Genomic DNA, 113,875 nt, shown 5'->3' with positions numbered 1-113,875 from the left:
GATATAAGTTTTCCTTATAATAGCACTTTTGAATGAAAATAATAAAAGCCCCGAAGGGCTTTTATTAAGAAGGTGTGATGGTTGTGATTTATACTATATCCATTCCATCTCTATATATTGCTCAACTTCGTCCACTTTAGCTACATAAACCCTTTTCGCGGTTGTGTTGTAATCTATATCTATTCCCGCAGCGCCCGAAGTTCCAAACACGATCTCAGCATAACCGTAAGTGTTGAGATTGTCGTTTAATAACATCCCTGCTGTTCTGTTTGACCATGTACAAGCTATAGCTCTAGTCGGTGTTGCTGGGTATGATGAATAAGCTGAGAATTCAACCTTCTTACTAATATTTAAGTTCTGGGATGTTCGGAATGGGTTTTTAGCTTGAAAGTTAATCTTCAATACACTTTTTACAACATCAGAAGTCTTGTTTCCAATCATTGTGAAATAAGTTTCAGGGTATGATTTACTTAGTGATGTGTCATACCTTATAACCTCAATTTTTGGCAGGCTCACTGCGTAATTGTTATACTTAATTTCAATTTTACCATTTGCTCCACCTCCAGAGTAGCCACCAATGTTGGCAAAAATATCCTGAATGTTAGCTTCTGATTTGAAAGTATTGTGATGTATATTCCATCCAGACGGATTTGCGTAACCATCGCGTCCTTCGATATAGACATGATAATCAGATGCACCATCGAATGTGTTTCCAGTGACCTCCCCTGAATGAACACCCCTAGACCCAAGATTTCGTCTTAAATTTCCGATCATCGTGTTGTTAGTTATAATGTTGTTATCATTACCACCACTGAACAAGCACCCGATTCTCAAGTTGTAGCAAAGGTTATTATCATCAATAGTAACGGGGTTGTTATACCCAGCGAGCGGGGATATAAATAAGCCATCTGCACCATTCCGCAAGCAAGTATTTTTTCTAAAGAATGATGGTGCTAATGTCGCGTTGGAATCAATGCCGTTGTTGCTGTTTTCATCAGCAAAGCACCCTTCTATATCTGCAATATATGTGCGGCCAGCACCCATGCCTAAGTACCCACATCGGTGTGTTTCACAACTACGTGCGTGGAATATTGTATTTGTTGTTGGGTCTACCGCAATTCTGTTGTAAATACCAAACCAACCACAATCATTTGCGGCTACTCGATTTAAGTAAATATCAAACTCATCCTCGCGATGCCCCCCAATCTGTAATCCGTTTCGTCCTGCGTTGTTTACAGTAACGTACTGACCCACAGGATTTGCTGTACTTGAACCCTCAAGAATATCAGCATACACCCCATCAGAACTAACCATAGTCAACACATTCCCCGATACAGAAGCAATCTTAACTCGGCAGTCAGATATCCAGATATACTGACCCACAGAAAAGATACTTGCGTCCGCAACAGTTTGTGTTTTTGAGTTCCCGTCAGCAGCAACAGTTAAAACACTTCTTACCAGATTTCCGTTGGCTGAGAAGTCACAATCTTGAGCTATAAGCAATGATTTAGAACTTGATGAGATAGACCCTTTTAGGATCATTGCTCCGTAACCTTTAAAACCATTCGCAAGAACTTTATCCAAATATATTGAATTGCTAGATTGATTAATCACAAAATCTACACCGTCGCCTGTATTTCCAGATGTTGGTACGATTTTAATGTTTTTAAAATTAGCACATTCCAGTGTAACTTTACTTGACACTGCATAAGTCAGACCTTGACCATCCAAAACAAGTCCGTTTTCAGTCGCAAAAACATCAGCATCAATTAGAGCTTGCTTGTCGTCAGTTACACCATCACCCGATGCGCCGAAGTCTTTTGGATATACAGCCACATGTTCTGCTAATTTAAGTGTAGCCTGATTTAACTCATCATTGACTTGCTGCTGATTTTTTCCGCTTGCGTCAACAACAAAGTTCGCAGACCAACCCTTGTTTTTAAAATCCACAAGAATAAAGGCGCCATTTCTATTTTTAATCACAACAGAATGTTGTGCTGTTTTTAAATAAACCTTGGTCGGGCTGCCGTTGCGTACTGGATAACCATTGCGCGTGCGAATTGGTTGTGCTGCGGGAACTGTAAAATCCGCATCCCAAAACACCTCCACTGGAAACAACTCAGGGTCTTTTCCGTATTCCCCAAAAAACAAGAAACCCGCATCGAGCGGGCTTCCATCAATATCAGCAATGGCTGTGTAGGGTGCTAAAAACATGGTCATAACTTAACTCCGTGGGTTTAATGCGTCTTCTACACGCTTGCGAATTTTCCGATCTTTAATGTGTTTGGTTGAGAGGCGTAATGCACTTGCGACTGGTGCTGGGAATCCAGACATGCCCGACAAAACCAAATCCATTGCTGCTGATAGTGTTGCAGCCGTATTGCTGTGATTGATCGCTGCTGAAGCTGGAACAGTAAAGATTGTTTTGGATACTTCATTCAAGGCCCGTAACTTATCAGCGCCTTGTTTGCCAAAAATGAAATCAAGCTTGTCATCAAGTTTGCGAATTTGAGCATTAAGTGCAGCTGGACTAATCATCTGGTTGCCTTGACCGTCTGGTGCAACACCTTTGGTGGCTTCATCTTTAATGTTTTGAAGCACAGCGGCTTGGATTTCACTCCAAGATTGTTTTCCTTCTGGCCCGGATGTCATGATGGTTCGCTTGGCTTGTCGAAGGTCATCTAAAGAGCCGCTGTAAATGACTCGATCTACAACTTTTTCATAAGCAACTTTGCGGTCATCGGTGCCTTTTTTATTTCCGGTTAAATCTTTGATGATGGTGTGATTTTCCCACTTATCACCAAAGCGTTTACGTTCTGCCCGGGCAGCCTTGTATAGTGTCCCCGCATACGGTTCTACGTGAGCATCAATGAAACCTTTTAAGATGGTCGCCTGACGAATGTTTGGCGCCTCCTGATTCACGTTTCCGTTAATCTCAGAGCGCCATTTTTCAAGCTGTTTGATTGTGGGGTTTCCGGGTATTAAGCTGCCATCGTCCGCCTTTTGAGCAATCCCAAGTGATACTGCAGTACGCTTGGCTGCTGTAATGATTGGTGTGGTTGGTAATTCAGGCTGTGAATTCAGGTAATCAATGATAGATATCTCACCATCCTCAAGCACGCTGACTGGCTGCGTCACATCAACTGGCGTAGCAGCTTCATCCGAATCATCCGCTTTTTTATAAGCAACACGCACCCGATTTTTATCAGCCTGCATTTGCTTCTGTAGAGCACCATCAACCATTAAACCAACATCACGCGCATTACCGCCTGTCTGACTGCCTGTCTGATCAATGAAAGCATCAAAGTTCTGCTGAACCGCTTGATGTTGTTGCTCATAACGCTGGCGAAGTGGTGCACCAGCATCCGGGTCTTTTGCAGTTTCAACTTCAAATTTTAACTGTGCAGGGTCTCGGCTAATCTGCCCTCTGGTGAGTTCAGGTGTTACCGGTAAATCTTGAGCCAGTGCTTGGCGAACAGTTGCTTGATCCACTTGGGCGGCACCTATGCTTGCAGGCGCTGGACCAGTATTTGTGGTATCGCGATTAAAAGCATTTTTAGCCGCCTCCGTCACCGTTGCGACTGGCCGTTTTGCTTGCTCCACCACTTGAGCGACAACCGGTTTGGCTGCCTGAACAACATCTCTTGCTGCTGTGGTTGCCACTGGCACAGATGCACGCCCTAACGTTGCAGTAGCAGTACCAACACCACCACCCAAGACAGGCGGCAAGGTATCAAGACCAGTATCTTCAATAAACTCACCCACTGCACCTACAACACGTTGTCCGGCTGCTGTGTTTGGCTCATAAGTCAAAGCATTAGCAAACTGACCTGCACGATTTACAGCATTTTGAGCGCCTTGTTGTGTACCAAATGTGCCATCAACGACAGATTCAGCAATACCGTGCAAACCGCCTGCAGCCTGACCAATAGCGCCACCAACCGCACCAGTTGCCAGAGTTGCACCAGCCTCAAGGCCACCGATGATTTTATCCATTGTGCTCAATGGTGCTTGTTGTGGTTTTGGTTGCTGTGGCTGATCCTCTCGAATCACACCATTTTCATCAAAATCAGGCAATCCGGCTGGTGCTGCCTGGCGTTCTGGATTCTGTTGATCAAAGGCAGCCAATAGGCTATTCACACGATTTTGCTTTTGCTGTGGATTAATTTGATTTTTGGTTGTGCTGGCCTTGGCTTGCTTGTCATAAGCAGTCACAAGTTGGTTGATTCGGTTTTGTGCTGGCTTGCGGTTTGGTGGCTTGATTTCCCCAACCATGGCTTTAGTTTCATTCCACGTTTTAGGGTTGCCGCCTAATTGTCTGTAAAAATCATCCCGATTCTTGTGTCCAGATTTGTACTCTGGATCGTTGTAGCGCCAGCGGATAAAGTTTGTGCCTAGAACCTTTGTTGCAGTATCGTAATCAACATCTGGATTAGACAAGAAGGTTTTCTTTGTTGCTGCGTATTTAGGCTTTGTGTTGATCTCATGAACAGCGTATTTTGCCATTTCATCAAGTGCAGCCTGACTTTGCTTAATCTTGCCATCCGCATACAAGCCCTTTGATTTAAGCCTTGCAAGCAATGGTGCTTCACGACCATTCTGCCAAGACAGCAAGCCAACATTTGTTTTTTTATTACTGTCGTCGGTGTGAGCGCCAAACACAACACTTGGATCAAATGAGTTTTCACGCCCCACTTCCGCAGTGATGATGCGGGCCTGATTTTTGCTTAGTCCAGCCTTTTCAAAAGCCTTCATCACACTTTGTTGTAAAGACATAACTTTTCCTTAGGCAAATAAAAAACCACCCGAAGGTGGTATGTGTTTAACTTGGTTGATTCTTTTAGGGCTTATAATCCCAGAGTGTGCCATGCTCACCGCAATTTCTTTCAATGGCGTTCATTGTGGTTTCTGTGCTATAAGCACCTTTTCGCCATTCATTCACAGCAACCTGAATGTACGCTCTGCAATTAACTGGCAGCCCTAATTCATCGCCATAAATTGGCTTGCTATTTGGATCCTTTGCGCAAGCACTTAGACCTAAAACAATAGCTAAAATTAAATATTTCATCCTGATATCTTATCCCTCTCAAGGTCACTCACTCTTTCATTAAGCTTATTGATTTGGTGTTGTTGCGCATTAATCCTCTCCTCTAAAATCAGAATAGATTTATTAAAGGTCTTTTCTTGCTTTATTATTAAGTATGCGAGAACAGCAAATGCAAAAATAACCAACCACATCACATAGCCCTCTAGATCCGACAGCCCTTGCTTTCAATAGCATGCCTAACAGCTTCTTTTTCACCCTTAACATTAGCAAGCTCGGATGCCTCAACCCCATCACCCTGACCATAACCCCACCATGCGGCTTGCACTTTGCTGGTTTTAATCCTCTGCTCTTGAGCTATTACAAGTTGATTTTCTCTTCTTGCTAAGGAGTTAATTTCAGTTGCTAACTGGTCACAAGAAAAACCCTCATAGCGCAAGCCAGATGTATATGACCCAGTAATTTGTGATGGTTGAGTTGGCATATTCATGCAGCCGACAAGAGATAAAACAAACCCAGATAGAATAATATTTTTCATGTGATAACCCTCTTTATTGTTAAAGAAAGGTTATCACAGAATAATCACTCAATCCCTAGTTGATTCGCTACTTGCTGCATCTCTGCAGGCGATACACCGCGAGCTTTTGCAGCAGCGACTACTTCAGCAGAATAACCCTTGCCCTTGGTGGCATAAATCTGGGCATTTTTATTCGATACTTTTGCCACGCCTGACGCCGCTCTACCAAGTGCAGACAACTGACGCTGAAACTCTCCAACATCCTGATTTGGGTTTAGGTTACCAAGTGCAACGGTTACTTTGGATCCTTCCATTTCCGTCATAGCACCCAAGCCTTTCAAGCTTTCAGCCCCAATTAAGAATGCACGGGATTTTAAAGTCTCAACCTTTTGAGCAAAATTATATTCATCTGTGCCAGGTGTGTTCCTCATGGCACGATTCCAATAACCACCAATGTATTTACTTAAATTGGGGTCATTGGCAAGCTCTGCTGCTAGTTTTGCGGTTTCTGCTGCATTTGTTGATGCACTTGCGAACTTATTAACCTTTTCCAGTCGTTCCATGCGCTGCTCAGGTTTTTCTTTGACATTAAATACAGTCTGGGCAATCTTTCGCTCTTCCTGATTTAAGTTTTCATAGAACTGCTGCTGATCTTGATCAAGCTTCGCATAGAATTGATCATTACCGAGCTGCATCTTTTGCTGCTCAAGAACACGACCTGTTTGGCGATCCTCAACTTGCGATTCAAGGTTGTCAATCTCAGCCTGTGTCTTGTCCCCATACCAAAGATTTTCAGTTTCAGTTTTCTCGGTTTCAGCCTTGGTCTTCCCGGTCTGCGCTTTCTTAAGGTTGATTTCCTCTGGCAGCATCTGGTTTTCACCTAATGCGCCCAACACATCCTTGAACTGCGATGGTGTGGTTGATGCCAGCGTTAGGCCTGATATTGTTAAAAGCCCATCAGGATCTGTTTCTGCCATTGCTGCTAGTGTTCGCATTTGATCGGCAGTGGTTTTATCTCCTGCATTCTCATAACCCAAAGCTTCAGTTTCAAGAATGGATTTTGCAACGCTTGGTTGCCCACCAGATAAAGCTGCATAGATGCGCGATGTAGTCTTAAATGTAGCTTGTTGTTTACCAGAATCCAAAACATCGTAGCCACGCTTAAAGTCTTCAGCTAAAGATGGAAACCGCGCCATGATGGTTGCATAGTCTTCATGGGTTTTGTTTGGCTTGGATGCAAAAGTGGATAGCTCCTGCTGCATCTGCTCTTTTTGCAATGCTTCTTTTTGTGCGAGCTCTTTCGCCTGCACAAATTGCCCGATTTGCATGCCTTGAGTGAGACCAGTCATAGCAGTCTGGACAGGGTTTTGCACATCAAGCATATAATTAATTGGCTGTACCATAATTAAAACATCCCCATCATTTTCATGCCGCCAACCTGACCAATTGCACCTGTCAGACCATTCCACATGTTTGCGCTAGCTTGGCCGCTTGCTAAAGCCGCACCCGCCTGTGCAGCGCCAGACTGCTGATAAAGGTTTGAAATATTGCTTGCAGCCTGCATGCCTGCGTTACCGGTTCCGGCTGCCGCGTTCTGACCAAGCGATGTCATACCTGCCAAGTTTTGATAACGCTGATTAATTAACTGATTAAGCAGTTGCGGTCTGAATTGCGCCAATGCTGCTTGGGTATTGCCGCCACGCAAGCCGCCGGTAGCAGATGCGTTTTGCAGAATGGCATTTTCACCTTGTTGCAGGTAAGTTTGCATCTCTGCACTATTGTTTATATTTCCGATAGCTGCTTGCTGTTTGGCTACACCATTGATACCCATTAGATCCTGCTGACCAGATAAGCCGCTGAGACCAGCATCCGCATAAGGTTTTAAAAGTTTTTGAACCGCATCAAACTGTCGACGCTGCTCCTCCACTCCCATTTCAGATGATTCGATCTGAGCATTGGCTGCTGAGTTCGCTGCTTTTTTCTGTGCTCGGCTGGACATTACGCCGCCTACAACTGCACTACCAACTACCGCTGCTGCAACTGGCATAAGTATTCTCCTTTGGTTAGGCCTACCAATGTTTGGTCAAGCAATTCACCGTTTTTCAAGAATGATTGAGTCAAAACACCTTCTTTTTTGAATCCAAGTCGAAGTGCATAAAACAAGGCTTTTTTATTGGTCGAAGGTGTATAAGAAATTGCTTTTTGATAATTACTAAATAGGTAATTAAGCAGTAATTGCCCTGCTTGAAATGCTTCTTTGCCGCGCAGCAACAAGCATGTATGAATTTCTGCTGTCACTGCATTTTGAGGAACAAGCATGAATAGACCTTTGATTTCTTCATCTTGGTAGATCCCAAGACATTCAAAGGCGTGTGGTAATTTCTGTAATTCGTGATTCTTGGATGCATCGTCCGAAATATCATCATTGACTGCAGCATCCAAAATCACGCGATTAATCACATCAATATCACTTAGAGGCCGTAATGTAATCATGTGACCTCTCGCCCTGATGCTCGAATAGTGAGTGAAGCAGCCGCACTGGCAATCATGCTAATCGCATCGCCTGCCTCCAACACATGCCCGACCAATTCAGGACAAACATAAGTTTCATCAGCCGCAACAGCCTTGCCTTTAATGATTGCATTGGCGTCATCTACAGCACCACCTGATGGCACCAGATTACAACTAAACGTCACTGCTGCCCCTGTGGTATTTGTTACAGTCACCTTATCAATCATGGTTTTAACTGATGCAATATGTTGATTGGTTTGAACATCTTCCAGTCGCTTTGATGGAATAATATTTTTTACTTTGACAGCCATTAGATCAGCTCCAATGAGTTAGTTTCTTGATATTGAATTTGAGTAGGTTCGATGTGGTCTGGTGTGACATGCTCATAACGTGGCGTTAGATCGTCATGTTGGCAGTTGCACTGATGCACTGGCTCCATTGCCTTAACTTCTGCTAAAGCTTCAACTGCATAAAGTAATGCCATTGCCAAGGCTGCTTGAGCGGTTGCACTTTCAGCTAATGATTGAACATCATCAAGGTTTTGTTGCTGATTATTAAATTCACCAGGTAGAATTTCAAAAACTTGCTCAAAAGCTTTTAGGGTCCTTGGGTCTTTAAAAATCTTGGCAAGCTCTTCCCGACTTGGTTTTTTAGGTCTAACTAGCATTTAAACCCCCAGTGGCTCCACTTTTGCTTCTAGGCGTGCAATGGATAGTCGCGCTGCTGATGTGCCTGTAAATCGCTGTATGCGCCAGTTTTGCATATAGCCTTGTTGGAACCATACAAGACGCTTTGTGCGCTCTCCACGCTTGCCAGCGCTGATAAACTTCGGCATAGACCATTCAATACCATCAACTGAATACTGCGTGTAAATACGGGTTTCTTTATTGAAGGCATTACGACCAGTTAGAGCCACCAATTCAAGTTGATGAAAGATTGCACCGCTGGACTCGTTATAAACAATCGCCGTGCCAAACTGCCACTCGACAACCTCACCCCAATGCTCACCAGACTGATCCGTGAGCACACCAAGCTTTGCTTCTGCTGTGTGACCAACAAACCATCTGTTATGGGCATGCGTCATGTTTCGAGCTTTATAGCCGCCACCACTATTTAAAATAAACCAAGTTGGCTGGCCAGTTGTTTGCGATGCAACTGAATCATAAACCAAAGTTTGATCTGGTAGATGGATGTATAACCACGAATGCCCATCAATCTGACGCGATTCCACCAGACATTTAGTTAATTGGCTTTCTGTGTAGTTTGAAAGAATCTGCTCAACTTCACGTGTTGCAATCTTTTGCGCAGAACCAGCAGATGAAATATAAACCGTGATAGCTTCATTTCGCCCACCACCAAGCATAGCGATTGCATCCATGTAAACACATGCAGTATTTTTGCTCAGCGCGCCTTTAGTGGTTTGAGCACCATCAATGCGCTGGAATGGAAAAAACTCACCACCGACGTTATCAAACACCTCAATCGTGTGACGGTTCAGTACATAGACTTCATTACGAAGTTTAATTAGACCAACAATTGGATCGGGATCGACTTCTGAGGAACCATATTTAAGCGGATTCACTTCAAATGGGTTATTGAGCTCAGTGATCACAATATTGTCGCTATCGCTTGTCATGAAATAACCATCTACCCAGATCACATCATGCACAGCGCCCAGATTGGAATCAGTGACTTGCTTGAGTGTGCCGTTGTATAAGTACAAGGCATCTCCTGCATTAATAGCTAAATAATCAAATGAGTAGTCAAATGAGCACAGTCCACCTGATTGCACGCTACCAATTTCTATAACCTGACCAGATGCTGAGATTTTTACAAACTTAGTGCCGCAAACTCGATAGTGCTCGCCACGCCAAACAATGCCACCACGATCTACACCAGGCAGATCAGCAACATGATTAATACCCTCGGCTGGTCTTAAATATCCTGCTGAAATCCCCTGTCCTTTTGGAACTGGAATCAGATTCACCGGATAGGCTGTGCGAAAATCAGAGTTATTGTCAGTGTAGATTCCATCCAAAATAGGGATTTGCATATTTACCCCACTCGATACCAAGTATTTGAAAGCTTGTCGTACTTCAGTTTAAAGAAACCATTTGCTGCCAAGGCATTAGGCGCACCAATGACAAGTGCATTGTTTCCATCGACAGAGAAGTTATCCACTTGCTGAGCACAAGCAACCAGTAAGACCTGCCCATCTGCAACATCGTAACGCTCAGGCATCTTGATTGATCCGGTCGTAATGCTTACAGATGGATTGAGGATCAAGTACGTGCCAACTTCATGATTTTCTATATCCAGCGTAAAATCTGCATTTGGGTTGAAGTGCTGAATATTGATTGGCGGGTAATCAACTTTCTTAATGCCTTCCTGAATTTTTTCAACCAGCAAATCAACCGGTACACCACGAAAATCTTGATTGTTTGCACTCCAGAGCACAACTGAATCATTTGGACCAATGCGATCCGTAATATTTAATCGTTTATTCATTGGAAAAACTCACTGATGTATCTGGTGCAAAAACGGTTTTGGTGCATGTCTTTTCGATAAATGGGTGACATGTTGATTTGTGTCCAGCGCCACGCGGTAACGATGGATCAAGCTGCACACGCGGTGGATTGCTCAGCATTGCCAATTGAATGGTTTCAAAAGCGTCTTTAGCCATAGCCTTGGTTTCGACTGGAACCACCTTTCCGAATGCGCCAGCCAATCGGATTGCTAAATTCAGAACAATCGCCTCAACCGCATAATCCGGGATAAAGGTTTCCTGATCCAAGTCACCACTATTGGCATCACCTGACAATGGGTAGCCAAAACGAATGTCTTTGCTATCCCATAGCGCCATCATTGAATCGAGCTTGCGTTTAGCGCTTTCAACCTGCTCTGGCTGCATATCAAACACATAAGATGCAAGTCCTAGTTCCTCAAGTGCCTGCTCAACAATTTGTCTTTTAGTCCAGGACATAGCTACTCCTTACTTTCGTCATACATATCAAAAAGATCTTGAGCAATACGTTGAACCGAATACGCCTCAAACTCGGAGCCAGGGTTTTCCTCCCCCATCTTTTTGCGCAACTCTTGCCAAATATGCTGCGCTTCGTGCAACAAAAGACCATGAACCGCATTAAGAGACCAGTGTTCTTGATTGCCAATTTGGACAATGGCTGAATCATCGTCAAAGAAATTCACCCTTGCTGATGCACCGCCATCTAGAAAAACAATTTTCTTTTTTTTATCAATGCATTTTAAGGCAATATTCATTTGCTTTTGATTTTTAACAAGCGTATAGCGCATATGCTGAAATGGGGTTTCATACCATTTCGCTACATCTTTATTTTTAGCCATACCTACCCTCATCAAATGTTATTTTTTGGGAGCTTGAGACTCATGATCCAGCACCAACTGCGCTAATTCAGGCTTTCCGGCATTGGCTTTGTATTTGATTTCAGCACCATCAAGAATGGCTTTAAGCTCATCCGCTGGCTTGTCTTCCAATTCCTTAAATCGGATCTGCTTGCGTAGCTTTTGGTTTTCTTTTAAGGCTTCAACCAGTTCTTCTTTGAGCTTGGTGTTTTCTTCAGTTAGCGCATCAAACTGCTCTACCGATACGAATGCAGATGAATCAATTCCAGAAACTGAACCACCAGTAACTGGTTCACGTTCAGGCAAGTCGATGTAATCAACCCATCCGCTATCACGCAATACCTGCTCTTCGATATCGTCGTGAGCGGTAGAGTTTTCAAAGTTTTTCTGGTCGCCCTTGTAGAGCATTTTTGGATAATCGGACATTTTCACTACTCCAAAAATGACGACGCCCGCATATAGCGGGCATTTGTCGTCATGTTTTTTATTAGGTTTGATTGAACAACTGAACGCCAGCCATTTCTGGGTTGAGCAGTGCAGTACCGAAGTCAATATCCCAACGCGCTTTACATGAAAGGTCGTTGATGTTGCCTTGGCGGGTGTATGTGATACCGATACCAAGATCAGTAGTCGCACGCATTACCTGCCAGCCGTCGTCCGCTTCAACAGCAAAAGTACCCGGAATCAAGATCAGGCTTTCTTTGCGGAAGAATGGGTTAAGTGGTGCAGCAACAGTATTCAACCAAGTCAATGCTGCGCCAGTCGCCGGGGCATTGGTCACGTTCGCATATTCTTTTGAAGCGATAGAGCCCTCAGTTGGGTCGATAATCGCAGGATAAATACGAAGTGTGTTTGCTGCCGGCTTGTCCACCACACGGAAGGTTTTAAGCGATCCGGTGTCTTGCTTGGTGATCAAGTGAACCTCATTCACGCCCGCAATAGTGAAAGCATCGCCAACTTGAATGTCGGCATAGCCAACTGCAGTTACAACCAGATCTGTATAACGATTGTCTTTGTTTTCTTCGAGACCTGCTGAAGTTGTGGTTGCGGCCGGAATGGTGCGCTGGTTTGCACCATTCACAGTTGTAGCACCACCAGCTGCCGCAGTTAAACGAACTTCCTGATCGTTTTTAAACACTTCAAAACCAGCCACATCATGACGAATCATGGCTTTTTCATAAGCATTTTTAGAGCGCGCAGTATCTTCAGAGCGGCTCGCTAAATTACCCGCCATTGCATTCATAGCTGAAGGTGAATAGAACGCCATACGACCATCAGCAGGAACGCCAATACGCGTCATGCGAGTATCAATGTCAGCAACATCATCATAACCGGTTGCTGCACCGGTACGCTTTGACACGATAGAGCCAAACAGCGCTGCAGTACGGAACAATGCGGTATTCACATCAGAGGCAAGCTTTTGTTTTGCTGCTTTACCAAATTGATCCATCGCATAAGCATTACGCAGGTTTTTAGAGGAAAGGGTTTTAGGTACTGATTTGTGATAACCAATTGATGCCGGAACGTTTAACTGAGTCAGTCCGTCAAAATTGGCAGTCTGGTCGAAACCATCGTAAGACGCACCGATCATTGGTGCAGGGATCCAGAACTTATCACGCGCATTCACCGCTTCTTGAGCAGTCATTGGGTCGTAAAGTTCAGCCCCTTTTGCAATAACAAGTAGGTCTTCAAAACCTTCGATCACATCATCAAACATGACCTGTTCTTGTTTAGTAAAGCTTGTAGCCATAAGTATTCACCTTATTTCTGTAGAGATTTTTTGTACTTAATTAGTTCAGTGCGATCGCCGGTTTTCGCTGCTTTCGCTTCGAGTTGCGCTAACTTCTGGTCTACTGCACCAGCCAATCCAGCCGAGCCACTAGGTTTGCGCTCCGGCTGAGTTGATGGCTTACGTGTTTGAATTTTCATTTGAGAATCCAGTTTGGCAGCAGCAAAAGCAAATTGAATTGGATCTGTAATCTCAGCCAGTTCTTTTGCTTTATTTGGATGTTTGCCCAGGTGATACATGATCAACTCGGGGTTTTCCGCTGCATGAATTAAAATGCCCTGCTGTGTCGGGGTGAGCTTGTCTTTTGCGGCCTCTTCTACTTCCTCAAAGTCACGGACTTTGGCTGCCACAGTTTGACGACGCTCCTCATAGCTTTGCATTTTGCTTTGCCAAGTTTGTTGTGCCTTCTCTTCTTCAGCACGCTTTACTGCCTGCTGCTGTTCAACTTGGCGTTTGCGCTCATGCCATTGTTCAACTGCGCTTTCAAATTGATCTTCGTCATAATCAAAGTCGGAAAGTTTTGGTTTGGCCCCAACTTCAATTGGTTTTTCAGTTGGTTTAGCCTGTTGCACCTGAGCCTCTAGCTCTTTGATGCGTTTTCGTGCTTCCCGCTCTTTTTTGCGAAGTTCTTTTACCCATGTTGGTGCTGGCTTGCCGCTAAAATCATCCTCATCGGATGGTTCCGGTTCTTCATCACCTACCGTAATGACAAACTCTTCATCATCCGACGTCTCATCATCTGATTGGCTTGTTTCATCGTCTTGGGTTTCTTTCTGAATTTTCCTGACTTTCATCTCCCTGATTGTCTTCAATCGGGTCGATGTTGTCTTCTTCATCCAGTTCTGTGCGCAGGTCTTCAATTGACATATTGCATTTCCTCGTTCTGTGTAGGCTGAACGGTTGCCTGTTGTGGTTGCGTACCTAGCTGGCCGATTGCTTCAAGCACTGCTTGTCGCTCATCCATATCTAGGCGTGTCATTAAATCGATTGCTTTGGCTTTGGTTTCTTCTGCTCTTGCTATCGCAAGTTCAGTGTCTGCCTGCGCCTTGATTGCGAGTGATTTATTCTTTTCAGCTTCGGATTGCAGATACAGCGTATTTGCATCAGGCTGTTGATTTTGGGCTTCTTGTGCGAGTTGCTGAGCTTCTTCTTTAGTTGGCTCTACAACACCCAATCGCAACAGTTTCTTGCGGTAATACTCACGGACCTCATTAACACCCTCGCCTTCCATATTCATCATGATCATGGAGCCGAGCACTTGCTGGTCCATTGGATCACCCATGAGTGGCAGCATGTTTGTCAATGAGCGCACAGTGGCAGATCGCTTGCTGGATGATGTCGGGCCAATATCAATCGCAACATCAAACCTAGCTTTGGTTAAATCGTTTGCACGCTCAACTTCACCAGATGCTTCGTTATAAATTGGCTTAAACAATTCAATTGAGTCGACCTCTTCTTGATTACCAACCACCTTCATCTTTCGGCCATCTTCGACATACAACTCAGATGCCATAGACAACCAGATTTCACCAGAGCGACGCACGCCTTTAGCGAAGTTTGAAATGTAGATGAAAGACTGCATGTCTAAACGGTTTTGAATCAGCTCGACCGCAACACCACTCATATTGGATTGCATCTCGTCGCCAGAATCTTGATTACCCAGAATGTCTGATAAATCCTGCTCGGTAACCTGAAGTAAAGCGCCCATTGCTGGCGGGATATTTGGCGGCTTGGTGTATGCAACCGGCCCTTGTGCTACTACATTACCCATTGCGTCTTTAAGCGGGTGTGCAAGCAAATACGGGAAGTTCTCAATGTTGTCTTGAGCCCACATATGTTGAACACCAGCAACCTGCTCCGGTGCAAGAATAGGCTTCTCAACACTGGACATGGCGCTAAGCTCACCAAGCTTAGACAACTGCATGTTCTTCAGTCGCTGAGCATCTTTACAGAGCCGGACATGGCCCATGCAGCGCTCCATATTATCGATGTACCAGCGCTTGCCATAGACAGGCACAATGGGGATGTGTCGACCAGCGATAAAGCCATAATCTTCAAGAACACGACCGCCAGACATAAGAATCTTGCGAATGCGCTTGCGTTCAATGGTGCGAGATCGAACCTCTTGAGCGCCTGTTGCTTCCAGCTCCTCAAGAATGCTTGGATCACTATCAAGTTTTTCTTTGCTATGGCGCTCTTCAGATCCATCAATGAGTCGGTATGTGAAAACCTTCTCTTTAACTTTCTCAACACGGTAATACTCAGCAACATAAACCGAGTCGGTTGTGGACCAATCAAACTGACTGGCCGTGATGTCTTTATTCCAGGATGCTGGATGCTCACCGTATTCTTCTTCATAGGCATCACAGGTCATTGCAGTTAAAACAAAGCAATAACGTGCATCAGCTTTATCTTGGCGCTTCGAATCTGGGTCAAAGAACACGCATGAGTCGGCATCAAAGATTGGTTCAATCCTGATTCGCTGTTGCTCATTTTCTTCATCATCCTCATCTTCATACGTCGCACGAAGACGCCACGCACCAAAGCCACCGCCGACAGCTTCCTCAAACGCATTGTCATACGCTTCTTCTGCTGACGAATCCTGCTCATCTGCCCGGTAAAGCTTTGCACAGGTATCAGCCAGATCATCGCTTGCTGAACCATCTTTGCTAATGAAGTTCACACCAATGCGGTTATTTCGATACTCATTGATAATGCGAATAACAGCCAAGTGAATCTTGTTGACTTCAAATTTAGGCTTATTTTCAAACTGCTCGCCGAGCTTGCCCTCCCACTGTGCACCTGCAATAGAATAAAAACGACGATCTTCCAGGCACTGTTTACGCTCATTAGCTACAGCACATTGGGCTTTGTCGAATTGTCGCTTTGCGAGTGAATGGATGTGGGCAAGTTGATTGTCTTTATCAGTCACAACTTGACTCCATTTAATTCCAACGATTGATGGTTGGGATTGGATTGATTTCTATTGGATCTTGTTTAATTTTAATCGGGAATAAGTAGGCAATTGGGTATGTGCCTGAGTCGTTCATATGGTCAAAGCCCGCCTTCTTATCCGGCTGACCATGGTCATCATAGATTTGTCGTTCTAGGCATTTAGCAAATCGTGGACACTTATCTGTATTAACGAACAATCTTCTCGAGCCCAAGGTATTGCACAACATTCCGTTTGTAGAGTTGATGCGGTCCTTTACGGCTGGGTTTGTTGTATTAACAAAAACATTAAACCCTGCATTTTTAAGCAAAGAGATATCTGTGTAACTTGCACCCACAGACTTCCGATTATCACCCGAAGCATCTGGATAAACTCCAATTGAATGCTTTGGATAGCGCTCTTTAATCGCTTCAATCATTGCTGGCGTGTCAAATAGATCAACAAACTCATCCACAGCATGCATGGTGTCGCCACGACGGACATATACAACCGCTGACATCTTAGTAACGTTGAAGTCCATACCAATGTGCAGAGTGTCATTTGGCTGGACGGTTTCCGTGGATGCGTTTAAAACACGGTTGTAGCAGTAATAAATAACGCCCTGATAGCTTTCAAAACTGGCTTCATATTCCTGACTGAATGTTTTCGGGTCCATCTTGCGCTTGGCAACAATGATTTCCGATTCAGGAATATTGCCGCCTTGCAATGATGTATAGGAAAAGCTACGGCAATCTGGCTCATGTCCTGGCTGACCATCCATGAAAGTGTCATAGCAATGGTTAAAGCCTTTCGGTGTACCAATCCTTAGGACATGACCACCAACACGCTGCTCACCATTCACAATGTATTTGCATGTTGACAGCATTGGGCGTAGGACTTCTTCCCATGCAGCCCACTTACAGTCTGCCCATTCATCAATGATCAGGAAAAATAAACCACTACCACGCAAGTCATCGTAGTTATCTAAGCCGACAACACGAATAACATGACCGCTTTTCAGTGTGATTGTGCATTCAGTTTCGTTCGGCTTACCTGCGCGCCAAGATGGTGGAATTGCTTGCTTTAGTCGTTTCCAAAAAACACGTTTAGCTTGTTTAAATGTTGGCGCTGAGTACCAAATCTCATCCTCAACTGAAACATTCCATTTTGCGGCTAATCGTGCAGCTCGACGCATTTCAGCTTTAGCAAGAAATGTTTTGCCGAAACGACGACCACAAACAGCATCGCGAAAACGTGCGTTTTTTTGCCAACCCCATAAATAGATATTGGCTTGCTTAGGTGTGAGTTTTACAGCACCGTCAGGCGGATTAAAGAATTGGCTCACTTGGAATTTCCTCATCAGGATTTAGGCTGATTTTGTAATCTTCCCCTGGAGGTCGAGTTGCAAGAGGTCTTACTTCTTTTTGCAGTTTCTCAAGCTCTAAACGCTTAATATCAATTTCAATCTGTTCTTTCTCAGACAAGCCACTTGGACCAGCACTTTTACCTGACTGCAGTAATCCTTGTGCTTGTTTAAGCACGTTCTGACGCATGACCTTGTTCTTACCCCAATCGTCATACATCTTTTGGAGTTCTTTAAAGTGAAAGGCTTTGTTAGCAATCGGAATGTCTTCGATGTTTTCTTTAAAATCCTTTCGAGTTCGCTCAAAAAGGTCTTTTAATTTTTTACTTAGATTTCGACCAGCATACTTTGTTGGGTCGTAGCTGTGACATTGCTTACGATCAATCTTGATCTTATATATTTCTTCTACCGCATCGGCTACTTGTTGAGGGGTTTCAAAGCAAGCAAGCGACTGGACTATAAAGATTTTTACAGGCTCTTTAAGTGCCGCCATACCCACCTCTTTGTCGTTCTACGTCGTACAAAGCAGGCAAAAAATTAAGCCAACTTCAATAAACACGTACCGCATGCATGAGCAATATTAGCCCGAGATATAGTTGGACCATCATTTGCAAGCTCTACCATTTTTTGGACATCTGGTGATGCACCGTAACGCTGGACTACACCATGGAATTCTTCAACATCGTGACCACGTAAATAAAGCTTTGGCAGACCAGTGGAAGCACTCCACATTAATTCACCTTCTTCATTTCGCTCTTGCCCAATGTGATAAAGCTCATGCTCTACCAATGCGCAGAAATCTACATCACTCATCACCTGGCACACACGAGCATCCAATGTGATGATGTATTTAGGCACGTCGCCGAACCATTCAATCAGTTGAACTTCCTGCCGGTTCTTTTTCCATCCACCCACATTAATCATGAGTTTTTCAGTCTGGCCCAATACACGACGACCTTTAGCCTTGCATGTTGAGTAAGCCCATAAGAATGAAATCTCAGGAGGCTGAAAGCTTAATAGGTGCTCATGATCTGGATTGTGGAGTTTCCCCCATGATTCAAGAAAGGTTTCTCGGATCCACGGCCATAAATCATTGTTTGCAGGCTCGAAGTGAAGCAGACCACCGCTTTCAATAAATTCATCATCTTCAACATCTGTGTTTTGATTATCTTGGATTGGTGGATATGGTCTTTTCATAATCTTCAGCCATTAAAAAACCTCCCGAAGGAGGTCTTTGTTAAATATCACTAAACTTTACTTTATACTTTTTTCCATCTTGCGGATGAATGAATTCTGAGTTCTCGTCAACATCAACGCTAATCTCAAAAGTTACAGAGCGAGGTACTCTCTCTAGTTTCCCATCCTCATTCACTGGGGATACCTTGGCATCCCCCTTGATCTCACTACCATCTGCACTTGTCGCGATAAATTTATTGTTAAATGTCATTTTATTTAAACTTCCTTTTTGGTTATATAAAATGCATTAAATCACAACTTCATCCCCCACGCATACATCAAATCATCAGGTGTATGCAGATAGCACCCATGTTTTAAGCAGAACGCATGTATGTCATTCAGGTATTCAGTAAATTGATCAACACTTGCATCTGTTGTGCTTATAAGTTCATTTAAACCATCTGCGACCGCTTGATATTGCGGATGCTTCTGGTCTCTTAAAACTTTAACTGCTGCAAATGTCTGTTTGTACTGACCAACATCATCACGCGCATAAATACGTGCAAGCAAATGCTTCTTAAAATACAAATGCTCACTGTCTTTGTCTGTGCCTTGACGTTTAGACCATTGCGACAACCAAAGCCAATACAAGCGATTCTGTGCTTTGCTGCGGTCTTCTTGTTTTTGATCTATATGCACAACCAATGGTTTATCTGTTTTTTGATAGTTGGTGTGCAGATAATTAATAACACGTGTGATATCTGAGTGATCTTTTATAAGAAATGATGCAGGTTCGATTTTAGAAGTATTCTTCATCATTAGAACTCAACATTCTTTCTGTAGTCCCTAAATGCTTTAAAAACCACTCTTTCGACTCATCACGATTCTTATTCACATAGAGATCAAAATTCATGTGACAGTTTCGGCAAAGCGGTATTGTGTAATTATCATCCGCTTTAATGCCTTTCCCTTTCCCATGCTCAGCAAAATTTGAATGCGCTGCATCGACTGGATGTCTACCGCAATTTACACAAGGTAGTTTGCGGATCTCAACGAGTCTTTGCGGGTTGCGACAATTGCCACTCAATGCTTTTGATTTGTTCATTTAATTCACTCATTCGATCACGACATTCGCGCTTAAATGCATAACGTGAATTGAGATGATTTAATTGTTGTAAGTGATATAAGTCAGATTCAAGTTTTTCTAAATTCTTTCGCGCTTCTACACGATCGACCATAGCAAGACCCCAAACATAATTAATATGAGTAAACACCAAATCCAATACGGTTTAGATGCACCATAGTCACTATCTACAAACTGATAGAAATCATCTTGCGAATAATCCCAAACACTTTGCTCATACGGCGTTTCATTTATTTTTGATTGCTTCTTGGTGTGTTCACGTGCAATACGGCGCTTAATTTTTCTTTTGTTTGCGATTCATCTTCAATCACCACGCATTTATAAGTTTTAGATCCAACAAAGAAACCACCAAGGCGTTCGCATTCATTTGCCACGCAAATATGCGTATAGCAACAACAAACAACCCAAGCGATGATGAAGCCAAGTAAGAATTGCCACATGCTTAATCCTTAAAAAAAGAAAGACCGCACACATTCTCCCAAATGTATGCGGTCTGCTGTCATGCCTCACAGCGAAGCGCTGCCCCATGCAACGCGGGTCCTTTAAACTTTGATGTGCTTACCACACACGCACACTTTGATCGGATCGCCGTTGTGATCTGAATGCATTTGTTGTGTGATTTGAAAATGTGGACAGAGCAGAATTTTGATGAATTGAAGCATTGAATACTCCAGTAATCCCAAAGGTGATGCTGAATCGGGAAAAACAGCATCCGTTTGGAATTTGGCAAGTCAATCAGGATTCGAACCTGAACAAACGATTTTGGAGACCGTTATGCTACCGTTACATCATTGACCTAAGGTGCCAGCATTAATCTATAAACCACTACGAATAAAGATAGCTGGCGTAACAGGTGAGCATGCGACTAAGTGTATAGTGTTGAAATGCATGCACACCTAATCGAATTAAGCCCAAGTAATTGCGTCTTTCATGGCAATCTCCTATTTTGGATTATTGATTTTCAGACAACAAAAAAGCCCACCGAGGTGGGCTAAGTTAAATTTTTCGACGACTTAACTTTGGTAGAATGAACAATTCAGCGATTTAAACTGAAAAACGGTGTCAGGTCCTGTAATCCGTTTTATTCACTCTCCAAAATTGCCTTCTTTCAGGCTGTCACACAACACTGATGCACTCTGAGTTTTGTGTACCCGCTCATACCGCACTGCATCTAGGGGCTAAGGGTCGCCATCTCATTGATCCCTTTTGCATCACGTAATGTCTCTTTCGAGCTTTGGCTTTCGTGAATATTCTTAAATTTTCGTGCTTAACGTTTCATCACCCAACGGCTTCATCAAGCAGAAGCTAGGCTCATTGATTGGCAAGTTGCGAACCCTTGCTTATGCATCTTCATCGGATTTCACGAGTCTACAATGCATTTATGTTTTTACCGCATCGCCTGCGGATTCAATCAATTTGCGATCACGAGTGCCTTTAATGCAACTGTGACCACTATACCATAAATATGCCATATCACTGACGTCACTGTCAACGGTGTTTGATGAATAAATTTCGAGCATAGATTGCTGCAAGTCCTGCTTTATTATCGAATTTCACATCCATTAACGACTTATGGTGCTCATCTGCAATCTTGGCAAATGAGTTGCAATAAAAGTGTCGAGCAATTACTACATCAAGCCACTCATCCAACACCTCAGACTTGCCCTGCATATCTAAAATCAAACGCTGTACTGCCCGTGCTTCGTTATCACTAATTAAACACGTAATATTTGAGCGCTGTAGCTTTGGCTTATCTTCATCGCTTGCAACATAGTTTGCAATGATTTCAGACTTGGTGAGATTGATTTTAGCGGCTTTTGATTTAATCACCGCTTGATCCATCGCAATCGCAATCGGATTGATACTTTTCCCACATGTACCAGATACGCTATTCATCCATGCGCCAAACTGATAAAGCCATTCTTCTAAAGTGAATTTCGACCAATTTACTGCGCCTGTAATCGTTACTACTGCATTCATCCCTATTCCCCGACTAACTCTATAATTTGTTTAATCGCAAAGCCTGATTTAACTTGCTCAGTGCTAAAACGATAAATTTGATACCCCAACGCCGTAGCAGCGTTATATTTTTCCATGTCGCCCAAGTAGCCTTTTGCTCTTGTATGACGACCACCTGACCAAATCCCGCCTTCCACCTCAATCAAAATCTTTTTTTCTACCAGATGGAAATCAGATCGCCATTTCCGTGATGCATAAAATTGAAATTCTCTCTCAAATGCGATTTTTGACGCTTTAAGCTGAAGGCTGAGTGTTGCTTCACCTTCGCTCTCAACTTTCACGCCACGACTCGGACGTTTTGATTTGCGCCTAGATTTAGCTTTAGGCGCATATAGTTTTTTATATTCAGCGGTTGAGATGCTGGTCATTGATGCCTCGGTTGTTATGCAAGCAAGTCATTTGATCTGCGTACTCTTGTGCAGCTTTTTTACTTTCAATCTCAGCATCTCGTTCCCACTTCACGCGCAACCATGTTGCTAGCGGTAAAATACAAATCAAAGCAAGACTTAATATCCAAATCATGAATGCAAAAATCACAAAACCAATTTTCTTGAATGCACTTAAAATTTCATCCAAAGCATCCCAAAGATCATAAAAACAGTCTTTTGCAACACTTTTAGTCCCATTTTTAAAACCGACCAATGTTTTAATATGCTTATTCATGACTTCACCTCAACAATTCGATCTATTTCAGAAACCAACCCATCTGGACATGTTGATTCAATGTATGCTCGAACATCATTGAGCTGTTTTTTCTTCTCGATGTAGCAGCGTTCCATGTTGTTGAGTTGGGCTTTTAATGAATCGATTTCTTTTTGTTGATGATTCCACACCGCTAAAGCAGGGTTTAGAACCATTAGAAGCTCTGAGCACTGATAACCTTTAATAACCTCATAAACTTTTTCAATACTCATATCGCAATCACCCAATTCAAAAAGCCTACCCCTAACAACACCCCAACCATCAAAAATATCGCTTCTTTCATCGTTCAAACTCCACGTAATTGCGCTCATCTTCAGCTTCCATGTGCATCAAATTAAATTGTTCTTGGAAGTAATTCTTTTTCTTGTTCGTCTTTGCAGTGATTAATCGCATCACGGAGCGATGTAAAATCATGTTTTGTCATGCTGCTACTCCTTGCTCTCTTAGCGCTTTTGCTTGCTTGAAGTACAGATAGTCATCCACGCTGTTAAATGCAGTTTCTATGCGAAACAGCGCGTCACTACGCACACGCTCAAACCCTTGCGGAACTTCTTGTTCCAATATTTTATTTAATTCATTGTTAATGCCTTGCCAGCGCGTTTTAATCCCTGCACCACGATCCACCTTTAGTTCAGATCCAAAGCGAAATTTCTCAAAGCTCATTTTTGGCATTTGAAATTGAGTTGGCACTGTCAAAACTCCTTCCGTTTCTGCATTGTAGTAATGGGAATCCACACCTAAAAACCATTCTTGTTCAAGCGGAATAAGTAAGTTTTTCAGAGCAATAATTAAGTCACCGTGATACACGTCATACACCACGTGCTTAGGCGTAAGCTCTTTATCAGCAAAGTTATTCTCAGCACGCCATCCATCAATGTGTTCATTCACTTCATCAATATTGAAGGTCATTTCTAAAGTATGTTTTTGATACGCTTTAGATTTTGTGATCTGCGCCAGTTTGTTCGGATTGTATTTTTTATTGCGCTTTTTCATGCTGCCACCAATTTTTCTGCAGTTGATCTAATATTGTTGCGTCGCCCCGGTTTTCTTTTTCGATACTTAATTTCATAACAAGCCTTACAAACTGAGTCATACGACTTGTTCTGTTCACCGTTTTTTTTGGGTGGCAGTGTTTTCGTAAAAAAGAATTCAGGATCCATTGGCCAAAAATCCTTACATACGCTGCATTGCTTCTCTTTGCCGAGCTCGGTTTCGATAACTGCATTACGAGCTACACCATGGTTGAATTTCACTTCATCTGTTCTCACAGCTTCATCAAGCGGCATGTACGGTAGATAGCCATTCACCAGATCAAGCACGAACAATGTGTTTGTTTTTTTACATGCAAAGCCTTCAAGTTTGAATTTTGGCACTGTGCAATTTGGTTTTGTATTCACGCTCCACCTCGCTTAAATCCAACATCCTCTAAATAGCTCAAGTTCTTTTCAGCAAAACCTGGTGTACGCAGAAGCATTTTCAAACGTGAAACAAACTTGTTGTGTGATTCACCTGTTTGAGCATGCATAGAGCAAAATTCCGCATGATCTGAAAGTTTGCTTGCGAATACCGAAGCTTGTTTTTCAGAAAGGCTCAACCCATTTTTGCTATGTGTTAAACATGGTTTTGAATCAGATTTATCAATAACAACCTTTGTTTTTGTATTAGTTGTTTTTGGTTTGTTATTGTGGGTCGATTTTTTAGATAGCACGCTATCTATATTTTCGACCCTGCTATCTAAATTTTCGCTAGCGATATTTTCGCTATCTAAATTTTCGACTGCAAAAATGTAATCAGTAATTGTGTATTTCGCGGGCTGATTTGCGAACTGTGCACGCTCGATTACGCCCATTTGAACCAATTTTTCACAACCTTTAAGCACAGAATCTTTGTTGTATTTCGTGCCTTTTACGAGTTGAGAAACACTGATTGCATCCGAATCTTTGTTCCATCCGCGTGTTTTACGCACAATGAATAGGTAGCATGCAAGCGCGGGTCCTTTCATTTCTGCCATATAACCCTTATCAATCAGGTCGTTTGGCAGCATGAATGCGTTTGAGATAAAGCTTTTAGCACTCACCCTTCACCTCCAAATACTTCGTCAAACGCTTCATTTAGCGCGTTAAGCAGATCCACGCCTTCAACGTCCTGAATCAAGCAGACGTTGCAGCATTCTCCGTCGTAGTGCGGGCATTGGTTTTCACATGGATGGGTCATGTTGTGCCTCCGCTCGCCAAAATTAACGCCTTGGCATGAAGTAAAGCGGCATCTTTGGATAAGTGAATAAGTCCACGGTCAGCCCATGCATACTCTGGTGGGTCGCCTTTCCATTTATGCGGGATAACGAAATCAGGATAATTGGCGAGATCAACAAGCCAATAGTCTTGATCGTGCTCAAGAAGCTCTAAATTTGGATCATCATTTTTTTCAGGTGCTTCAATATCAACACCATTAATTGTGATGGTGTGGGGTTTTAGGCGGAACTTTCTATCGGTTTTCAAGAAAACATCAATTTGCCAAGTACCTTCAATATCCCACCAAATTGAACCATTCCAGTTTTCTATGGTTTTGCCTTCAGCTAAAGCGATTAACGCTTCTTTACCTGTTAAAATTTTGCTCATGCTGCCACCCCTTCGCTCACTAATTTCTCAATTACCCATGCTTCGCCTTTTGTGGTGAACATGGGTTGCGAATGACCTGTTGTGGTTTGTTTTAATTCACCAAAACCCTGATCTTCGAACCATGTGTTGAATACACGACTGCGCTTGTGAGCCTTGTTGTACACACGGAAATTATCAAGGATGCGATTTAAAGCGACTGCTGACAGACCCACTTTTGCACCAACTTGAGTAGCTGTAAGTAAGTGACCTTTAGCAACCACAGCGTCATAGTGAGCAACTTTTGGAGCTGCGAGTTCGAGTTGACGTGCTTGATCTGCAGCGAGCTGAAGTGCTTCGGCAAAGGATTGAGGGATTTGAGGTACTACACTTTTGGTGTAGTTCTCTAATTCCATCCAACGATCCACTAAGCGAGCCGTAAACTCGGGGCAAAGTTGAGCAACCACAATGATTGAATCTCGCTTACCTTTTTCGCCTGAGAAAATGTAAATACCAACTTGAATAGAAAAACCTAAGTTATTGATTTTCTCGACATTCCCCATTGGGGGTTGTGCTATTACGCCACGCTCAACCAATCTTTCAATTGACTGCTTAACTTTGTCGTGACGCGATTGAACGAGCTCTGAAATTTCCAAGCTGCTCATTGATTTTGAATCAGCATTGAATTGGCTTAAGCTATTCATTTGTCACCACCATCATGCTTGGTTTGAATATCTGATCCGCAAAACGGGCAGTAATCGAGTTGAACGCGCCCACGTGTATTGTTGCCAACCGCAACCAATAAACGTTGTGTATTAAAAGACCCATTGTGCATTGCGACTTGTTCAAAGTAAGCAATGCCACGCGTGGTGACTTCGTGAAGCGTTGGGCACATTTCGACCCAGTTGCCTGTATTGATGCATTTCTTTATGCTAATATTTGACATGTTCTAATACCTCGATAGTTAAGAACGTTCAAGCTCAGTGGTTGCACCCACTGGGCTTGTTTTGCTTGTGTACGATGTATTCAATGTATTCGTTGAATCGCCAAATGCTTTTGATAAATACTCATGTTGTCGCTTCAACTCCATGAGCTTTTCAATGACCACATCACGCAGCCACTCAGAACGTTTTTTGTCGTTCATCCCTGCCAAAGCATCTACAGCGTGTAAAGCGTCATGTGTTAATCGAACGCTTGTCACTTCTGTTTTTTTGCCCGGCTGCTCAATGAAACCTAAACTCAATGCTTCTTGCATTTCATCCACTCCCACTTCTTTAAACCCCTTTAAAAAATTGATTTACGCAATTAATGCTCTATCGGCTTTTATTGCACCTTTGTACTTCACTTCAAAAAAGCATTGGGTTTTGATCGGTATACCGTTGGTCTCCCATTTCCAAAGCGTCGCATTTGACACACCTAGTTTTTGCTCAAGCTCAACCAAGCTTTTGCACTTAAGATGATTCTTTAAATCATCGACCTTCATATTGCTAACCTTTGTTAGTGTTTTTGATTAACTAAAGTTAGCACACGCTAACCACTAATACAATGGTAGGCATTAACATTAGTTAGTATTTTTTATAGGATGGTCTGACGATGTTTCTTCATGATCGAATACAGCAAAAGCTAGATGAGAGGCATTTAAAGCAAGCCGATCTAGCTAGGGCTACAGGGAAATCAACAGCAGCGGTTACAAAATGGATGAAAGGCGACACCAAGCCGAAAGCGGAAGTCTTAAAGGTTATTGCTGAGTTTTTAGGTACAAGTGATGATTGGTTATTAACCGGGATCGAGAACATCCCAAAGGCTATGGGTTTTAGTAATGTTGATTCGTGGAGCGATGAAAGCCCGCTTGATCATGATGAAGTGGAAATAAAATATTTTGAGGGTTTTAGGGTAGCGTGTGGAAGTGGTTCAGTGGCAGAAGTTCTTAATAATGAGTACCGTACTGTTCGTGTGAGTAAGCTGGAGTTACGCCAAAAGGGTATTCTGCAAGACAACTGCGTAAAAGTTGAAAGCAGTGGCGATTCAATGTCACCAACCATCAAGGATGGTGATTCTGTTTATATTGATTTAGGCAGAAGAAGCATTAAGGATGGAAAGATTTTTGCTATTTGTCATGGTGGTTTATTTAAATTTAAAAGGCTTTATAGTTTGCCGTTTGGGGGGATAAGAGTTGTTAGTGATAATAAGGATGAATTTCCTGAATATCAGCTCACGGCTGAAGATATAAAGAATCAAGAATTTTTTGTTCTGGGCTGGGCGTGGAAATGGGAAACATCGGAAACCTGGTAGCTCCTCATTTCAGATAAAAAATACTCACTTATGTGGGTATTTTTTTTGTCTACTTTTTATGAATAAAATAAATTTACTAACTTTTGTTAATTATTTTGTTGACTCTTTTACTAACTAAAGTTAATCTTTGTTCTGTAGACATCTACATAAGAAATAAAAAAGCCCTTTCCGACTCGACATCAAAAGGGCTTCTCACACAACGAGGTCATTATGGAACAAACAGCTTCTCATAGCAACACGCCAACTTTCGTAAAGAACGAAAGTAATACAACGTCTGTGCTGTATCAACACCCAAAACCATCCGAAATGGGCAAGCGTCGCTTTGCTCAATTCCTTCTAAATCTCCGTGATTTCTTGCTTTTTGCGCTTTTGATTCTAGGTGCTTGGTCAGTCATTACGTTTGTCATTCAAGACTTATGGGGGCTTCGCTAATGATTACTGATTTACATGATCAATTCGCTATGGCTGCGATGCAAGGAATGGTTAGCAGCATGATCAATCAAGCTCAAGTTGATCGCCTGCGTGAGTTCGCCAATAAAGAAAATATGCCACTGAGTAAATTTATTGCCATAGAAGCATACAAGCAAGCCGATGCAATGGTGGCAGAGCGTGAACGTGGCGGAAGTGAAAGCTTGCATAGCATCAAGCAAGAACTGATTCAGCGCTTAATTGATGAAGGGATCTTTACTGACAAAGGATTCTATCAAGACCTAACAGTTAAGCGCCTGCTTTCAATTTTAATCGACAAAGAACTCCCATTCTAAATAAGGAAAATAAAAAATGAATACAGCAGTGAATTTACAAGAAGTTGAATCAGCTCGCCAAGCATGGCTTGAAGCACGTCGTCTTGGTATTGGCGGCTCAGATGTTGCGGCAATCTTAGGTCTAAGCAAGTACAAATCTCCATACCAATTGTGGTTGGATAAAACAGGGCGCTCAGTGCTTGAAGATAGCACCAGTGAGCCTGCTTATTGGGGCAACATGCTTGAAGACATTGTTGCGAAGGAATATGCAAAACGCCACGGTGTAAAAGTTCAGCGCGTTAATCAAACCATCGCACACCCTGAGCATGATTGGATGCGCGCCAACATTGACCGCGCCATTATCAATCCTGATATCTCAGGCAATGTACGCATAAAAGACGGCAAATTGACCACGGATCGTATTCTTGAATGCAAGACAGCAAATCAATACTTAGCCAAGCTTTGGGGTGATGAGCAATCCGAAGCTGTGCCTGATTACTACTTGACACAAGTTCAATGGTACATGGGTATTACTGGTGCATCGATGTGCGGTTTGGGTGTGTTGATTGGTGGTCAGATATTCCGCAGCTATCAGATCGCATTCGATCCTGAGTTGTTCGACATGCTCAAAGATGAATGCTCAAAGTTTTGGTATTCCAATGTCGAAGATGATGTGCCACCCCCTCCGACGACTTTTGATGATGTGTTGCATCGTTGGTCGAAACACACGCCTGATCAGGCTGTTGTGGCAGATCAACCACTGATTGATCTTGTTGCTGAATACAAGGATTTAAATAAAACGATCAAAGCAGCAGATGACGAATTGAGCGCATTGAAGCTACAAATTTGCTCACGCATTGAAGATGCGGAAATGATCATTGCGGATGATAAGCGTCTTGCGACATTTAAATACCAAGAGCGCAACACCTTAGACAGTAAAGCACTAAAAGCTGCTCATCCTGATCTATACGAACAGTTTGTGAAAACTTCAAGCACTCGCGTTTTGCGCATTAACTAATATATATATATAGAGAAATCATCATGAATGCATTTACACCAAGCACCAATACAAATACAGCTGTTAATTTTTTAACTCCAACAAACTTGCAAGAAGCAATGCAAATTGCTGAAATCTTGTCTAGCTCTGACATTGTGCCGAAGGATTATCAGCGCAAACCCGGCAACATTCTTGTTGCGATGCAATGGGGCGCTGAGATTGGACTACAACCACTTCAAGCCATGCAAAACATTGCTGTGATTAATGGTCGTCCGTCAATTTGGGGTGATGCTATGCTTGCCCTTGTCCGTGGATCTGGTCAGCTTGACTTCATCAAAGAGGAAATTTCAGAAGATGGATTGAAAGCAACTTGTACCGTAAAGCGTAAAAATGAAGATCCTGTTGCATCTGTATTCACAATGGAAGATGCAAAGCGCGCAGGTCTGTCGGGCAAGCAAGGTCCATGGACGCAATATCCAAAACGCATGATGAAACTCCGCGCTCGTTCTTATGCTTTGCGTGATGTATTCCCTGATGTCTTAAAAGGTATGGCAATCGCGGAAGAAGAACAGGACAAAGAAATCGATGTCACCCCTGCTGCCACTTCACCAGAAGTTAAAGTCAATAGTGGTGCGAATGCTCTAAAAAGTCGACTCAAAAAGAAAACAGATGCTGTTGAGTCTCGGGCGGTAGAGGTTGAATTTGATATTCAAGCTTGCTTTGAAGCCATTGAAAACGCTCAAACACTTGAAGATTTAAAAGCGGTTGCAAGCACAATACCGCCAACCTTGGGCGAACCTGCTAAAACCAATATCAATGCGTCATATAAAGCACGTAAAGCGGAGCTAACAGCTGCACAGCAATTCCCTACCGAGTCTGTCCAAGCTGTGATTGAAACAATCAACAACACATCTGATCTTGATGCATTGAATGCTGTCATGGCTGCACAGTTTGAACCATTCACGGCTCACATGAATGATGAGCAAATTACGGCAATCAATTCAGCGTATGAAGCTCAAGAAGCAGCATTAACGCCTTAACTCAATCGCGCCCTTTGGGGCGCATCTTAAGAGGATAGAAATATGAGCTATCGCGGATATGTTTGGACTTTTGCAATCTCAATTTGTTTTGCGTTTTGGATTGTGGTTTATTTTGGAATTAAGGGGTTGGTGTGATGGATATTTATTACGTTGTGCTCGATCACTGCGAAGGTAGTCGCTACAAGCTTCCTAGCAGCACAAGTTGGACTTTAAATGAAATGCGTCAACTCGACATCATGGATTGTTTCGCGACTGATTGCGCTCAAGATTATTGGGATGATCATGATGGGTGGGAGAGTGATTGGCCTTTGGAGTTTCATCTTTATGAGTCTGAAGATGCTGCCGAGCCATTCTTTAAGGCGACTATATCTATGGAAATGTCGCCTGATTTCTCAGCAAGCGAGGTGGTGTGATGGATATTCAAAAAGAATTAAATGCCTTTAAAGAAGTTGCTCAATCTAAAGGTTGGAATACTGATGGTGAGACAACCCCAACAAACTTTCGCTTTTATTGCTTAACAACGCATAGCGGTTGGGAAATGTGGCAAGCAGCCAAAGCGAATGCGGTGCCTAAAGGGTTTGTTTTGGTTGAAAAGCGAAACATGATTGGCAATCCAAATGTGGATTGGTTGCAAGCCCCTAGATGGGCTAAATATTGGCTGAAAGATGGTCACTCAAATAAGTACTGGTGGTCAAGCATCCGTCCTGTTAAGGATATGGATATCTGTGCCTTCTGTTGGAAAGGTGATTATTTTGCGGAAGAAGCACCATCTTTCGACTTTACAGGCTCTTGGGATAAATCCCTTACCAGTAAAAAAGCAATGATCGAAGCACGGGAGCCAAGCCATGACTGAACAAACAATCGAAGTCGAAGAATTGGAAATTGATAAGCAAGTCAATCTCATGGATCAATTCATCGCAGATGGTGGATTTGCTAAAGCATTTAATGATGTGCCTGGGTTGCCTGAAAGTGTTGTCGAGAGTTTAAAGGAGGTGTCTTGATGGGTGCTTTTCGCTACACCATTACAGTTGAATCAGATAAACCGCCTCAAGTAATGTTGGGGCAAGAAATCTGCGGTGGTGCAGTTGTAAAGGAATTAAAAGAGGTTGATGTGCAGTTGGTGACTGCTGCACATCTTGCTCAAAAATACAATTTGTCTGTACCTACAATACGTGAAAAGTTGATTTCAATTAACCAAGGATCGCAAGGCAAAGGTTTATATAATCCACGCCTTGCTCACGAAATACTCACTACCAAAATCAGAAAAGGAAGACCGAGAGCGAATTAGCTCTCGTTTTTATTTATCATCTTTAACAAGCACTTTTGCGCTTGTTTGTGAGAAATCTTTTCCTGAAAAAATTATGTAAGCAGCAGATAACATAATAGTTATTGATAAAACAGTTATGGCTGTAATAAGGGCAGAGTTACTATTAACATCCTTTTTAAGATTAATTATAAATGAGAAAAGCATCCATAAAATTAATATGATTAAAAGTGATATAAACGATAAAACTAAAAATAAAGTTGCGAGATTTAAATCAGTTTGCAATAGCTTCGTTGTCGCACTAATTATTTGCATACCGCCGAAGACGGTAATAATAATGGTGGCAAATACACCGAGAATAGTTACAAAGTTGGTAACCATTGCATTAGACATTTCTTTAGCTTTCTTAGCTTGTTTTTTTGCAAAATCAGCATCTTTTCTTGCTACACCTGCTACTCTATTTGCTTCTTTTGCCGTATCAAGCATGAATCGCTTCTGAATTAATGCTAATTCAATATGTGAAGCAAATTTTTCATAGCATGCAGTCGCATGTTCCAATTCTGTTGTTAATTCATATGAATTAAAAGTATTTTTGATTTCTTCGGTTACTGTAGTTATAAATCCATTAAATGAATCTGTCTTAATATCGTTAGATTTATCATCAAAAACTAGAACAGAAATATCCTTATAAGGTAGATTGTAGAAGGTTTCTTTAGCAGCTGTTTTCACATAATCATCGATGAGAATGCTAAATAATAAAGCTGTTTCCTCTACAATCTCCTTTTGATTAAAATTCTCAGGATTCAAATGCCTTTTAATAAAGGTTTCTTGAGCATGGTTAGTCATTATTTATCATTAATCGATTTAGCAGATAATAATTCAGAGTCAGAATAAGTTAATTCAACACCCTTCATGATATCGCATTCGAATTTTTTCCATGCTATTTCATCATGAGTTCGCTCAACAAGATCAAAAGCTTTCCAAGGCATATAAGTTTTTATAACATTTTCCGCAATCATCACGAATTCACTATCACTATTCAAAGTATTTATATCAAATTCTTTGCGAAAAATACTACCAGTTTCAGATATTTCTAATTTTGCTTTTGGTCTAGCTATATGATGAAGACCTGAAGACTTAAATTCATGATAGACATCTTTAACTACTGGCCCATATTGCCACTTTTGAAAATCTTCACTAAATAAGCGCTTTCCATATTTTTTAAAATACTCTGTCGATACATAATACAGAATTTTTTGAAGCTTCAATGGGGTCAGAGAGTGATTTGATAATTTTTTTTGCTCATTATTTGCATAACAAATAATATAGTTAGCAATATCTAATGCTTTATAGTTATTCATAATCCACCTCACTTAAAACACTTAAATCAACAGAACTTAGCAACGTAAAACTAAGGCTTAACATTGTCGAAAAACAGTGACGGTGTACATTTCACACTTCCTTAATTTAGATACAACAAAAGACAAGATCTACTCTTTGCCCTGATTCAAAAATATAGCATTTGCTATAAATTAACAATAGCGTGGAACATTAAAGTTCCACATTCTCACTATTCTCACTGTCATTAAACATTTCAACCAAGTCTTGAGCATCTGGATTGTAATAAGTATTCACAAGCATAGAAATGGTTTTATGCCCTGTGATCTTAGCCAAGACTTCAACCGGTAATTTTCTGACCTTCACCATACGTGTAATGGCTTCATGCCGCGAATCATGGAAATTGATGTGCGGCAGCCCTGCTCGTTTCTTAGCACGCACCCATGTTGCACAGCATCTATCTTTATCAAGCGACACAAGTTGCTTATTGGTTTTTGGTAATAGTGATAAAAGTCGCTTGGCTTCTTTAGATAGTGGCACGTTCCGAGATTCACCATTTTTTGTCATCGGTAAATGTACAAAACCATCTTTAATATCCTGCTTTTTCATTGCAAGAATTTCGCCTTGTCGCATTGCGGTTTCTAAAGCAAATAAAAATGCCCAAGCCACATAATGTCGTGAGGTTTCAGGTGTTGTCGTACCATCCCAACTTAGTGCTTCAAGCATTTTTGCTTGATCTTCATCAGTAATACGCTGACTTCGTGATTTTTCCTTACCCGGCATGGTGACTGAGTGCCACACGTTTGATTCAATTAGAAATAGCTCTTTCATTGCATAAGTGAATACTGCTGAATAAATTGCATGCTCATTTCTAAGTGTTGCTACTTTTACTTCTTTTTTCCGATTATTTCGCCATTCAGCAATGTCAGTAGGCTTAAAGTCATAAATCGATTTGTCTGCTAAATTTGGTGCAATACGGTCAATATTTTTAATTTTAAAATTGATGGTCCGTGCAGATTTCATATGGCGACCATGCTCTTGATAATATTTAGCGCACAATTCCCTAAATGGGTATGCGGGCTTTTCACCTTGTGCAATGGCTTTTTTATTGGTTCGAAGTTCGGATAATTTATCTATTGCCCAAAGCTCGCACTCTTTTGCAGAGTCCCTTGTGATTGAATAGCGCTTTTTTTCAAAGGTCACAATGATGCGCCAGCTTTCACCGCGCTGAATCGGTTTTGGTAGTTTCATTTCTTGGTGCAGATTTGGTGCAGATTGTTTTCTATTCTATCTTGTAATGCTGAAAAATTAGAAAAAATTGAAACTATTTTGTGCAGATAAATTTAGAGTTTAGTGTTGATATCATTAAATGTAGTATTTTAAATTATTGTTTTAATTAGTTTATTTCAAAAAACAACTTTATATTATGTCTTAAATAGAAAATATGTCGCCTAAAATCATTGTATACTACCTTCTTATTATGTCGCCCAGAATCAACATGTGTTGATCCAGCCTGTAGTGAAATTCGATGAGCACCTTAATTCTGATCACCTCTGCACCTACGTCCATTCATGCTTGGCATGCCTTAGGTCTTGCCCAAGCGCTGCATGATAAACAGGAACCTTTTCGCGTGTTCTTTTATCAAGACGGCGTTTCGGTTGCGAATACATTGCAATGGGTTGCAGACGACCAACGTCATTTAACGCATGCATGGCAAGCTTTAAATATCCGTTTACCTGTATGTGTCAGTGCAGCACTCGCACGTGGAATCACAGATCAGGAAAATGCTCAACGTCACAATATTCAACAGCATAACTTAGCTGAAAAATTTGAATTGGTTGGTTTAGGTGAACTTGCGGATGCTGTTCAATCTGCACAACGTCTTATTCAATTCTAATGATTATGTTTTCGTGAATTGTTGCTTTTAAAAGGTATATTGTGTGAAATCTGTACTCGTTATTCTGACTCAGGCAAATTTATCTAGCCTGCAAGTGCACGAAAGCTTATCTGCGACCATGGTATTAGCAACCTTCGGTGCGGAAGTAAAAATATTATTACAAGGCGCAGCACTCAGCTTACTCCGTTCAGATTTACAATTTGATCAAGTCAAACATGCATTCAAATTGGCATCGAATATGGTAGATAGTTTTGAGTTCTATGATTTAACGCCCATTTTAGTGGAACAAAAAAATCAAAACTCTGCCTTTGTACAACAATCTGAACAAGAACTTACCTTTATTGAACTCAGTCCTGAATTTATTCGTGGCTTTGACCATGTGCTGTATTGGTAAGGAAGATAACAAGTGAATACGATGACGCCTGCAACGCTCTATTTAATTCAATCCAATTATGTCGCTACGGCGCAAAGCATTAAGCAATTAGCACAAATACACGCCCCTGACGATCAAGTGGTTATTTTAGGTGAAGCTGTACTTGGCATAACTCATGACTTTATACAGTCTTTAACTGCCGTTTATGTCTTAGAAAATGATGCCGAGCTTTTAACGCAGCCTTATGCATCCAATGTTAAAATCATCGACTATGCCGATTTTGCAGCGCTTTGCTTGGCATTTAGTCGCTGTGTTTCAATGAAGTAAAGAGTACCTCATGAATTTAGAATTAGACCAAGATGGTCATTTAGTCGATTACACGATTTGGAATGAAGATGTTGCACAAGTACTCGCCAACAGCTTAGAACTTGATTTAAGCCCTTGGCACTTTGAAGTCTTGAATGCTGTTCGACAGTTCTACCATCAATTTGGGCACTCTCCTGCCACACGTCCTTTAATTAAATACTTGATGAAAACCGTGAGCAGCGAGATTAATAACGCAGTATTGCAAGAAAAGTTTAATACTGGATTAGTCGCACGTCATTTGAGTCGTTTGGCAGGTATTCCAAAGCCACCCAACTGTCTATAAGTATGAATGATAAAAAAGGCCCAACTTAATGGGCTTTTTTATTGTCTTAGATCAGCGTTCGGCAGAGTAACTTGATACCTAAAATCATAAAACCGCATCAAGTCTATCGGCTGATCTGTTTCTTTTACGACTCAGATAAAGATATTTGTTTACTTCTCATCAAGCACATCTGCAAATTGAGCATCTAAGACTTGGCATAAATCATGAGGTGCTAAACCAATATCAAGACCACGCTTCCCGCCACTGACATACATCTTAGCAAGGGTTTGTGCAGACGCATCAATAAGGGTTTTTAAGCGTTTCTTTTGCCCAATCGGACTAATACCACCGACCAAATAACCCGTTAAGCGTTCAGCCTGTTTAGGATCTGCCATTTGTAGTTTTTTACAGCCCAATGCCTGTGCAACTTTTTTTAAACTTAATTGGTGATGTACAGGCAAAATCGCAACAAAATACTGTTTATCATCGGTCACTAACAGTGTTTTAAACACTTCTTCAACCCGAAGCCCTAATTTTTCTGCGGCTTCTAAACCAAAGCTCTGTGCATTGGCATCATGGGTATATTCATGGACGGTGAATTCTATTTTTTTCGAGGTTAAAAGTTTACATGCAGGCGTCATTGTCATCTTCAGCACTAGGTAAATCGTGCTCGGCATTATAAAACCTTTTTTCTATGCTGATATAGCCTTCACACATGCAAAAAATGATTAAAGCGAATATCCAATACGATTCTGCCACTCCAAAATAAGATTCAACGGCGTTAAACCGCTTTAATATTCAAAAATAATGAACAGATTCGTCAATGCGAAGTTATTGATTCTATTTTTAAGTCATTCATTCACAATAATATTTTAGAGCAATATTTATACAAACTATTTAGTGAATGAGATACGTTGCCAGCATTTCTTCACTCTCTCCAAACAATATTCAAATGAGTAAAAATCAGCGTTATTTTAAATTTTAAGTCTGAGTATCAAAACTTATCTTGTTGTAATTATTATTTTTTTAAAGCTTGAGCAGCTATTCAACATCTCGACTAAAGATGATTCTTAAATTAACTTTAACCAAAACATTCCATATATCGCTCATGACTATTCGAATCTATATCCAGATGTTATGCTCAAAAGCATCATTTAAAAATAATGACAAGCCATCAGCTATACCGAGCTGTTACACAATGTGTATGCATAGTTTTTGCCAATCGGGTTTACAATACAAAAATAAACAGAATTATAAGAAATGTCATTTTTTAACATTGCTAAATCGTTGCAACTTTTTCATTATATAGCCACTATTTTGCATGTTGAAATTTAGCCAATTCTCGGAATTTTTCATAAAAATCTAGAATTTTATGCAATAATAGTGGAACTTTGCAGACATCTTGCAAACTTATACGACAACTTTCAAATTGGAGCATGCTGAATGAGTTCGACCATTTTGGTCATTCACGGACCGAATTTAAATCTGCTAGGACAGCGCGAACCAGAAGTTTATGGTCATCTCACCCTAGCGGATATCAATCAGCAACTTATTGCTCAAGCTCAAAATGCTGCTCTTGAACTCGATACTTTCCAAAGCAATTGGGAAGGTGCAGTTGTCGATCGTATTCATCAAGCACAAAAAGATGGTGTCCAATACATCATTATTAATCCTGCCGCACTGACCCATACCTCAGTCGCAGTGCGTGATGCCTTACTTGGCGTGGCTATTCCATTTATTGAAGTGCATTTATCCAATGTACATGCCCGCGAAGCATTCCGTCACCACTCATATTTATCTGATAAAGCCATCGGCATCATTTGTGGTTTAGGTGCTAAAGGCTATGCCGCAGCACTCGATTATATCATTGAAAAAATTCAATCTTCTAAGCAATCTTAATTAGGAATACTGTCTCATGGATATCCGTAAAATCAAGAAACTCATCGACTTGATGATTGAATCTGACTTACAGGCGATCGAAGTTAAAGAAGGCGATCAATCTATTGCTTTAACTCGTCGTAATCCAGTGGTTGCAGCAGCTGTTCCTGCAATGCCTGCGCCTGCGGCTGATGTACCCGCAGCAAAATCACCACGTGGTGCTGTCGAAAAATCACCAATGGTCGGGGTGTTCTATGCGGCACCAAGTCCGGGTGAAGCAACCTTTATTAAAGTCGGTCAAACGGTTTCTGCGGGTGATACTTTAGGTATTATCGAAGCAATGAAAATCATGAACCCGATTGAAGCAACACAAAGTGGCGTTGTTGAAGAAATTTTAGTGAAAAATGGCGAAGTGATTCAATTTGGTCAACCACTTTTCCGCTACCGCGCTTAAGCACTTCGGGGATTAAACACAATGTTGCAAAAAGTTTTAATTGCAAACCGGGGTGAGATTGCGTTACGCATTACCCGTGCTTGTAAAACTTTGGGTATTAAGACCGTTGGGGTCTACTCAGATGCAGACAAAGACCTGATGCATTTACGCTTCTGCGACGAAGCGGTTTGTATTGGTCCGGGTGCAAGCAGTGACAGCTATTTAAATATTCCTGCCATTATTACAGCAGCTGAAATTACCGGTGCGGATGCGATCCATCCCGGTTATGGTTTCTTGTCTGAAAATGCTGAATTCGCTGAAATTGTAGAAAATTCAGGTTTTATCTTTATTGGTCCACGCCCTGAACATATTCGTTTAATGGGCAATAAAGTCTCTGCCATTACCGCAATGCGTAAAGCAGGCGTACCGACTGTACCCGGCTCTGCTCATGCCGTGACCACCAACAATGCCATTGCTGAAGCCAAACAAATTGGTTTCCCATTGATCGTCAAAGCCGCATCCGGTGGTGGTGGTCGTGGTATGCGTATTGTTGAACGCTTCGATACATTATTAGAATCTGTACAAGCAGCACAGCGCGATGCAGAAATGTGGTTTGGTGATGACACGGTCTATATGGAGCGTTTCTTACAAAAACCGCGTCATGTGGAAGTGCAAATTTTAGCGGACGGTAATGGTCACGCGATTCATCTTTATGATCGCGATTGTTCCTTACAGCGCCGTCATCAAAAAGTGCTTGAAGAAGCGCCTGCACCAAATTTACCTGAACAAGCACGTGCCGATATTTTAGAAGCCTGTGTGAATGCTTGTAAAATGATGCAATACCGCGGTGCGGGTACGTTTGAATTTTTATTTGAAGAAGGTGAATTCTTCTTTATTGAAATGAATACCCGTGTTCAAGTGGAACATCCTGTAACTGAAATGGTGACAGGTGTCGATATTATTGAACAACAGCTTCGTATTGCTGCAGGTTTAGGGCTTAATATTCAGCAAGAAGATGTGATTTTAAAAGGTCATGCGTTGGAATGCCGTATTAATGCTGAAGACCCTTCAACATTTATGCCTTGTCCTGGCAAAATTGAATCCTTCTATGCCCCAGGTGGTGCAGGTATCCGTTTAGATTCACATATCTATCCAGGTTATAGCATTCCACCCTATTATGATTCGATGATTGCTAAATTGATTGCGCATGGTAAAGACCGTGAAACCTCAATTGCACGTATGAAGCAAGCCTTGGATGAAATCATATTAACGGGAATTAAAACCAACATTCCTTTGCATAAAGATTTAATCCTACGCGATGAAAACTTCTGCGAACAAGCAATGGATATCCATTATTTGGAAAATCATTTGCTTAAAGAATTAGAAACCGATGAATCGAAAGCCTAATTCTAAAAAAACCGCTGATTGATCAGCGGTTTTTTTTGGATGTTAATGACATATCCTTAAGGCAAGACACGATTCAGAGTCGCAAAGCACTGCTCGCCTTTTTCATTGGCACAAAAATCAATTGTGTTGGCGTTTTTCCATTTCACAAAATACTGCGTTAATTCACCGCTCTGGTCTTCCTGATTACCTGAACAGTCTTTCTCATTATTGTCATATTTCACTTGTAAAACTAAAGCCGGAATTTGCTGTGTCGGATCAGCCACAGGTTGATATTCATAAATCCCTGATGACCATTCTTCAGCACTTTTAATAATGACGCTGTTATTGGCTTTAAAATTATAATATTCAATACATTTATGATTGGGTTTAATTTGCATACCCCATAAACCCGCAATTTCTGGACGCGTCACGACTTTAAATGTATTCGGTACATCGGTAACACGCGTATCGGCTTTTTTATTTTCTGTTGCCATAACACATGACGAAGCGAAAGCGAGCATAAGACTGAGACATATTTTATTCATATTAAAAGTATCATTTGAACATTGGATTTAACTTACCACATTTTTAAACCATGCTTGGCGCTCAATCAAGCTTTTCAGTTTTATGAGCATTTTTTTTACAATTGCTTTTCTAGAGCCAATTCCCTTTTGCATGTTTTTTGTATATATTTTGTTTAATAAAAGGTGTTTGTCTAGACATACTGATTCATATTCAAAATAAAAAAGGCTTTTACAGTGCGTTGACTCAAAAACGCATGCTCAATAAAAAATATTTTAAGGATCTTCATTTTTGCGTTTAACTGAATTGAAGCAACTTCAAATTGATCCAGAAACTCATGCCTACTTGGTCATCTCGTTTGTGGTTTTAATTTGTTGTTTAATTGGAATTGCAACAAGGCCAACTAGCTATTTAGCGTTGCTATGGCCTGCAAATGCCGCGCTGCTTGCGGTTTTTTTGCGTTTCCCACACTTAAACCTAAAGGGCGGCTGGCTTGGGGCATTTTGTGCCTATCTATTTGCAGACCTATTAACGGGCAATCAACTGACGCTGACGTTATTTTTGACCCTTGCCAATTTAATCAGTGTGATTGTGTCTTTATTTTTTATCCGTTATTTCAATATTAACTATAAATACTACAACACTGGTTTTACTTTCATTCATTTGTTTGGCATTTTTGCCTTTGCCGGTTGCTTAGCCAGTGCAGCTTTCGCGGTATTCACTTTACCCAATATTCCCGGTTCATTTATGACTAAAGAACAGCTCTGGGTAGATTTTGGCTTATGGTGGACTGGCGAAATGGTCAATTATATTCTAATTTTACCGCTGATCTTGGCATTTCCTCGGCACAAAGAAATTCGGCATTTTATTTATAATCGCCGTCATAAAAGTTATCGGCTGACTTATTATTTACCTATTCTCAGCGTCATGCTGTGTGTGTTACTCACCCATATTTTTGTGGGACCGGGTGCAATGCTCTACCCGCTTGCAGCACTGATTTGGGTGGCTCTCACCTATCGCTTGTTTAGCGTGACCATGATTAATGTATTTGTGGTCTTACTCAGCTATCACAGCTTAGCGCAATATTATTTAGCACAAAATGAAATTGCCAACTCAAGCACCTTTATTTCTATTCGTATTGGCTTGTTTATGTTGGCATTGTCACCATTAATTTTATGCATCATTAGTCAAAACCGAAATGAACTGTTTAAGCGTGTGCTTTACCTCGCCAACCATGACAGTTTAACCCGAACCATGAATCGGCATTTCTTTTTCCAAGAAGCGGAACTTCGGCTTAAACAAGCCAAAAAATTGTCATTTTCAGTGATTATGCTCGATATTGATCACTTCAAGCGTTTAAATGACCAATATGGGCATCATGCTGGAGATGGTGTGCTGCAACAGTTTGTCGAGCTGGTGCGCTGTAATTTACGCAGCAATGATCTTTTTGCGCGAATTGGCGGTGAGGAATTTGTGATTTTACTTTGGGACATTGATCCTGGTGAAGCACAATATATTGCTGAGCGTATTCGAGATTTGGTACAAAAAACCCCGATTTATCAAGCGGCAACGAAACCGCTTCATATTACGGTGAGTCTCGGGATTTTGCATCGTGAAGCACCACAAACACAGAATTTACAATACTTAATTAATCAGGCTGACCAAGCTCTGTATCGTGCGAAACACTTGGGTCGTAATCAAGTGGTACTGGCTTCATAATACGCTAGAACATTATTTTTATTAACATGCTAAGGATAAGCAATGAACATCATTGAATATATGCAATATGATGGCTTAGGACTAGCCGGATTGGTTGCAAAAAAACAAGTCACCGCACAAGAGTTACTTAAGCTCGCATTATCACGTCGTGATGCAACGCACCCCAAACTGAATGCAGTTGTCATTCCTATGGATGATTATGCAAGGCAGCGCGCTCGAAGCACGCTTACAGGTCCATTTGCCGGTGTTCCTTTTCTTGTAAAAGACTTGTTTCAAGAATATGCAGGTCATGCAACCTCTTATGGATGTGAAGGCTTTAAGCGTATAGGTTATATTGCGGATACCAATGCGGAAATTGTCAATCGTTGGAATACAGCTGGAATCGTAACCTTTGGTCGCACCAATACCCCTGAATTCGGCATTAAAGGCATTACCGAACCCGATGCCTGGGGAGCATGTAAGAATCCTTGGAACTTAAAACACAATAGTGGTGGCTCATCTGGCGGTTCAGCATCTGCCGTTGCAGCAGGGATTGTGCCTATTGCTGGTGCAAGTGACGGCGGCGGGTCTATTCGTATTCCTGCGTCCTATTGCGGGCTGTTTGGTTTAAAACCGAGTCGTGGACGGATTCCTTGGGGTCCAAACATGAGTGAAGCGATGCACGGTGCTGCTGTTCAGCATGTACTCAGCAAGACGGTACGTGATAGCGCTGCCATGCTTGATGCGACCCATGGTGAAGATCACAATGCTTTATTTGTTATTCAACGCCCAAATCAGCGCTATCTTGATGCCATCCAAACACCGCCAAAGAAATTAAAAATTGCATTTAGTTATGATTCACCGATTGATACTGAAATTTCTAAAGATGCAATTCAAGCGATGGAGCAAACTGTTCAACTTTTACAATCTTTAGGTCATGACGTGATTGAAGCACGTCCTGCAATCGACGGGATGCAATTAGCAAAAGACTTTATTACCACATGGTTCAGTCAATTTTCATTTATGTTGGATGAAATTAAGAAGCAATATCCAACCCAAAACGGCGATTTTGAACTTGATTCTCTAACATTAGCAGCCTTTGGTGCAAAAACCTCAGCGGTTGAATATATTCAGAACTTAAGCAATTGGGGCATATATGTCACCCAAATGAACCATTTCTTTGATCAATATGATTTATTTTTAACACCTGCCACTGCATCAGTTGCACCTAAAAATGGCGAAATCAAAACACCCGCATGGCAAAAACCAATTTTAAAAGCACTGCTAGGCATGGGTCAGGCACACTTATTGGCGCGTGGTAAATTGGTCGATCAAATTGTCCGAGAGAATTTAAAATGGGTGCCTTACACCCAACTTGCCAATATTACTGGTTTGCCTGCCATGTCTGTGCCGCTGTATTGGAATAAAAATAATTTACCCCTAGGCTCACAATTTATTGCACCTTTTGGTCGTGAAGATCGTCTATTACAACTTGCCAAGCAACTTGAAGATGCTCAACCATGGTTCGGTCAGTATTCAAAGATTCAAATTTAGGTCACAAGAAAACTTATGCGATATTTTCAACTTCATCTGAGTGATCGTTTTCACTGCTAGGATGAAGTTGAAATACCTTGTTTAAAATAGCGAATTAGATTCTGTACTGAATCGACTTTAAAGCAGCGACGTTAAATAAAATACATTCCGCTATTTTTAGAAGAACTTGAGTCCCCATCATTTAGTCACTCAAGATTTCTTCCATTTGAATGACCCATAGCTCTTGATCAATCAGGAGCGTACTTCCATTCATGCATTCAAGTAATTCTCCATAATAGTCCGTGATATATAAAAGACTACCCTCTTCATTATAGTTTGCCCATGCACAGCGTTTGTTGTCGGGCTGTGCCTGATGATACAAAATCAATTGTTTACGTGGAAATGTCATTCATGATGCCCTTACATCGTTTTTCTTGGGAATTTAGAATCTTCTTCAACAAAATATACGACAGAATGGTCTAGCAGTTCCCACTGATAAGTGCCTTCAATGGGTTTAAGTTTTTGATGCGTATGATTAAATACATTAATTAACTGCTGATGATCGTTATATTCGCCCATAAAATATATGCGCGGGGTTGTGTGGAAGTCTTGATACATCGGATGAACGATTACTCTTTTAAATGTCATATTGTTATCTCTTTATTTAATTTCAACCGCCGCCAACAACCTTCTCTATCGTGTGATTTGTTCAATTTTAATTTTGGCTCTCTATTCATCATGCGCGCTTATATTTAAATAGGCTATAGATCAGATGTATCAAGAATTATAGGGATTGATTTTGATCATAAATAAAATGAAATACTGGCATCAAAATAATAAGAGAAATAAAAAAATCGCCCGAAAGCGATTTTTTTTTGAATGAATTTTAACGTTGTTTATTGGATTGATCTTGCTGATCACGTTGATGAGAACTTTGCTCATTCTGTGGTTGTTGCTGCTGTTGTTGATTTGGATTTTGTTGACGTTGATTTAGATTCTGTTGATCTTGCTGTTGTTGATTCTGCTGACGTTGGGTCGAATCTTTCTGATCTTGTTGCTGTTGCTGCTGATTTGGATTTTGTTGTTGATTCGGGTTTTGCTGATTCTGCTGACGCTGTGGTTGCGCTGAATTACCCTGTTGATTTTGCTTATCTTGGTTTGACATGGTCATACTCCTTGATTGAGTTACCATCGTATTCCTAATTTTGGATCAAAAAAGCCTGCACCTGTTACATTTTAGTTCAATGTAAATGTAAATGATTTAAGTCACTGATATCGGCTTATATGACTCACAAAAGATACATTTATTACTTAAAAGATCACATTAATCTCAGGTCATTATTTCGGTATGTTTATTTTCAAATAACAATCAGCCATTAATCACTGCATGATTCAACCGATTTAGAATCAGAGTTATCCGCATCTAAAGCAGAATATAAATTATCAAATCTGTTCATTTAATTTTTATTATGTCTATGATGCAAATTTTAATGATACAGCAGACAAAAAGGCCGCCATCAGCAGCCTTTTTGTGTTGATATTTAGATCACAACCACTTTAACAATAATCGTTTGTGAATCGTCATTTTCTTCAGCCAGGTAAACACGCTTGAGTTCTTTGCTTTTGACTTTGAGTTTCAATTTTTGATATTCAAATGTGCTCGGAATCTGGTCAAAGTACTGGCCATCAGCCTCAATTTCCTCTTGAAATAACGGTGTTCCAAGCTGATAGTCTAAACTTTTTAGAACAACATATTTAACTGTAGTTTTCATCATTTCTACCCACTTTCGTTATGCACTTTATTTTTATTTTTAACACCGATTGCTATCGGATGATAGCTTTAATTTTGAAAATAGATCATGATTTCATCACTTAGCACAATCAATTACCAATTAGTCTTTATCTTGATATTCAATATCAGTCATTTTTATTTAAATAGTCATATTTATCAGAATATTAAGCTTTTCTAGTTAAGCTGTGTACGTAAAAAAGGTCTCTTTCGAGACCTTTATGATTTAACTCAAATTAACGCTGTGCAATCGGTACAACTTTGCGTAATTCAGGACCAGTATAATCGGCACTTGGACGAATAATACGGTTATCGGCACGTTGCTCCATCACATGGGCTGCCCAACCTGTAACACGTGACATCACAAAAATTGGCGTAAACAGTTTGGTCGGAATGCCCATAAAGTGATAAGCCGATGCATGGAAGAAATCAGCATTACAGAAAAGTTTCTTTTCACGCCACATCACTTCTTCACAGCGCACGGACACTGGATAGAGTACGGTGTCGCCCACATCTTTGGCTAAACGCTCAGACCAAATTTTGATAATGCCATTCCTTGGATCATTGTCTTTATAAATCGCATGACCGAAGCCCATGATCTTTTCTTTACGCTCAAGCTTACCCAACATTTCACGTTCTGCTTCGTCTGCGGATGTCCAGTTCTCAATCATTTCCATTGCAGCTTCATTGGCACCACCATGCAATGGACCACGCAATGAACCAATTGCACCGGTAATGCACGAATGCATATCCGATAAAGTGGATGCACAAACACGCGCTGTAAATGTCGAAGCATTAAACTCATGCTCAGCATACAAAATCAAAGATACATTCATGACTTGTTCATGCAATTCATTCGGCTTTTCACCACGCAGCAAATGCAAGAATTGCGCACCAATTGAGTCATCATCCGTATTTTCCTCAATACGTACGCCGTCATGGCTATAGCGGTACCAATAGCAAATAATCGCAGGTAATGTTGCGAGAATACGATCTGCCACATCTTGCTGATCGGTAAAACTTGCTTCAGTTTCAATGTTACCGAGCATAGACACACCCGTACGCATCACATCCATTGGATGCGAATCCGCAGGAATACGTTCCAACACTTCTTTCAAGGCCTGTGGCAAAGCACGTAAAGATTTAAGTTTTGCTTTATATTGAGCCAATTGCTCAGTACTTGGCAATTCACCAAAGAAGATTAAATAAGCCACTTCTTCAAATTGGCAATTTTCTGCAAGATCCTGAACATCGTAACCCCGATAGGTGAGACCTGCACCACTTTTGCCAACAGTTGAAAGTGCAGTTTTACCTGCCACTTGTCCGCGCAATCCCGCGCCTGTGAGTACTTTTCCTTCAGCCATTCTTTTAATTCTCCTGCTTAAACAGTTTATCTAAGGTATTTTCAAAGCTGTGATAGTCTAAAAATTCGTATAATTCTTTTCGTTGTTGCATTTTATCCAGTACATTCACTTGTGTGCCATGTTGACGTACCGATTGCATCACTTCTAATGCCGCTTTTTGCATTGCACGTGTTGCGGTTAATGGATACAACACCATACGAATACCTTGTTCACCCAATTCATCTACCGTGTAGTAAGGTGTGTCACCAAATTCGGTTAAATTGGCAAGTACAGGCACACCCACCGCATCACACACTGTTTTATACATGCTAATGTCCGTCATGGCTTCAGCAAAAATGGCATCTGCACCTGCTTCCACACACGCACAAGCACGATCAATTACCGCTTGTAAGCCTTCTTTTTGTAAAGCATCCGTACGTGCCATAACCACAAAGTCTGAATCAGTTTTTGCATCAACTGCGGCTTTAACACGATCCACCATTTCTTGTTGGGTCACAATTTCTTTATTGGGACGATGTCCACAACGTTTTTGTGCCACCTGATCTTCAATATGAACGGCTGCTGCACCTGCTGCAATCATCTGTTTGATGCTACGCGCAATATTAAATGCACCACCCCAACCTGTATCGATATCAACCAACAGTGGCGTATCGACACGCTCTGTGATACGTCGTACATCTTCAAGGACATTATCCAGACTGGTCATGCCTAAATCAGGTAAACCATAGGAATAGTTGGCGACACCTGCACCCGAAACATAAATCGCTTTATAACCCACTTGGGTCGCCATCATGGCTGAATAGGCATTTACTGTGCCCATAATTTGTAGTGGTTTTTCGATTTCTAATGCTTGTCTAAATTTTAAACCTGCAGACATTTTTTGTGTCATAGTCCTTTCCACAGTCTTCGCTATACTTATTGAATTTTGAGTATACCCATTTGGCTTAGCCGCGCTATGGCTGTATAGAATAAATACTCTAAAACTTTAGTCAAATATTCAAGTATTTTATAGATGTATTGTCTGACGAAATATCAACCATAGGGTATTTCTGAAATGTGCTCACAAAGTTGTTATAATCGCAACTGATTTCTTATTCTATCGATGCACTTTAATATGCAAGTACACGTTCAATTAGAGCCCTTGGCTAAAGATGTGCCTCCCACCAAGCGCGGACATGAACGCTGTGTTGCTTTACTGATGAGTGCCACACAATTATTCCTAGACCGTGGTTATGACAATGTCTCACTCGATGATATTGTCAATCATGCTGGCGGCTCGAAAGCCTCTATTTATAAATACTTTGGCAATAAAGAAGGTTTATTTAAAGCCATTTGTGATTATCGCCGCCATCAGTTTTTTGAAGATATCAGCTTACCGATTGAACGCATGACGAGTGATTTACGTAGTTACCTGATTGACACATTGATTAATTTTTATCGACATATTGTTGCCCCTGAAAATTCAGCCTTTATGCGTTTGGTGTTGGAGCAAAGTCAACGCAATCCGGATATTGCATTGCATATTCATGAGCGTGGGCCGGTGTATATTCAACAAGTGATTAGCAATGCACTACAAAATGCTCATGATCAGGGGTTGTTATATTGTGAAAATCCTGAATATTCAGCGCAACTTTATTTTGGCATTTTGAGAAATTTAGAATGGCGCATTTTAATGGGCATTCCTGCTCAAGAAAATGCTCAAGAAACCAACAAATACATCAGTTATTGTGTCGATCGCTTTCTAGACGCCCATCAAAACCGTTAGTTCTTTTGCAATTTGCCTGTCATATAGTATATTAGCCGATTCCGTATTTTTTCTTAACCAACCAACAACTGATTGTTGATCATATATTTTCAGCGATTATTGTGGAGTAACTGATGGCTCTCCGTCACTTTCTAACTTTACGTGATTTATCGACTTTAGAACTGAACCAAATTTTGCAACGCGCAATTGAACTGAAGCGCAAACAGCATAACAATGAAGTTTTCCAACCCTTTGTTGGCAAAGTCATGGGTATGATTTTTGAAAAATCGAGTACTCGCACACGTGTTTCGTTTGAAGCTGGCATGAGCCAATTTGGCGGTAGCGCAATTTTCCTTTCTTCTCGCGATTCGCAATTAGGTCGTGGCGAACCCGTTGAAGATTCTGCACGTGTCATATCAAGCATGCTTGATATTGTGATGATTCGTACTTTTGGTCATGACATCGTGGAACGCTTTGCATCGTATTCAAAAGTTCCTGTAATCAATGCATTGACCGATGATCATCACCCTTGCCAACTGCTCGCTGACATGCAAACCTTCCTTGAACAACGCGGTTCAATCGAAGGTAAAACAGTGGCTTGGATCGGTGACGGCAACAATATGTGTAACTCATATATTGAAGCTGCACATATGTGGGGCTTTAATTTAAAAATTGCTGCGCCTAAAGGTTATGAACCACAAGAAAAATTCTTAACTGAATTTGCGCATTGTGTTGAATTGGTAGATTCAGCTGAAGATGCTGCGGTCAATGCTGATCTCATCGTGACCGATGTTTGGGCGAGCATGGGACAAGAAGAAGAGCAAAAAATCCGTGAAAAGGCATTTGCAGACTATCAAGTGAATGAGCGCCTAATGGATATTGCACACCCTGATTGCTTATTTATGCATTGTTTACCTGCGCATCGCGGTGAAGAAATTTCAGAAAACATGCTTGATCACAAAAATGCCGTGGTTTGGGATGAAGCAGAAAACCGTTTACATGCTCAAAAAGCATTGGTTGAATTCTTGCTTAATGAAAACCTTAAAAAAGACTAAGCTTTTAGCTTAAACGAAAGCACCTTCGGGTGCTTTTTTTATGTAGCGTTGATTTAAACAAAATAATGAGATTAAAAAGACGATCCCTCCAATGATTTATTTTTCAACAATAAAAGTTATCGAATCAAACCTTGTGGTTGCAAAATAATGATCAATGCACCTGCAATAACAATCGCCCCGCCTAACACATCCCAACGAGATAGACTCACGTGGTCAACAAACTTTAGCCACATCAGTGCCGAGAAAATATAGATTCCCCCATATGCAGCATAAATACGACCCGATGCAGCAGGATGCAAAGTAAGTAACCAAACAAAAATAGCCAATACTAAGGCGGTTGGAATCCAAAACCAGTGACTACGACCTTGATTTAAAATCAGGTAAGGAAAATAACAACCAAGTATTTCCATTAAAGCAGTCAGAAAAAATAACCCTAATGTGGTTAAAAGCTTCGTTACAGATAAATCCGTGATCATCATTTTTAAGTTCTTAACAAATGGAATATACAAAAAAACCCGTGTTTACACGGGTTTTTCTCATCAGAAAATTTAAGCCGGTTCAGCGGTTGAATCTTCAAACACTTCAAGTTTTAGACCGACTGCTTTACCATTTTCTTTCTTCACTGAAACAGCCACATTACCGCCATTTTCAGCAAGCTCACCAAAGAGAATCATTTCAGCAAGTGGTTTTTTCAAGTGCTCTTGGATTAAACGTTGCATCGGGCGTGCACCCATCAAACGGTCATAGCCATTTTCAGACATCCATTCACGTGCACTTTGATCAACCTCAAGCACAACTTTCTTATCATCCAATTGCGCTTGTAGTTCGGTTAAGAACTTATCGACCACATTTTCAATAATCGTATTTTGCAAGGCTTTAAATTGAATCACACCATCCAAACGGTTACGGAATTCTGGTGAGAATGCTTTTTTCATTGCATCTTGGTTATCGTTGCTATTGTCTTGATCCATGAAGCCAATGCTGACTCGAGAAATACTTTCTGCGCCAATATTGGTAGTCAATACAAGCACCACATTACGGAAGTCAGATTTACGCCCATTATTGTCCGTCAATGACCCATGATCCATAATTTGCAATAACAAATTAAAGACATCTGGATGCGCTTTTTCAATTTCATCTAGAAGCAATACGCAATGCGGATTCTTATGAATCGCATCGGTGAGCAAGCCACCTTGATCGAAGCCCACATAGCCCGGAGGCGCGCCAATTAAACGTGAAACGGCATGACGCTCCATATACTCAGACATGTCCAAACGGACCAATTCAACGCCCATTAATTTGGCAAGCTGCTTGGTCACTTCTGTTTTACCCACGCCTGTCGGACCCGCAAAGACAAAACTACCTACTGGTTTGTCGGGCGATTTCAGTCCGGCACGAGAAAGTTTAATTGCTGATGCTAACGCTTCAATCGCTTCATCTTGACCAAACACGACACGTTTTAGGTCGCGTTCAAGATGCTCTAGAACACTCTTATCATCTTTGGACACCGTTTTTGGTGGAATACGTGCAATTTTCGATACGATATCTTCAATATTTTCAACGGTAATCGTTTTATCTTCTTGCTCAGCTTTCAAGCGACGTTGCGCGCCTGCTTCATCAATCACATCGATGGCTTTATCTGGTAAGAAGCGATCATTGATGAATTTAGAAGACAGTTCAACCGCAGAAACCAAAGCTTGATCATCATATTCAACCGAATGAAATTCTTCAAACTTCGATTTTAAGCCACGTAAAATATCAATCGTTTCTGAAATTGAAGGCTCATTGATATCAATTTTTTGGAAACGGCGCGATAAAGCATGATCTTTTTCAAAGACTTGACGATATTCTTGGAAGGTCGTTGAACCAATGCAACGTAAGCTACCATTCGACAGTGCTGGTTTAATCAGATTTGATGCATCCATACTGCTACCCATGCTTGAGCCTGCACCAATAATCATATGAATTTCATCAATAAATAAAACTGCATCGGGTTTTTTTTTCAAAGCGTTCAAAAGTTGTTTTAAACGTTTTTCAAAGTCACCACGATATTTTGTGCCTGCGACCAATGCACCAATATCAAGACTAAAAATCTCAGCATTTTCAAGCGGTTTTGGTGCTTTACCGTTCACAATCAGCCATGCCAAACCTTCAGCAATCGAGGTTTTACCAACCCCTGGATCACCGACAAGAAGTGGATTATTTTTCCGACGGCGACATAAAATTTGTGCAGCACGCTCAATTTCTTTTTCACGCCCAATTAAAGGATCCGTTTTACCCTTTTGCGCTTCAATGTTTAAATTGGTGGTATACAGATCAAGTGGACCTGAATTGGCAGAACTGGTTGTTTCACCATCAAGCTCTTCCACTTCTTCTTCAGCGTGGACTTCTTCTTTACGTGTACCATGCGCCAAATATTGTGTGAGTGTCAAACGATTGATTTGATGACGTTTCAATAAGTAAACGGCAAAGGAGTCACGCTCAGAATACATCGCAACCAAGATATCTGCACCTTCAACAGTACGGTCGCCACCGCTCGATTGCACGTGGAAAATAGCACGTTGCAAAATGCGATCAAAACTTTCGGTTGGATGTGGTGCTTGGTCGTTATTTTCACCGAGCTTTGGTGTATGTTGCTCAACGTATTCTTCGAGTTCTTTACGCAGCACTAGAATATCTGCACCGCATGCTTTGAGCGCATTTACGGCAGAATCGTTGTCTAATAATGCCAGTAATAAATGTTCTACTGTGAGAAACTCATGTCTCTTTTGACGAGCCATGCTGACAGCCAAACGTAGTGATACTTCTAATTGACGACTGAGCATGTAACCCCCTTAATCTTTAGGCTCTATTTGGCAAAGTAAAGGATGACCTTGATATCGAGCGTAATTATTGACTTGGTTCGCTTTGGTCTCCGCAATGTCTCGTGGATAGACCCCAGCTACACCTTTTCCTTCATAATGTACAGTTAGCATTACTTGTGTCGCTTGGTCAAGATTCATTGCAAAGTATTGTTGTAAAATTTCGATTACAAACTCCATCGGCGTGTAATCATCGTTCATTAAAACAACAGCATACATCGGTGGACGTTTGAATTCTGGTGGTGCTGTTTGTACCGCAATGTCCGATTCTTCATCATCAAGCGGTTCATTTTCTAAACGCGGATGAATATGCCAATCGATAATGCCCGATTGGTAAAAGGCGTTCTTGATTTCGCTTAAACACGGTTGACGTTTATTGCTTGGCATAAGATTTTAGATTCACACTTAATTTGCATTGGCTGCTGTTTTCGGAATTTCCGATAAAATAGCAGATTGGTTTTCAATTGGTTTCCCTTTACCCCAACTAAAACGTCGAGCAATCGGTTTTGCACCACCGGTTAAACGGACTTCAATAAATTGTGGGCTAAAGCCTTTCGGCATGGTCCAGCGACCCGTTAAACGTTCGTAATTTTCAAAATTAAAGTTTTTATCTTCAAGGGGCACCACTAAAATTTCTGAGCCATTAATCAGACGAATTTCAACACTGCCTGAGGCACGACGATGATTTGGGCTGACTTGAACGAGATCCAATTGATATTCGTAAGCATTATCGGGTAAAGGTTTAATGCCTAAATGCTGCACAGCCAGTGCAATACCACCCCGTTGACGCAGAATTTCACGATAGATCACACTTAAGCTTTCAGCTTGTGCATGTTCATCACGCGCCACTTTCATACCGGTGTAGAGATCATTAGAGTTACTTACCGCTAAATCACGTTCTTGAACCGCGGCATTATAGCTTTTGTTCAATGCTTCTAAGCTTGCCTTTTGCTTTTGAACCACTTCAACCAATTGCTCAGCATCTGCATCAAAACCGACGACGGTTAAGCCTTGACGATGTCCAACCGTATACCCCAGTAATCCACTACTCACCACCAAAATTGCAGCACCCAATACCAACGGCATATTGGTTTTCATAAACGGCGTTTTAACAGTTGAATCATTTTGGATGGTTTCGTTTGACTCATTCTTCGGCATCGTGATCTCTTTTTCTTTAATCAAGACACACATTTAAATCGAAATTTAAATGCGTGTGAAGTTCAAATACGTTTCTTATGGTAATAGACCAATATTGGTTAAACCGGCATCTTCTGCAAAATCAAACATCAAATTCATGTTTTGGATTGCTTGACCTGCCGCACCCTTAACCAAGTTATCTTGTGCCACCAAAACCACCAATTTTGTCGGTTGTGGTTTATAAAGCGCAATACGAAGTTGGTTTGCACCACGCACCGAACGCGTTTCAGGCGAACTGCCCGCAGGCATCACATCTACAAACGTTTCATTGGCATAGAAAGCTTCATACAATGCCTGTAAATCCGCTGCCTGACCTGCTTCAGTTAAATCGATGTAGATGGTCGACAACATACCACGAATCATTGGCACCAAATGCGGCACAAAAAGAATATGATCAAACACATCTTTTTGACCTGAGATATTTTCTAAAGCCTCCACAATTTCAGGATGATGACGGTGACCTGCCACGCCATAAGCTTTGAAATTATCTGCATTTTCAGAATAGATTCCACTGAGACTGGCTTTACGACCCGCGCCAGAAACACCTGATTTTGCATCAATGATAATACTTTCAGGTTTAACCAACGCTTCACTTGATTTTAAAACGGGTGCTAAACCGAGTTGAACCGTCGTTGGATAACACCCCGGATTCCCAATCACCTGAGCGTGTTTAATTTTCTCACGATTGAGTTCTGACAAACCATAAACTGAATCTTTTAATAATTCTGGACACGCGTGTTGCATGCCATACCATTTTTCAAACTCTGCTAAATCTTGTAGACGGAAATCTGCAGCTAAATCAATGACCTTTGTATTGGCAGCAACGAGTTCCTCTGCATGCTTCATTGCCACACCATGCGGTGTTGCGAAGAATACCACATCACATTGTTTAAGAACGTCTAAATCTAAATCAGAAAATTGAAGATCAGTATGTCCACGTAAACTAGGGAACATCGCATCAACGCGACGACCAGCTTCGGTGCGAGAAGTCAGGGTTGTGACTTGCACATTCGGATGGCGTAACAAAAGACGTAAAAGTTCGACGCCTGTATAACCTGTACCACCAACAATACCCACTGAAATCACGATGACTACCTCAACATAGCTGTTTCTTATATGCGGCTAGTATGACAGGAAGTTCCTATTTTCTGAACTATTTTAGGAGTAATTGGCTGTTTTATTAGCAATACAAACATTGAGATGAAACATTTAATCAATTCAAAAAAATCAAGCCGCATTAAAGCGACTTAATACATTTTTGATTTAGGATTCCGACCACCAATATGGCATTGATGTATTTTTTAGAATCTGTCGATGTACTTTATGGTTAGGATCAAACTTTTGCACCAAAGACCAAAAGCGCACACTATGATCAAAGTACTGCGTATGCGCAAGTTCATGTACACAAAGATAACGCACAATTGACTCATCAAATAGAATAAGACCACTGTTGAGCATAATATTCTGTTTAGCAGAACAACTCCCCCAACGTGTTTTGGGCTGACGAATATGACATACTTGGTATGACAACCCGCATTCAAGCGATACCTGATGCAAATACGGCGGTAAATATTGTTTCGCATATGCAATAACAAACTGTTTTAAATAACTTTCAGGATAACGATCACTGATAGCCACACAATTTTGTTGATCGTCAAAGATAAAGTTTTGCTTTTGGCTTTGGTAGGTAATTTGAATGGGAGCAGCGCGATTAAATAACTTTAATTCAAGCGGCAGACTTCGATCAATCTGTTGATTTTTTTCTTGTTGTGCCTGCCATGTTTTGATCATCCAGCTTTCAGATTGCTGAATAAAATTTTGAATTTGGCGTTGAGTACAAAATACAGGTGCCGTCAGTTTAATCTGCTGACCATCTATGCGTAGACGTAGCCGAGTTGAGCGTAGATTTCGGGTGATTTGAATTTCAGGAAGTTCGGATAGAGTCATTGTTGTTCTTTTTTTAATCTCCCCACACCCCTCTTTGTAAAAGAGGGGCTTTAAAGTCTCCCTTTCTTAAAGGGAGATTTAGAGGGATTATTTTGTCAGGAAATTAAAATTAAACCGCAGTACGTTCTTCAATACCGTTATCTGTTGCAACAATCGCAATATCTGCTTTGTTTAATGCAAAGATCCCGTTACATACCACACCTGGAACATCGTTCAGTGTTTTTTCAACCTCAAGTGCATTTAAGATATTCAAGTTATGCACGTCTAAAATCACATTACCGTTATCTGTCACTACACCTTCACGGTAAGTAGGATCACCACCTAAAGAGACAATTTTACGTGCTACAGCAGAACGCGCCATTGGAATCACTTCTACAGGGAGTGGGAATTCACGACCCAACTGTTCCACCCATTTTGAATCATCGACGATACATACGAATTTTTTCGCAATAGACGCAACAATTTTTTCACGAGTCAGTGCAGCACCACCACCTTTAATCATGTGCATATGACGATCAATTTCGTCTGCGCCATCCACATAAGCGTCAAGACCTGAAACAGAGTTCATGTCGACCACTTCAATACCTAATTTTTTTAAACGCTGTGCAGTTGCTTCAGAACTTGCAACAGCTGCTTCCAATTGAAGCTCTGGGAGAAGATCAATTAAGAAGTTTACAGTACTACCTGTACCTACGCCTAAAATGCCGCCTTTTGGTAAGTGTTTTAAAGCCGCTTTGGCTGCAGCTTGCTTTTTCTCATCTTGGGTTGCATATAGACTCATGACTTCACTCAACTAATTTGGACTTTAGCAGTATTTTTGACCCGCTAAGCCACATGGTTTGTTACAATAAGCGACTATTTTAAACTGTTAGATGGAAAATTAACATGCTGTCTCGTTTGGTTCGACAAATATTACAAGCAACAGTCTACGATGTTGCAATCGAAACCCCTCTAGAGGCAGCGCCACGAATTAGCGAACGACTCAATAACAACATCCGCTTTAAACGTGAAGATCTGCAACCCGTTTTCTCATTTAAACTTCGTGGTGCGTACAACCGAATTAGCCAATTGCCAAAAGAGCAACTTGAACGTGGTGTCATTACGGCATCTGCAGGTAATCATGCACAAGGCGTAGCATTATCTGGCAAAAAACTCGGTATCCGTGCGATTATTGTCATGCCAAAGACTACACCGGATATTAAAGTTCAAGCGGTAAAACGCCTAGGCGGTGAAGTTTTACTGCATGGCGATTCATTTGATGTTGCAAATAAATACGCGATTGCACGCGCAGCAGAAGATGGGATGACCTTTATTCCACCTTATGACGATGAACTCGTTATGGCAGGTCAAGGTACGATTGCCAATGAAATTTTACGTCAATGGCGTGACGTAGAGTATGTATTCGTCGCAGTAGGCGGTGGCGGCTTAATCGCAGGTGTTGCGGCTTATTTAGGTGATGTTGCACCACATGTTAAAGTCATTCCTGTCGAGTATGACGAATCTGCTTGTTTAAAAGCTGCTTTAGAAGCCAATGAACGTGTGATATTACCGTCTGTAGGTTTATTTGCCGATGGCACAGCAGTTGCACAAATTGGTGAAAAACCATTTGATGTGATTCGTCTGCAAAAGTCTGACAATTCAGGGCCAATTGTTGAGCCGAATGTTGTGCTTGTTAATACAGACGAAATCTGTGCAGCCATTAAAGACACCTATGACGAATGCCGTAGTATTGTTGAGCCATCAGGTGCGATGGCTTTAGCAGGGATCAAAAAATATGTCGCTGAACATGGTCTGACAGGCAAAAATATGGTGTCGATCGTGTGCGGTGCCAACATGAACTTCGACCGCCTACGTTATATCGCAGAGCGCACAGAACTCGGTGAACGTAAAGAAGCGATTTTTGCTGTCACTATTCCTGAAGAAAAAGGCGCGTTCTTAAAATTCTGCCGTGCACTACAAGGTCGTAATATTACTGAATTTAACTACCGTGCTAGTGATGCCACAGCAGCGCAAGTCTTTGTTGGCATTAGTCTAAAAAATGGCGAAAAAGAACGTCAAGAAATCTATGAAACATTGAAATTCCAATATGACGTCGATGATTTATCGGATGATGAAGTCGCAAAATTGCATATTCGTTATTTGATCGGTGGTCATGCCGATATCGAGAATGAACGCCTATTCCGTGTGGAATTCCCTGAACGCCCAGGTGCGTTGCTGACTTTCTTAGAGCGTCTGGGTCCAACACATAACATTACCCTGTTCCACTACCGTAACCACGGTGCAGCGGAAGGTCGTGTCTTGGTGGGCTTAGAAGCAGAAGATGCGCAGCAAAACCCAGATGGTTTGATTAAAACCTTGGAAAGCATTACTTATCCATATCTTGAAATTACCAACAACTTAGGTTATCAACGTTTCTTAAAATAAGCGTTTAATGTTTTAAAACCGTCTTTCGAGGCGGTTTTTTTATGTTTGAATAAGCAACGGATTAACTCGATAACTACAATTAAAATGAAGTTGATTAGATTAAATCTTTAAAATTTATGGCAAAATTTCAGCAGTTTTTAAATACATATTGAAGTACGAAGAGGATTAAACATCCATGGCATTATTCGCTGTGATTGGCTTAGGCAGTTTCGGAGCCACGGTTGCCACCCAACTGATGAGTCTGAATCATGATGTGATCGGCATCGATTTAAATAAAAAATATGTTGAAAATATTTCTGAGCAGCTCAGTCATGCCGTGATTGCCGATGCGACAGATGAACATGTGCTCGATGAACTGAATGTACAAAAATGCGAAGCAGTGGTCGTTGCCATTGGTGAAGATATTGAAGCCAGTATTTTGTGTGTCTTACATTTAAAGAACATGGGTGTTGAAAAAATTTGGGTCAAAGCCAAATCTAAAGCGCATCATATGATTTTGACCCATTTGGGCGTGAATAAGATCATTCATCCTGAAGAAGATATGGGTGTGCGCATTGCTCAGTCTTTAAGTTACCCCATGGTCAGTCGTTATATGGCACTTGAAGATGATCATTTCATTGTTAAAATTCAGATTCATGCAGATCAAAATGGCATGCGTTTACATCAACTGATGGATCATGTCCCTGAGGTAAGAACTTTAATGCATAAGCGTGGCGACACCCTGCAATACAGCTTAGACCCTCATTTAATTTTACAAACTGATGACTTTTTAGTGGTCGAGGGTTTATTAGAACCGCTACGCCGTCTTTCAAAGTACTTTAAGCACGCATGAAAAAGATCATTGAAAAAAATCGAACGATTAATCTCAGCCCACCAAGTTTATTAGCACTGGGCTTTTTTATTTTAATCGTGATTGGCTCTGCTTTACTCATGCTGCCTTTTGCCCATCATAATGATGTCACATGGCTACAATCCATTTTCACTGCCACTTCTGCTGTCACCATCACGGGGCTTTCTGTAGTGAACATTGGTGAAGCCTATACCGTTTTTGGAAAAGTGGTCATTATGCTGCTGTTGCAATGTGGCGGTTTGGGTTTTATGACTTTCGCTATTTTGGCGGTGATGAGCCTTGCGCCAAAGCTCGGTTTAAAGCAACAAGTGATGGCGCAAGAATCCATTGGGCAAACCAGTCTTAAAAAAGTGACCTATACCATTAAAGCAGTTTTCCTGTATTCACTCTTTTTTGAAGCGATCGGTACGATTATTCTAACCATCGCGTGGATGCAAGACTATAATTTTAACCAAGCCTTTTTCTATGCTGCGTTTTATAGTATTTCCGCGTTTAATAATGGCGGGTTCTCATTATTTCCCAATAGTTTAATGAGCTTCTCGGGTCAGTATTTCATTACCTTTACCATTAGTATGCTGTACATCATTGGCGGTGTGGGCTTTTTGGTTCTGATGGATGTCAAACGCCATAAACGTTGGAAAAAACTCAGCACCAATAGCAAGCTGATTATCACCACCATCTGTGGATTGAATCTTTTTGCTTTTATTACCATTTGGCTATTAGAAGCATCAAATCCGCAAACGCTCGGTCTCATGAGCTTGGGTGATCAGGCGGTAAATGCATGGTTCCATGCGACCGTGCCACGTTCATCTGGATTCTATAGTGTTCCTATGGATCAGCTGACCAATGCCTCCACTTTAGTCACCATGTGCTTGATGTTTATTGGCGGTGGGTCGTTAAGTACTGCAGGCGGCATTAAAGTCGGCACATTTATTATCGTAATTTTAAGTGTGATTAGCTTTTTAAGACGTGAAGATGAAACTCGCCTCTTTAAACACTCGATCCCTAAGCAAACTGCATTTAAAGCATTGTCTGTAGTATGTATTACCGCAGGATTGGTCATGATTGGTTTCTTTAGCTTATTGGTGCTAGAGCCTGATTTAGAATTTTTGGATTTACTGTTTGAAGCAGTGTCTGCTGCTTGTACTGTCGGCTTATCCCGTGGCGTAACTGAAGAGCTGCAACCCGCGAGTTTATTTATTCTCATGTTACTGATGTTTGCCGGCAGATTAGGTCCTTTAACCCTTGCTTATTTCATTGCAACACCAAAAAGAAGTCGACTTAAACATCCACCTTCAGAAATTCAAATCGGTTAATGCTGCAATGAACAAAATAAAAAACCACGCATGATGCGTGGTTTTTTTAAGTCAGGACAATTAATACCAGTTCATTAAGGACACGCCTAAACCGATATAAGTCGCACGATGATTATAATCAATGAGACTTTCACCATAGCCATCAAAGAGCTGAAAATTCCCTCGTAAACGACCATTGATTGGGAATGACCAATCAAATCGTGCCGCTCCACGATTATCCTCACCACCTTTAAAACTATGACGCATTAATAATGAAAAATCATGATCTTTCCAACGATAAAATGCAGTGATATCACCACGACCAATATAGTCGGTAATATCTGGATTATTATCATCTTTGAAATCTTCTTCAATGCGATACCATGGACGCACCATTAGAGAAAAATTGTCTTTCTCGAAGCCGAAATTAAGCATCACTCGATTCCAACTACGTGACCATGGATCAGAACGGCCATTGGACTGATGGTTAATCCCTAAACCAAACATACGCCAATTTAGACCCAAAATTTCATAATTGGTTCGAAACACCAAACTGGCTTCAGGCTCATAATTGGTTTCACGAAACGGTCGAGATTCACCCCCGTTATACACTTGCCAACGTGAACTTTGCGTATAACCCAGCCACACATCACCATTATTGCCAAAGATATTTTCCACAGCCTTGGTTTTTAACGATAATTGGAACTTGGCTTCCATTGACGTTAATGGTCGCTCTTCAACATCTGTGACTGTATTTTGTGGATTTTCACTGCGTGGACGTTCGTTTTTATTTGACGTCCAAAAACCCGGCATTAAATAAACTGGCTGATAGGCGCGAATATTCCACGTACCGAGTTTACTTTCTGGTGACAGTTCCCACCGACTATCCATTAACGATAAATTCGGCTTTAAATCAGGCGCATCAGCAGCATAAATATTGGATACTGCTTGCCCAATTTTACCTGTAATCGTTTCAGGTTCAGGCGCTAATTCAGCAGCAGCACGACGCTCAGACACCAATGATGGCATATCAACTTCGGGCATCTTAAACACGCGATCATAACACGCCAATCGCTCAGCATTGGTTTCCACCGCTGCGCACGCTTCAGCCGTTGCTGGCATCGGGCTGTCATTCAACGTGGTTTTTGATACATTTTCCGCATACGTCTGCGCTGCAACAAAAGTACTCAGCGTCACGCCAAGTACTGAAGTCGAGCGCTTAAAAATTTTAAGCGCCATCCCTTATCCTTTTATGATTTTATTGGACTTGTTGAATCACAAATCCGAGTTGTTCTAAAGTTTCACGTTTTGCCATGGGTGCAACCACAGCTTTTGATGCTGTTTGTTTCACTAAATAGGTTTCCGCCACTCGTTTCAAGTCATCTAAAGTGACAGCGAGTAAACGTTCACGCATTTGCTTACGGAATGCTGGCGTGCGTTTATGTAGATAAGCATAACATGCGGTAATTGCTTCACCTGCAGGTGAACCTGGCTTATCCATACCCGCAATCAGCCCTAAAATCGCTTCTTCAAGCTGATGTTCGAGTTGTGGTGCATTCATAATCCAGTCCAAACTTGCGTCAAAGTCTTGGAAAGTTTCTGCTAAACGTGGATCACGATAGCTATAGAATCGGAATGAACATGCATTACCATCGTAGCTCGCGCCACCACCGTATGCACCACCTTTTTCACGAATAGCGCTATGCAAGAAACCATTACGCAAATAAGCAGCCAGAACCATTAAAGGTGCTGCATCTGGGTGTGAAACTTCTACCACAGGATACGCAGCCGCACAGAACTGCACATTGGCTTGAACTAACCACGCTTCATCTTGTGTTCCGACAACATGATTCACTTGAGTTAAAGTCACAGGTGTTTGTTCAATGTCAACTTTGTCCCAAACGTCTTGAACTTCAGCAACTAAACGATCCGATTGTGGTTCTTCACACACCACCAAGAACTGTTTTGGTGCTTGCAGCAATATACGATGAATGGCTTTAAGCTCAGTAATGAGCGCTTCATAGGCCGCATCATCTTGTTCAATCTTATTGACTAAATCAACCAACCAATTCAATGCACCTAAGCCAGTATTTTTATAATCACGTAATGCCAAAGCACTATGATGACGTGATGCAATTTGCATTGCATAGCTATGACCTGAGCCAGATACACGCGATTGCCAACGGGTTTTACGTTGTTGCAATAACTCAATGATGCGATCTTTTTCATCAAAACGAAGCTTTTCAAAGCCTGTTTTAAGCAATTGAATGGCTTCTAAGTTATTCACCAATGATTTTGTGGTTAAGGTTAACCAAGCGGTGATCTTATGTTTATCATCCACTTTTGAACGCAATGATGCACCCATTCCTAGACCACCACTGACCGCTGTTTGTAGCTGTTGGAAAGTGAGATAGTCATATTCTCCAGCACCGACTTCACCGACCAAAATCGACAAGAGGTTGAAATACGGCGATTGCACCACTTCATCTGGAATTTGTACGAGCACTTGTTGGTAGTAAATCCCATTGGTACCTGCATGATACAAATTCAACGGCGTATCCGTTTGGTTTGAGATGATTTCACGCAGTTGACCTTGCACAATTTGCAATTCAGCCGGCACATCTTCCAAGCCCACTTTCGGCAATAAATTCAAATCATCAGGTGTATCTTGACGGACATTGAGTGCTTCAGTTTGCGCAATAATGTCCGCTTTTTGTGCTTCAGTTAGATTTTTACCAATTTCAGCCAAACGTGCTTTTTCATCGGCAATGTCTTTAGCCGATTTTTCAGCATCCGGTACTAAAGTCAGCTGTACGCGATGTGGATTATCAATCAAATGTGTTTTGATTAAATTGGATAGCCACATTGGATCTTTGAGTTCTTCTTTCACCGCAGCAATCGCAGAATCCACATCCCACACTTCAACTGGATCGCGATGATGAATTGCACTACCTAAACCATTCAAAATCAAGCTCAAGCCGTACGGTGTGCCATCGCCATTGATTTCACGTTGATGCAATTCAATTTGATGCAAAATCGCATCCACCATGTTTTGATCGACGGGTTTAGAAGCTACATCTTCAAGGATGTTAAATACGCCTTGTTTGAACTCTTCAGCATGTTCAGGATTTGAGCCTTGTACAGCACAATAGAAGGTCATTTCAAAGTTTGAATCATCCACGCCCATGAATGGACCAGTCGCTTCTGCATAACCACAGGTTTCTAGATAATGACGCAATGGCGAAGCTGAATCCTCTAACAATATCCCCTCAACCAAACGCATGCCTAAACGTAGTTTAATTTCGCTCGCTTCAGGCAATAACCATGAAAGCACATGATAAGTCTTGTCTTTAAGATCATCCCCATCTACCGCATAAGTATCTGTGACCGCAATAGGTGCACTTAAGCGTGTTTCAGGAATTGAATATAGGGTTTCGCCTTTGTCGAATTTTGATAATGCTAGCGTTTCAAACTGCTCTTGTAGATCATAAGCACTTTGATTACCGAAGGTCATGAACACGGCATTACTAGGATGATAATGCGATTTATAGAAATGTAATAATTCTTCGTAAGTCAAATCAGGAATGTCTTTCGGATCACCGCCTGAGTTGTAATGATAGGTCGTGGTTGGGAATAAATGATGCGCTAATGAATGATAGAGCTGATCTGAAGGTGAACTCATTGCACCTTTCATTTCATTGAAAACGACACCTTTATAAACAGGTTCGCCATTTTCAAGCTCAATACGAATGCCTTCTTGCGCAAAATCAAGCGGATTCAGATTCGCTGCAAATGCAGCATCCATATAAACTTCAAGTAAGTTTTGGAAATCTTTCGCATTTTGTGTTGCAAATGGATATGCCGTCCAATCTGCCGCTGTAAATGCATTCATAAATGTATTCAGCGAGCGACGAATCATTAAGAAAAACGGGTCTCGAACAGGAAATTTTTCAGAACCACACAGCGCTGTGTGCTCCAAAATATGCGCTTCGCCTTTTGAATCCATCGGTTGCGTACGAAATGCAACTAAAAAGACATTTTCGTCGTGATTTGTCGCCAAATGATAGTGAATGGCGCCAGTCACTTTATGTTTATATTCAGACACCGCAATGTCTAAAGCTTCAACATGGTGTTGACGTACCAACTGAAACGCAGGGTGAACAGTGTGAGAAATGGTTTCAGTGACATCTACAGTCATGCGATCTCCTAATTTTTGATTCAATATTAACTGATAACATTATAGCGGTAGTTATTCAGAATATTCACGCTCAAAACCAAGCATTTTGATCGAATTAGGTAAACTTGATGATTGAGCATGGCAATCATCAAGTCTGATCTCTAGACTGTAACGAAATTAAATCATGAGATTAAGAAATCAAATATTTAAAATAATTGTAGTTTGGATGATTTTCGACAAAGACATAGTTTTGCTTTTGATAAAAGCTTGCCGCAAGCTTGGTATCGGTATGCAAGCATAAAGCCGAATAATGCGGACGTGCCAATTGCTCTAAAAACGCAAGTAATTGTTTACCAACACCGTGTTGACGATATTTCGGATGCACATAACAGCGACGCACGCGTCCTATTCTCGCCTCCACCACATGATCACCCCATTGCTGGTTTAAACCACCACATGCGACCAACTTGTCGCCATCATATGCCAAGGCTAGATATTCATTTTCATGACTAAAACAGTTTTTCCCGGTGTGATATTCCTCTATAAGCTTATCAATTAAATCATAACCTTCTTTACGGGCGAGCTTTGCCAATGTCTCGATTTGCTCTGGGAGTTGTTCAGCTTTTACGATTTTAATATCCATATTCACACTACTAAATTTGTTTTAGTGAAATCATTTTTATAAATGAAATAAAAATGAAGCTTAGTTATAAATAAAATAAGCACTACAATGCAATGGCAAGCGGCTTTAAATGCTAAAAAAATGTGATTATTAAACTAAATATCAGAAACAACGCTAAGCGATATAAATAGAACGCATTTTAAAATCAGGCGGCTCTCTACAGCTTGCTAAAACATTGGTGTAAACTTAAGCCTTTCATTCTTTTGATGTGATTTCAAACATGGCAAATGTTGATCTTTTTGCAATTGGTAATGCACTAATTGACCAAGAATTTAAAGTTTCAGATGACTTTTTAACTGCACAAAATTTGCAAAAAGGTACGATGCAGCTTTGCGATGGTGAAATTCAATCTCATTTATTTAAACATTTAAAAGCAAGCCAAGTCTATAAAGGTCAAGCTTCGGGTGGTTCGGCGGCCAATACCACTGTAGCATTTTCAGCCCTTGGTGGTTCAGCATTTTACGCGTGCCGTGTCGGCAATGATGAGCTCGGTCAAGTGTACCTTGATGGTTTAAATGAAGCCAATATTGCGACAACTACAAAATCGATCAGTGAGGGTGTCACTGGTACCTGTATGGTATTGGTCAGTGAAGATTCTGAACGCACAATGCATACTTATTTGGGGATTACCGCAGAGCTTACCGAACAACAAATCGATTTCGAGCCGTTAAAGACTGCAAAATGGCTGTATATTGAAGGCTATTTATCAACGTCTGACTCTGCACGTCTTGCAGTTAAACAAGCACGTGAGATTGCCAAAGCCAATGGTGTTCAAATCGCAATAACGCTTTCTGATCCTGCAATGGTGCAATATGCGCGTACAGGCTTAGATGAAATGATTGCAGAAGGTGTGGATTTATTGTTCTGCAACGAGCAAGAAGCGCTCATGTATACCCAAACGGATCACATTGATGCAGCTTTAGCGAAACTCAAAACATTAAGCCAACACGTTGTCATTACATTATCATCAAGCGGTGCCCTAATTTCGACCCAAGAACAGACCTTTAATGTCCCGGGTCGTGCTGTGATTGCAGTTGATACCAATGGTGCGGGTGATGCATTCGCAGGTGCATTCCTTTATGCTTTAAATGCTGGCTTAGGATTTAATACCGCAGCAGAACTTGCGATTTTAATCTCTAGTCAAGTGGTTTCACAGTATGGTCCACGCTTAGCGATTCGTGACTATGCTGCTCTACTGACGGACTTTCAAAAGGAATGTGCTTAATGTTTAAATTGTGCATGACCGATGATATCCCTGAGCGTGAAGCACGCGCGTTTGAAACACCTGAAGGCGATATCATTTTTATTACACAACGTGATGGCAGCTTTTACGCCTATCAGAACCTGTGTCCGCATTTACAAGTTGAACTTGAATTTCTTGAGAACCAGTTTTTAGATCGTGATCAAGAGTTTATTGAGTGCTCAACGCATGGTGCATTATTCACGGTTGAAACTGGTGAATGTATTTCGGGTCCTTGCCAAGGTCAAGCACTTGAAAAAGTGGCAATTAACGTTCATTCTGATGGTGGAATTTACCTCACAGAATAATTAAATGGATATTGATCATGCCTGCATTTTTACTGAATTATGACTTAATGCCATTTCATTTAAGCTTAATGACCGTAATTTTGTTAGGCGTGGTCGAAACCATTGGTTTTTACCTCAAACTCCGTCCAAGTCAATTTATTAAAAAGTTTGCGCCAAGTCGTTTAGAACATCTGCCCTTATTAAATGTAAAGTTTTCCAAAAGCTTGATTATTTTGTTCCTGCTCATGAACTTTAGTTATGCGGGTTATGTTTTACAATTTTTTGTCTATTCCCAAGAACAAGAATTTTTTCCTGCTTATTATTTAATTATTCCAGCGCTGATTATTGCTATTTTCTTTACCGTATTTATGATTCATTGCCTTGATCAGGTTATTCCACCCAAATACAAGAAAACTCATGTCAATTTACTCGGCAGATTAGCAACCATCTCGAGTGGTAGCGCACGCCCCGGTTTTTCAGCGCAAGCACGTGTCAGAGATGAATTTGGTCAATTGCACTATGTACACGTAGAACCCGAATTTGGTGAGCTTGAAATTCAATCACAAATTATTTTGATTCGCCTACGCAAATCACATTACATTGCCAAGAAAATCAGCCCATCCAATCGACTATTTAGTTTAGCGCAAGATTAAAACATCCCAGCCTAAAGGCCAGAATGTCGGCGATGCAGCATTATTTTTTCAGAAAACCTGATACCATATTTAAAACATTTTGAATATCATCATTGGCTTCTTGCTTATTGGTTTTTTCACCACTTGGGGTTAACGAATCAATAATTTCAGGCAGCACTTGCGTGATCGCTTGGTAAATATCATTTTTAGGTGCTTGAGTTTGTGCTGCGACTTGTTCAATCTCTTGATCATCAAATAAACTTTGCACTTGCTGTGGCTGAACACTGGCATTATCGCCCGGACCTGTAGACACCCAATCATCCACCTGACTGCTTAGACCTTGCCCCTTGAGTTTATCCAAAGCACCCTGAATACCGCCTTGTTTTTGAATCCATGCAAGAACAATCGGTAAAACCGCAATCAATAAAGTCTTACCTGTAGATCCACCTTTAGCGCCCATATTTGGCGATGCTTGTTGATTGCTCCCGCCTAACTGTCCAAGTACAGAACCTAAAATCCCACCCAAGCCACCTTGCTGATTATTCTGAGTTGAACCACCACCCAACTGCCCCAATACAGAACCTAAGATTCCGCCCAAACCACCTTGTGCTTGTGAGCTGTTAGAAGATGGATTCGCTTGATGACCCATCGCTTGCTTCGCTAAGATTTCCACAATATTGCTTAAATTTGTCATATTCATATTCCATATTAATTTATCTATAGAATACGAGGTGTCTCAGCAAGTTGAGTCGATGAAATTGTTAAGATTTGCAAAAATATGCCTATTACCAACGGAATTTATCCCAATTTTCAGGATTTGCCCAAAATTTTGAATTAAACCAATCAGGTACATGCTTATAGGTCAAAATATTAAATTGCCATAAGGCAAAATCAGCCTCATGTGTGGTTTTATCAATAAGCTGAGTAAAACCTAATGCACGTAATAATTTTTCATCTTGCAAACGGCTCACCACCACCAAGCGCTTAGCAAATAAATCACGTAATTTTACTAAAATTTGGCTCATTTTTTGCGTGTCTAAATCTTGCATTTCAGATGAATCCAACATGACTACGCCCATATCATATCGCTGCTGAAAAGGCAGATTTAAAAATGCAGATACGCTAAAATGATGCCAGAGAATAGATTGATGACATTGAACTTGGGTTAAATCTTGCCCAATACAAATTGCAGTGTGGATTGGCTGCTCCTGCGCAAAATCGTCTAGCATCGAAGTGATGACATTCTGTTCAGCCATTAACTGCATCCTTATGTTTTAAGTGAGTATTTTTTATGGAACTTCAGGGCATTTGTCATAAAATGCACGCGGGTCTTTGCAACCTCAGTGTAACTGACCAACATATACAACAGGCAAATGTTGAGTATAAATTCATTCTAGATCGCTCAGAAATTGATTTACCTTTCAGTTTAGGCGAAGACATTGAGATTGAGTGGACCGGTAAGATTATATGTGTTTCTTGCGGAAATAAAACCAATAAATCATTCTCTCAAGGTCATTGTTTTAAATGCTTTAAGACCAAAGCTTCATGTGATATGTGCATTATGAAGCCTGAAACCTGTCACCACCATTTAGGCACTTGCCGTGAAGAAAGTTTTGCACAGAGTGTTTGCTTTCAACCGCACATTGTCTATTTAGCCAATTCCAGTGCACTTAAAGTCGGAATTACACGTTTCGGACAAATGCCTACACGTTGGCTTGATCAAGGAGCAACTCAAGCCTTACCAATCATGCAAGTCGGTTCACGTCGCCTTTCAGGTCAGCTTGAAACCATGTTTGGGGCACAAGTGGCTGATAAAACCGATTGGCGTAAGTTACTTAAAGGTGAAGCTGCACCGATTGATCTGCTTGAAATCCGAGACAATTTACTTGAAGAATTCGCACCGCAAATCCAAGAAATTCGCGATGAGTTCAGTATGAATCTTGATTTTAATGAAAATGTGGAAATTTTAGAGCAAGAGTTGCCACGTGAGTTTATTTACCCTGTTGCGCATTATCCCGAAAAAGTAAAATCGCACAATTTAGATAAAACTCCGATTATTCGTGGCAAATTAAACGGGATTAAAGGTCAGTATCTGATTTTGGATACAGGCGTGATTAATATTCGTAAATATACGGGTTATGAGCTAAAGATTCGTTCATAAGCTTGCTCCATTTAAGCGATGAAAAGTACTCAATAAAGACATGATTTTTTGATAGAATCTTGTCTTCAAAGCTAAAAAAACCAGCCCTAAGGCTGGTTTTTTTAGTGCTTATAGATTATTTAATTTTTGCATTCGCTTTTAAATAACGCGTGTAATCATCAAATTCTTGTTGACCACGAAGTTGTTGATACAGTTTCACCAACTCTGCACGTTGCTCAGCACTCAGTACTTCAGCAGAATTCTTTTTCACTTCAGATACTGCTACAACCACCAATTCATTTGGCAATGTTGCAGTCGCAACAGACCAATGACCCGCTTTTGGTGTTTTTACACTAAATGCAGCACGTTGAACTTCACGTTTGAGCAAACCTTCCGCGCGTGTGAATAATCCTGCATCAGCAAAGACTAAACTGCCTTTGTTTACAGATGCGGCTGGCTGAGTTTTAAACTCATCTAATGTCTTTTGAATCTGTGCCTTGGCTTTGCTATAGGCTTTTTCATCAATCAATTTGTTTTTAACACGTGGTTTCGCTTCAGCCAGTGTTTGTTCACCTGCAGCATGATAATTGCGAACTTTCACCCAAACCACATCGCCATTGCTCAACTGAATGCTTGATGATGCATTACGATCACCATTTTTCACATCGGTATTAAACAATTTTACTTTAACATTAGCATCGCTCAGCAAAGGATCTTTTGTCGCTAAAGTCACACCTTTGGCAGATTGCACACGTACTGTTTTCAGTTCTTGCGCAACCACATCAAGCGAATCACTGCCTACCACTTGATCATTAAGGCTATTAACCGTATCAGAGAAGGCATTGGCTTTCTTCGATGCAATGACTTCGGCATTTAGACGTGCTTTTTCAGCTTCAAATGATGGCACTTTTACTGCAGCTGATTGCACTGCAATGAGGTGATAACCATATTCAGTTTTAATCGGTGCTGATACAGCTCCAGATTGAAGTGAACTTACTGCTTGGTCAAATGCAGTACCAAAAACACCTTCTTCATAAGCAGGCAACATACCACCATTGCCTTTTGACTCAGGATCTTCTGAATATTGCGCTGCCGCTTGAGCAAATGATGTGCCGGCTTTAATTTTCGCAGCCACATCAGCTGCTAATTTTTTCGCAGCCGCTTCATCACGACCATCAGCAGTAATTAAGATATGTTTAACTTCAGGTTTAACTGCTTTCTTTTGTGCTGCAACGAAAGTGTTGTAAGCATCCTGCAGCTCTGCATCTGTTGCTGTTACATCAGATGCCGCGACGTCAGTCGGCTTGACCACCACATAATCCACATCAACACTGGTCAACTGTTTAAAGGCTGCTTTATGTTTTTCATAATATGCTGCAATTTCAGCATCAGATACCTTGATGTCTTTTTTATAGTTATCCAAATTTACGCTGGCAATGTGTACATGACGTTGCTCAGTTTGCAAATTGGTAATCTGTTCTAAATCAACTGGGCTCACCAGTGGATTATCAAGGAAGGTCGAAGACAACATTTTCAGCGCATGATCTTTACGCAAGCTTTCAATCAAGGCACGATTGGTCATTCCCACCGACTTCAAGTAATTTTCAAATAATGCATCTGAAAACTTACCATCTTGTTGGAAGCTTGGTTGTTGAGAAATCATTTGCACGATTTGTTGATCGCTTAAACTAATGCCAAGTTTTTCCGCATGTTGTAGTAGGACAGTACGCGCAACCAATGTATCCATCGCTTTTTGATCAATAAAACTCTGATTCAAAAGCGTTTCATCACCATTGGCATAAGTTAGGTACTGTTCTTTGAACGATTTTGTCAGAGACTCTAATTCTTTTTGAGAAATATCGGTGCCATTTACAGACTTAACGCGATCTGAGCTTCCTCCGCTAAAATATCCTTCAATACCTACAAGTGCTAAAGGGGTCAAAAAGAGAACGAGTAAAACCTTGCCCAACCATCCCTTAATAACTTTACGAAAAGATTCCATAAGTATTCCAATATTCTAATTGCGTGGAATTTTAACCGAAAACACGGAGCGAATGAATGCGTTAATCAGATCAATTCATTTAATCAATAAAAAACGCGCCAAGATTGGCGCGTTTCATCACTTAATAAACTTAAGCAACAGCATCTTTCAAGCCTTTACCCGCTTTAAAGCTTGGTACTTTGCTTGCTTTAATTTCAAGCGTTGCGCCAGTTTGTGGGTTACGACCAGTACGAGCAGCACGTTCTTTCACACCGAAAGTACCAAAACCAACCAAAGTAACAGTGTCACCTGATTTTAGTGCTTCAGTAATAGACGCAATTGTAGCATCCAAAGCTTTACCTGCGTCAGCTTTAGATAATCCCCCATTTGCTGCAATTGCATCAATTAATTCTGATTTATTCATGAAAATTACGTCCTCTTAATTTCGTTTATTTAAGGTCCAAGAAATTTGTATAAATTGCCATATCGACTTTATAACAATGCTTTAGGGCTAAACGCAATACTCTTGGACCTCTTTTTTCTCAAAAAATATGCGAAAAAACATTGAATAATGAATAAAGTCACTTTTATTGTGATTTTTTCGTTGATTCTGGCTGCTTTTTATCTAGCTCAGCACTGAGTAAATCTACTTTCTCATGTAATTGAAGGATGAGCCTTTCTAAATATTGTACGTCCTTCAATGTCACTAATCCTATCCGATTCAAAGAATGATGAACAGAGCTATCAATCAGTTTTTCGACTTTATCTTTGGTATCTGTGACAGATTCTTTGGCCTTCTCTGAGACTTTTTCCACAGTTTGATCGGCAATTTCAGACGTTTTAGATTCAAGCTCTTCACCAACTTGAACCAGCGAGTCAAAAAGCTTGTTGCCTTCTTCCTCTGCACGCGAAAATGCACCGAGTCCAGCCAACCAAATTTGCTTGGTATACTTCCTGAAGTCCAATACCGATTTACGATCGGAACTCGATCTCTGCTTCACTTTCACCGTCTTTTCATTTAATTGAGGATCTTCTTCTTGCGCGATTGTTGACTTGTCCATGCGCCGGTCTCCTGATGATTGTTTTTTAATCAAAAAATTCATATAAATCTACAAAATCACAGCATAATAGCAAATATAGCACTTGATAGATTTGTTAAACTGTTCTACAAAGCAATTTATTTCAAGTCTTTTTTGTTGGAACCCTGAAAGATTAGCACAAGCAGGATGCTTATTTATTTCACTTTTCAGGTAAGGATTGGTTGTATTTATGAGTGAATCACAACAGAGTCAAAAGCAACCACACTTGTTGTTAACCATGACTTTAATTGTTTTAGAAACAATATTTACATTTATTCTAAAACACGACCGTGTTGTGGCATTACAAGCGAAGAAGTTTGTTGATGACAATATTGTCATTAAAGTAAATAGCTACATCCCTTACTTCGACATCTATTTACAATTTACCGAAAATGGACTTTTATTTGATCATAAAGCGCCAAACAAAATTGTTGATCTCGATATTCGCACCACGCTCGCTGATTTAATCAAAATTTTCATTTTTGGTAATCGACGCAGCATTAAAACCATGCGTATAGACGGTAATAAAGTTTTAAAAGATGAATTTCGTGATTTATTGACGCTTTTAAGTGTGCCAAAACTGTTATCAGATTGGAAATTATGGCTCGCTGAACCTGCCAATGAAGATGATGTCATTGCTTCTAAAAATCGTATTGCACCGCTTTTAGAAAAAATTGAACAACAACGTTCAAGTATCAATACATTGCAAGTACAGGTGAAACAATATAAAAATCGCTTAAAGCGAATTGAACGCCGTCAAAAGCGCATCAACATCTTCTTTAGCATTTTTTCTATACTCTTAATCACGTTATTAGTATATAATTGGATATCCACCTAAATTGTTCTTTTTAGAGAACAATTCTTTAGTCTAAAGCATCAATAATAATACTTGACTATTTTAGTCAGGATTCATAAAATCGACACATCTAGTCTAACCATGTGTATCGAATCATGCGCCTAACCACTCGCGGTCGCTACGCAGTGACTGCTCTACTTGATCTAGCTTTGCAGCCAACTGAACAAACGATCACGCTTGCTGAAATTGCAGCTCGACAAACGATTTCTGTTGCTTATCTAGAGCAGTTATTTGCCAAACTCAAGCGTCACGGCCTCGTGTCAAGCGTACGCGGTGCCAATGGTGGGTATCACCTTGCTCGTGCTGCTGCCGATATCACTGTGTTAGAAATTATTGAAGCTGTAAACGAAACTGTTGATGCAACACGTTGCGACCACAAAGGCAACTGCCAAAATGGTGCAATGTGCTTGACTCATGATTTATGGCAGGAACTCTCCCACCACATTGCCGATTATCTTGCGAAAATCTCGCTTGCTGACTTAGTTGCACGTGATAACGTTCAAACCGTTTCACTTCGCCAAAACTCAGCATCATTTGATTCAGCCCTTTTATCGGTTACAGGTATTTGACATGAAACGTCCGATTTATCTTGATTATGCAGCGACAACTCCTGTAGACCCACAAGTCGCAGAACGTATGATGGAATGCTTAACCTTTGATGGTACTTTTGGTAATGCTGCATCGCGTTCGCATGCGTATGGTTGGCAAGCGGAAGAGAAAGTTGAATACGCACGTGAACAAGTGGCGAACTTGGTTAAAGCTGACCCACGTGAAATCGTATGGACTTCAGGCGCGACAGAATCTGACAACTTAGCCCTTAAAGGCGTTGCTCATTTCTATGCATCAAAAGGCAAGCACATCATTACCTCTAAAATTGAACATAAAGCAATTTTAGATACATGCCGTGAGCTTGAGTCTGAAGGTTTCGAAATTACGTATATTGAGCCACAACCACAAACGGGTTTAATTACCCCTGAAATGGTTGAAGCACATATTCGTCCAGATACCATTCTTGTTTCCCTCATGATGGTCAACAACGAAATTGGTACAGTGACTGATGTGGCTGCCATTGGCGAAATCACCCGTGCGAAGAAAGTCTTCTTCCATGTCGATGCTGCACAAGCTGCAGGTAAAGTGGACATCGATCTTTCAAGCATGAAAGTCGATTTAATGAGCTTCTCTGCTCACAAAATTTACGGTCCTAAAGGGATTGGTGCACTGTTTGTGCGTCGTAGCCCTCGTGTACGTCTAAAAGCTGAAATTCATGGCGGTGGTCATGAACGTGGTATGCGTTCAGGTACACTCGCAACGCATCAAATTGTGGGTATGGGTGAAGCGTTTGAACTTGCAGGTAAAAACCTTGCATCTGAACAAGCACGCATCCGTGTCCTTCGTGACAAACTTTGGAATGGTTTACGTGATCTTGAACAAGTGTTCTTAAACGGTCATGAAACTCAAAACGTTGCCAACTACTTAAATGTAAGCTTCAACTTTGTTGAAGGTGAATCACTGATGATGGCACTGAAAGATGCTGCGGTATCTTCAGGTTCAGCATGTACATCTGCAACACTTGAGCCTTCATATGTACTTCGTGCATTGGGCTTAACCGATGAACTTGCACATAGCTCAATTCGTTTCAGTTTCGGTAAATACACCACTGAAGCTGACATTGACCAAGTACTCACTGTCACTAAAGCTGCTGTTGAGAAGTTACGTGAACTTTCTCCGCTTTGGGATATGTATAAAGAAGGGATTGACCTTTCTTCAGTCGAATGGGCTGAGCACTAAATTCTGTCATGAGATTGCCATTTAATCATGGTGATCTCATTGATAAATGTTTTTTTACCCCCATATTTAAATTAAGGCTGACCCCGAGGTTTGGAGACGCAACATGGCTTATAGCGAAAAAGTAATTGATCATTATGAAAACCCACGTAACGTTGGTGTTTTAGACAAAAATGCTGAAAATGTGGGTACTGGTATGGTGGGTGCACCAGCTTGTGGCGACGTAATGCGCCTACAAATCCAAGTTGATGACAACGGCATTATTGAAGAAGCACGCTTTAAAACGTATGGTTGTGGTTCTGCAATTGCATCAAGTTCACTTGTGACTGAATGGCTAAAAGGTAAAACTTTAGATCAAGCACAAGCAATCAAAAATATTGATATTGCAACTGAACTTGCTCTACCACCTGTAAAAGTACACTGCTCTGTTCTTGCTGAAGATGCGATTAAAGCAGCTGTAGAAGACTACCGTAGCAAGAAAGTTAAAGCTTAATTGTTCCACGTTCTGAAATTTTAACGGAGTTTTCATGATCCATTTAACTGAAAATGCTGCAACTCATATCAGCAATTATTTAAAAAATCGCGGTAAGGGTGAAGGCATTCGCGTTGGTGTGAAAACTTCAGGCTGTTCTGGTTTGGCTTATGTGCTCGAGTTCGTAGATGAAGTCGATACCCATGACCAAAGCTTTGAACAGTTTGGCGTAAAAGTATTCGTTGACCCCAAAAGTCTGGTTTATCTTGAAGGTATGGAGATGGACTATGTTAAAAATGGCTTAAATGAAGGCTTCGAATTTAACAACCCCAATAAAAAAGGCGAATGTGGTTGTGGTGAATCATTCACTGTTTAACCCATTAATTATTCGTTTTTTAACATTAAAACAGTGTGCATCACACTGTTTTAATTGTATTTAGATTCCTATTTTGCACAACAATCGCGGATCCGATCTCCCATGAATCATTTTGAGTTGTTCAATCTTCCTGTCACACTCGATATTGATTTGGCAGCGTTAAAGTCTGAATTTCTAAAGTTGCAGCAACAATATCATCCAGATAAAGCCGAAGATAAAGATCAAGCATTAATTCAATCAAGTGAAATTAATCAAGCATTTAAAGTATTATCTGCAGTGGATAGCCGTGCGGCTTATTTGCTTTCTTTAAAGAAACAAGATTACCATCTAGATCAATCGATCAGTGATTTCGAATTTTTACAAGATGCTTTAGAAATTCGTGAACAGTTAGATGATGCGACTTCAGCTGACCACCTCACCTCCCTTAAAGTTGAAGTTCAACAATGGATTGATGGTTTGGTCCGTGAGTTCAAGATTGATTATACGGATGAAGATTGGGGCGAAGCACGCGATACCGTGCGTAAATTACGTTTCTTTGTCAAAGTGATGGCAGACATTGAGAAAGCAGAAGATCGCTTCTTAGATGATGATGACTTTGATTTAGATGACGATTTTTAAGATATCTTTTTAATATTTATATTTAACGTGCAAAGGATGTAACACAATGGCTCTCTTGCAAATTGCAGAACCAGGTCAATCAAGTGCACCACATGAACACCGCATTGCGATTGGTATCGATTTAGGCACCACCCACTCTTTGGTTGCCACGGTTCTTTCAGGTAAAGCCAAAGTTCTTCATGATGAACAAGGTCGAGTCCTCCTCCCTTCAATTGTTCACTATAAAGCCCAAGATACCATTTTAGGCTACGATGCTGTGCCATTTGTCACTTCTGACCCTAAAAATACAGTGGTTTCAGTGAAGCGTTTCATGGGGCGTTCTGCAACCGATATTAAATTCCAACACCCTTACGCACTTGTGGGTGAAGCGAATGAAATGCCTGCATTTGAAACAGCACAAGGTCGTAAAACCCCTGTTGAAATTTCAGCGGACTTACTCAAGCAACTGAAAGTGCGTGCAGAAGCCAGCCTTAAAAATGAAGTGAATGGTGCAGTCATTACCGTACCTGCTTATTTTGATGAAGCGCAGCGCCAAGCGACTCGCGATGCTGCACAGCTTGCAGGCTTGAACGTGCTACGTTTATTGAATGAGCCCACTGCTGCTGCGGTTGCTTATGGTTTAGACCAAGAAACCAACTTAAGTACTGATCGTAACTATGTGATTTATGACTTAGGTGGCGGTACTTTTGATGTTTCAATTTTACGTTTTAGCCAAGGTGTTTTTGAAGTTTTAGCAACGGGTGGACACACTGCACTAGGTGGTGATGATCTTGACCGTTTGATTTTGAAATGGGCAAAAAAACAACTCAATATCGAGACATTAAATGATGCTGAATATGCACATTTCATTGTCGCTGCACGTAAAGCCAAAGAAGCCTTATCCGATGCTGAATCTACCACGCTTCAATTCTTAGAACATCGCTTAGATTTAGATCGTGCTACATTTGAAGACATCATCAAAGTCGCTCTAGATAAAACCATCAGCGTATGCAAACGTGTAATGCGTGATGCCAAGCTTGAATTGGATGATATTCAAAACGTTGTACTTGTTGGTGGCTCAACACGTTCATATGCCGTACAAAAAGCGGTGCGTGAGGTATTTAACCAAGAACCACTGTGTACCATCAACCCGGATGAAGTAGTTGCCATTGGCGCATCCATTACAGCGAATCAACTCATTGGTAACAGCACAGATGGCTCTTTATTACTAGATGTGACTCCACTGTCGCTTGGTATTGAGACAATGGGTGGTTTGGTGGAACGTCTAATTTCACGTAATACCGCTATTCCTGTCGCACGTCGCCAAGAATTCACCACTTATCAGGATGGTCAAACTGCAATGCTCATTCACGTGATCCAAGGTGAACGTGACTTGGTTGAACATTGTCGTAGCTTGGGTCGTTTTGTATTGCGTGGCATTCCGCCAATGACTGCGGGTCAAGCTCGCATTGAAGTGACTTATCAAGTTGATGCAGATGGTTTACTCACTGTTTCTGCCAAAGAAACCACATCAGGTGTCAGTGCGCAAATCGATATTAAGCCATCGTATGGCTTGTCTGATGCAGATACTGAGCGTTTGTTAATTGAAGGTTATAAATTTGCGGAAGAAGATAAAAATCTTCGTCACCTCAATGAAACCAAAGTTGAAGCAAAACGCGAACTTGAAGCCTTGGTACAAGCATTAAAAGTGGATGCTCAGCTTTTATCTGCTGATCAATTGCAAAAATTACAGTCTGCACAAGCACAACTTGAAAATGAGCTTCAAGGCTCAGACATCAAAAGCATTGAATCTGCCATCGAACAGCTTAAAATACACAGTGATGCATTTGCCGCAGCACGTATGAATCAGCACATTGATGCCGCATTGAAAGGCACTAAGCTTGATGACTGGTCAAACTCAAATTAATTTAAGGTAAAGATTATGCCACGTATTAAAGTTCTTCCACATGCGCAAATTTGCCCTGAAGGCGCTGAGTTTGAAGTTGAGCCAAATGCCAATTTATGCGAAAGCTTACTTAACAATGGCATCAAAATTGAACATGCCTGTGATATGTCAGCTGCATGTACAACTTGCCATGTCGTTGTACGTAAAGGCTTTGATAGTCTAGATGAAATGAACGACGTAGAAGCTGACTTACTTGATCGTGCTTGGGGCTTAGAACCCGACTCTCGCCTGTCTTGCCAAGTCAAATTGGTTAATGAAGACCTAGAAGTTGAAATTCCGAAGTACACGATTAATCATGCTTCTGAAAATCACTAAGCTGAATGTTATAACGAAAAAACCACGCCAATGCGTGGTTTTTTTAGATTAACTTTATTTACATCACATTTGATTTTTCAGCCTGAGTTTCTTTGACTTCTACCGGTTCAATTTGAATGACTTCATCTTCGATATTGAGTTTTACAATCCCTTCCGCATTGGTCAATTGTTGTTGCGTTTGAATACGCTGTGTCATTTTTTCAAGCACATGCAGCAGTTCAGGATATTCAAAGTTTTGTACTTCATCTAAATTGAGCAATAGATGGAAGCCTTTATATTCATAATCAAACCAACGCTGATAATCCATTTTACGTGAACTATATTTTTCCATCACTTGCCATGAGCGGACAGGTTGCTTAATTCCTTTTAAGTAAATCGGTGCTTTCGGTGCACATAAATAATCATTTTTAATTAAATTATGGGTATCTTCAGAAATCAGAATTTCATCCACTTCTGCTGCACTTTGTAAGCGTGCCGCCAAGTTTGCATCACGACCAACAATGGTATACGCCATACGATGATTCGCCCCATAGTTCCCTACGTGGCAATAACCTGTTGAAATTCCCATACGAATATGCAACGGCGGATAACCCATCTTGACCCATCGTTCGCGCAATAATTTCATTTGCTGACGCATAGCAATCGCCATTTCCATACAGCTTTTTGCATCTTGCTCGACCCCTTGGCTATGTGGGTCACCAAAAAACACCAAAATCGCATCACCCATGAATTTATCTACGGTTGCTTCATATTTTTTGGCAATTTCGGTCATATGACTTAAATAGTCATTGAGTAAATACGCCAAATCGTCGGGAATTAAAGTTTCTGAAAGTTCGGTAAAACCTTGAATATCCGAGAAGAAAACGGTGAGTTTTTTACGTTTATATTCAATTTTCGCTTCAGATTCGCCTTTCATAATCGACTGCCACAATTGCTGTGGTGCATAACGACTCAGTTGATTGGCAAACTCCATATAACGATTCATTTGGTCGTAATAATATTTCTTTTGCTGTGATATAAAATGCACGCGACTGCTTTGATAAAAATTGCCCACCCCAAAATAGGTAAACAAACATAAAAAACCCAGTACGGTTAATTCATTATTTGTGGACGCGAAATACTCACCAAAACCAAAGATAAAAATATTACAGACATAAAAAATAGCAATCCCGATGAGGGTTGCTAAGGCGACCATTAGAAATGAAATTTTATTACTGATCGCGGTATAAAGTAATGCTGCCAAGCCCAACAATGACAGCACCAAATTCAAGTGAACTGCCGATAAAATCACAGCAATGACCGTAATATCCAACATAAAGAAGACATTACGTTTTCGTCTTTGGCTATAGCGATAAATCAGTTCACGAGAAAGACGTGGCGTAATCAGTAAAATAAACAGGAGAAAGAAAGGAACAAAAATTTGATACTGGGTGTCAGCTTCAGTGTAATGATAGACGACAATCACTAAAGACAGCATGATATATCCCATCATGCGATGGAAATATTCAAAATGCTTCGGTTCTTTATGAATCCAGTCGTCTATTTGCACTTACTTACTCCTGAGCAGTACATAGCCAACGGTCTAAAGTGGATCTTAATCCATACGCCAGTCAAATGGCATATCTCCTTGACCACGTAACGCCAACATCAAGGTTTGACGCATATGTGCCAATACTTCGCTGCTATACGGAACAGCAGGTGTACCCCAAACAGGTTTTGGCCACATCACGTCATTTTGGTAACGAACCACGTGATGGAAATGCAATTGCGGTACCATATTACCAAGTGCAGCAACGTTCATTTTATCTGCACGGAATACGCGAGAAAGTTGACTTGATAACCAACTTGATTCACGCAAGAATTGTTCTTGGTCGGCTTGACTTAATTCATATAACTCGGTGGCGCCTGGCACACGAGGAACCAAAATCAGCCAAGGGAATTGCATATCATTCATCAAACGACATGTGGATAAAGGAAAGTCGCCTACAAAAAAAGTATCTTGAGCAAGTTGTGGATGCAAACTAAACATATCTTTATAAATGATGCAAAATTAGAATGATGGCTAATACTACCATATACAACACAGGCTGAATATTGGAAGCAATGTGTTTAAATACAAATTTGTATTTATTGTTTTGATCTCTGTCACAATTAAGACTTTACCCAATCGCCTAAATTAATCAAGCCTTTCTTTCCTCTCAAAAGAAAGACTTTAATCGCTTTAGGCGAATGAACTTTACACTCATAGTCTAATGACAATTAGTGCAATTCTTTCAACAGACTATCTAATAAATCTTGAATAAACTGTATGCGTTTTTCGTAATCCTCAAGCATGACCATAATTTTCAAACGCTGCCCACCGTTCATACGGAAATAGGTCGGATGTTTCTGCATCATTTGAATAATGGTCACCGCTTGAACCGGAGTATCTGGTGCAAATTCAATATGTCCGCCTTGCTGACTAATATCAACTTTGGTGATACCCAACTGCTCCGCTTTCAAACGGATTTGATGTACCGCAAAGAGTTGTTTCACTGATTGTGGTGGAATACCAAAGCGATCAATCAATTCCATGCGAATATTATCGAGTTTATCTCGGCTATCAGTATTACTAATACGCTTATAGAACAATAAGCGTTGATGCACATCACCCAAGTAATCATCTGGAATAAGTGCTGGCATATGTAAGTTAATTTCGGCAGTCAATGAAAGCGGCGCATCGAAGTTCGGGGTTTTACCTTTTTGAATCGCTTTAGTGGCTTTTTCAAGCATTTCCATATACAAGCTATAACCAATCGCTTGCATAGAACCACTTTGCTGCTCACCCAATAATTCACCGGCACCACGAATTTCTAAATCTTCGGTGGCAAGCATAAAACCCGCACCCAAATTAGAAGCACGTTGAATGGCATCTAAGCGCTTTTCGGCATCGCCTTTTAAACCCTTAATAGAGGGAACCAATAAATAAGCATAGGCTTGATGATGCGAACGACCGACACGACCACGTAATTGATGAAGCTGCGCCAAGCCCAATTTATCTGCCCGTTCGATAATAATGGTATTGGCACTCGGTACATCGATCCCTGTTTCAATAATGGTTGAACAGACTAAAACGTTATATTCTTTATGATAGAACTGCTGCATGACTTGCTCGAGTTCACGTTCCCGCATTTGTCCATGTGCGACTGCAACACGTGCTTCAGGCACAAGTTCGCGTAAATTTTCCGCAGTACGTTCAATCGTATCGACATCGTTATGCAGGAAATACACCTGACCACCACGCAGTAATTCTCGTAGAATCGCTTCTTTAACCGAATCGCCAGTTTGCTCCTGTACGAAGGTTTTGACGGCTAGACGACGTGCAGGTGGTGTGGCAATAATCGATAAATCACGCATCCCACTAAATGCCATATTTAAGGTACGTGGAATCGGTGTCGCCGTGAGCGTCAGCATATCAACATCCGCACGCAAGGCTTTAATCCGTTCTTTGTCACGTACCCCGAAGCGATGTTCTTCATCAACAATCATCAAACCAAGATTATTAAATTTGATATTTTCTTGCAGAATTTTATGTGTACCAATCACAATATCGACTTTACCATCGGCTAAATCATCAATCGTTTTGGTATGGGTTTTCGATGAACCAAAACGCGATAGTACTTCAATGCGTACAGGCCAATCGGCAAAACGATCTTTAAAAGATTCATAGTGCTGTTGGGCAAGCAAAGTGGTCGGCACTAACACCGCCACTTGGCGATTATTTTGTACAGCGACAAAAGCCGCACGCATCGCAACTTCAGTCTTACCAAAGCCGACATCACCACAAACCAAGCGATCCATCGGTTTAGCTTGTCGCATATCATAGAGTGTGGCTTCAATGGCATTGGCTTGATCGAGCGTTTCCTCATAAGCAAAGCCACTGGCAAACTGCATATACAAGGATTGATCAAGCTCAAAATGAATCCCTGGTTTTGCCGCACGACGTGCCTGAATATGCAACAGCTCAGCTGCAACATCATGAATTTGTTCTAAAGCCTTACGCTTCGCTTTTGACCATGCATCCGTGCCGAGTTTATGTAATGGCGCTAGGTCGGGATCACCACCGCTATAACGACTAATTAAATGTAAATTAGTCACGGGGACATACACTTTTGCCGCATCCGCATAGTCAAGTTGCAAAAATTCGTGATCTTGATCGTCAATACTTAAAGTAATTAAGCCCGCATAACGCCCCACACCATAATCGATATGTACCACAGGCGCGCCAATAGACAGTTCCGTTAAGCTACGCACCAAGAACTCTTCAGAGACTTCTTGCTGACGTTTACGACGGCGCTGCACCACGCGATGCTCATAGAGCTGATTTTCAGAAATGATACTCAGTTTGTCTTTGAGTTCTAAACCGCGATCCAAAGGTGCATTGGTGATCGCAATCGCATGCAAAGACTCAATAAAATCATCAAAACTATCAACGGTTGGAATGTCACCCAAACTTGAACGCAATGCGTCTTTTAGTGTTTCACGGCGACCTGCACTTTCAGCCACCAATAAGACCGGATGATTGGCTGCATCAATATATTGTTTAACGAGTGCAAATGGCTTTTCTTGTTTTGGGTCGACCGCTAAACGGGGTGGAACATCGGCATTTAAATTAATCACGCCTGCTTTAGGCTCAAATGGCTCTTGCGCTGCAATAAAACGCCCAAAATGATTGAGTTGTTCTAAAATTTGATGGGTCGATAAAAATAACGCATCAGGTGCAACAATGGGCTGATCAACATTATAACGACGATCGTCATAACGGCGTTCTACATCCGCCCAAAATTGGTTTAATCCCTCTTCTAAGGACTTATCTGTAATGACAATGGTATGACTTGGTAAGTACGATAGTAGACTACTTTGGGTTTTCATTGCCGTTGCATCAAAAAATAGCGGCAAATAGAACTCGATCCCCGGTGATGCAATGCCATCAAGAACATCTTGATAAATCGGATTTTTCTTGGGATTTGCCGTGGGGAAAAATTCCGCATAACGATCGCGGAAGGTTGCACGCCCTTCTTTGAGTGGAAATTCCTGTGCAGGCAAAACGGTAAAATGTTCGAGTGTTTGAGTGGTGCGCTGGGTTTCAGCATCAAAAAATTTCAGTGTTTCAATTTCATCATCAAATAGATCAATGCGAATCGGTGCTGCTTGCCCTGAAGCATAAATATCAATAATACTGCCACGTACAGCAAATTCACCATGATCATAAACGGTATCTACCAAGTGATAGCCCGCTTGAATCAATTTTTTCTTTTGTTGCTCTAAATCGAATTTTTGCCCGACATGGATATCAAAATGTTCTCCCAATACCCATGAGGTCGGTGCCACACGCTGCGCTAAGGTCGAGGCTGAAACCAACAACACTCCTGTTTTCGGCATGTTTGATAAAATCGCCAATCGCTCAGAGACAATGTCTTGATGCGGTGATAATCGATCGTAAGGCAAAATTTCCCAATCTGGAAAAATGGTCGGTTTTACCCCATAAAACTCGAATTCGCTTTCTAACTGGCTTAAATGTTGATTATTGCGCGCGACAATCATGTATAAACATTTTTGCTGCTTGGCAATCTCTTTAAGCAATAATGCCGTCGATGAGCCTTGTAGGTTACCCAACCAGCGTTTTTCGCCAGATTTTAGTTTAGATAAATTGAGTTGGGAAATTTCTTGTTGGAACATTGATATAGCTATTCATTTTAAACAACATAAGGCTATATTATCACGATGATCCAACTGCACTTCGTTATTTTATTGCATCAAATACGCAGCGCGACAAATGATGACTGCTCAAGCGATGATCATTTTTGATCACGTATAAATTGACGGTAATAATCATTTAATAATTTTAAGATACGTTTAAATTCGAGTAGATTTTCTTTGCTGTTGCCAAGGCGGGCGACATAGCGTTCTGTAGCAATTTCTAAATCAATTCGTTCATTAATAATCATCGCTGCTGCATACAACGCTTGCAGATCATCAAATTTAGTCAGCCGTCTATTCGACAGAAAATTAAGTCTTTCGCCAAGTGTCGCATTCAACTCTATACCATCCACGACGAAACCATGTTCTTCACTATATTCGATTTGATGCTCGGCTAAATAGAGCTGCGCAGGTGTCGGTTTATTGCTTTTGAAGAGGGAGGTAATTTTATCAAACATACGGGTCTTTACAGTTGCTCATTGTGTACTAGTGTAGATGAAAAAACTTTAAACCCACAGCAGGATAATTTTGCATAGTCTCTTTTTTGACTTGCGCCATATTAGCAATCAGATGTACTCGCTATTGAAACGTCAGTCCTTCAACCCGAAGGTGCTCTATAGCTCTCTTTGTATCAATTCCATCCTAGCAGTTCTATATAAGATGTTTGTTAGCAAATAAATCATGTTGGGTATAAATCAAATAAATATAGTGTCTCATTTGGCATGATGTGTAATGAGATTACAGCTATAGGCTAAAAACTTACTCTTTTGTATTCAACATAGAAATGAATACGTCAATTTTAAGAAAAATTTGGAAAAATATATTCAAATTTCACTTGTTATTGTTTTTGTAAGTTTGTGTAACATCAATACAAAATCTCAATATATTGATCTGTCGCCAGCGAATATTCCTACGCTTTGAATACGAAGTTATATTTGGCTTGTACCTACTATATAAATATTTTTATGAGATGAATAATGATGTCCATTTACATTCATTCTACATAAAAACCGCTTAACTGTTACAGAGTGTAATTTTTAAAACGTGTTTGAATCAGTGCCCTGTGAATAATCAGCAAGAATCATCCCGGACGATGATTTACAATTTTTAAGGATACTTGGCCTATGAGCACGATCAATCCCACCCTAATTACCTTCATTTTTTACATTATCGCCATGATTGCGATTGGTTTATATGCTTACCGAGCAACCTCGAATTTTGACGAATATATTTTAGGCGGTCGTAGTCTTGGTAGTGTGGTCACGGCACTTTCAGCTGGCGCATCAGATATGAGTGGCTGGTTACTCATGGGACTTCCGGGTGCAATTTATCTGTCAGGTCTGTCTGAAGTTTGGATTGCGATTGGATTGATCATTGGTGCATGGCTAAACTGGCTATTGGTCGCTGGGCGACTTCGAGCACATACCGAATATCAAAATAATGCCCTGACCCTACCAGATTATTTTACAAGTCGTTTTTCAGACCGAAAGCGAATTTTGCGCGTGTTGTCCGCAATCGTTATTTTGGTGTTTTTTGCAATTTACTGTGCTTCAGGTATGGTCGCAGGTGCACGATTATTTGAAAGTCTATTTGGATGGGATTACACCACAGCACTCTGGCTTGGTGCAGTGGCTACGATTTTGTACGTATGTATCGGTGGATTTTTAGCGATTAGTTGGACGGATACGTTTCAAGCCGGTTTAATGATTTTCGCATTAATTTTAACACCGATCATGACTTTCTTAGCCCTTGGCGATAACAGCCAAGATGTGGCTACTCTGTTAGAGAGTGCTCGTCCAAACGCTTCAAATCTGATTGAAAACTTAAGTTCTATTGCAATTATCTCAAGCTTTGCATGGGGCTTAGGCTATTTTGGACAACCCCATATTCTTGTGCGCTTTATGGCTGCTGACTCGGTCAAAATTATTCCAAACGCACGCCGCATTGGCATGACATGGATGATTTTATGTTTAGCTGGTGCCATGGCTGCGGGTTATATTGGTATTGCCTATTTTGCCGCAAATCCAGATTTACCTGCAGCAGCAATCGTCAATAAAAACCCTGAAATGGTCTTCATGGAATTAACTAAAATTCTATTTAATCCTTGGGTTGCGGGCATTGTACTGGCTGCAATTTTAGCAGCCATTATGAGTACTTTGAGCTGCCAACTATTGGTGTGTTCAACCACCCTAACCGAAGATTTGTACAAAGCATTTGTAAGAAAAACAGCGTCACAAAAGGAATTAATTTGGGTTGGTCGAGGGATGGTGGTCGTAATCGCCCTGATTGCAATTTCGCTTGCTATGAACCCAAATAGTAAAGTGCTGAGCTTGGTGGCCTATGCTTGGGCAGGCTTTGGCGCGGCATTTGGACCCTTGATTATTTTATCGCTTTTTTGGAAACGTATGACACTGAACGGCGCCATCATCGGCATGATTGTTGGGGCTGTGACCGTCATTGCTTGGAAAAATTATATGGGTGATACCGGTATTTACGAGATCATTCCGGGCTTTATTTTAGCAAGTTTGAGCATTGTAGTAGTGAGTTTATTTGATCATCCACCTCAGCACGAGATGATTGAACGCTTTGAACTTGCTCAAGCAAAATATGCAAAAGAAATGGCAGACATGAAGAAGTAATGCTACACATATAAAAAAGGGACATTTCAATGTCCCTTTTTTCTTGCTGTTATTTTTTTACAGGCATTTTGAGCTTAATTTTTTGGGTCTCTTTAATCACTTCCATCACAGGATAACTCCGCGTTTCCTTCACTCCCGGCAACTGCCACAAGATATCACCTGAAATTTTCCGAAATTCATCCATATTGGCACAGCGAATTTTCACAACAAAATCAAAGCCACCACTAATCATATGACATTCCACAATCTCAGGTATGTGCTGTACTGCCTCTGAAAACTCCTCCAAAACATTGGGGGTGGTCTTATCTAGCAAAATCTCAACAAATACTACAAATGCATTATTCAACTTAGTAGGGTTGAGCCGTGCTTCATAGCCCAAAATAAAACCTTCCTTGGTCAGTTTTTGCACCCGTGCAAGGACTGCTGTAGGCGATAAATTCACCATTTCAGCAAGTTTAATATTGGAAATTTTCGATTCAGTTTGAAGCAAATCGAGAATACGCAAATCTATGCGGTCGAGACTGAAAAAATGGCTATTCATTTGAATTATTCTCTAAAATTAAGCTGAACTATAGTGAGTTATTCGTCAATTTTTTTGTGATTATAGTTTAAAACTCACTTAAGTTAAAGAAATGATTGACGCAGTACAGGAAGTCACTATGCCAACCACACTTAGCCAAGCTTCTGCTTTGGATGCAACCCCTTCTTCACAGCACATTGCTGACTTTAAGCATAAAAACACGTATGAACACCATATCAATTCAGCATGGCGGAGCGATGAATCTGAGTGCGTTGATCATTTATTAGCACATAGTAAAATATCGGCTGAAATGACCGAGAAAATTCAAACCATTGCTTTTCAATTAGCACACTCTTTACGCGAACGTAAAGGCGGACATGGTAAAAGTGGCGTCGTGCAAGGTCTATTACAAGAATTTTCCTTGTCATCTCAGGAAGGGATTGCACTAATGTGCTTGGCTGAAGCACTACTACGTATTCCCGATACTGCAACCCGTGATCTACTCATTCGAGATAAAATCAACCAAGGCAATTGGAAAGATCATTTGGGTCAAAGCCAACTGATGTTTGTGAATGCTGCAGCATGGGGCTTAATGCTGACCGGAAAATTGATGGAAACACCGCAGCAGAAAAGCTTATCAAGCTTACTAACTGGGCTTTTGGCGCGCAGTGGTCGCGGTATTATTCGTAAAGCGGTCGATATGGCAATGCGGATGATGGGTGAGCAATTTGTAACAGGTGAAACAATTAATGAAGCACTGAAGAATGCTGAACATCTTGAAGATAAAGGCTTCCGCTATTCTTATGACATGCTTGGTGAAGCCGCACTAACCGAACATGATGCCGAACGCTACTACCAAGATTATCAAGATGCGATTCATGCCATTGGTAAAGCATCAACGGATCAAGATGTTTATGAAGGCCCAGGCATTTCAATTAAATTATCAGCACTGCACCCACGTTATCAACGCTCGCAAATGGATCGAGTACATAACGAGTTATATGCCAAAGTATTGCAGCTTGCGGTACTCGCACAGCAATATAATATTGGTTTAAATATTGATGCTGAAGAAAGCGATCGTTTAGAAATTTCGCTCGAATTACTCGAACGCCTCTGTTTTGAGCCTCAATTGAAGCAATGGAAAGGGATCGGCTTTGTCATTCAGGCCTACCAAAAACGTTGTTTTTATGTGGTTGATTACATTATTGATTTAGCGAAACGCAGTCATAAGCGCCTGATGATTCGTTTGGTCAAAGGTGCGTATTGGGATAGTGAAATTAAAAAAGCACAAATTGATGGTATGACAAATTATCCTGTATTCACTCGCAAAGTGCATACCGATTTGTCTTACATTGCTTGCGCACGCAAATTATTGGCTGAACCTGATTATATTTACCCACAATTTGCCACCCATAATGCGCAAACTGTGGCAACAATTTATCAACTTGCCAATCCTGCTCAATATTATGCAGGTCAATATGAATTCCAATGCCTACATGGTATGGGTGAACCACTTTATGAGAATATCGTTGGAGATGTAGCACAGCATAAATTAGGTATTCCATGTCGCATTTACGCGCCAGTGGGTAACCATGAAACACTACTCGCCTATCTCGTTCGTCGCTTACTCGAAAACGGCGCAAATACATCTTTCGTCAATCGCATTGCCGATAAAGCGTTAAAAATTGAAGACTTGATCGAAAATCCACGCGAAACCATTTTGCATCATTCACAACAAGATAAAGTCATTGGCGCAAAACATCCGAATATCCCCTATCCTGAAGATTTATATGGTGATTTACGTCCTAACTCAGCCGGAATTGATCTTGCCAATGACACCGATTTAATCGCGCTAAATAAAGTCGCAGTGGAATTGAGTAATACTCAATTTGAAGCGGCTGCCATGGGTGCATCATTTAGTCAGATCAATACAAGTCAGCCAATACATATTATCAATCCGTCTCGACACAACGATATTGTAGGCGTTGTCTATGAAACAACGGCGGAACAAGTAGAAACCGTACTTCAAGATGCTGTCAAAGCACAATCGCTTTGGGCAAATTTACCGAAAGACCAACGTGCAGCTTACTTAAATAAAGCTGCGGATCTCATGCAACAGCGTCTTTTTCCACTGATGGTGTTACTGTCCCGTGAAGCAGGTAAAACCTATGCCAACACGATTGCTGAGGTTCGAGAAGCAATTGATTTCTTGCGGTACTATGCTGGACAAATGCTCGATTTGGCTCACGATGTCAATATTAAGCCTTTAGGTACTGTCCTTTGTATTAGTCCATGGAATTTTCCACTTGCCATTTTTACTGGACAAATTTCAGCAGCTTTGGTCGCAGGCAATACCGTCATTGCTAAACCTGCCGAGCAAACCCCACTCATTGCGGCACAAGCGGTACAAATATTATGGGAAGCAGGTATTCCAAAAGATGTACTGCAGCTTTTACCGGGTCAAGGTGAAACTATTGGTGCACAGCTGAGTCAAGATTCGCGTATTCAAGGCATCATGTTTACTGGCTCTACTGAAGTTGCAAAAATTTTGCAAAAAACTGTCTCACAACGTTTGAATCAGTTTGGTGAAAGTGTGACTCTGATCGCAGAAACGGGTGGCCAAAATGCCATGATTGTGGATTCTTCAGCATTGACCGAACAAGTGGTGTTAGATGTGATCAACTCGGCCTTTGACAGCGCAGGTCAACGCTGTTCAGCACTCCGTGTACTTTGCGTGCAAGAAGATAATTTTGAAGTGCTTCGCAGCATGTTAGTCGGTGCGATGCAGCAATTACGTGTAGGCGATCCTAGCTTACTATGTACCGATATCGGTCCTGTCATTGATTTTGAAGCAAAGCAAAATATTCAACGACATATTGATCGGATGAAACAAAAAGGTCATCGAGTATACCAACTCATGTTCAATCAAGATTCATACAATTTGAATCAGGGGACGTTTATTCCACCTACGCTGATTGAACTACCCAATCTGAACGATCTTGAACGTGAAGTATTTGGTCCTGTGCTCCATTTAATCAAATACAAATCTGGGGAACTCGAACAACTCTTGGAACATATTAATCATAAAGGTTATGGTCTAACCATGGGTTTACATACCCGGATTGATGAAACTATACATAAGGTCATGACTAAGGCACATGTTGGTAACCTCTATATTAACCGCAATATTGTTGGTGCAGTGGTTGGCGTACAACCCTTTGGTGGTGAAGGTCTATCTGGCACAGGACCAAAAGCGGGTGGACCACTGTATTTATACCGTTTAATGCATCATGTGTCTGAAAAAAAATTAGCTGTACCTTATGCTGTTCAACCTGCACAAAATTTACAAATCAATCCTGTTGCTGAGGCATTTAAAGCATGGGTGAGTCAATATTTTCCAAGTATCAAGTTAACTGAAACACATCCGATTGCCTCAGGTCAACGTTTCAGCTTAATAGGTCCAACGGGTGAAGATAATCAATACGTCATCTTGCCGCGAGAAAATATCCTGTCCCTTGCCAAAAATGATGCAGATCAAGCGCAGCAACTGTTCGCGATTTTATCGATCGGGAGTCATCCTGTAGTCCTCGCGGAAAATAGTTTTATCTTAAAGCATTTAGACAGCATGCCTACCACTGTGATCAATCAGATCAAAGTTGTAACAAGCATCGAGCAAGGTGAGTTTGATGCAGTACTGCATCATGGCAATGAGATTGAATTGCTTGATTTACAGCAACGCATTGCTGCGCGCCAAGGTGCAATTATTGGCATTACACATATGACATCGGGGGATTATCAAATTCCGGTCGAACGTTTTGTCATTGAACGCGCCATTAGCATTAATACTGCTGCAGCTGGTGGTAATGCAAGCCTCATGACAATGTCAGGCTCATAAACTTTACTTTTTTAAGCTCTAACTTTTACTGTTATAGGTCAAATCTTGCTCCTCAGAAGATTTGACCTTTTTTATGGGGTTTTCAGGGCTGAGATGTTGAATAGTCTTAGGCAGAACAGCAATTTTTTGCTACCATTTGAGCTTTAAAATACTTGCGATTTTTACTGCATATGACTTCATCTTATCAGCAACAACTTGATGCCAAAGTTGAACGCATTTCTGCCCAATTTGCCGAATTTAATCCTCCTGCCCTTGAAGTTTTCGAGTCTCCTGAAAACTATTATCGTATGCGTGCAGAGTTCCGTATTTGGCATACTGAAGATGATCTGTTCTATGCCATGTTTGAACGTGATGCTGATAACAATAAAAAAGTCATCCGCATTGATGAATTCCCCGTTGCAGATAAAAGTATTAATGCATTAATGCCAAAACTATTAAGCGCATTTAAAGCCGACTCTTTGCTTGGTGCACGTTTATTTGAAGTGCATTTCTTAGCGACGTTAAAAGGCGAAATGCTCGTATCCCTGATTTACCATCGTCACTTAGATGAAAGTTGGGAGCCTGCAGCAAAAGCTTTGGCTGAACAATTGAATATCAAATTGATTGGTCGTAGCCGTGGTAAGAAATTTGTGGTTTCTGACGAATACGTTGTCGAAGAATTACAAGTTTTTGATACAAAATATCAATACCAACAAATTGAAAGCAGTTTTACCCAACCCAATGCTGAAGTTTGCCAAAAAATGTTGGAATGGGCATGTACAGCTGCAACCCAATCTGACAAAGACTTACTTGAGCTGTATTGTGGTAATGGTAACTTTACTCTACCACTTTCAACTAAATTCCGTCGTGTGTTAGCCACCGAACTCGCAAAATCTTCGGTATATGCAGCACAGTGGAATATTGAAAAAAATAATATCGATAATATTCAAGTGGCGCGTTTGTCTGCTGAAGAATTCACGCAAGCATACAACGGCGAACGTGAATTCCGTCGTTTGCAAGAAGCCAATATTGATCTAACCAGCTATGAGTTTGATACGGTATTTGTTGATCCGCCGCGCGCTGGTATTGATGACGCAACATTGAAACTACTACAACGTTTCGAGCGTATTTTGTATATTTCATGCAATCCCGATACGCTTTACGACAACCTACAAACATTAAGTCAAACCCATAAAATCACCAAGTTTGCGATGTTTGACCAATTCCCTTATACCCATCATGTGGAATCGGGTGTTTTACTTGAAAAGATTTAAACAATTTATTTCAAGACATTAAATTGAAACATTCAGGAGCGATCATTCGCTCCTTTTTATTTCCCTTTAAAATAATACACTTATAAAAATACAAGATACTCAGCTGACTATAATATCGTTTGACTTCGTATGCTCAATCGGAAAATCTCAACATCAAGTGCTGCTTTTATCACATTCGCTATATTGCTTTATTTATAGAATTGGCTATATTTCAACCTAGATTAGGTTGTGTATGAAGGCTCTATGAGTTTTTGGCAGAAATTGTTCTCAAACGAACAACAAAACGGACATAAGAATCAAATTGCTTGTGTCGAAAATGACTGCTGCTGCAAGTCGAATGAGCAGCTTTTAGAAGCGTTGGCGAAAGCCACTGATGAAGATATGATTGTCGGCATCAAAAAGGTTTTGGCATCTCGTGGCTATAGCCGTAAAGAGTTGAATGAACTTCAACACTTACCGCTTCAATAAGTCAGCATCTGAGTTTCAAAAAAAGCATTTGTTTTTACAAATGCTTTTTTATTGAGCACACATAAACAGCACTTTGTCTCTGATCGTATTTCCAATGATGTATATTTCAAACTTAGGCTAATTTAAGTCGCATTTTCATCTAATACACCCCTTTCCCACCCTGATGATTTAAACAGCGATATCGCTAAAAACTAAAAAAAACGTTACACTTATCGCACATTTCACAGCTAGCCAATGATTTTACGCAGGTCTATGCAACACACTCAACGCTTTGCTTTAGGTTCGCACCTCATGGTGAAACATTTCGGTTATACCCATCATGGGATTTATGCCGGACGTGGACGTGTCATTCATTATTCAGGCTTTGCCCATCTCTTTAAAAAGCACCCGATTGAAATCACGTCCATTGAACGTTTTAGCAATGGTCGCCCTATTCTGATTCAGGAATATGCTTCTGCAAAGTTTAAAGGTCGTAAAGTCGTGCGTCGTATGCGTTCACGAATGCATGAAAATAACTACCATCTTATTATTAATAACTGCGAACATTTATGCACATGGGCGATCACTGGAGTCGAAAGTAGCCCTCAAGTTACCCGTATGATCAACCGTCTTACCACTATTGGTTATATCAGTTCAATGATGAGCTTTATGAATAGCTTGTTCTTGACCCTAACCACGACAAGCTTTGCTTTGGTGTTTTATATTAAGAAAAAGCTCCGTGATAAAGCCAAGTTGCGCTTAGATCAATATCGTCAGCTCCAAGAACAGGTGCAACAAGACGCACCCGAATTAAGTAAGCTCAAACATCGCTAGAATATCAGCTTGAGCGTGGCAAAATATAATTTAGGTAATGAAGCCTTTTTGAGCTACCAATGACTCAGGAATCTCTTTATCCATTGAGCTTAAGGTTTCACGCTCAATTAAACGTACGATTGAATCGAGCGCTAGGTCGTTATCTTGTGTGCCAAAGGGCTCTTCCAATTCACTGCTCAGTTCGTCTAAGCCCAAAAACAGATAGGCAATTAACACCACGAGAATGGGTGCCCAAAGCCCGAGGCTTGCTTCCAAGCTAAAGGGTAAGATAAAGCAAAACGAATACACCGCACGATGTAAAAGTACTGAATAAGCAAAAGGCAATGGTGTTGATAGAATACGATCACATCCCGCTTGAATATTACCCAAGGCAACGGTATGCTGATTTAATTGATGGTAAATAATATCGCTGATTTCACCCTGCCGATAACGACTCACCAAATCTTTTTGGATCTGCTCTAAAACCCATTGCGATGGATTCACACGATTGCGAATACTTTGAAAATCTTGCTCAGTGAATGCTGTCACGTCTTGATAATGTTGAATACTGTTTGAACTTTGACGTAACGATCACGTAATAAATGCGTAAATAGCATCATACGCTGCAAAAGCACTTCACGGGCTTGATCATCTAACACATAGCTATCACGGCTTAAATGACGTGTCGTTGCGATTAAAGCACCCCAGAGCTTGCGCCCTTCCCACCAACGGTCATAGCATGCATTATTTCGAAAACTTAAAAATATCGACAGAATGACACCAAAGATAGTAAACCCGATGGCTGGCACTGCCGGAAAACTCATTAAATGTGCATGCCGAAGATAAACCAAAATCGCAGACAGGCTAAATACCAACACTAAAGCGGGTAGCACTTTTGGCAAAATCGTGCCATGCCATGCAAATAACAATCCGAAGCTATTACTTTTATCACGTACGATCATTTTTTTATTTTCCATAAAAAAAGCCCAACTGAACGTTGAGCTTTTTCGTGTCAATGATTATTTCGCTGGTTTAAAGCTGTCTTTCAAATCCAGAATACGGTTAAACACAGGTTTTGCTGTTGTATGATCATATTGATCGGCAACAAAATAACCCTCACGTTCAAATTGGAAACGATCTTCAGGTTTTGCTTCAGCCAGTGCTGGCTCAATCACCGCTTGAACCACTTTTAATGATTCAGGGTTTAAATTAGCAAGGAAGTCATCACCCACTTCTGGATCCGATTCAGTGAACAAACGATCATAGATACGTACTTCAGCAGGGATACCTTTGCTTGCAGATACCCAATGCACGACACCTTTGACTTTACGACCTTCAGGGTTTTTACCCAACGTTTCAGGGTCAATTGAACATTTCAGCTCAATCACATCACCATTTTCGTTTTTAATCACGTCATCACACTTAATGACATAGGCATGACGTAAACGTACTTCACCGCCCGGAATCAAACGTTTGAAGCCTTTCGGTGGTACTTCTTCAAAGTCTTTACGGTCAATGAAGATATCTGAGGTTAATGGAATGATGCGTTCACCCATATCCACGTTTGGATGACGTGAATGTACAAGATCCATCGCTTCAGGTAAGTTAGTTAATGTCACTTTAATTGGATCAAGCACTGCCATACCACGTGCTGCGGTATTTTCTAAAGACTGACGAATGCAGTATTCAAGCATTGCAACATCGACAATACTGCCATCTACTTTAGTCACTCCAACACGCTTACAGAAATCACGTAAGCCTTCAGGCGTGAAACCACGACGGCGCATACCCACCACTGTTGGCATACGTGGATCATCCCAACCATTCACGAAACCACCTTCAACCAATTTACGTAATTTACGCTTTGAGGTAATGGTGTAATCAACGTTCAAACGGCTTGATTCGTACTGACGTGGCACATCTTTAGATTGAACTTTCGCAATCACCCAATCATAGAATGGACGATGATCCACAAACTCTAACGTACATAGTGAATGTGTTACGCCTTCAATAGCATCTGACAATGGGTGCGCATAATCGTACATTGGATAAATTTTCCATTTATCGCCTGTTTGATGATGTTCAGAATGCAAAATACGATACAAAATTGGATCACGCATATGTACATTTGGTGATGTCATATCAATTTTGGCACGGAGAACCGCTTGACCTTCACCCAGCTCGCCATTTCGCATTTGTTCAAAACGCGCTAGGTTTTCTTCAATAGACGCATCACGGTAAGGTGAATTTTTACCAGGCTCAACGAAATTACCACGGTTTAGGCGAATTTCTTCAGGTGACTGTAAGTCAACATAAGCATCACCCTGTTTAATTAACTGAATTGCCCATGTATACAGTTGATCAAAATAGCTTGATGCATAGCGAGGTTGATCATTCCACTCAAAACCTAACCATTTAACGTCATTGGCAATACCATCAACGTATTCTTGTTCTTCCGCATCTGGATTAGTATCGTCAAAGCGCAGATTACAATAACCATCGAATTCTTGTGCGATACCAAAGTTCAAGCAAATCGCTTTCACGTGACCAATATGCAAATAACCATTTGGCTCAGGCGGGAAACGTGTCACCACTTTTTGCGTACGGCCCGCTTCTAAGTCTTCAGTAATGACTTGGCGCACAAAGTCTAAGCCCGGCTGTTGTTCTTGCTGCTGCGCTGAATCGACTGCATTTTTGTTCTTGGTCGGGTTCTCGGGCAGAGATGTCACAACATCATTTGGCTTCATGATCAATCATTCACTTCTAAAGTTAAAATATAAGAATTAATGAATCTATCACCTGTTCATTTGGTGAATCAATTTCAATAAAAGGTGTATTAGTTTAACGATAGGTGATCAATCTCTCAACTGCTAACTGTTGTATTTGTTTTCTATTCAGACAGCTAAGTTTTGGATTGTCAAAAGCATACTGAAAATACCCCTTACAATCAGATTAAAGCCGCTATTTTTAGCGCGCATTCAAGAAATGTTTTTAAATATGCCGCATAAATAAGATACTATTTTGATGTTTTTACAAAGAAAGTAACGTTTTTACTTGCCTTGTAGTTTACAGTTTGCTTATGCTTCTCGCATTCAAAAAAATCCATGGCACTGTTGTCCATGATTAGGAGATTACACAATGAGTTTTCCTCAAGTCGAATTAAACACCAATAAAGGTCGTATTGTTCTTGAATTAAACGCTGAAAAAGCACCTAAAACAGTGGCTAACTTCTTAGAATACGTTCGCGATGGTTTTTATGATGGCGTTATCTTCCACCGCGTTATTGAAGGTTTCATGATCCAAGGCGGCGGCATGGATGAAAACTTTAAAGAAAAAGCAACGCGTGATGCAATCGAAAACGAAGCAGACAACGGTTTAAGCAATGATGTTGGTACGATTGCAATGGCACGTACTCAAGCACCTCACTCTGCTTCTGCTCAGTTCTTCATTAACGTGAAAAACAACTCTTTCCTAAACCATACTGGTAAAACAGCGCAAGGTTGGGGTTATGCAGTATTTGGTAAAGTCACTGAAGGTCTAGACGTTGTTGATGCAATCAAAAGCGTTCGTACAGGCAACCGTGGTTACCACGCTGACGTTCCACTAGAGAACGTTGTGATTGAATCTGCAAAAATCATTTCTGAATAATAATCCCTCCCAACCTCCCTTTACTAAGGGAGGAGAAGTCCCTCTTTCGTAAAGAGGGATTTAGGGAGATTAAAAGGAAAAGATAGTGACCTATTTGTTTATCGCTGATTTACATTTGTCACCTGATCACCCTCGACTTGTTCGGGGGTTTTTAGACTTATTGGCAACTTATCAAAATAAAAACACCCAACTCTATATTTTAGGCGATTGGTTTAACGCATGGATTGGTGATGATGATCAATCTACATGGTTAAATAGCATCGTGTCTGAACTTAAAAAATTCACAGATGCAGGTAACAAGATCTATTTTCAAGTCGGTAATCGTGATTTCGCTTTGGGTCAAACGTTCTTAAATCAATTTTCAGGAAAAAGACTTCCTGATACAGATTATCTGAATATTGACGGCATTCGCTATCGCATTGAACATGGCGATGCGCTTTGTACGGATGACATCAGCTATCAACGTTTTAAATCGGTTATTCGCAATCCAATTTTACTTGGCATACTAAAAACCACACCACTTTGGTTTAGACAAAAACTTTCCAATGGCTTCCGTAAAAAAAGTATGCAATCTCAAACGTTTAAATCTTATGACATTATGGATGTTAATCAGCATGCTGTTGATGTCGCATTATTAGATGTCGATGTGCTGATTCATGGACATACTCATCGTGCCCATATTCATGATATTAAAGATAAAAAGAGAATTGTGTTAGGTGACTGGAAACAGGATTCAGCAGATATTTTAGAAATCATGCCTGATCAAAAAATCGATCATTTAAAACTAAAAAAGTGGCAATATTAGCCACTTTTTCGATCAATCAGATTGTTTTAGTTTAAGCGATACAACTGGTTCACACCGGTGTAAAAACTTTTACCATCTAAGTTAAACGGTAATTCTTCACCTGTTTCAAGTTGAATCATTTGACCAACATCAACCCAAATAAAACCTTCAATTGTATTTTGTTTGCGTTTTAGTGGAACTAATTTAACATCAATTTCGCAACCATTTACAGCAGTCGCGGTATACCATTCATTTAAAATTTTCAAAATATTTACTCATAACATGAGCTTTTTGTGACAGAACAAAGAGATTTATAAAACCAGATTTGAATAATAATTCTGTAGTTACTTAGATGTACTTAAGTAGGCGACTTAAGTAAAAGTGAATCACAATTAGCTAAAATAATAAAATGGCGAGAACATTACTCACCTTTAGTTAAACTTACCATACAGGCTATTTAATGAGAAAGCAAACAACCAGCGCGCTTTTATCGCCTAACAATGATTGAGTGTACAATTTTCAATCAGATCTAAAGAATAGGCATTGTAACCCCATAATCAAGGGCAGAATATTCAACTGAATTAAACAATTTTGCGCCATCAATATTCCTCTCTCACTTCACAAGTGCTTGTCGTGTGTCAGATAACGAAGCCATTCAAGCTCCGCCAAAAGCATAGCTTTATTCATGTCAAAATTATTGTAATATTCATTTAGGTTGAAGCAATTCAACATTTACACAATTCGTTTTAAACTTTAAAAAATAAGATTGGAGTTCAGTCATGGATTTACTCAAGGCATCACAAACACGTTATGCGACCAAAGCTTATGATCCGAGTAAACGAATTCCACCACAACAATTTGAGAAACTCGTCGACGTACTGCGTCTCGCGCCCTCTTCTATTAATATCCAACCTTGGCATTTTTTCATTGCGGAGCATGATGCTTCTAAACAGCGGATTGCCAAAGCCCTGATTGGCAAATATGCATACAATGCGCCAAAAGTACTCGAATCGTCACATACGATTTTATTTTGCACCAAAGTCGACATCACAGACGAGCATTTAGAACAATTATTGAATCAAGATGAAATCGCAGGTCGCTTTAAAGATGCTGCCGCCAAAGAAGCGCAAAAAAATACCCGTATCGGTTATGTCAATTATTATAAAAATGAAAAAGGTGATATTGGACGTTGGGCTGAAAACCAAACTTTTATCGCACTTGGACACCTATTATTGGCAGCGGGTCTTGAAAACATTGATGCTACCCCTATTGGTGGTTTTGATGAAGCGTTGATCACCGAGGAGTTTGGACTGAATGACTTAGGCTTAATCCCGTCAGTATTGCTCACCTTAGGCTATCGTAGCGATAATGATTTTAATGCCCAATTACCTAAATCTCGCCTCAACGAACAACACATCATCACAAGACTTTAATCAATCTAGAAGATAAAAGGGTTTTAAAAGCCCTTTTATCTTTATTTAGGTCTAATTTTTGCATGATCTCTGATGACGATAAAGTCATACAATAAAAATGAGGTCTGCTATGTCTATTCTACTGACTAAACCGCTAAAATTTGAATGTACGCATTGTGATAAAACCTATTTGCACAATATTGAACATGAGCAGCCTAAATATCCGCATTGCCCGCACTGCCATCATGCAGGACTACTTTTAGGTGTGGCCGAAACTGAAGATTTTGTGCGCCATCCTGTAGAGTTTGCAAGTTCCTATGTTAAGCAGACATGGCATATGCTAAGCAAAGCATACTAATCACGCCAAGAAGCAAACCGATACTGCTTGCAGTTTTTAGCTTCTCTTTAAAGAAGATCAGACCTGCAAGCACACCAAATACCACCACAAGTATATTCATCCCTGCGAAAACAATGGCAGGTGTATCTTTTAACAGCATATGCGCTTTGACATAGAGGGCAATATTGGCAAAATTTAAGAGTCCCAAAATCAAACCTGCACCGATATTTTTTACAGCGCCGAAATGATGATGTTGAATAAACAAATAACTCATAGAGCATATAAAAGCGCAGACAAACATCAGATTAAGCGCCACTGAAAATTGCACACCCAAACTGGTGGTGTATTTGAGTAATACATCAACACAAGCATAGCCTAGCCATACCGCCGCAAGATACAACATGCCTTTATTGGATGAACTGGCATCATCCCGATTTGACCATAAGATACAGAGTACTGCGGCAATACCAAATACTACACCGAAGATTTTTAACGTATTAAACTGTTCTTGAAAAAGAAAATACGCAGCAGCAAGCGATAACACCACAGATAGGCGCTGTGCTATCTCTGTTTTTAAGATCCCTGCGGTTTGTAAGGATTTAGCAAGCAGTAAAAAGACGCTCGGCAGTAAAACACCTAAAGCAATAATCAGTAACCACGGCGTATTTGACAATGAAACATGCTGTAAATCAGGCTTAAACCATAAAAAACATAAAATACTGGCTGTGGCATAATTCCAAGCAATCAAATGAATCGGGCTAAACCCGTGTTGTTTTGCTAATTTTAATAATATTGAAACGGCAACACTACACAGTGCGGCTGCAAAAATGAGTTCCATATCTTGCTCTTATTGTAACGATTTAACGTATAGTGACGAAAAAGCCCACAACAATTGTGGGCTTTTTCTATAAACAATTCATCACGAATTATTTATTGTAATGCGCGACCATTTTCTCTAAAGAAATCGGGCGAATTTTATCTGCATTACCCGCTGTACCGAAGGCTTCATAACGGTCTACACAAATTTGCTTCATGGCATCAATTGTTGCACTGAAGAATTTACGTGGATCGAATTCGCTTGGTTTTTCAGCCATCAAACGACGCATTGCGCCAGTTGATGCTAAACGCAAGTCTGTATCGATGTTGATTTTACGAACACCGTGTTTAATTGCTTCAACCAATTGCTCAACAGGAACACCGTAAGTTTCGCCGATGTTACCGCCATATTCGTTGATCACTTTCAACCATTCTTGTGGCACTGAACTTGAACCGTGCATCACAAGATGGGTGTTTGGAAGTGCTGCGTGGATCTCTTTAATACGATCAATCGCAAGAATATCACCTGTAGGTGGACGCGTGAATTTGTACGCACCGTGTGAAGTACCCACCGCAATCGCCAATGCATCGACATTGGTATCTGCAACAAAGCTACGCGCTTCTTCAACAGAAGTAAGCAGTTGAGAATGGTCAAGAACGCCTTCAGCGCCTACGCCATCTTCTTCACCCGCCATACCTGTTTCAAGGCTACCCAAACAACCAATTTCGCCTTCAACTGAAACGCCACACGCATGTGCCATCGCAACGGTACGACGTGTTACATCAACGTTGTACTCGTAAGAAGTTGGTGTTTTACCATCTTCAGCCAATGAACCATCCATCATTACTGATGAGAAGCCAAGTTGAATTGAACGTTGGCAAATATCAGGGCTAGTACCATGATCTTGGTGCATCACCACAGGAATATGCGGCCATTCTTCAATTGCAGCTAAAATAAGATGACGTAAGAATGGTGCACCTGCGTATTTACGCGCACCTGCAGATGCTTGCACGATTACAGGTGAATTCGTTGCATCTGCTGCGAGCATAATTGCACGCATTTGTTCTAAATTGTTTACGTTAAACGCTGGTACGCCGTAAGCATGTTCGCCGGCGTGATCCAAGAGCTGGCGCATTGAAATAAGAGCCATAATATCCTCCCAGGTAATGCCCCATATTCTACATGTTCAAACCTTGCAATTCAGCAATAAAACACAATATTTCGTAAAAAATCACGACTTTTGCAGTGGGTTTTCAAATTTCTATCACTACTTAATGCGCTACTGCTTCTGAACCATTTACTTCTGCTGTGGCAACATCAGCGACTGCATTAGAAACTTCGCTCGGAATATCGGTATTTTTGTCATCTAAAATAGGTTGATCGATTGAATCAATTGCTGCTTGTTGTTCTGCACTTACATCTTGAACCACAGCAGTTGATGCTTCAACTTCAGCATTTTGTGCATTGTCTTTTTTAGCACATGCAACCAACACAACTATGCTGATCAATATAGCTATCACAGAATTTAGCTTTGTCATTTTCTTACTCATTTCTCTTCTTTTGACCTCAATCATATTATGACGATTGTGTTGCATTTTAATGACGTTCATTTGACCAAATTATTTCAATTTTATTTTCAGCATAAAAAAAGCTGACATAAAGCCAGCTTCTTGTTTTAGATCATGTCATTAGGCACGTTCTAAAAGTACCGCTACAGCAGGAAGTGTTTTACCTTCAACGAATTCAAGGAATGCGCCACCGCCTGTAGAGATATAGCCAATTTTGTCAGCCACTTCGTATTTATCAATCGCAGCCAATGTGTCACCACCACCTGCAATCGAGAAGCCTGCCGATTCAGCAATGGCTAAAGATAAAGTCTTGGTACCTTCACCGAATTGATCTACTTCAAACACACCGACTGGACCATTCCAAAGAATCGTTTTCGATGTTTTTAAGATTTCTGCAAACATTTTTGCTGTTTCTGGCCCAACGTCCAAAATCATATCGTTATCAGCAACATCTTCAACTTTTTTCACAGTTGCTTTTGCAGCAGCCAATGAACCTAAGAAGTCATCGAAGTTAATTTCTGACGCGTCAGCAACCACGACATCCGTTGGTAATGGAACAGATACTTTTGCAGCAATCGCTTTAGCTGTGTCGATCAAATCATTTTCGCAAAGTGATTTACCAACGTTGTAACCTGCTGCTGCCAAGAATGTATTGGCAATACCACCACCGACGATCAATTGATCGCAGATATCAGAAAGTGATGTTAAAACATCTAGTTTCGTTGAAACTTTAGAACCCGCAACAATCGCCACCATTGGGCTTTCAGGGGTTTTAAGTGCACGACCAAGCGCATCAAGTTCTGCTGCAAGCAATGGACCTGCTGCTGCCACTTTAGCAAGGCGTGCAACGCCTTCAGTAGATGCTTCTGCACGGTGCGCAGTACCAAACGCATCCATCACAAACACATCGCAAAGTGCTGCATATTTTGCTGCAAGTTCAGGATTATTTTTCTTTTCACCGACATTGAAACGGCAGTTTTCAAGTAAAACCACTTGACCTGCTTCTACTTCAACACCATCTAAGTAATCCGTAAACAACTTAACTTCTTGACCGAGTGCTTCAGTTAAGTAAGCCGCAACAGGTGCAAGCGATTGTTCAGCTTTAGGCTCACCTTCAACTGGACGACCAAGGTGAGAATAAACCATCACCGCAGCGCCTTTTGCAACCGCAGCTTTAATTGTTGGCAAAGCCGCACGCAGACGTGCATCGCTTGTAATCACACCATTTTTCACAGGAACGTTTAAATCTTCACGAATAAGAACACGCTTACCTGCCAAATCTAGGTCAGTCATACGCTGAAAGTTCATGTAGAGCTCACTTTATAGATATCAAAACGAGGCGATTTTAAATGATTATGCAAAAAAAGGTTAGCTTCTTTTGCAGAAAAGCTGACGATTGCTAAAGTTTTGTTATGATAGTTAAAAGCCTCATTAAGATTCAGCACTTATGTCGATACATCCAGACCCAAATCTTAATCGTTTAAATGTTTTAGACGAGCCTTTAGCCAGCTGTTGTTTTGACCCAATCACTGGATATTTCCGTAATGGTTTCTGTCATACCGCCCCCTCTGATATTGGTCAGCACACTGTTTGCGCACAAATGACCTCTGAATTTTTAAATTATTCTCAAAAAGTAGGCAATGATTTGATTACCCCTGTTCCTGAAGTGGGTTTTGTTGGTCTGCAACCGGGTGATTTTTGGTGTATTTGCGTGACGCGTTGGGTTGATGCCTATGAGGCTGGTTTTGCTCCACCCATTAAACTTCAAGCTTGTCACAAAGCTGTTTTAGCTTATGTCCCAATGCATGTATTAGAGGAATATGCGGTCTAATGAACGCGCCTAAAATCATTTTGGCTTCAAGCAGCCAAACTCGCAAAGAACTGATGGATCGTTTGCGTTTGCAATATAGCACCATCGTCCCTGATATTGATGAATCTCCGCGTGGTGAAAACCATGCTGATGTTTTAGCAAAACGTTTGGCTTTTGAGAAAGCCCAACATGTTGCCAATTTACACCCCGATGCGATTGTCATTGGATCTGATCAAGTCGCTTGGCGTGAAGGTGCACCTGATATTTTTATTGGTAAGCCACTTACTGCAGACAAAGCCATTCGTCAGTTACAAGCCAATTCAGATAAGATTGTTTATTTCAGTACCGCGCTCAGTGTTCAACACCAATCTACGGGTTTCGAACAAACGCTTGTTGAACATTATAAAGTCAAGTTCCGCAAACTGAGCTTGCCTGAAATTGAGCGTTATATTGAAATTGAACAGCCTTTTCATTGTGCCGGCAGTTTTAAATGTGAAAGCTTAGGCATTAGCCTATTTGAAGAAATGATCGGTCAAGACCAGACCACGTTGATGGGTATGCCGATGATTCAACTCTGTAGAATTTTGCGTGAATTAAAAATTTTAGTGCCTTAATTTTCTAATGTTTATTAAAAAAAACCGAGTTAAATGACTCGGTTTTTTTTGATTGTAATCTGATCGTTCAACAAACAGTCCTCTCTTAGCTCAGATGAATACAACTGATCGAAATTATTTTTTCTAAACAAGGTCGTGGAACATTGCTTAATAAGTAAGCGTGAACCATGAAAAAAATATTAAAAAAGCCCAACCGGTGATGATTTGGCTTTTTACTATATGATAAGACCATAATTTATATGAAATAAAAAATAGCATTTCGTATAAGGTGTATTATGTTAATTTTAGAGATTCTTAACTTCAGAATATCGAAATTATAATAACTTTGAGTAATCATTTGTTCAGATTGACTAAGTTATTGGTTTCTCTTCTAATAGCTATACTCTCTAAATATTGAAATCAAAATGAATCATTTAAATCGTCTTTTCAGCATCTTAGCTATTGCTAGTACAATCACTACTAGTTCTATTGCTGCAGATATGCCTTTCAAATTTACTCATTCCGGTAACTTTAAACATATGATCTATACCGGTGATGATCGAGGCACTATTAAACTATCAGAAGTACCACAACAGGAAAATACCTGGGGGCTAGGGGCACTTGCGGGACGTACAGGTGAAATTATTCAAATTGATGGCAAAATTCTAGTCAGTCCAGGTAGTGATTTAGAAGGAAAAATCTTGCCTCATGATCCTAATGAACAGGCCTTTCTTTTCGCAAGTGGCCAAGTATCGAAATGGCATGATATTTCCTTACCCGTGGATATGAATCAATCCCAATTAGAAGAATTCATTCTCAAAGAGGCAAAACGATTAGGATTATCAACTGAACAACCGTTTGTATTTCGTCTGCAAGGGAAATATCCTGAATTACGTTGGCATGTTGTAACAGGTAAAAAAACTCAGACAATGAATGAGCACACATTCAGCCATGCCCCTCATACAAAAAAACATCATGTAGAAAAGCATATTTTTAATAATCTTAATGCTCAAGGACAATTGATTGGAATCTATAGTGGTCCTCAATTAGAAAGTGTAGTAACCCACCCAAATGAGTATTTTCATGCTCACTATGTTGATGATCAGGCAAAAATTTCTGGTCATGTAGAAGCTTATTCAGTAGCAAAGGGCACAATTCTCAAGTTGCCTCTTGAATAATATATGGTGTAATACCGAAGAATTTATAGGCCTCAAATTTGAGGCCTTTTTACATCCATTTAACATAATGGCTGTTATACGAAATGAAATTATAACCCCAAAATAGAAATTCTGATTTTTTAAAACCAGTTATGTTCAATTATTAAAGATACCCTTTTGTAAGCCGTATCAACAAGAAAATACACGCTTTTCAAGCTCTGTCACTTGCAGAGCTTCTACTGTTCAAGGGACAATAAGCCAAATTTAATTGTAGTCCTTATCATGTCCCAGCCTTTAGATGTATTAGGCGGTATCACCGCTGAACAATTCCTTGCTGAATATTGGCAGAAAAAACCCCTCCTTGTCCGTAATGCAATTCCTGAGATTGCTAACATTCTCGAACCGAATGACGTTCTTGAACTTGCCTTAGATGAAAACGTGACTGCACGTTTAATCAAGCAAAAAGATCGTGATCCAAATCAATGGTCAGTGAAATCATCACCTTTACTTAAGGCTGATTTCCAAAAAATGCCAAAGCTATGGACGCTTTTAGTACAAGCGATTGATCATTATTCATTTGACTTGGCAGCAATGTGGAAGAAATTCCCATTTATTCCACAGTGGCGTCGTGATGATATTATGGTGTCTTATGCCCCACAAGGTGGCTCTGTCGGCAAACACTTCGACTTTTATGACGTCTTCCTTGTACAAGGCTATGGTCACCGCCGTTGGCAACTCGGTCAAATGTGCGATGCTGAAACAGACTTTGTTGCGGGTCAGCCCTTAAAATTACTTCCAGAGATGGATGTGAATTTTGATGAAGTGCTTGCACCCGGTGATTTACTCTATGTACCACCCGGTCTTTCACACTACGGCGTGGCAGAGGATGATTGCTTGACCTACTCATTTGGTTTCCGCATGCCGAATGTCAGCGACATGATGGATCGTGTGGGTGATAAATTCTCTGACAATGAAGCCTTGCGTAATCCGCTCACAGATATCATCCGTGATCAGGTTTCAAAAGTCGGTGAAGTGACAGGCAATGAGCTTGAATATCTCAAAACCAAAATCATGGAACAACTGCACAATTCAAATGTGCTTGAAGATGCCATCATGAGTTTGATGTCTGAGCCGAAGTACCCTGAAAATATTCCTGAAGCTGAAGAAATTGGTACAGGCGACTTGATGGAGGCGATTGATCAAGGTTATCGCATCATGCTTGAGCCTGCCTCTCGCCTACTTTATACCGAAGAAGATGATGAAATCATGTTCTGGGCAAATGGTGAAGGAATTTGTATTTCAGAACAATTTACTCAATCGCTTAAACAAATTGCCGATGGTCAAGATATTCTGTTTGATGAAAACTTTGCAGATGAAGATATTCTTGAAGATATGGCAGCCTTATTAAATGATTCGGTAATTATGCTGGTGCCACCTGCTGAAGAAGAATAATCAACGTATTAAAAAAGAGGATCCGATGATCCTCTTTTTTCACTCAATAAAACCCGCTCAAGTCAACTCAATAATCGCTTGAATGCGCGTACAGCCTTTACGTGATTCAATGTTCAAGCTGCCGCCCATTTTCTCCATTCGTAAATGCATACTGCGCATACCAATGCTCAAACCATGTTGCTGCACACTTTCAATATCAAAGCCCACACCATTATCTTCAACAATTAGTGCTAATGCATGTTCTGATACATAAGCTAAGCTCACTTTTACTTGAGTCGCTTGGCTATGTTTAATCACATTGGTTAAGCCTTCTTCTACAATGCGAATCAGGCTCAAACATTGAATGGCTGTCGGTACTTTCGCCCAATGTTGTGGAAAATCCCATTTCACGTCTATGTCTAAATCTTCCATTAACTGCATAAAGCGATAACGGACCGGTGCAATCCAAAAAATTGGCGTTTCTGGCACCTTGGTATTCAGCGATGAACCACTGTCAATAATTTGACGTAAATCATCTCGCAGTACTTTCAACATAGAAAGCACATGTTTATTGGGAATCTGATCCGCACTTTGATCGACTAAAACCATCGAACGAACCAAAGATGCGCCTAAACCATCATGGAGTTCATGGGATAAATGAATACGCTCTTGCAAGCGCACATTATCAATTTCAAGCTGATGTTTTTCGTCTAAACTTTGCTTTAAATCTTGGCTGACCATTTGTATTTTTTCAGTCAGATGTTGATTAAATCTCTCAATTTTCAGCAAATTTTTATTCAATCTAAAACCTAAAATTAGGACGACAAAAGCTGTAATGACAGGCGATGTATAAGGAGACAACAGCGAAGATTCACTCGCACCATCTTGGTTATAAGTATAAATATCGATGGAGATAAAAAATAAAATACTTAAAAGACAAATGGCTAAAAATAAGAATTCACCATTTTTCGTTTTTACTGCGCTATAGCTGACATAAGCCACCATCAATACAAAAAGTAAAATATACAGCGCAAAAACAAAACTCAGTAAAATGGCTAAAACATCAATTGAACTGAGCAGCAAAGCCACACTCAATAACAGTAGAATGCCCCAAAACGTGTGTTCAAGCTTTTTATTTTGTTGATGAATAAAACGAAACAGATAAATGATAAAACAATGAATATAAGCTGCGAAAAAAATACCATTGACCTTACTTGCCCAAAGAGATGACGAAAATGGGAAGTTTTCAGTACTCAGTAAATTAGAGACAAATAAAATCCATAATAAACAGCTTAAAGAGAACCAACCAAATGTGGTTTCACTACGGCGGAACAGCCAAATCACCAAACAAATAACGCCAATCGTACCCGATAATATTAAATTAATTTGAAATAAGGTACGTCGATCCCACACTTTCTTTAAGTGCTTTTCGTTATTATTCAGCAAGTTATTAAATTCAATTTTACCTAAACCTGCTTTTTGATAATGATAACCCGTGACATAGATCAAAATTTCATTATTCCCCGGCTTTAGGCTACTGATGGGGAAAATCCAATAACGCGGCACATTCCAACTTTTAGACAGCGGTTCTTGTAAATGACGATCTGACCAAAGCAGATCGCCATTCAGAAATGTTGCCCCAGCACTATTGATATAATCTATCGAAAAAGCGATCGGTTCTGTAATCGAATGTTGATTTTGGCAAGCCAAGTGCCAATGAATTTTATACCATGCTGCGCCATTATAGCCTGACCAAGACTTCGACCAATTATCTGGCAGCTGTGTCGGCTCCCAACCTGTTGTCGGGATCTTGCTATTATCTTCAGTTTTCACCTTTGCCACTTCTGTGACATCTACCCGACATTGCGCATTAATATCGTAGCTTTGTACGGCAATAACCTGAGCACATATGCAGCCAAATACAACGAAGCTTACCCACTTCAAGCACCGAGCCAAGCATTGCACTACAAAATACCCAATGAGCGCGCTGTGCTCACTGCTTTGGTCCGTTTTGAAACCGCAAGTTTTCGATAAAGATGCTTAATATGACTTTCAACGGTATAGCGTGACAGAAACAGTTGATCAGCAATCTCACGATTACTCAAACCTTGTGAGACCAAGGTCAAAATTTCTTTTTCTCGTGCCGTTAAGACCTCCTGATCAGGATTGATTTTTTCTGCTTTAACATCTACTTGCTCTGGATCTTGCGCAATTTGTTTTAAAATGGCTTGTGCAATAAAAGGATCAATCGGTGCGCCTCCACGTAGAATACTGCGAATCGCGAGCGTGACTTCCGTATCATCACGTTCTTTAAGCACATAGCCCGTCGCACCTGCCTTAATAGCGGTAAATAGGCTGTCTTGCGTACTCCATGCGGAAATCACCAAAATTAAAGTCGGATGATCTTGCTCGCGGATATGTTCAATAATTGAAATACCACTTCCATCAGGTAAGCCCAGATCAATCAGCGCGAGAGAGAATTGTTGTTGTGCTAGAATTTGCTTCGCCTCAAAGACATGACTTGCAAACACTAATGTGTCTGGGTGATAACCGAGCTGAGTCAAAATGAGTTTTAACCGTGTTTGGATCACATGATCATCTTCAATAATCAGTACAGGTACAGGCAATACCGCATCATGTGCCGTCATGTGCACTCCCCAAAATAAAAATAAAATGCTCAAAGACTAAAATATAATCAAATTATCAGGATAAATCATGCTTTATGTTACTTATTTTCATCGATTTTTTTAATTTTCAACTTGATATCGCGCAGAACGTCTTTCAATATTAAAAGACGCGCTGCAAAATTTCATCTTTCTTACATACGGTTTTTCATTCGCCATACTGTTTTTTGAGATATTTCACAATATCCTCGGATTCAAATAATGAAGTCCCTGTATTGGCATCAACCAAATAAGGCACTTGAATATTATCACCCATGACTTTGAGTACTTGTTCACGCTTTCCACCTTGCAGTGGTACATATTTTCCGGGCTTTAATCGCAGTTTTGCGAGACCTTGATCTTGCCAGCGCTCTTTGGCGACATTATGAAAAATAAAAGGCAATTCCAGCTCTGTTAACACACCACGCACAATTCGCGTATAAGGACTTGCTTCAAAGCCCCACAATTCAAGTAGCTGCGTCGGTGCTGTACGCGCTTGATTGCCTGAGTTTGCCATACCACCGCGTAAACCGTTGATGACTGTACCTGCAACAGCTAGAACTGGAATTTTAGGATAATGTGCATATTTTTTTGGTGTCGTACCTGTCTTACCATAATGCTTAAACAAGTGATGAATAATATCCTGTGATTCATAAAGTCGATCGCCTGTATTTTCATCGACTAAAAACGGAAATTGTAGTTTCCCACCCAGTTCTTTCACGATCGGTCGGAATCGTTTTCCCCCACGAGGACAAGGATAAACCTCATAATCTAAGTTGAGCAACGTGAGCACTTCACGCACACGGCGACAAAATGGCGAGCCTTCGTACTCATAAAGCTTCAATGCTTGTTTAGGCTGTTTAGGGAATGGCGTACCTGTGGTACCACGTCCACCTTCCGTGAGTGCAGAGGCAAGTGCTTGTACCACTTTTATTTGATGGGTCAACATCGGTTCATCCTCATTGTTATTTTATGACTGAAGGCACACATATCACACATCTACCTTCAATTCAGATTGGATTTATGTTAAGCAGCTGTAATATTCACGATTAATCTACTAATTTTTCCGCAGATAGAATAATGCCATTGTTATCTGCATAAACATATTCACCCGACTTAAAAGTTACCCCACCAAAATGTAGCGGAATATCAACTTCGCCTACGCCTTTACGATTGCTCTTTTGTGGGATTGCAGCCAAGGCATGTACACCTAAATCTAATTCAGCAATCGCATCCACGTCACGTACGCAACCATAGATAATCACACCGTTCCAATGGTTTTTTACCGCAGACTCGGCAATCAAGTCTCCCATTAACGCACAGCGCATAGACGCGCCACCATCAACCACCAATACTTTGCCTGTACCATCCGTTGCCAACAATTCTTTTACACGCGAATTATCTTCAAAGCATTTCACGGTCACGATCTGTCCACCAAAGGTTTTACGTGCGCCGTAGCTCTTGAAAAACTTGCCATCAAGACATGGTGTGACTACGTATAAGGCTTTATCTGAATTGTCATCTAGTAAATCACATGTCACAAATGCTGCTGTCGTCACTGCTCTTCCCTCATTTGATTTTTTGTATGGCTAAATTATCATAAGTTTCAAATTTTGCTGTTTGATTCAGTGCTGCTGCGACCATAGTATGAGCCACTTGCTCGGGTGTCACTGGCTTATACTTAAATGAATTCGGCACAAAATGCGAAAGACGCTGATAGAGCTTTTGCACATGATCTTCTAGAAAACGCTGCTCTGCTCGTTCACCGAGCAACAAAGAAGGCTGAATTAAACTAAGCTGATTGAAGTCTAAACTTTTCACATAGCTTTCTAACTCGCCTTTCACCCGATTATAGAAAAATGCCGAGTGATCATTCGCGCCCATGGCGCTAAGCAGTAAATAATGTGCATCTGTTTGCTGTACCAATTCTGCAAAGTGCGCATTGATGAAATAATCAACATCATAAAAATTGGCTTTAGAGCCGGCTTTTTTCAAGGTCGTGCCTAAACAGCTAAATGCATGACTATGATTTGCCACATCCCGATCATTGAGCATCAGAAAATCGGCTAAAATCAATTGCTGCACTTTTTTGTATCCCTGCAATACAGGTGAGAAGGTTCTGACCACAGCAGTGATATTTTCACAAGATGTTTCATTTTCAAGAGCACGAATGAGCGCTAAACCCACTAATCCCGTCGCTCCGATTACAATTGAACTTTTGATAGATTTAGTCATTTTTTATACAATATAGATGCTTGAATACTAATCTAACGTTTTCTTTAGAGTTTTTCTGCATCTAAAATGTTGTCAAAGCAAGTCAAGACTTGACTTCGGTGCTTAGTTTAATCAAAATATGGCACTTGTTTACGGGCTGGTGATAGTTCTTCTGATGTTGGTTTTCAGTTGAGTTTCAGCCCGCCCAGACCAATCTATTTTAAGGAGTGCACGAGTGGCAAACTCTGCTCAAGCTAAAAAACGTGCTCGTCAAAACGTTAAAGCACGCAAACACAACGCAAGCTTACGTTCTATGGTTCGTACGTATCTTAAACGTACAGTAGCTGCTATTGCTGCTGGCGATTATGCTGTTGCTTCAGAAGCTTACAAAACTGCGGTTCCAGTTATCGACCGTATGGCTGACAAAGGCATCATCCATAAGAACAAAGCTGCTCGTCATAAGAGCCGTTTGAACGCACAAGTTAAAGCATTAGCTAACTAATTTGTTGCAATGAAAAGAGCCCTTTTTAGGGCTTTTTTTATGTCTGAAATTTGAGTTTTAACTTCTCGAAAGTGTCATTCAGTGCATTCTCTCTGACACATATCACCAAAAAACTACTATCAGGAGCATCTCGCCTACGCTATAGACAAGAATTCACAAAGCTTACTTCTGCTCTTTCATTGGATTTTCTGGCTGTTCGTTTGGCTTTTTGACTGGTTCAGCTTTCTTTAACGCATCTTGCTTGCCCTTATCATCATTCGACTCTTTTTGCGGACTTGCTGGTTGTTGTTTATTACTCATTTCTTTATTCCCTAATGATCATTTCCTCTTATAGATAAAGGATTATGATTTTAAAATCTGTAAAGATTATGTGTCTCGTTGAATAAAAATAATCCCTTAAAAATATTATGGTATTCTCAAGGTAATAATAGAGAGCACGATTGGACGTTCAGCATGATTACTCAGTTTTTACCTTCTTTAGAAAAATTCCAAGAGACTGAACAACAATACATTGAATATTTCACTGCCAAAGGTGAAAAAGATATTTTAGGACGGGTGATTTCGAATATTCGCGGCAATATTGAATTACAAGCCTCTCAAGGTGTAGATGGTTGGTTATCTTATGGTGTTTACTTGCCTAGCATTGAATATATTATTGCCATGCATCAAGGTGAATCTGAGGACGCATTTTATGGACGTACGCAATATCCAAGAGAAATTGTAAGCGCCTACACCATTCCTCAGCACCCAATTGCAACTTTAATTGCTGCAGATAAATACAGTCGTATTCATCAACAAAATACGGCACCGAACACCACCATTTGGGCATTAAATGATTCAGGACGTACATTGGATCTAAACGACTATCCAAATCGTCTCAAAGCGCGTATTTAAGCCACAAAAAAGCCCGATCTATTAAATCGGGCGAATATTGATGCAATGCGTTTTTTTAAGCGAAAGACTTTTTAAAATTTGCAATATTTAGACTGTGTACTTCGCCACGCCAAATCCATTTTAATTCAGATGCTAAGAACTCATCACCCTCAAACCACACAAACAGCCCTTCCATCATTTGTGGCCAATCTTCACGACTCACGGTTTGATGCCCTGACATCACGGCAATCATGGCTGCCAAAATGGTATCGTGACTGACCGCAAGGCTTAGCCCTGCATGGGTTTTAGGATAGCTGTTATAAATGAGCTCAAGCACATCGACCACACCATTAATGGGGTGTTTCATGCCGGGCAAGGCATTGTTCACAAAGCTATTAATAAAACCAAGCGCGCCTTGTTTGGCAAAATACGGACCTGCCTGCTTAATATCAAGC

Annotated in this window: 131 protein-coding genes, 1 tRNA gene and 1 pseudogene (1 of these 133 cut by a window edge); 50 read left to right on the top strand and 83 right to left on the bottom strand. The window is 40.7% G+C overall.

The features are described 5' to 3' along the window. Window positions 1-93 precede the first annotated feature (93 nt). The 38 genes from GFH30_RS13305 to GFH30_RS06300 all read right to left on the bottom strand — a co-directional run bounded on the left by GFH30_RS13305 (window position 94) and on the right by GFH30_RS06300 (window position 26,655). The gene (locus tag GFH30_RS13305) at window positions 94-2,220 is read right to left on the bottom strand and encodes a hypothetical protein (RefSeq protein ID WP_171501464.1); all 2,127 of its coding nucleotides are present in this window, start codon (window positions 2,218-2,220) and stop codon (window positions 94-96) included. 3 nt (window positions 2,221-2,223) lie between these two features. Further along, a complete protein-coding gene (locus tag GFH30_RS06485; RefSeq protein ID WP_153371451.1) occupies window positions 2,224-4,776 on the bottom strand; it encodes a phage tail tip lysozyme in 2,553 nt (850 codons plus the stop codon). Window positions 4,777-4,840: 64 nt separating this feature from the next. Next, a complete protein-coding gene (locus GFH30_RS06480; protein WP_153371450.1) occupies window positions 4,841-5,068 on the bottom strand; it encodes a kynureninase in 228 nt (75 codons plus the stop codon). Between the two features lie 181 nt (window positions 5,069-5,249). Next, window positions 5,250-5,582, bottom strand: a complete 333-nt coding sequence (locus GFH30_RS06470; protein ID WP_153371448.1) for a hypothetical protein — start codon at window positions 5,580-5,582, stop codon at window positions 5,250-5,252. Between the two features lie 44 nt (window positions 5,583-5,626). Next, window positions 5,627-6,964 carry a hypothetical protein gene (locus tag GFH30_RS06465; RefSeq protein ID WP_153371447.1) on the bottom strand — a complete coding sequence of 446 codons (1,338 nt, stop codon included), beginning with the start codon at window positions 6,962-6,964 and terminating at the stop codon, window positions 5,627-5,629. A gap of 2 nt (window positions 6,965-6,966) precedes the next feature. Beyond that, complete coding sequence (locus GFH30_RS06460; protein WP_227551600.1) at window positions 6,967-7,560, bottom strand: hypothetical protein; 594 nt, start codon at window positions 7,558-7,560, stop codon at window positions 6,967-6,969. Between the two features lie 26 nt (window positions 7,561-7,586). After that, complete coding sequence (locus GFH30_RS06455) at window positions 7,587-8,054, bottom strand: GNAT family N-acetyltransferase (protein WP_153371445.1); 468 nt, start codon at window positions 8,052-8,054, stop codon at window positions 7,587-7,589. Next, entirely contained in the window at window positions 8,051-8,383 is a 333-nt protein-coding gene (locus tag GFH30_RS06450) for a hypothetical protein (RefSeq protein ID WP_153371444.1), read from the bottom strand. Before GFH30_RS06450 ends, GFH30_RS06455 begins: the two co-directional genes overlap by 4 nt. Next, window positions 8,383-8,739 carry a hypothetical protein gene (locus tag GFH30_RS06445; RefSeq protein ID WP_153371443.1) on the bottom strand — a complete coding sequence of 119 codons (357 nt, stop codon included), beginning with the start codon at window positions 8,737-8,739 and terminating at the stop codon, window positions 8,383-8,385. Before GFH30_RS06445 ends, GFH30_RS06450 begins: the two co-directional genes overlap by 1 nt. Continuing rightward, complete coding sequence (locus tag GFH30_RS06440) at window positions 8,740-10,125, bottom strand: packaged DNA stabilization protein (RefSeq protein ID WP_153371442.1); 1,386 nt, start codon at window positions 10,123-10,125, stop codon at window positions 8,740-8,742. A 2-nt stretch (window positions 10,126-10,127) separates the two neighbouring features. Beyond that, complete coding sequence (locus GFH30_RS06435) at window positions 10,128-10,580, bottom strand: hypothetical protein (protein ID WP_153371441.1); 453 nt, start codon at window positions 10,578-10,580, stop codon at window positions 10,128-10,130. Beyond that, window positions 10,573-11,055 carry a packaged DNA stabilization gp4 family protein gene (locus GFH30_RS06430; RefSeq protein ID WP_153371440.1) on the bottom strand — a complete coding sequence of 161 codons (483 nt, stop codon included), beginning with the start codon at window positions 11,053-11,055 and terminating at the stop codon, window positions 10,573-10,575. The genes GFH30_RS06435 and GFH30_RS06430 overlap by 8 nt, the downstream gene beginning before the upstream one ends. A 2-nt stretch (window positions 11,056-11,057) precedes the next feature. Beyond that, window positions 11,058-11,435: a hypothetical protein gene (locus GFH30_RS06425; protein WP_153371439.1), complete on the bottom strand. Its 378-nt coding sequence runs from the start codon at window positions 11,433-11,435 to the stop codon at window positions 11,058-11,060. Between the two features lie 18 nt (window positions 11,436-11,453). After that, window positions 11,454-11,879, bottom strand: a complete 426-nt coding sequence (locus GFH30_RS06420) for a hypothetical protein (RefSeq protein ID WP_153371438.1) — start codon at window positions 11,877-11,879, stop codon at window positions 11,454-11,456. Window positions 11,880-11,940: 61 nt separating this feature from the next. After that, entirely contained in the window at window positions 11,941-13,203 is a 1,263-nt protein-coding gene (locus tag GFH30_RS06415) for a P22 phage major capsid protein family protein (protein ID WP_153371437.1), read from the bottom strand. An 11-nt stretch (window positions 13,204-13,214) separates the two neighbouring features. Further along, entirely contained in the window at window positions 13,215-14,078 is an 864-nt protein-coding gene (locus GFH30_RS06410; RefSeq protein WP_227551597.1) for a hypothetical protein, read from the bottom strand. A gap of 20 nt (window positions 14,079-14,098) precedes the next feature. After that, entirely contained in the window at window positions 14,099-16,174 is a 2,076-nt protein-coding gene (locus GFH30_RS06405; RefSeq protein ID WP_153371436.1) for a portal protein, read from the bottom strand. Window positions 16,175-16,187: 13 nt separating this feature from the next. Then, window positions 16,188-17,519: a phage terminase large subunit family protein gene (locus tag GFH30_RS06400; protein ID WP_153371435.1), complete on the bottom strand. Its 1,332-nt coding sequence runs from the start codon at window positions 17,517-17,519 to the stop codon at window positions 16,188-16,190. Beyond that, window positions 17,503-18,030 (bottom strand): DUF2280 domain-containing protein, encoded by a 528-nt coding sequence (locus GFH30_RS06395; RefSeq protein ID WP_153371434.1) that lies wholly within the window; start codon window positions 18,028-18,030, stop codon window positions 17,503-17,505. The genes GFH30_RS06400 and GFH30_RS06395 overlap by 17 nt, the downstream gene beginning before the upstream one ends. 44 nt (window positions 18,031-18,074) lie before the next feature. Further along, entirely contained in the window at window positions 18,075-18,734 is a 660-nt protein-coding gene (locus GFH30_RS06390; RefSeq protein WP_153371433.1) for a putative metallopeptidase, read from the bottom strand. 40 nt (window positions 18,735-18,774) lie between these two features. Further along, window positions 18,775-18,984 (bottom strand): hypothetical protein, encoded by a 210-nt coding sequence (locus GFH30_RS06385; RefSeq protein ID WP_153371432.1) that lies wholly within the window; start codon window positions 18,982-18,984, stop codon window positions 18,775-18,777. A 41-nt stretch (window positions 18,985-19,025) separates the two neighbouring features. After that, window positions 19,026-19,532: a hypothetical protein gene (locus GFH30_RS06380; protein WP_406565741.1), complete on the bottom strand. Its 507-nt coding sequence runs from the start codon at window positions 19,530-19,532 to the stop codon at window positions 19,026-19,028. After that, window positions 19,513-19,818 carry a DUF968 domain-containing protein gene (locus GFH30_RS06375; protein WP_153371431.1) on the bottom strand — a complete coding sequence of 102 codons (306 nt, stop codon included), beginning with the start codon at window positions 19,816-19,818 and terminating at the stop codon, window positions 19,513-19,515. Before GFH30_RS06375 ends, GFH30_RS06380 begins: the two co-directional genes overlap by 20 nt. Next, entirely contained in the window at window positions 19,763-19,951 is a 189-nt protein-coding gene (locus GFH30_RS06370) for a hypothetical protein (protein ID WP_153371430.1), read from the bottom strand. Before GFH30_RS06370 ends, GFH30_RS06375 begins: the two co-directional genes overlap by 56 nt. A 136-nt stretch (window positions 19,952-20,087) precedes the next feature. After that, a complete protein-coding gene (locus GFH30_RS06365) occupies window positions 20,088-20,297 on the bottom strand; it encodes a hypothetical protein (RefSeq protein WP_153371429.1) in 210 nt (69 codons plus the stop codon). 284 nt (window positions 20,298-20,581) lie between these two features. Continuing rightward, window positions 20,582-20,655: transfer RNA gene (locus GFH30_RS06360), tRNA-Trp, on the bottom strand. A 690-nt stretch (window positions 20,656-21,345) separates the two neighbouring features. Beyond that, on the bottom strand, window positions 21,346-21,837 hold the full coding sequence (locus GFH30_RS06355; RefSeq protein ID WP_153371428.1) for a hypothetical protein: 492 nt from the start codon (window positions 21,835-21,837) through the stop codon (window positions 21,346-21,348). A gap of 2 nt (window positions 21,838-21,839) precedes the next feature. After that, window positions 21,840-22,244 (bottom strand): PDDEXK family nuclease, encoded by a 405-nt coding sequence (locus GFH30_RS06350; protein WP_153371427.1) that lies wholly within the window; start codon window positions 22,242-22,244, stop codon window positions 21,840-21,842. Then, on the bottom strand, window positions 22,222-22,539 hold the full coding sequence (locus tag GFH30_RS06345; protein WP_153371426.1) for a hypothetical protein: 318 nt from the start codon (window positions 22,537-22,539) through the stop codon (window positions 22,222-22,224). The genes GFH30_RS06350 and GFH30_RS06345 overlap by 23 nt, the downstream gene beginning before the upstream one ends. Next, complete coding sequence (locus tag GFH30_RS06340; RefSeq protein ID WP_153371425.1) at window positions 22,536-22,889, bottom strand: hypothetical protein; 354 nt, start codon at window positions 22,887-22,889, stop codon at window positions 22,536-22,538. The genes GFH30_RS06345 and GFH30_RS06340 overlap by 4 nt, the downstream gene beginning before the upstream one ends. 109 nt (window positions 22,890-22,998) lie before the next feature. Beyond that, window positions 22,999-23,571, bottom strand: coding sequence for a hypothetical protein (locus GFH30_RS06335; RefSeq protein ID WP_153371424.1), 573 nt, complete (start codon window positions 23,569-23,571; stop codon window positions 22,999-23,001). Next, window positions 23,568-23,975: a hypothetical protein gene (locus GFH30_RS13440; RefSeq protein WP_227551594.1), complete on the bottom strand. Its 408-nt coding sequence runs from the start codon at window positions 23,973-23,975 to the stop codon at window positions 23,568-23,570. Before GFH30_RS13440 ends, GFH30_RS06335 begins: the two co-directional genes overlap by 4 nt. Next, complete coding sequence (locus GFH30_RS06325; RefSeq protein ID WP_153373380.1) at window positions 23,972-24,622, bottom strand: replication protein; 651 nt, start codon at window positions 24,620-24,622, stop codon at window positions 23,972-23,974. Before GFH30_RS06325 ends, GFH30_RS13440 begins: the two co-directional genes overlap by 4 nt. 166 nt (window positions 24,623-24,788) lie before the next feature. After that, window positions 24,789-25,196, bottom strand: a complete 408-nt coding sequence (locus GFH30_RS06320; protein ID WP_153371423.1) for a hypothetical protein — start codon at window positions 25,194-25,196, stop codon at window positions 24,789-24,791. Continuing rightward, window positions 25,193-25,876 carry a phage antirepressor KilAC domain-containing protein gene (locus GFH30_RS06315; RefSeq protein ID WP_153371422.1) on the bottom strand — a complete coding sequence of 228 codons (684 nt, stop codon included), beginning with the start codon at window positions 25,874-25,876 and terminating at the stop codon, window positions 25,193-25,195. Before GFH30_RS06315 ends, GFH30_RS06320 begins: the two co-directional genes overlap by 4 nt. After that, window positions 25,873-26,118, bottom strand: coding sequence for a hypothetical protein (locus GFH30_RS06310; protein ID WP_153371421.1), 246 nt, complete (start codon window positions 26,116-26,118; stop codon window positions 25,873-25,875). Before GFH30_RS06310 ends, GFH30_RS06315 begins: the two co-directional genes overlap by 4 nt. 18 nt (window positions 26,119-26,136) lie before the next feature. Then, entirely contained in the window at window positions 26,137-26,427 is a 291-nt protein-coding gene (locus GFH30_RS06305; RefSeq protein WP_171501463.1) for a hypothetical protein, read from the bottom strand. Window positions 26,428-26,469: 42 nt separating this feature from the next. Beyond that, a complete protein-coding gene (locus GFH30_RS06300; protein WP_153371419.1) occupies window positions 26,470-26,655 on the bottom strand; it encodes a hypothetical protein in 186 nt (61 codons plus the stop codon). A 110-nt stretch (window positions 26,656-26,765) separates the two neighbouring features. Here GFH30_RS06300 and GFH30_RS06295 point away from each other — a divergent pair, with 110 nt between their 5' ends. The 9 genes from GFH30_RS06295 (at window position 26,766) to GFH30_RS06260 (ending at window position 31,532) form a co-directional block, all read left to right on the top strand. Beyond that, on the top strand, window positions 26,766-27,464 hold the full coding sequence (locus GFH30_RS06295) for an XRE family transcriptional regulator (RefSeq protein ID WP_153371418.1): 699 nt from the start codon (window positions 26,766-26,768) through the stop codon (window positions 27,462-27,464). A gap of 210 nt (window positions 27,465-27,674) precedes the next feature. Beyond that, on the top strand, window positions 27,675-27,896 hold the full coding sequence (locus GFH30_RS06290; protein WP_153371417.1) for a hypothetical protein: 222 nt from the start codon (window positions 27,675-27,677) through the stop codon (window positions 27,894-27,896). Continuing rightward, a complete protein-coding gene (locus GFH30_RS06285; RefSeq protein ID WP_153371416.1) occupies window positions 27,896-28,228 on the top strand; it encodes a hypothetical protein in 333 nt (110 codons plus the stop codon). The genes GFH30_RS06290 and GFH30_RS06285 overlap by 1 nt, the downstream gene beginning before the upstream one ends. Window positions 28,229-28,244: 16 nt before the next feature. Then, window positions 28,245-29,225 (top strand): YqaJ viral recombinase family nuclease, encoded by a 981-nt coding sequence (locus tag GFH30_RS06280; RefSeq protein WP_153371415.1) that lies wholly within the window; start codon window positions 28,245-28,247, stop codon window positions 29,223-29,225. A 23-nt stretch (window positions 29,226-29,248) separates the two neighbouring features. Next, the gene (locus GFH30_RS06275) at window positions 29,249-30,244 is read left to right on the top strand and encodes a recombinase RecT (RefSeq protein WP_153371414.1); all 996 of its coding nucleotides are present in this window, start codon (window positions 29,249-29,251) and stop codon (window positions 30,242-30,244) included. Window positions 30,245-30,378: 134 nt separating this feature from the next. After that, on the top strand, window positions 30,379-30,657 hold the full coding sequence (locus GFH30_RS06270; protein ID WP_153371413.1) for a hypothetical protein: 279 nt from the start codon (window positions 30,379-30,381) through the stop codon (window positions 30,655-30,657). Continuing rightward, window positions 30,657-31,097 (top strand): hypothetical protein, encoded by a 441-nt coding sequence (locus tag GFH30_RS06265; RefSeq protein ID WP_153371412.1) that lies wholly within the window; start codon window positions 30,657-30,659, stop codon window positions 31,095-31,097. The genes GFH30_RS06270 and GFH30_RS06265 overlap by 1 nt, the downstream gene beginning before the upstream one ends. Continuing rightward, on the top strand, window positions 31,090-31,245 hold the full coding sequence (locus tag GFH30_RS13300) for a hypothetical protein (RefSeq protein WP_171501462.1): 156 nt from the start codon (window positions 31,090-31,092) through the stop codon (window positions 31,243-31,245). Before GFH30_RS06265 ends, GFH30_RS13300 begins: the two co-directional genes overlap by 8 nt. Next, entirely contained in the window at window positions 31,245-31,532 is a 288-nt protein-coding gene (locus GFH30_RS06260) for a DNA-binding protein (protein WP_153371411.1), read from the top strand. The genes GFH30_RS13300 and GFH30_RS06260 overlap by 1 nt, the downstream gene beginning before the upstream one ends. A 9-nt stretch (window positions 31,533-31,541) precedes the next feature. Here GFH30_RS06260 and GFH30_RS06255 read toward each other — a convergent pair whose 3' ends face one another. The 3 genes from GFH30_RS06255 to GFH30_RS06245 all read right to left on the bottom strand — a co-directional run bounded on the left by GFH30_RS06255 (window position 31,542) and on the right by GFH30_RS06245 (window position 34,097). Then, window positions 31,542-32,354, bottom strand: coding sequence for a hypothetical protein (locus GFH30_RS06255; protein ID WP_153371410.1), 813 nt, complete (start codon window positions 32,352-32,354; stop codon window positions 31,542-31,544). Beyond that, window positions 32,354-32,869: a Panacea domain-containing protein gene (locus GFH30_RS06250; RefSeq protein WP_153371409.1), complete on the bottom strand. Its 516-nt coding sequence runs from the start codon at window positions 32,867-32,869 to the stop codon at window positions 32,354-32,356. Before GFH30_RS06250 ends, GFH30_RS06255 begins: the two co-directional genes overlap by 1 nt. Before the next feature lie 190 nt (window positions 32,870-33,059). Continuing rightward, the gene (locus GFH30_RS06245) at window positions 33,060-34,097 is read right to left on the bottom strand and encodes a site-specific integrase (RefSeq protein ID WP_153371408.1); all 1,038 of its coding nucleotides are present in this window, start codon (window positions 34,095-34,097) and stop codon (window positions 33,060-33,062) included. A gap of 277 nt (window positions 34,098-34,374) precedes the next feature. Between GFH30_RS06245 and tusD the strand changes: the two genes are divergently transcribed. From tusD to GFH30_RS06225, 4 genes are read left to right on the top strand one after another with little or no spacing between them, the layout of a single operon-like run. Then, a complete protein-coding gene (gene tusD, locus GFH30_RS06240) occupies window positions 34,375-34,743 on the top strand; it encodes a sulfurtransferase complex subunit TusD (RefSeq protein WP_153371407.1) in 369 nt (122 codons plus the stop codon). A 43-nt stretch (window positions 34,744-34,786) separates the two neighbouring features. Beyond that, window positions 34,787-35,137 carry a hypothetical protein gene (locus GFH30_RS06235; RefSeq protein ID WP_153371406.1) on the top strand — a complete coding sequence of 117 codons (351 nt, stop codon included), beginning with the start codon at window positions 34,787-34,789 and terminating at the stop codon, window positions 35,135-35,137. 21 nt (window positions 35,138-35,158) lie between these two features. Next, window positions 35,159-35,443: a DsrH/TusB family sulfur metabolism protein gene (locus tag GFH30_RS06230; protein WP_153373378.1), complete on the top strand. Its 285-nt coding sequence runs from the start codon at window positions 35,159-35,161 to the stop codon at window positions 35,441-35,443. 10 nt (window positions 35,444-35,453) lie between these two features. Further along, window positions 35,454-35,765, top strand: coding sequence for a TusE/DsrC/DsvC family sulfur relay protein (locus tag GFH30_RS06225; protein WP_153371405.1), 312 nt, complete (start codon window positions 35,454-35,456; stop codon window positions 35,763-35,765). 149 nt (window positions 35,766-35,914) lie between these two features. Here the strand turns inward: GFH30_RS06225 and ybaK are convergent, their stop codons facing one another. Continuing rightward, window positions 35,915-36,385, bottom strand: coding sequence for a Cys-tRNA(Pro) deacylase (gene ybaK, locus GFH30_RS06220; RefSeq protein ID WP_153373376.1), 471 nt, complete (start codon window positions 36,383-36,385; stop codon window positions 35,915-35,917). Window positions 36,386-37,187: 802 nt separating this feature from the next. On the opposite strand from ybaK, the gene aroQ reads away from it, so the two are divergent. The 3 genes from aroQ to accC are packed head-to-tail and all read left to right on the top strand — an operon-like array spanning window position 37,188 to window position 39,462. Beyond that, window positions 37,188-37,643, top strand: a complete 456-nt coding sequence (aroQ, locus tag GFH30_RS06215; protein WP_153371404.1) for a type II 3-dehydroquinate dehydratase — start codon at window positions 37,188-37,190, stop codon at window positions 37,641-37,643. Between the two features lie 16 nt (window positions 37,644-37,659). Further along, on the top strand, window positions 37,660-38,076 hold the full coding sequence (accB, locus tag GFH30_RS06210; RefSeq protein WP_153371403.1) for an acetyl-CoA carboxylase biotin carboxyl carrier protein: 417 nt from the start codon (window positions 37,660-37,662) through the stop codon (window positions 38,074-38,076). Between the two features lie 21 nt (window positions 38,077-38,097). After that, window positions 38,098-39,462, top strand: a complete 1,365-nt coding sequence (accC, locus tag GFH30_RS06205) for an acetyl-CoA carboxylase biotin carboxylase subunit (protein WP_153371402.1) — start codon at window positions 38,098-38,100, stop codon at window positions 39,460-39,462. A gap of 56 nt (window positions 39,463-39,518) precedes the next feature. Here the strand turns inward: accC and GFH30_RS06200 are convergent, their stop codons facing one another. Further along, window positions 39,519-39,935: a hypothetical protein gene (locus GFH30_RS06200; RefSeq protein ID WP_227551591.1), complete on the bottom strand. Its 417-nt coding sequence runs from the start codon at window positions 39,933-39,935 to the stop codon at window positions 39,519-39,521. Window positions 39,936-40,254: 319 nt separating this feature from the next. Here GFH30_RS06200 and GFH30_RS06195 point away from each other — a divergent pair, with 319 nt between their 5' ends. Further along, entirely contained in the window at window positions 40,255-41,682 is a 1,428-nt protein-coding gene (locus tag GFH30_RS06195; RefSeq protein ID WP_153371400.1) for a sensor domain-containing diguanylate cyclase, read from the top strand. A gap of 42 nt (window positions 41,683-41,724) precedes the next feature. Continuing rightward, window positions 41,725-43,215, top strand: a complete 1,491-nt coding sequence (locus GFH30_RS06190) for an amidase (protein ID WP_153371399.1) — start codon at window positions 41,725-41,727, stop codon at window positions 43,213-43,215. A 181-nt stretch (window positions 43,216-43,396) separates the two neighbouring features. On the opposite strand, the gene GFH30_RS06185 is transcribed toward GFH30_RS06190, so the two are convergent. From GFH30_RS06185 to prpB, 6 genes are all read right to left on the bottom strand, one after another. Then, complete coding sequence (locus GFH30_RS06185) at window positions 43,397-43,603, bottom strand: hypothetical protein (protein WP_153371398.1); 207 nt, start codon at window positions 43,601-43,603, stop codon at window positions 43,397-43,399. An 11-nt stretch (window positions 43,604-43,614) separates the two neighbouring features. Next, window positions 43,615-43,842: a hypothetical protein gene (locus tag GFH30_RS06180; protein WP_153371397.1), complete on the bottom strand. Its 228-nt coding sequence runs from the start codon at window positions 43,840-43,842 to the stop codon at window positions 43,615-43,617. Window positions 43,843-44,080: 238 nt separating this feature from the next. Next, entirely contained in the window at window positions 44,081-44,359 is a 279-nt protein-coding gene (locus tag GFH30_RS06175) for a hypothetical protein (RefSeq protein ID WP_153371396.1), read from the bottom strand. Window positions 44,360-44,735: 376 nt separating this feature from the next. Beyond that, window positions 44,736-44,966 (bottom strand): hypothetical protein, encoded by a 231-nt coding sequence (locus tag GFH30_RS06170; RefSeq protein ID WP_153371395.1) that lies wholly within the window; start codon window positions 44,964-44,966, stop codon window positions 44,736-44,738. Between the two features lie 253 nt (window positions 44,967-45,219). After that, window positions 45,220-46,347, bottom strand: coding sequence for a bifunctional 2-methylcitrate synthase/citrate synthase (gene prpC / locus GFH30_RS06165; protein WP_153371394.1), 1,128 nt, complete (start codon window positions 46,345-46,347; stop codon window positions 45,220-45,222). Between the two features lie 4 nt (window positions 46,348-46,351). Beyond that, window positions 46,352-47,236: a methylisocitrate lyase gene (gene prpB, locus GFH30_RS06160; protein WP_153371393.1), complete on the bottom strand. Its 885-nt coding sequence runs from the start codon at window positions 47,234-47,236 to the stop codon at window positions 46,352-46,354. A 225-nt stretch (window positions 47,237-47,461) separates the two neighbouring features. Here prpB and GFH30_RS06155 point away from each other — a divergent pair, with 225 nt between their 5' ends. After that, window positions 47,462-48,112 (top strand): TetR/AcrR family transcriptional regulator, encoded by a 651-nt coding sequence (locus GFH30_RS06155; protein WP_153371392.1) that lies wholly within the window; start codon window positions 47,462-47,464, stop codon window positions 48,110-48,112. 113 nt (window positions 48,113-48,225) lie between these two features. Next, window positions 48,226-49,146 carry an ornithine carbamoyltransferase gene (argF, locus tag GFH30_RS06150; RefSeq protein ID WP_153371391.1) on the top strand — a complete coding sequence of 307 codons (921 nt, stop codon included), beginning with the start codon at window positions 48,226-48,228 and terminating at the stop codon, window positions 49,144-49,146. A gap of 116 nt (window positions 49,147-49,262) precedes the next feature. Here the strand turns inward: argF and GFH30_RS06145 are convergent, their stop codons facing one another. The 7 genes from GFH30_RS06145 to rpiA form a co-directional block, all read right to left on the bottom strand. Continuing rightward, window positions 49,263-49,625, bottom strand: a complete 363-nt coding sequence (locus GFH30_RS06145; protein ID WP_171500997.1) for a YnfA family protein — start codon at window positions 49,623-49,625, stop codon at window positions 49,263-49,265. 69 nt (window positions 49,626-49,694) lie between these two features. Then, a complete protein-coding gene (gene clpA, locus GFH30_RS06140) occupies window positions 49,695-51,971 on the bottom strand; it encodes an ATP-dependent Clp protease ATP-binding subunit ClpA (RefSeq protein WP_153371390.1) in 2,277 nt (758 codons plus the stop codon). A gap of 9 nt (window positions 51,972-51,980) precedes the next feature. Next, the gene (clpS, locus tag GFH30_RS06135; protein WP_153371389.1) at window positions 51,981-52,394 is read right to left on the bottom strand and encodes an ATP-dependent Clp protease adapter ClpS; all 414 of its coding nucleotides are present in this window, start codon (window positions 52,392-52,394) and stop codon (window positions 51,981-51,983) included. A gap of 18 nt (window positions 52,395-52,412) precedes the next feature. Then, window positions 52,413-53,165 (bottom strand): DUF6776 family protein, encoded by a 753-nt coding sequence (locus tag GFH30_RS06130; RefSeq protein ID WP_153371388.1) that lies wholly within the window; start codon window positions 53,163-53,165, stop codon window positions 52,413-52,415. A 75-nt stretch (window positions 53,166-53,240) separates the two neighbouring features. Further along, on the bottom strand, window positions 53,241-54,290 hold the full coding sequence (gene argC / locus GFH30_RS06125; protein ID WP_153371387.1) for an N-acetyl-gamma-glutamyl-phosphate reductase: 1,050 nt from the start codon (window positions 54,288-54,290) through the stop codon (window positions 53,241-53,243). A gap of 177 nt (window positions 54,291-54,467) precedes the next feature. Next, window positions 54,468-55,151 (bottom strand): YgjP family zinc-dependent metalloprotease, encoded by a 684-nt coding sequence (locus GFH30_RS06120; RefSeq protein ID WP_153371386.1) that lies wholly within the window; start codon window positions 55,149-55,151, stop codon window positions 54,468-54,470. 109 nt (window positions 55,152-55,260) lie between these two features. Next, window positions 55,261-55,932, bottom strand: a complete 672-nt coding sequence (rpiA, locus tag GFH30_RS06115; protein WP_153371385.1) for a ribose-5-phosphate isomerase RpiA — start codon at window positions 55,930-55,932, stop codon at window positions 55,261-55,263. A 104-nt stretch (window positions 55,933-56,036) separates the two neighbouring features. Here rpiA and ilvA point away from each other — a divergent pair, with 104 nt between their 5' ends. From ilvA to GFH30_RS06100, 3 genes are all read left to right on the top strand, one after another. After that, window positions 56,037-57,575 (top strand): threonine ammonia-lyase, biosynthetic, encoded by a 1,539-nt coding sequence (ilvA, locus tag GFH30_RS06110; RefSeq protein WP_153371384.1) that lies wholly within the window; start codon window positions 56,037-56,039, stop codon window positions 57,573-57,575. A 175-nt stretch (window positions 57,576-57,750) separates the two neighbouring features. Continuing rightward, entirely contained in the window at window positions 57,751-58,407 is a 657-nt protein-coding gene (locus GFH30_RS06105; protein WP_153371383.1) for a potassium channel family protein, read from the top strand. Then, the gene (locus tag GFH30_RS06100; RefSeq protein ID WP_153371382.1) at window positions 58,404-59,741 is read left to right on the top strand and encodes a TrkH family potassium uptake protein; all 1,338 of its coding nucleotides are present in this window, start codon (window positions 58,404-58,406) and stop codon (window positions 59,739-59,741) included. The genes GFH30_RS06105 and GFH30_RS06100 overlap by 4 nt, the downstream gene beginning before the upstream one ends. A 60-nt stretch (window positions 59,742-59,801) precedes the next feature. Here GFH30_RS06100 and GFH30_RS06095 read toward each other — a convergent pair whose 3' ends face one another. From GFH30_RS06095 to GFH30_RS06085, 3 genes are all read right to left on the bottom strand, one after another. Next, window positions 59,802-60,959 carry a phospholipase A gene (locus GFH30_RS06095; RefSeq protein ID WP_153371381.1) on the bottom strand — a complete coding sequence of 386 codons (1,158 nt, stop codon included), beginning with the start codon at window positions 60,957-60,959 and terminating at the stop codon, window positions 59,802-59,804. 19 nt (window positions 60,960-60,978) lie between these two features. Next, window positions 60,979-63,918 (bottom strand): insulinase family protein, encoded by a 2,940-nt coding sequence (locus tag GFH30_RS06090; RefSeq protein ID WP_153371380.1) that lies wholly within the window; start codon window positions 63,916-63,918, stop codon window positions 60,979-60,981. Window positions 63,919-64,087: 169 nt separating this feature from the next. Continuing rightward, entirely contained in the window at window positions 64,088-64,540 is a 453-nt protein-coding gene (locus tag GFH30_RS06085) for a GNAT family N-acetyltransferase (protein ID WP_153371379.1), read from the bottom strand. Window positions 64,541-64,799: 259 nt separating this feature from the next. Between GFH30_RS06085 and GFH30_RS06080 the strand changes: the two genes are divergently transcribed. From GFH30_RS06080 to GFH30_RS06070, 3 genes are read left to right on the top strand one after another with little or no spacing between them, the layout of a single operon-like run. Further along, window positions 64,800-65,804 (top strand): adenosine kinase, encoded by a 1,005-nt coding sequence (locus GFH30_RS06080; protein WP_153371378.1) that lies wholly within the window; start codon window positions 64,800-64,802, stop codon window positions 65,802-65,804. 14 nt (window positions 65,805-65,818) lie between these two features. Beyond that, window positions 65,819-66,127 (top strand): Rieske (2Fe-2S) protein, encoded by a 309-nt coding sequence (locus GFH30_RS06075; RefSeq protein WP_171501004.1) that lies wholly within the window; start codon window positions 65,819-65,821, stop codon window positions 66,125-66,127. Between the two features lie 17 nt (window positions 66,128-66,144). Further along, window positions 66,145-66,759 carry an OB-fold-containig protein gene (locus tag GFH30_RS06070; protein ID WP_153371376.1) on the top strand — a complete coding sequence of 205 codons (615 nt, stop codon included), beginning with the start codon at window positions 66,145-66,147 and terminating at the stop codon, window positions 66,757-66,759. A 40-nt stretch (window positions 66,760-66,799) separates the two neighbouring features. On the opposite strand, the gene GFH30_RS06065 is transcribed toward GFH30_RS06070, so the two are convergent. Further along, the gene (locus tag GFH30_RS06065) at window positions 66,800-67,432 is read right to left on the bottom strand and encodes a YidB family protein (protein ID WP_153371375.1); all 633 of its coding nucleotides are present in this window, start codon (window positions 67,430-67,432) and stop codon (window positions 66,800-66,802) included. A 91-nt stretch (window positions 67,433-67,523) separates the two neighbouring features. Beyond that, window positions 67,524-67,994: a DUF6231 family protein gene (locus GFH30_RS06060; protein WP_153371374.1), complete on the bottom strand. Its 471-nt coding sequence runs from the start codon at window positions 67,992-67,994 to the stop codon at window positions 67,524-67,526. A gap of 35 nt (window positions 67,995-68,029) precedes the next feature. Here GFH30_RS06060 and GFH30_RS06055 point away from each other — a divergent pair, with 35 nt between their 5' ends. Then, on the top strand, window positions 68,030-68,899 hold the full coding sequence (locus GFH30_RS06055) for a DUF2797 domain-containing protein (RefSeq protein ID WP_153371373.1): 870 nt from the start codon (window positions 68,030-68,032) through the stop codon (window positions 68,897-68,899). Window positions 68,900-69,014: 115 nt separating this feature from the next. Here the strand turns inward: GFH30_RS06055 and GFH30_RS06050 are convergent, their stop codons facing one another. From GFH30_RS06050 to GFH30_RS06040, 3 genes are all read right to left on the bottom strand, one after another. Next, window positions 69,015-70,880, bottom strand: a complete 1,866-nt coding sequence (locus GFH30_RS06050; RefSeq protein ID WP_153371372.1) for a SurA N-terminal domain-containing protein — start codon at window positions 70,878-70,880, stop codon at window positions 69,015-69,017. A gap of 130 nt (window positions 70,881-71,010) precedes the next feature. After that, a complete protein-coding gene (locus GFH30_RS06045) occupies window positions 71,011-71,283 on the bottom strand; it encodes an HU family DNA-binding protein (protein WP_153371371.1) in 273 nt (90 codons plus the stop codon). 163 nt (window positions 71,284-71,446) lie between these two features. Beyond that, complete coding sequence (locus GFH30_RS06040) at window positions 71,447-71,920, bottom strand: phasin family protein (RefSeq protein ID WP_153373372.1); 474 nt, start codon at window positions 71,918-71,920, stop codon at window positions 71,447-71,449. Window positions 71,921-72,128: 208 nt separating this feature from the next. On the opposite strand from GFH30_RS06040, the gene GFH30_RS06035 reads away from it, so the two are divergent. The 8 genes from GFH30_RS06035 (at window position 72,129) to fdx (ending at window position 78,305) form a co-directional block, all read left to right on the top strand. Further along, complete coding sequence (locus tag GFH30_RS06035; RefSeq protein ID WP_153371370.1) at window positions 72,129-72,776, top strand: hypothetical protein; 648 nt, start codon at window positions 72,129-72,131, stop codon at window positions 72,774-72,776. A 113-nt stretch (window positions 72,777-72,889) separates the two neighbouring features. Continuing rightward, window positions 72,890-73,363, top strand: a complete 474-nt coding sequence (locus GFH30_RS06030; RefSeq protein WP_153371369.1) for an Rrf2 family transcriptional regulator — start codon at window positions 72,890-72,892, stop codon at window positions 73,361-73,363. 1 nt (window position 73,364) lies between these two features. Further along, the gene (locus GFH30_RS06025; RefSeq protein ID WP_153371368.1) at window positions 73,365-74,582 is read left to right on the top strand and encodes an IscS subfamily cysteine desulfurase; all 1,218 of its coding nucleotides are present in this window, start codon (window positions 73,365-73,367) and stop codon (window positions 74,580-74,582) included. A 103-nt stretch (window positions 74,583-74,685) separates the two neighbouring features. After that, on the top strand, window positions 74,686-75,072 hold the full coding sequence (iscU, locus tag GFH30_RS06020; RefSeq protein ID WP_153371367.1) for a Fe-S cluster assembly scaffold IscU: 387 nt from the start codon (window positions 74,686-74,688) through the stop codon (window positions 75,070-75,072). A gap of 34 nt (window positions 75,073-75,106) precedes the next feature. Continuing rightward, window positions 75,107-75,427 (top strand): iron-sulfur cluster assembly protein IscA, encoded by a 321-nt coding sequence (gene iscA, locus GFH30_RS06015; RefSeq protein WP_153371366.1) that lies wholly within the window; start codon window positions 75,107-75,109, stop codon window positions 75,425-75,427. Window positions 75,428-75,529: 102 nt separating this feature from the next. Beyond that, the gene (hscB, locus tag GFH30_RS06010; RefSeq protein WP_153371365.1) at window positions 75,530-76,045 is read left to right on the top strand and encodes a Fe-S protein assembly co-chaperone HscB; all 516 of its coding nucleotides are present in this window, start codon (window positions 75,530-75,532) and stop codon (window positions 76,043-76,045) included. A 46-nt stretch (window positions 76,046-76,091) separates the two neighbouring features. After that, window positions 76,092-77,951, top strand: a complete 1,860-nt coding sequence (gene hscA, locus GFH30_RS06005) for a Fe-S protein assembly chaperone HscA (protein WP_153371364.1) — start codon at window positions 76,092-76,094, stop codon at window positions 77,949-77,951. A gap of 15 nt (window positions 77,952-77,966) precedes the next feature. Beyond that, the gene (fdx, locus tag GFH30_RS06000) at window positions 77,967-78,305 is read left to right on the top strand and encodes an ISC system 2Fe-2S type ferredoxin (protein ID WP_153371363.1); all 339 of its coding nucleotides are present in this window, start codon (window positions 77,967-77,969) and stop codon (window positions 78,303-78,305) included. A gap of 58 nt (window positions 78,306-78,363) precedes the next feature. Here the strand turns inward: fdx and GFH30_RS05995 are convergent, their stop codons facing one another. The 4 genes from GFH30_RS05995 to GFH30_RS05980 form a co-directional block, all read right to left on the bottom strand. Beyond that, window positions 78,364-79,854: an adenylate/guanylate cyclase domain-containing protein gene (locus GFH30_RS05995; protein WP_153371362.1), complete on the bottom strand. Its 1,491-nt coding sequence runs from the start codon at window positions 79,852-79,854 to the stop codon at window positions 78,364-78,366. Between the two features lie 45 nt (window positions 79,855-79,899). Then, entirely contained in the window at window positions 79,900-80,334 is a 435-nt protein-coding gene (locus GFH30_RS05990; RefSeq protein WP_153371361.1) for an HIT domain-containing protein, read from the bottom strand. Between the two features lie 230 nt (window positions 80,335-80,564). Beyond that, on the bottom strand, window positions 80,565-84,023 hold the full coding sequence (mfd, locus tag GFH30_RS05985; protein ID WP_153371360.1) for a transcription-repair coupling factor: 3,459 nt from the start codon (window positions 84,021-84,023) through the stop codon (window positions 80,565-80,567). Window positions 84,024-84,142: 119 nt separating this feature from the next. Then, window positions 84,143-84,502, bottom strand: coding sequence for a hypothetical protein (locus GFH30_RS05980; protein WP_153371359.1), 360 nt, complete (start codon window positions 84,500-84,502; stop codon window positions 84,143-84,145). Between the two features lie 666 nt (window positions 84,503-85,168). Between GFH30_RS05980 and putP the strand changes: the two genes are divergently transcribed. Then, window positions 85,169-86,683, top strand: coding sequence for a sodium/proline symporter PutP (gene putP / locus GFH30_RS05975; protein ID WP_153371358.1), 1,515 nt, complete (start codon window positions 85,169-85,171; stop codon window positions 86,681-86,683). 49 nt (window positions 86,684-86,732) lie between these two features. Here putP and GFH30_RS05970 read toward each other — a convergent pair whose 3' ends face one another. Further along, entirely contained in the window at window positions 86,733-87,224 is a 492-nt protein-coding gene (locus tag GFH30_RS05970; RefSeq protein WP_153371357.1) for an Lrp/AsnC ligand binding domain-containing protein, read from the bottom strand. 118 nt (window positions 87,225-87,342) lie between these two features. Here GFH30_RS05970 and putA point away from each other — a divergent pair, with 118 nt between their 5' ends. From putA to GFH30_RS05950, 4 genes are all read left to right on the top strand, one after another. Next, the gene (gene putA / locus GFH30_RS05965; protein ID WP_153371356.1) at window positions 87,343-91,098 is read left to right on the top strand and encodes a trifunctional transcriptional regulator/proline dehydrogenase/L-glutamate gamma-semialdehyde dehydrogenase; all 3,756 of its coding nucleotides are present in this window, start codon (window positions 87,343-87,345) and stop codon (window positions 91,096-91,098) included. 170 nt (window positions 91,099-91,268) lie between these two features. Beyond that, entirely contained in the window at window positions 91,269-92,351 is a 1,083-nt protein-coding gene (trmA, locus tag GFH30_RS05960) for a tRNA (uridine(54)-C5)-methyltransferase TrmA (RefSeq protein ID WP_153371355.1), read from the top strand. Window positions 92,352-92,594: 243 nt separating this feature from the next. Beyond that, window positions 92,595-92,819 carry a hypothetical protein gene (locus tag GFH30_RS05955; RefSeq protein WP_153371354.1) on the top strand — a complete coding sequence of 75 codons (225 nt, stop codon included), beginning with the start codon at window positions 92,595-92,597 and terminating at the stop codon, window positions 92,817-92,819. A gap of 252 nt (window positions 92,820-93,071) precedes the next feature. Next, a complete protein-coding gene (locus GFH30_RS05950; RefSeq protein WP_153371353.1) occupies window positions 93,072-93,632 on the top strand; it encodes a lecithin retinol acyltransferase family protein in 561 nt (186 codons plus the stop codon). 30 nt (window positions 93,633-93,662) lie between these two features. Here GFH30_RS05950 and GFH30_RS05945 read toward each other — a convergent pair. Together GFH30_RS05945 and GFH30_RS05940 are read right to left on the bottom strand one after the other, a co-directional pair. Then, a pseudogene (locus GFH30_RS05945) lies at window positions 93,663-94,573 on the bottom strand (bestrophin family protein). Between the two features lie 57 nt (window positions 94,574-94,630). Continuing rightward, entirely contained in the window at window positions 94,631-96,358 is a 1,728-nt protein-coding gene (locus tag GFH30_RS05940) for a glutamine--tRNA ligase/YqeY domain fusion protein (protein WP_153371352.1), read from the bottom strand. Window positions 96,359-96,749: 391 nt separating this feature from the next. Here GFH30_RS05940 and GFH30_RS05935 point away from each other — a divergent pair, with 391 nt between their 5' ends. Then, a complete protein-coding gene (locus tag GFH30_RS05935) occupies window positions 96,750-97,259 on the top strand; it encodes a peptidylprolyl isomerase (RefSeq protein WP_153371351.1) in 510 nt (169 codons plus the stop codon). 85 nt (window positions 97,260-97,344) lie between these two features. Further along, complete coding sequence (locus GFH30_RS05930; RefSeq protein ID WP_153371350.1) at window positions 97,345-98,064, top strand: UDP-2,3-diacylglucosamine diphosphatase; 720 nt, start codon at window positions 97,345-97,347, stop codon at window positions 98,062-98,064. Window positions 98,065-98,090: 26 nt separating this feature from the next. On the opposite strand, the gene GFH30_RS05925 is transcribed toward GFH30_RS05930, so the two are convergent. Then, window positions 98,091-98,309: a transposase gene (locus tag GFH30_RS05925; protein ID WP_153371349.1), complete on the bottom strand. Its 219-nt coding sequence runs from the start codon at window positions 98,307-98,309 to the stop codon at window positions 98,091-98,093. Between the two features lie 513 nt (window positions 98,310-98,822). On the opposite strand from GFH30_RS05925, the gene nfsB reads away from it, so the two are divergent. Both nfsB and GFH30_RS05915 read left to right on the top strand, forming a co-directional pair. Beyond that, on the top strand, window positions 98,823-99,476 hold the full coding sequence (gene nfsB, locus GFH30_RS05920) for an oxygen-insensitive NAD(P)H nitroreductase (RefSeq protein WP_153371348.1): 654 nt from the start codon (window positions 98,823-98,825) through the stop codon (window positions 99,474-99,476). Window positions 99,477-99,585: 109 nt separating this feature from the next. Next, the gene (locus GFH30_RS05915) at window positions 99,586-99,813 is read left to right on the top strand and encodes a hypothetical protein (protein ID WP_153371347.1); all 228 of its coding nucleotides are present in this window, start codon (window positions 99,586-99,588) and stop codon (window positions 99,811-99,813) included. Here GFH30_RS05915 and GFH30_RS05910 read toward each other — a convergent pair. From GFH30_RS05910 to GFH30_RS05895, 4 genes are all read right to left on the bottom strand, one after another. Next, entirely contained in the window at window positions 99,776-100,630 is an 855-nt protein-coding gene (locus GFH30_RS05910; protein WP_153371346.1) for a DMT family transporter, read from the bottom strand. The genes GFH30_RS05915 and GFH30_RS05910 overlap by 38 nt on opposite strands. Before the next feature lie 88 nt (window positions 100,631-100,718). Next, window positions 100,719-101,759, bottom strand: a complete 1,041-nt coding sequence (fba, locus tag GFH30_RS05905; RefSeq protein ID WP_153371345.1) for a class II fructose-bisphosphate aldolase — start codon at window positions 101,757-101,759, stop codon at window positions 100,719-100,721. Between the two features lie 121 nt (window positions 101,760-101,880). Then, the gene (locus GFH30_RS05900; RefSeq protein ID WP_153371344.1) at window positions 101,881-102,147 is read right to left on the bottom strand and encodes a hypothetical protein; all 267 of its coding nucleotides are present in this window, start codon (window positions 102,145-102,147) and stop codon (window positions 101,881-101,883) included. Window positions 102,148-102,297: 150 nt separating this feature from the next. Then, entirely contained in the window at window positions 102,298-103,485 is a 1,188-nt protein-coding gene (locus tag GFH30_RS05895; RefSeq protein WP_153371343.1) for a phosphoglycerate kinase, read from the bottom strand. Between the two features lie 139 nt (window positions 103,486-103,624). On the opposite strand from GFH30_RS05895, the gene GFH30_RS05890 reads away from it, so the two are divergent. The 4 genes from GFH30_RS05890 to GFH30_RS05875 all read left to right on the top strand — a co-directional run bounded on the left by GFH30_RS05890 (window position 103,625) and on the right by GFH30_RS05875 (window position 107,189). Further along, window positions 103,625-104,008: a DUF2237 family protein gene (locus GFH30_RS05890; protein WP_153371342.1), complete on the top strand. Its 384-nt coding sequence runs from the start codon at window positions 103,625-103,627 to the stop codon at window positions 104,006-104,008. Beyond that, window positions 104,008-104,601 (top strand): Maf family protein, encoded by a 594-nt coding sequence (locus tag GFH30_RS05885; RefSeq protein WP_153371341.1) that lies wholly within the window; start codon window positions 104,008-104,010, stop codon window positions 104,599-104,601. Before GFH30_RS05890 ends, GFH30_RS05885 begins: the two co-directional genes overlap by 1 nt. Window positions 104,602-105,005: 404 nt before the next feature. Next, on the top strand, window positions 105,006-105,758 hold the full coding sequence (locus GFH30_RS05880; RefSeq protein ID WP_153371340.1) for an acetolactate decarboxylase: 753 nt from the start codon (window positions 105,006-105,008) through the stop codon (window positions 105,756-105,758). Window positions 105,759-106,019: 261 nt separating this feature from the next. Further along, window positions 106,020-107,189, top strand: coding sequence for a ribosomal protein uL16 3-hydroxylase (locus tag GFH30_RS05875; RefSeq protein WP_153371339.1), 1,170 nt, complete (start codon window positions 106,020-106,022; stop codon window positions 107,187-107,189). 57 nt (window positions 107,190-107,246) lie between these two features. Here GFH30_RS05875 and GFH30_RS05870 read toward each other — a convergent pair whose 3' ends face one another. From GFH30_RS05870 to GFH30_RS05850, 5 genes are all read right to left on the bottom strand, one after another. After that, window positions 107,247-109,112: a sensor histidine kinase gene (locus GFH30_RS05870; RefSeq protein ID WP_153371338.1), complete on the bottom strand. Its 1,866-nt coding sequence runs from the start codon at window positions 109,110-109,112 to the stop codon at window positions 107,247-107,249. A 20-nt stretch (window positions 109,113-109,132) separates the two neighbouring features. Further along, entirely contained in the window at window positions 109,133-109,816 is a 684-nt protein-coding gene (locus GFH30_RS05865; protein WP_153371337.1) for a response regulator transcription factor, read from the bottom strand. A gap of 184 nt (window positions 109,817-110,000) precedes the next feature. Then, a complete protein-coding gene (locus GFH30_RS05860; protein WP_153371336.1) occupies window positions 110,001-110,780 on the bottom strand; it encodes a glutathione S-transferase N-terminal domain-containing protein in 780 nt (259 codons plus the stop codon). A 100-nt stretch (window positions 110,781-110,880) separates the two neighbouring features. Next, window positions 110,881-111,390, bottom strand: a complete 510-nt coding sequence (gene rraA / locus GFH30_RS05855; RefSeq protein WP_153371335.1) for a ribonuclease E activity regulator RraA — start codon at window positions 111,388-111,390, stop codon at window positions 110,881-110,883. A gap of 10 nt (window positions 111,391-111,400) precedes the next feature. After that, complete coding sequence (locus GFH30_RS05850) at window positions 111,401-112,066, bottom strand: Rossmann-fold NAD(P)-binding domain-containing protein (RefSeq protein WP_153371334.1); 666 nt, start codon at window positions 112,064-112,066, stop codon at window positions 111,401-111,403. 214 nt (window positions 112,067-112,280) lie between these two features. Here GFH30_RS05850 and rpsT point away from each other — a divergent pair, with 214 nt between their 5' ends. After that, window positions 112,281-112,547, top strand: coding sequence for a 30S ribosomal protein S20 (gene rpsT / locus GFH30_RS05845; protein WP_122897879.1), 267 nt, complete (start codon window positions 112,281-112,283; stop codon window positions 112,545-112,547). Between the two features lie 162 nt (window positions 112,548-112,709). On the opposite strand, the gene GFH30_RS13295 is transcribed toward rpsT, so the two are convergent. After that, window positions 112,710-112,847 (bottom strand): hypothetical protein, encoded by a 138-nt coding sequence (locus GFH30_RS13295; RefSeq protein WP_171500996.1) that lies wholly within the window; start codon window positions 112,845-112,847, stop codon window positions 112,710-112,712. Window positions 112,848-113,000: 153 nt separating this feature from the next. On the opposite strand from GFH30_RS13295, the gene GFH30_RS05840 reads away from it, so the two are divergent. Then, on the top strand, window positions 113,001-113,441 hold the full coding sequence (locus GFH30_RS05840; RefSeq protein ID WP_153371333.1) for a hypothetical protein: 441 nt from the start codon (window positions 113,001-113,003) through the stop codon (window positions 113,439-113,441). 55 nt (window positions 113,442-113,496) lie between these two features. Here GFH30_RS05840 and GFH30_RS05835 read toward each other — a convergent pair whose 3' ends face one another. Beyond that, window positions 113,497-113,875 carry the 3' portion of a histidine phosphatase family protein gene (locus GFH30_RS05835; RefSeq protein WP_153371332.1) on the bottom strand. 359 nt of this gene lie beyond the right edge of the window, so only the last 379 of its 738 coding nucleotides appear in the window; the start codon falls outside the window, past its right edge; it ends in the stop codon at window positions 113,497-113,499.

Source organism: Acinetobacter wanghuae (assembly GCF_009557235.1).
In the GTDB taxonomy this organism is placed as follows: Bacteria; Pseudomonadota; Gammaproteobacteria; order Pseudomonadales; family Moraxellaceae; genus Acinetobacter; species Acinetobacter wanghuae.
The sequence above is the reverse complement of the archived record's forward strand: the minus strand, read 5'-3'. Positions and strand labels throughout refer to the sequence as shown.

Bases quoted from the DNA above. Each gene is read 5' to 3' on its own strand.
- GFH30_RS13305 (WP_171501464.1), bottom strand. From the start codon at position 2,220: ATGACCATGTTTTTAGCACCCTACACAGCCATTGCTGATATTGATGGA.
- GFH30_RS06485 (WP_153371451.1), bottom strand. From the start codon at position 4,776: ATGTCTTTACAACAAAGTGTGATGAAGGCTTTTGAAAAGGCTGGACTA.
- GFH30_RS06480 (WP_153371450.1), bottom strand. From the start codon at position 5,068: ATGAAATATTTAATTTTAGCTATTGTTTTAGGTCTAAGTGCTTGCGCA.
- GFH30_RS06470 (WP_153371448.1), bottom strand. From the start codon at position 5,582: ATGAAAAATATTATTCTATCTGGGTTTGTTTTATCTCTTGTCGGCTGC.
- GFH30_RS06465 (WP_153371447.1), bottom strand. From the start codon at position 6,964: ATGGTACAGCCAATTAATTATATGCTTGATGTGCAAAACCCTGTCCAG.
- GFH30_RS06460 (WP_227551600.1), bottom strand. From the start codon at position 7,560: ATGTCCAGCCGAGCACAGAAAAAAGCAGCGAACTCAGCAGCCAATGCT.
- GFH30_RS06455 (WP_153371445.1), bottom strand. From the start codon at position 8,054: ATGATTACATTACGGCCTCTAAGTGATATTGATGTGATTAATCGCGTG.
- GFH30_RS06450 (WP_153371444.1), bottom strand. From the start codon at position 8,383: ATGGCTGTCAAAGTAAAAAATATTATTCCATCAAAGCGACTGGAAGAT.
- GFH30_RS06445 (WP_153371443.1), bottom strand. From the start codon at position 8,739: ATGCTAGTTAGACCTAAAAAACCAAGTCGGGAAGAGCTTGCCAAGATT.
- GFH30_RS06440 (WP_153371442.1), bottom strand. From the start codon at position 10,125: ATGCAAATCCCTATTTTGGATGGAATCTACACTGACAATAACTCTGAT.
- GFH30_RS06435 (WP_153371441.1), bottom strand. From the start codon at position 10,580: ATGAATAAACGATTAAATATTACGGATCGCATTGGTCCAAATGATTCA.
- GFH30_RS06430 (WP_153371440.1), bottom strand. From the start codon at position 11,055: ATGTCCTGGACTAAAAGACAAATTGTTGAGCAGGCACTTGAGGAACTA.
- GFH30_RS06425 (WP_153371439.1), bottom strand. From the start codon at position 11,435: ATGGCTAAAAATAAAGATGTAGCGAAATGGTATGAAACCCCATTTCAG.
- GFH30_RS06420 (WP_153371438.1), bottom strand. From the start codon at position 11,879: ATGTCCGATTATCCAAAAATGCTCTACAAGGGCGACCAGAAAAACTTT.
- GFH30_RS06415 (WP_153371437.1), bottom strand. From the start codon at position 13,203: ATGGCTACAAGCTTTACTAAACAAGAACAGGTCATGTTTGATGATGTG.
- GFH30_RS06410 (WP_227551597.1), bottom strand. From the start codon at position 14,078: ATGAAGAAGACAACATCGACCCGATTGAAGACAATCAGGGAGATGAAA.
- GFH30_RS06395 (WP_153371434.1), bottom strand. From the start codon at position 18,030: ATGGCGGCACTTAAAGAGCCTGTAAAAATCTTTATAGTCCAGTCGCTT.
- GFH30_RS06390 (WP_153371433.1), bottom strand. From the start codon at position 18,734: ATGAAAAGACCATATCCACCAATCCAAGATAATCAAAACACAGATGTT.
- GFH30_RS06385 (WP_153371432.1), bottom strand. From the start codon at position 18,984: ATGACATTTAACAATAAATTTATCGCGACAAGTGCAGATGGTAGTGAG.
- GFH30_RS06380 (WP_406565741.1), bottom strand. From the start codon at position 19,532: ATGATGAAGAATACTTCTAAAATCGAACCTGCATCATTTCTTATAAAA.
- GFH30_RS06375 (WP_153371431.1), bottom strand. From the start codon at position 19,818: ATGAACAAATCAAAAGCATTGAGTGGCAATTGTCGCAACCCGCAAAGA.
- GFH30_RS06370 (WP_153371430.1), bottom strand. From the start codon at position 19,951: ATGGTCGATCGTGTAGAAGCGCGAAAGAATTTAGAAAAACTTGAATCT.
- GFH30_RS06365 (WP_153371429.1), bottom strand. From the start codon at position 20,297: ATGTGGCAATTCTTACTTGGCTTCATCATCGCTTGGGTTGTTTGTTGT.
- GFH30_RS06355 (WP_153371428.1), bottom strand. From the start codon at position 21,837: ATGAATGCAGTAGTAACGATTACAGGCGCAGTAAATTGGTCGAAATTC.
- GFH30_RS06350 (WP_153371427.1), bottom strand. From the start codon at position 22,244: ATGACCAGCATCTCAACCGCTGAATATAAAAAACTATATGCGCCTAAA.
- GFH30_RS06345 (WP_153371426.1), bottom strand. From the start codon at position 22,539: ATGAATAAGCATATTAAAACATTGGTCGGTTTTAAAAATGGGACTAAA.
- GFH30_RS06340 (WP_153371425.1), bottom strand. From the start codon at position 22,889: ATGAGCGCAATTACGTGGAGTTTGAACGATGAAAGAAGCGATATTTTT.
- GFH30_RS06335 (WP_153371424.1), bottom strand. From the start codon at position 23,571: ATGAAAAAGCGCAATAAAAAATACAATCCGAACAAACTGGCGCAGATC.
- GFH30_RS06325 (WP_153373380.1), bottom strand. From the start codon at position 24,622: ATGCTGCCAAACGACCTGATTGATAAGGGTTATATGGCAGAAATGAAA.
- GFH30_RS06320 (WP_153371423.1), bottom strand. From the start codon at position 25,196: ATGAGCAAAATTTTAACAGGTAAAGAAGCGTTAATCGCTTTAGCTGAA.
- GFH30_RS06315 (WP_153371422.1), bottom strand. From the start codon at position 25,876: ATGAATAGCTTAAGCCAATTCAATGCTGATTCAAAATCAATGAGCAGC.
- GFH30_RS06310 (WP_153371421.1), bottom strand. From the start codon at position 26,118: ATGTCAAATATTAGCATAAAGAAATGCATCAATACAGGCAACTGGGTC.
- GFH30_RS06305 (WP_171501463.1), bottom strand. From the start codon at position 26,427: ATGCAAGAAGCATTGAGTTTAGGTTTCATTGAGCAGCCGGGCAAAAAA.
- GFH30_RS06300 (WP_153371419.1), bottom strand. From the start codon at position 26,655: ATGAAGGTCGATGATTTAAAGAATCATCTTAAGTGCAAAAGCTTGGTT.
- GFH30_RS06295 (WP_153371418.1), top strand. From the start codon at position 26,766: ATGTTTCTTCATGATCGAATACAGCAAAAGCTAGATGAGAGGCATTTA.
- GFH30_RS06290 (WP_153371417.1), top strand. From the start codon at position 27,675: ATGGAACAAACAGCTTCTCATAGCAACACGCCAACTTTCGTAAAGAAC.
- GFH30_RS06285 (WP_153371416.1), top strand. From the start codon at position 27,896: ATGATTACTGATTTACATGATCAATTCGCTATGGCTGCGATGCAAGGA.
- GFH30_RS06280 (WP_153371415.1), top strand. From the start codon at position 28,245: ATGAATACAGCAGTGAATTTACAAGAAGTTGAATCAGCTCGCCAAGCA.
- GFH30_RS06275 (WP_153371414.1), top strand. From the start codon at position 29,249: ATGAATGCATTTACACCAAGCACCAATACAAATACAGCTGTTAATTTT.
- GFH30_RS06270 (WP_153371413.1), top strand. From the start codon at position 30,379: ATGGATATTTATTACGTTGTGCTCGATCACTGCGAAGGTAGTCGCTAC.
- GFH30_RS06265 (WP_153371412.1), top strand. From the start codon at position 30,657: ATGGATATTCAAAAAGAATTAAATGCCTTTAAAGAAGTTGCTCAATCT.
- GFH30_RS13300 (WP_171501462.1), top strand. From the start codon at position 31,090: ATGACTGAACAAACAATCGAAGTCGAAGAATTGGAAATTGATAAGCAA.
- GFH30_RS06260 (WP_153371411.1), top strand. From the start codon at position 31,245: ATGGGTGCTTTTCGCTACACCATTACAGTTGAATCAGATAAACCGCCT.
- GFH30_RS06255 (WP_153371410.1), bottom strand. From the start codon at position 32,354: ATGACTAACCATGCTCAAGAAACCTTTATTAAAAGGCATTTGAATCCT.
- GFH30_RS06250 (WP_153371409.1), bottom strand. From the start codon at position 32,869: ATGAATAACTATAAAGCATTAGATATTGCTAACTATATTATTTGTTAT.
- GFH30_RS06245 (WP_153371408.1), bottom strand. From the start codon at position 34,097: ATGAAACTACCAAAACCGATTCAGCGCGGTGAAAGCTGGCGCATCATT.
- tusD (WP_153371407.1), top strand. From the start codon at position 34,375: ATGAGCACCTTAATTCTGATCACCTCTGCACCTACGTCCATTCATGCT.
- GFH30_RS06230 (WP_153373378.1), top strand. From the start codon at position 35,159: ATGACGCCTGCAACGCTCTATTTAATTCAATCCAATTATGTCGCTACG.
- GFH30_RS06225 (WP_153371405.1), top strand. From the start codon at position 35,454: ATGAATTTAGAATTAGACCAAGATGGTCATTTAGTCGATTACACGATT.
- ybaK (WP_153373376.1), bottom strand. From the start codon at position 36,385: ATGACGCCTGCATGTAAACTTTTAACCTCGAAAAAAATAGAATTCACC.
- aroQ (WP_153371404.1), top strand. From the start codon at position 37,188: ATGAGTTCGACCATTTTGGTCATTCACGGACCGAATTTAAATCTGCTA.
- accB (WP_153371403.1), top strand. From the start codon at position 37,660: ATGGATATCCGTAAAATCAAGAAACTCATCGACTTGATGATTGAATCT.
- accC (WP_153371402.1), top strand. From the start codon at position 38,098: ATGTTGCAAAAAGTTTTAATTGCAAACCGGGGTGAGATTGCGTTACGC.
- GFH30_RS06200 (WP_227551591.1), bottom strand. From the start codon at position 39,935: ATGGCAACAGAAAATAAAAAAGCCGATACGCGTGTTACCGATGTACCG.
- GFH30_RS06190 (WP_153371399.1), top strand. From the start codon at position 41,725: ATGAACATCATTGAATATATGCAATATGATGGCTTAGGACTAGCCGGA.
- GFH30_RS06185 (WP_153371398.1), bottom strand. From the start codon at position 43,603: ATGACATTTCCACGTAAACAATTGATTTTGTATCATCAGGCACAGCCC.
- GFH30_RS06180 (WP_153371397.1), bottom strand. From the start codon at position 43,842: ATGACATTTAAAAGAGTAATCGTTCATCCGATGTATCAAGACTTCCAC.
- GFH30_RS06175 (WP_153371396.1), bottom strand. From the start codon at position 44,359: ATGTCAAACCAAGATAAGCAAAATCAACAGGGTAATTCAGCGCAACCA.
- GFH30_RS06170 (WP_153371395.1), bottom strand. From the start codon at position 44,966: ATGAAAACTACAGTTAAATATGTTGTTCTAAAAAGTTTAGACTATCAG.
- prpC (WP_153371394.1), bottom strand. From the start codon at position 46,347: ATGGCTGAAGGAAAAGTACTCACAGGCGCGGGATTGCGCGGACAAGTG.
- prpB (WP_153371393.1), bottom strand. From the start codon at position 47,236: ATGACACAAAAAATGTCTGCAGGTTTAAAATTTAGACAAGCATTAGAA.
- GFH30_RS06155 (WP_153371392.1), top strand. From the start codon at position 47,462: ATGCAAGTACACGTTCAATTAGAGCCCTTGGCTAAAGATGTGCCTCCC.
- argF (WP_153371391.1), top strand. From the start codon at position 48,226: ATGGCTCTCCGTCACTTTCTAACTTTACGTGATTTATCGACTTTAGAA.
- GFH30_RS06145 (WP_171500997.1), bottom strand. From the start codon at position 49,625: ATGATGATCACGGATTTATCTGTAACGAAGCTTTTAACCACATTAGGG.
- clpA (WP_153371390.1), bottom strand. From the start codon at position 51,971: ATGCTCAGTCGTCAATTAGAAGTATCACTACGTTTGGCTGTCAGCATG.
- clpS (WP_153371389.1), bottom strand. From the start codon at position 52,394: ATGCCAAGCAATAAACGTCAACCGTGTTTAAGCGAAATCAAGAACGCC.
- GFH30_RS06130 (WP_153371388.1), bottom strand. From the start codon at position 53,165: ATGCCGAAGAATGAGTCAAACGAAACCATCCAAAATGATTCAACTGTT.
- GFH30_RS06120 (WP_153371386.1), bottom strand. From the start codon at position 55,151: ATGACTCTATCCGAACTTCCTGAAATTCAAATCACCCGAAATCTACGC.
- rpiA (WP_153371385.1), bottom strand. From the start codon at position 55,932: ATGAGTCTATATGCAACCCAAGATGAGAAAAAGCAAGCTGCAGCCAAA.
- ilvA (WP_153371384.1), top strand. From the start codon at position 56,037: ATGCTGTCTCGTTTGGTTCGACAAATATTACAAGCAACAGTCTACGAT.
- GFH30_RS06105 (WP_153371383.1), top strand. From the start codon at position 57,751: ATGGCATTATTCGCTGTGATTGGCTTAGGCAGTTTCGGAGCCACGGTT.
- GFH30_RS06100 (WP_153371382.1), top strand. From the start codon at position 58,404: ATGAAAAAGATCATTGAAAAAAATCGAACGATTAATCTCAGCCCACCA.
- GFH30_RS06095 (WP_153371381.1), bottom strand. From the start codon at position 60,959: ATGGCGCTTAAAATTTTTAAGCGCTCGACTTCAGTACTTGGCGTGACG.
- GFH30_RS06090 (WP_153371380.1), bottom strand. From the start codon at position 63,918: ATGACTGTAGATGTCACTGAAACCATTTCTCACACTGTTCACCCTGCG.
- GFH30_RS06085 (WP_153371379.1), bottom strand. From the start codon at position 64,540: ATGGATATTAAAATCGTAAAAGCTGAACAACTCCCAGAGCAAATCGAG.
- GFH30_RS06080 (WP_153371378.1), top strand. From the start codon at position 64,800: ATGGCAAATGTTGATCTTTTTGCAATTGGTAATGCACTAATTGACCAA.
- GFH30_RS06075 (WP_171501004.1), top strand. From the start codon at position 65,819: ATGACCGATGATATCCCTGAGCGTGAAGCACGCGCGTTTGAAACACCT.
- GFH30_RS06070 (WP_153371376.1), top strand. From the start codon at position 66,145: ATGCCTGCATTTTTACTGAATTATGACTTAATGCCATTTCATTTAAGC.
- GFH30_RS06065 (WP_153371375.1), bottom strand. From the start codon at position 67,432: ATGACAAATTTAAGCAATATTGTGGAAATCTTAGCGAAGCAAGCGATG.
- GFH30_RS06060 (WP_153371374.1), bottom strand. From the start codon at position 67,994: ATGGCTGAACAGAATGTCATCACTTCGATGCTAGACGATTTTGCGCAG.
- GFH30_RS06055 (WP_153371373.1), top strand. From the start codon at position 68,030: ATGGAACTTCAGGGCATTTGTCATAAAATGCACGCGGGTCTTTGCAAC.
- GFH30_RS06050 (WP_153371372.1), bottom strand. From the start codon at position 70,880: ATGGAATCTTTTCGTAAAGTTATTAAGGGATGGTTGGGCAAGGTTTTA.
- GFH30_RS06045 (WP_153371371.1), bottom strand. From the start codon at position 71,283: ATGAATAAATCAGAATTAATTGATGCAATTGCAGCAAATGGGGGATTA.
- GFH30_RS06040 (WP_153373372.1), bottom strand. From the start codon at position 71,920: ATGGACAAGTCAACAATCGCGCAAGAAGAAGATCCTCAATTAAATGAA.
- GFH30_RS06035 (WP_153371370.1), top strand. From the start codon at position 72,129: ATGAGTGAATCACAACAGAGTCAAAAGCAACCACACTTGTTGTTAACC.
- GFH30_RS06030 (WP_153371369.1), top strand. From the start codon at position 72,890: ATGCGCCTAACCACTCGCGGTCGCTACGCAGTGACTGCTCTACTTGAT.
- GFH30_RS06025 (WP_153371368.1), top strand. From the start codon at position 73,365: ATGAAACGTCCGATTTATCTTGATTATGCAGCGACAACTCCTGTAGAC.
- iscU (WP_153371367.1), top strand. From the start codon at position 74,686: ATGGCTTATAGCGAAAAAGTAATTGATCATTATGAAAACCCACGTAAC.
- iscA (WP_153371366.1), top strand. From the start codon at position 75,107: ATGATCCATTTAACTGAAAATGCTGCAACTCATATCAGCAATTATTTA.
- hscB (WP_153371365.1), top strand. From the start codon at position 75,530: ATGAATCATTTTGAGTTGTTCAATCTTCCTGTCACACTCGATATTGAT.
- hscA (WP_153371364.1), top strand. From the start codon at position 76,092: ATGGCTCTCTTGCAAATTGCAGAACCAGGTCAATCAAGTGCACCACAT.
- fdx (WP_153371363.1), top strand. From the start codon at position 77,967: ATGCCACGTATTAAAGTTCTTCCACATGCGCAAATTTGCCCTGAAGGC.
- GFH30_RS05990 (WP_153371361.1), bottom strand. From the start codon at position 80,334: ATGTTTAGTTTGCATCCACAACTTGCTCAAGATACTTTTTTTGTAGGC.
- mfd (WP_153371360.1), bottom strand. From the start codon at position 84,023: ATGTTCCAACAAGAAATTTCCCAACTCAATTTATCTAAACTAAAATCT.
- GFH30_RS05980 (WP_153371359.1), bottom strand. From the start codon at position 84,502: ATGTTTGATAAAATTACCTCCCTCTTCAAAAGCAATAAACCGACACCT.
- putP (WP_153371358.1), top strand. From the start codon at position 85,169: ATGAGCACGATCAATCCCACCCTAATTACCTTCATTTTTTACATTATC.
- GFH30_RS05970 (WP_153371357.1), bottom strand. From the start codon at position 87,224: ATGAATAGCCATTTTTTCAGTCTCGACCGCATAGATTTGCGTATTCTC.
- putA (WP_153371356.1), top strand. From the start codon at position 87,343: ATGCCAACCACACTTAGCCAAGCTTCTGCTTTGGATGCAACCCCTTCT.
- trmA (WP_153371355.1), top strand. From the start codon at position 91,269: ATGACTTCATCTTATCAGCAACAACTTGATGCCAAAGTTGAACGCATT.
- GFH30_RS05955 (WP_153371354.1), top strand. From the start codon at position 92,595: ATGAGTTTTTGGCAGAAATTGTTCTCAAACGAACAACAAAACGGACAT.
- GFH30_RS05950 (WP_153371353.1), top strand. From the start codon at position 93,072: ATGCAACACACTCAACGCTTTGCTTTAGGTTCGCACCTCATGGTGAAA.
- GFH30_RS05940 (WP_153371352.1), bottom strand. From the start codon at position 96,358: ATGAAGCCAAATGATGTTGTGACATCTCTGCCCGAGAACCCGACCAAG.
- GFH30_RS05935 (WP_153371351.1), top strand. From the start codon at position 96,750: ATGAGTTTTCCTCAAGTCGAATTAAACACCAATAAAGGTCGTATTGTT.
- nfsB (WP_153371348.1), top strand. From the start codon at position 98,823: ATGGATTTACTCAAGGCATCACAAACACGTTATGCGACCAAAGCTTAT.
- GFH30_RS05915 (WP_153371347.1), top strand. From the start codon at position 99,586: ATGTCTATTCTACTGACTAAACCGCTAAAATTTGAATGTACGCATTGT.
- GFH30_RS05910 (WP_153371346.1), bottom strand. From the start codon at position 100,630: ATGGAACTCATTTTTGCAGCCGCACTGTGTAGTGTTGCCGTTTCAATA.
- fba (WP_153371345.1), bottom strand. From the start codon at position 101,759: ATGGCTCTTATTTCAATGCGCCAGCTCTTGGATCACGCCGGCGAACAT.
- GFH30_RS05900 (WP_153371344.1), bottom strand. From the start codon at position 102,147: ATGACAAAGCTAAATTCTGTGATAGCTATATTGATCAGCATAGTTGTG.
- GFH30_RS05895 (WP_153371343.1), bottom strand. From the start codon at position 103,485: ATGAACTTTCAGCGTATGACTGACCTAGATTTGGCAGGTAAGCGTGTT.
- GFH30_RS05890 (WP_153371342.1), top strand. From the start codon at position 103,625: ATGTCGATACATCCAGACCCAAATCTTAATCGTTTAAATGTTTTAGAC.
- GFH30_RS05885 (WP_153371341.1), top strand. From the start codon at position 104,008: ATGAACGCGCCTAAAATCATTTTGGCTTCAAGCAGCCAAACTCGCAAA.
- GFH30_RS05880 (WP_153371340.1), top strand. From the start codon at position 105,006: ATGAATCATTTAAATCGTCTTTTCAGCATCTTAGCTATTGCTAGTACA.
- GFH30_RS05875 (WP_153371339.1), top strand. From the start codon at position 106,020: ATGTCCCAGCCTTTAGATGTATTAGGCGGTATCACCGCTGAACAATTC.
- GFH30_RS05865 (WP_153371337.1), bottom strand. From the start codon at position 109,816: ATGACGGCACATGATGCGGTATTGCCTGTACCTGTACTGATTATTGAA.
- GFH30_RS05860 (WP_153371336.1), bottom strand. From the start codon at position 110,780: ATGTTGACCCATCAAATAAAAGTGGTACAAGCACTTGCCTCTGCACTC.
- GFH30_RS05850 (WP_153371334.1), bottom strand. From the start codon at position 112,066: ATGACTAAATCTATCAAAAGTTCAATTGTAATCGGAGCGACGGGATTA.
- GFH30_RS13295 (WP_171500996.1), bottom strand. From the start codon at position 112,847: ATGAGTAATAAACAACAACCAGCAAGTCCGCAAAAAGAGTCGAATGAT.
- GFH30_RS05840 (WP_153371333.1), top strand. From the start codon at position 113,001: ATGATTACTCAGTTTTTACCTTCTTTAGAAAAATTCCAAGAGACTGAA.